Source organism: Bacillus nakamurai (assembly GCF_001584325.1).
In the GTDB taxonomy this organism is placed as follows: Bacteria; Bacillota; Bacilli; order Bacillales; family Bacillaceae; genus Bacillus; species Bacillus nakamurai.
In genome coordinates, this window is record NZ_LSAZ01000041.1 from 287402 (window position 1) to 402744 (window position 115343).

General features: G+C 47.6%; 49 protein-coding genes and 1 pseudogene (2 of these 50 running past the window's edge). 47 read left to right on the top strand and 3 right to left on the bottom strand.

Features of this window, described 5'->3' with window-relative positions; genetic code table 11:
* From asd to AXI59_RS16825, 44 genes and pseudogenes are all read left to right on the top strand, one after another.
* Positions 1-387, top strand: partial view of an aspartate-semialdehyde dehydrogenase gene (asd, locus tag AXI59_RS16605; RefSeq protein ID WP_061520568.1) — the 3' end only. It extends 654 nt beyond the left edge of the window; the window shows 387 of its 1041 coding nt (coding positions 655-1041); its start codon lies beyond the left edge, outside the window; its stop codon occupies positions 385-387.
* Positions 388-476: 89 nt separating this feature from the next.
* Positions 477-1691, top strand: coding sequence for an aspartate kinase (dapG, locus tag AXI59_RS16610; RefSeq protein WP_061520569.1), 1215 nt, complete (start codon positions 477-479; stop codon positions 1689-1691).
* Between the two features lie 30 nt (positions 1692-1721).
* Positions 1722-2591, top strand: coding sequence for a 4-hydroxy-tetrahydrodipicolinate synthase (gene dapA / locus AXI59_RS16615; protein WP_061520570.1), 870 nt, complete (start codon positions 1722-1724; stop codon positions 2589-2591).
* 179 nt (positions 2592-2770) lie between these two features.
* Positions 2771-4438 (top strand): ribonuclease J2, encoded by a 1668-nt coding sequence (gene rnjB, locus AXI59_RS16620; protein WP_061528758.1) that lies wholly within the window; start codon positions 2771-2773, stop codon positions 4436-4438.
* 116 nt (positions 4439-4554) lie between these two features.
* A complete protein-coding gene (locus AXI59_RS16625) occupies positions 4555-5292 on the top strand; it encodes a ClpP family protease (RefSeq protein WP_061520572.1) in 738 nt (245 codons plus the stop codon).
* Positions 5289-5537 carry a YlzJ-like family protein gene (locus tag AXI59_RS16630; RefSeq protein WP_061528759.1) on the top strand — a complete coding sequence of 83 codons (249 nt, stop codon included), beginning with the start codon at positions 5289-5291 and terminating at the stop codon, positions 5535-5537. The genes AXI59_RS16625 and AXI59_RS16630 overlap by 4 nt, the downstream gene beginning before the upstream one ends.
* 93 nt (positions 5538-5630) lie before the next feature.
* Positions 5631-7988: an FtsK/SpoIIIE family DNA translocase gene (locus AXI59_RS16635; protein ID WP_061528760.1), complete on the top strand. Its 2358-nt coding sequence runs from the start codon at positions 5631-5633 to the stop codon at positions 7986-7988.
* Positions 7989-8132: 144 nt separating this feature from the next.
* Positions 8133-8858: a GntR family transcriptional regulator gene (locus AXI59_RS16640; RefSeq protein ID WP_061528761.1), complete on the top strand. Its 726-nt coding sequence runs from the start codon at positions 8133-8135 to the stop codon at positions 8856-8858.
* Positions 8859-8904: 46 nt separating this feature from the next.
* The gene (locus tag AXI59_RS16645) at positions 8905-10197 is read left to right on the top strand and encodes a bacillibactin exporter BcbE (RefSeq protein WP_156476320.1); all 1293 of its coding nucleotides are present in this window, start codon (positions 8905-8907) and stop codon (positions 10195-10197) included.
* A 109-nt stretch (positions 10198-10306) separates the two neighbouring features.
* Positions 10307-10762 carry a MarR family winged helix-turn-helix transcriptional regulator gene (locus AXI59_RS16650; RefSeq protein ID WP_061520577.1) on the top strand — a complete coding sequence of 152 codons (456 nt, stop codon included), beginning with the start codon at positions 10307-10309 and terminating at the stop codon, positions 10760-10762.
* The gene (locus AXI59_RS16655) at positions 10762-13881 is read left to right on the top strand and encodes an MMPL family transporter (protein ID WP_061528763.1); all 3120 of its coding nucleotides are present in this window, start codon (positions 10762-10764) and stop codon (positions 13879-13881) included. The genes AXI59_RS16650 and AXI59_RS16655 overlap by 1 nt, the downstream gene beginning before the upstream one ends.
* Before the next feature lie 156 nt (positions 13882-14037).
* Positions 14038-15318 (top strand): EF-P 5-aminopentanol modification-associated protein YfmF, encoded by a 1281-nt coding sequence (gene yfmF / locus AXI59_RS16660; RefSeq protein ID WP_061528764.1) that lies wholly within the window; start codon positions 14038-14040, stop codon positions 15316-15318.
* Positions 15315-16601 (top strand): EF-P 5-aminopentanol modification-associated protein YfmH, encoded by a 1287-nt coding sequence (gene yfmH / locus AXI59_RS16665; protein ID WP_061528765.1) that lies wholly within the window; start codon positions 15315-15317, stop codon positions 16599-16601. Before yfmF ends, yfmH begins: the two co-directional genes overlap by 4 nt.
* A 59-nt stretch (positions 16602-16660) precedes the next feature.
* Entirely contained in the window at positions 16661-17389 is a 729-nt protein-coding gene (ymfI, locus tag AXI59_RS16670) for an elongation factor P 5-aminopentanone reductase (RefSeq protein WP_061528766.1), read from the top strand.
* A 77-nt stretch (positions 17390-17466) separates the two neighbouring features.
* Positions 17467-17724: a DUF3243 domain-containing protein gene (locus AXI59_RS16675; protein ID WP_061520582.1), complete on the top strand. Its 258-nt coding sequence runs from the start codon at positions 17467-17469 to the stop codon at positions 17722-17724.
* A 127-nt stretch (positions 17725-17851) separates the two neighbouring features.
* The gene (locus AXI59_RS16680; RefSeq protein ID WP_061520583.1) at positions 17852-18643 is read left to right on the top strand and encodes a DUF3388 domain-containing protein; all 792 of its coding nucleotides are present in this window, start codon (positions 17852-17854) and stop codon (positions 18641-18643) included.
* Between the two features lie 18 nt (positions 18644-18661).
* Positions 18662-19574 (top strand): annotated as a pseudogene (locus AXI59_RS16685) (helix-turn-helix domain-containing protein).
* Between the two features lie 45 nt (positions 19575-19619).
* Positions 19620-20201, top strand: coding sequence for a CDP-diacylglycerol--glycerol-3-phosphate 3-phosphatidyltransferase (pgsA, locus tag AXI59_RS16690; protein WP_061520585.1), 582 nt, complete (start codon positions 19620-19622; stop codon positions 20199-20201).
* An 18-nt stretch (positions 20202-20219) separates the two neighbouring features.
* Positions 20220-21470: a competence/damage-inducible protein A gene (locus AXI59_RS16695; RefSeq protein WP_061520586.1), complete on the top strand. Its 1251-nt coding sequence runs from the start codon at positions 20220-20222 to the stop codon at positions 21468-21470.
* A gap of 171 nt (positions 21471-21641) precedes the next feature.
* Positions 21642-22685, top strand: a complete 1044-nt coding sequence (gene recA / locus AXI59_RS16700; RefSeq protein ID WP_061520587.1) for a recombinase RecA — start codon at positions 21642-21644, stop codon at positions 22683-22685.
* A gap of 174 nt (positions 22686-22859) precedes the next feature.
* Entirely contained in the window at positions 22860-24041 is a 1182-nt protein-coding gene (locus tag AXI59_RS16710; RefSeq protein ID WP_061520589.1) for a serine hydrolase domain-containing protein, read from the top strand.
* Between the two features lie 291 nt (positions 24042-24332).
* Positions 24333-25892 (top strand): ribonuclease Y, encoded by a 1560-nt coding sequence (rny, locus tag AXI59_RS16715; RefSeq protein ID WP_061520590.1) that lies wholly within the window; start codon positions 24333-24335, stop codon positions 25890-25892.
* 67 nt (positions 25893-25959) lie between these two features.
* Positions 25960-26754, top strand: a complete 795-nt coding sequence (ymdB, locus tag AXI59_RS16720) for a 2',3'-cyclic-nucleotide 2'-phosphodiesterase (RefSeq protein ID WP_061520591.1) — start codon at positions 25960-25962, stop codon at positions 26752-26754.
* Between the two features lie 199 nt (positions 26755-26953).
* Positions 26954-27214, top strand: coding sequence for a stage V sporulation protein SpoVS (spoVS, locus tag AXI59_RS16725; protein WP_003154135.1), 261 nt, complete (start codon positions 26954-26956; stop codon positions 27212-27214).
* 253 nt (positions 27215-27467) lie between these two features.
* Positions 27468-28511 carry an L-threonine 3-dehydrogenase gene (gene tdh, locus AXI59_RS16730; RefSeq protein ID WP_061528768.1) on the top strand — a complete coding sequence of 348 codons (1044 nt, stop codon included), beginning with the start codon at positions 27468-27470 and terminating at the stop codon, positions 28509-28511.
* Between the two features lie 12 nt (positions 28512-28523).
* Positions 28524-29702, top strand: a complete 1179-nt coding sequence (locus AXI59_RS16735; protein ID WP_156476310.1) for a glycine C-acetyltransferase — start codon at positions 28524-28526, stop codon at positions 29700-29702.
* A gap of 141 nt (positions 29703-29843) precedes the next feature.
* On the top strand, positions 29844-31373 hold the full coding sequence (gene miaB, locus AXI59_RS16740) for a tRNA (N6-isopentenyl adenosine(37)-C2)-methylthiotransferase MiaB (RefSeq protein WP_061520594.1): 1530 nt from the start codon (positions 29844-29846) through the stop codon (positions 31371-31373).
* 2 nt (positions 31374-31375) lie between these two features.
* Positions 31376-31807: a regulatory iron-sulfur-containing complex subunit RicA gene (gene ricA, locus AXI59_RS16745; protein WP_061528769.1), complete on the top strand. Its 432-nt coding sequence runs from the start codon at positions 31376-31378 to the stop codon at positions 31805-31807.
* Positions 31808-32058: 251 nt separating this feature from the next.
* Entirely contained in the window at positions 32059-32604 is a 546-nt protein-coding gene (gene cotE, locus AXI59_RS16750) for an outer spore coat protein CotE (protein WP_061520596.1), read from the top strand.
* A gap of 122 nt (positions 32605-32726) precedes the next feature.
* Positions 32727-35312: a DNA mismatch repair protein MutS gene (gene mutS, locus AXI59_RS16755; protein WP_061528864.1), complete on the top strand. Its 2586-nt coding sequence runs from the start codon at positions 32727-32729 to the stop codon at positions 35310-35312.
* 15 nt (positions 35313-35327) lie between these two features.
* A complete protein-coding gene (gene mutL / locus AXI59_RS16760; RefSeq protein WP_061528770.1) occupies positions 35328-37205 on the top strand; it encodes a DNA mismatch repair endonuclease MutL in 1878 nt (625 codons plus the stop codon).
* 937 nt (positions 37206-38142) lie between these two features.
* Positions 38143-38820, top strand: coding sequence for an MBL fold metallo-hydrolase (locus AXI59_RS16765; RefSeq protein ID WP_061528771.1), 678 nt, complete (start codon positions 38143-38145; stop codon positions 38818-38820).
* A gap of 326 nt (positions 38821-39146) precedes the next feature.
* Entirely contained in the window at positions 39147-40016 is an 870-nt protein-coding gene (gene fabD, locus AXI59_RS16770; RefSeq protein ID WP_061520599.1) for an ACP S-malonyltransferase, read from the top strand.
* A gap of 136 nt (positions 40017-40152) precedes the next feature.
* Entirely contained in the window at positions 40153-41127 is a 975-nt protein-coding gene (locus tag AXI59_RS16775) for an acyltransferase domain-containing protein (protein WP_061528772.1), read from the top strand.
* A gap of 1 nt (position 41128) precedes the next feature.
* Positions 41129-43369: an ACP S-malonyltransferase gene (fabD, locus tag AXI59_RS16780; protein ID WP_061528773.1), complete on the top strand. Its 2241-nt coding sequence runs from the start codon at positions 41129-41131 to the stop codon at positions 43367-43369.
* Between the two features lie 68 nt (positions 43370-43437).
* Positions 43438-43686: an acyl carrier protein gene (locus tag AXI59_RS16785; RefSeq protein WP_061520602.1), complete on the top strand. Its 249-nt coding sequence runs from the start codon at positions 43438-43440 to the stop codon at positions 43684-43686.
* 53 nt (positions 43687-43739) lie between these two features.
* Positions 43740-45002 carry a hydroxymethylglutaryl-CoA synthase family protein gene (locus AXI59_RS16790; RefSeq protein ID WP_061520603.1) on the top strand — a complete coding sequence of 421 codons (1263 nt, stop codon included), beginning with the start codon at positions 43740-43742 and terminating at the stop codon, positions 45000-45002.
* Entirely contained in the window at positions 44999-45772 is a 774-nt protein-coding gene (locus tag AXI59_RS16795) for an enoyl-CoA hydratase/isomerase (RefSeq protein WP_061520604.1), read from the top strand. The genes AXI59_RS16790 and AXI59_RS16795 overlap by 4 nt, the downstream gene beginning before the upstream one ends.
* A 9-nt stretch (positions 45773-45781) precedes the next feature.
* Positions 45782-46531 carry a polyketide synthase gene (locus tag AXI59_RS16800; protein ID WP_061520605.1) on the top strand — a complete coding sequence of 250 codons (750 nt, stop codon included), beginning with the start codon at positions 45782-45784 and terminating at the stop codon, positions 46529-46531.
* 38 nt (positions 46532-46569) lie between these two features.
* Positions 46570-61527, top strand: a complete 14958-nt coding sequence (locus AXI59_RS16805; protein ID WP_061528774.1) for a non-ribosomal peptide synthetase — start codon at positions 46570-46572, stop codon at positions 61525-61527.
* Position 61528: 1 nt separating this feature from the next.
* Positions 61529-74950 (top strand): type I polyketide synthase, encoded by a 13422-nt coding sequence (locus tag AXI59_RS16810; RefSeq protein ID WP_061528775.1) that lies wholly within the window; start codon positions 61529-61531, stop codon positions 74948-74950.
* Between the two features lie 17 nt (positions 74951-74967).
* On the top strand, positions 74968-85500 hold the full coding sequence (locus tag AXI59_RS16815) for an SDR family NAD(P)-dependent oxidoreductase (RefSeq protein ID WP_061528776.1): 10533 nt from the start codon (positions 74968-74970) through the stop codon (positions 85498-85500).
* A complete protein-coding gene (locus AXI59_RS16820; RefSeq protein ID WP_061528777.1) occupies positions 85490-101803 on the top strand; it encodes a non-ribosomal peptide synthetase in 16314 nt (5437 codons plus the stop codon). The genes AXI59_RS16815 and AXI59_RS16820 overlap by 11 nt, the downstream gene beginning before the upstream one ends.
* A 13-nt stretch (positions 101804-101816) precedes the next feature.
* Positions 101817-109289 carry a beta-ketoacyl synthase N-terminal-like domain-containing protein gene (locus tag AXI59_RS16825; protein ID WP_061528778.1) on the top strand — a complete coding sequence of 2491 codons (7473 nt, stop codon included), beginning with the start codon at positions 101817-101819 and terminating at the stop codon, positions 109287-109289.
* Between the two features lie 140 nt (positions 109290-109429).
* On the opposite strand, the gene AXI59_RS16830 is transcribed toward AXI59_RS16825, so the two are convergent.
* A complete protein-coding gene (locus AXI59_RS16830; protein ID WP_061528779.1) occupies positions 109430-110641 on the bottom strand; it encodes a cytochrome P450 family protein in 1212 nt (403 codons plus the stop codon).
* A gap of 311 nt (positions 110642-110952) precedes the next feature.
* On the opposite strand from AXI59_RS16830, the gene AXI59_RS16835 reads away from it, so the two are divergent.
* Positions 110953-111387 (top strand): NucA/NucB deoxyribonuclease domain-containing protein, encoded by a 435-nt coding sequence (locus AXI59_RS16835; RefSeq protein WP_061528780.1) that lies wholly within the window; start codon positions 110953-110955, stop codon positions 111385-111387.
* A 105-nt stretch (positions 111388-111492) separates the two neighbouring features.
* Positions 111493-112185 carry a YoaK family protein gene (locus tag AXI59_RS16840; RefSeq protein WP_061528781.1) on the top strand — a complete coding sequence of 231 codons (693 nt, stop codon included), beginning with the start codon at positions 111493-111495 and terminating at the stop codon, positions 112183-112185.
* 38 nt (positions 112186-112223) lie between these two features.
* On the opposite strand, the gene ymzB is transcribed toward AXI59_RS16840, so the two are convergent.
* Entirely contained in the window at positions 112224-112586 is a 363-nt protein-coding gene (gene ymzB, locus AXI59_RS16845) for a protein YmzB (RefSeq protein WP_061528782.1), read from the bottom strand.
* 203 nt (positions 112587-112789) lie between these two features.
* Positions 112790-114118, bottom strand: a complete 1329-nt coding sequence (locus AXI59_RS16850) for a S8 family peptidase (RefSeq protein ID WP_061528783.1) — start codon at positions 114116-114118, stop codon at positions 112790-112792.
* A 544-nt stretch (positions 114119-114662) separates the two neighbouring features.
* Here AXI59_RS16850 and AXI59_RS16855 point away from each other — a divergent pair.
* Positions 114663-115343, top strand: partial view of a poly-gamma-glutamate hydrolase family protein gene (locus tag AXI59_RS16855; RefSeq protein WP_061520616.1) — the 5' portion only. 63 nt of this gene lie beyond the right edge of the window; 681 of the gene's 744 nt are visible here — the first part of the coding sequence; its start codon is at positions 114663-114665; the stop codon falls past the right edge of the window.

A 115343-nucleotide genomic window follows, 5' to 3' on the forward strand; every position in this document is an offset into this window, starting at 1 on the left:
GAAATGAAAATGATTAATGAAACGAAAAAAATTATGCATATGCCGGAGCTGGAAGTAGCGGCGACATGTGTCAGACTGCCGATTGAAACAGGCCACTCCGAATCTGTCTATATTGAACTTGACCGTGATGACGCAACGGTTGAAGACATCAAACATCTTTTAAAAGAAGCACCGGGCGTTACGCTTCAGGATGACCCTGCACAGCAGCTTTACCCAATGCCTGCCGATGCCGTCGGCAAACGCGATGTATTTGTGGGACGAATCCGTAAAGATTTGGACAGAGCAAACGGTTTTCATTTATGGGTTGTTTCTGATAACCTGTTAAAAGGAGCCGCTTGGAACTCAGTTCAAATTGCGGAAAGCCTGCAAAAACTAAACCTCGTATAAAACAAACGTATTTTTCTATAGGCGAACAGAAGAGAGTAAGGCTCTGCCTGCTCTCTTCTGTTACGTCAGACTAATTTGGAGTGAAAATAGTGAAGATCATTGTTCAAAAATTCGGCGGAACATCCGTAAAAGATGACAAGGGACGCAAGCTCGCGTTATCACATATTAAAGAAGCCATCAGTGAAGGATATAAAGTCGTCGTTGTCGTATCGGCGATGGGCAGAAAAGGAGATCCGTATGCGACAGATTCTCTCATCGGGCTTCTTTACGGCAGCCAGTCAGATATTTCTCCGAGAGAGCAGGATATGCTTCTGTCTTGCGGGGAAACGATCTCTTCTGTTGTTTTTGCCAGCATGCTTAAGGAAAACGGGATAAAAGCCGCGGCTTTGACAGGAGCTCAGGCCGGCTTTTTAACAAATGCCCAGCATACCGATGCCAAGATTCTTGAAATGAAAACAGAGCGGCTGTTCGCGACGCTCGCCAATCATGAAGCCGTAGTTGTTGCAGGGTTTCAGGGAGCCACTGAAAAAGGCGACACGACGACGATCGGAAGAGGAGGCAGCGATACGTCGGCAGCAGCGCTCGGCGCGGCGGTCGATGCCGATTTTATTGACATTTTTACGGACGTGGAAGGCGTCATGACAGCTGATCCGAGAATCGTCAAAAACGCAAAGCCGCTTCCGAATGTCACATATACGGAAATCTGCAACCTGGCCTATCAAGGCGCGAAAGTCATTCATCCGCGCGCGGTGGAAATCGCTATGCAGGCAAAGGTGCCGATTCGCGTGCGTTCCACTTATTCAAAAGACAAAGGCACATTGGTGACGTCACATCATTCTTCAAACATCGGCAGCGATGTTTTTGAAAGGCTGATTACCGGTATCGCCCATGTGAAAGATGTGACGCAATTTAAGGTCCCTGCTAAATTGGGTCAATATAACGTTCAGACAGAAGTATTTAAAGCAATGGCCAATGCCGGGATCAGCGTTGATTTCTTTAATATCACGCCGAGCGAAATCGTTTATACCGTGGCCGGCAATAAAACGGACGCCGCACGCAGCATTTTAGCCGATTTAGGCTATGAGCCTACGGTTACGGAAAGCTGTGCAAAAGTGTCAGCGGTCGGAGCCGGTATTATGGGAGTGCCGGGAGTCACGTCGAAAATCGTCTCCGCGCTTTCTGAAAAAGGCATTCCTATTCTGCAATCTGCCGACAGCCATACTACGATCTGGGTTCTTGTCCATGAAAAGGATATGGTGACGGCCGTAAACGCTTTGCATGAAGTGTTTGAACTTTCAAAGTAAATGTGATTGAATCATGATGAGGTGAAAAAAATGAATGTCGGAAATATATCTACAGCGATGATTACACCCTTTGACAATAAAGGGAATGTAGACTTTCAAAAGCTGTCTACATTAATTGACTATTTGTTGAAAAACGGCACGGATTCTTTAGTCGTTGCGGGCACAACCGGAGAATCCCCGACCCTTTCAACGGAAGAAAAAATTGCACTCTTTGAATTTACGGTCAAAGAAGTGAACGGACGTGTTCCTGTCATTGCGGGAACGGGAAGCAACAATACGAAAGACTCCATTAAACTGACAAAAAAAGCGGAAGAAGCCGGCGTTGATTGCGTCATGCTTGTCACGCCTTATTATAATAAACCTTCACAGGAAGGAATGTACCGCCATTTTAAAGCTATAGCTGAAGAAACGTCTTTGCCGGTTATGCTTTACAATGTGCCGGGCAGAACGGTTGCTTCACTTGCGCCGGAAACAGCGATCCGGCTGGCTGAGATTCCGAATATCTCCGCTATTAAAGAAGCGAGCGGTGATTTGGATGCCATTACGAAAATTATTGCGGAAACGCCGGAGGATTTCTACGTCTATTCCGGTGACGACGGTTTAACGCTCCCTGTTCTTGCGGTCGGCGGAAGAGGGGTCGTGTCAGTGGCGAGCCATATCGTCGGCCCTGACATGCAGCAGATGATTAAAAACTATACAAACGGGCAAACGGCAAATGCGGCGCTGATCCATCAGAAGCTTTTGCCGATTATGAAGGAGCTGTTTAAAGCGCCTAATCCGGCTCCGGTCAAAACAGCGCTTCAGCTGAAGGGCCTTGATGTCGGATCTGTGCGTCTTCCTCTTATCCCGCTGAATGAAGATGAGCGTTTGAGCCTGAGCAGCGCCATCAGCGAACTGTAAGAAAAAAATTCATACAGTGAACATAAGCGGTCATTCTCATCTTTATCGTGAGTTTGACCGTTTTGTATACATATTGGTTTTCCCTAAACCTTCTGCTTCATCTTGTTTTCTAAAATTGATATCAGTTATAATAGGAACAAGTGATGATGGACGGGTATGAGACTAGGAGGATATAGATTTTGAAAAAGAAAAATACAGAAAACGTCAGAATTATCGCCCTTGGCGGTGTCGGAGAAATTGGGAAGAACCTATATGTCATCGAAATCGACTCAGACATATTTGTAGTTGATGTAGGGCTGATGCATCCGGAAAATGAGATGCTCGGAATTGATGTCGTCATTCCGGACATTTCTTATTTAGTTGAACGGGCTGACCGCGTGAAGGCCATCTTTCTGACACACGGACACGATGAAAACATCGGAGGCGTCTTTTATTTATTGAACAAGCTGTCAGTTCCCGTATACGGAACAAAACTTACGCTTGCTTTGTTAAGAGAAAAACTGAAGCAATACGGACACAATCGAAAAGCTGATTTACGAGAAGTTCACTCGAAATCTGTCATTACATTCGAATCAACAAAAGTATCGTTCTTTAAAACGATCCACAGCATTCCGGATTCAGTGGGAGTCAGCTTCAAAACATCACTTGGCTCTATTGTATGCACGGGAGACTTTAAATTTGACCAAACGCCTGCTTATCACCAATCATGTGATATCGGCGAGATCGCAAAAATCGGAAACAGCGGCGTGCTTGCCCTGCTTTCAGACAGCGCCAACGCTGAGCGGCCTGGTTACACTCCGTCTGAAGCATACGTAAGCGGAGAAATTTCTGACGCGATGTACAATTCAGAAAACCGTGTTATCGTTGCCGTATTTGCGTCAAATATCAATCGCATTCAGCAAGTCATTCAGGCAGCTGCTCAAAATGGCCGAAAACTCGCCATAGCCGGGAAGAACCTGCAAAATGTGCTTCAGCTTGCGCGCAAGCTCGGCTATATTGAAGCCGATGATGAATTATTCATTCCGGTACAAGATGTGAAAAAATATCCGAAACGCGAAGTGGCGATTGTCACGGCAGGAAGCCATGGCGAGCCGTTAGCCGCTCTTACGAGAATGGCGAAACAAGCGCACAAGCAGCTCAACATCGAAGAAGGGGATACTGTTGTCATCGCGTCAACGCCGATCCCGGGACATGAACTGGTTTATTCTAAAACTGTTAATCTTCTCGTGCGCGCCGGCGCTCAAGTCATTTTCGCCCAAAAGCGCGTGCACGTTTCCGGCCACGGTTCACAAGAAGAATTGAAGCTGATGCTTAATTTGTTAAAACCGAAATATTTGATTCCGGTCAACGGCGAATTCAGAATGCAAAAAGCACATTCAAAAATTGCTGAAGAAATCGGCATGAAACGCAGCGACATTTTCTTAATCGAAAAAGGCGACGTCGTCGAATTCCGCGGCCAGAATGTGAAAATCGGGGATAAAGTATCTTACGGAAACGTCCTGATTGACGGCCTCGGTGTCGGTGATATCGGCAATATCGTGTTAAGAGACCGCCGATTATTGTCACAAGACGGCATTCTGATTGTTGTGATTACGCTCGATAAGCAAAAAAAGCACCTTGTATCAGGTCCTGAAATTATTACGCGCGGGTTCGTTTATGTCAGAGAGTCAGAAGGGCTGATTGTACAAGCTACTGAGCTCGTCCGCTCTATCGTGACGGAAGCGACGGAAACATCCTCCGTAGAATGGTCAACACTGAAACAGGCGATGCGTGACGCGTTAAACCAATTCCTTTATGAAAAAACAAAACGCAAGCCGATGATCATCCCGATTATTATGGAAGTATAATGTGAACAAAGCCGGAGCGGCCGAAAAAGCTCCGGCTTTGTTTTTCGTTCACCCCGGATGGAAACCCGCTTCTTTGTTCATAATACAAAGAGACAATCGGAAAGGGTGAAAGAAAAATGGATCATCGTATGGAAAACAACGAAGAACAGCAGCCCGAAAAAACTGATACGAAAGACAGCATCATGAGCAAAATTCAGCAGCTGGGAGAAACATCTCTTCCGCAAATGCCTCAAGATACCAATATTCATTGCCTGACAATCATCGGACAAATTGAGGGGCATGTACAGCTCCCGCCGCAAAACAAAACAACCAAATACGAACACGTTATCCCGCAAATCGTGGCGATCGAGCAAAATCCGAAAATTGAAGGCCTTCTGATTATATTAAACACTGTCGGCGGTGATGTGGAAGCGGGGCTCGCGATTGCCGAAATGCTGGCGTCATTATCAAAACCGACTGTTTCGATCGTGCTTGGAGGCGGTCACTCCATAGGTGTTCCGATCGCCGTGTCATGTGATCACAGCTTTATAGCCGAAACGGCGACAATGACGATTCACCCGGTTCGGCTTACGGGCCTTGTAATCGGCGTCCCGCAAACGTTTGAATACTTGGATAAAATGCAGGAGCGTGTCGTGAACTTTGTTACGAACCACTCAAATATTTCTGAAGAAAAATTTAAAGAGCTGATGTTTTCAAAAGGAAATTTAACTCGGGACATCGGAACGAATGTCGTCGGAAAAGACGCCGCTGATTACGGGTTAATTGATGCGGTCGGCGGAGTCGGCCAGGCGATCAAAAAGCTGAACCAGCTTATTGAGGAACGAAAGGGCGAAGAAGGAAGGATGATTCAATGATACTTTACACCGTCATGCCCCAAGAAGTCGTCTATCAAAGTGAGCAGGAGCAAAGTGTGCATGAACAGGTTGATTACGCCGGCGTGCCGCTGCTTGTTGAAATGAAGGGAAATGAAGCGGAAGTCGTGCAAATTTTAAGTACGAACCCGATGGATTTCCTGAATCCCCACATTGCCCCCGGGCAAAAACTTAAGTTGAATCTAACCGGCATTCAGTCCGCTTCTCAGGGGCAAAATATGCTATAATAGGGGAATCCTACAGAAAAATGCAGCCGAAAGAAGGCTGCTTTTCTTCATGATGTATGATTTTACATTTTTTAACGCAGTAAGGTGATGAGTGTGGCGAAGAAAAAACGGAAATCAAAAAAGAAACAAGAGAGCAAGCTCAACATAAAATACGAACTATGCGGATTACTCTGTGTTGCGATCTCGATTATAGCCGTTTTGCAGCTCGGCGTTGTCGGACAAACCTTTGTGTATTTGTTCCGTTTTTTTGCCGGAGAGTGGTTTATTTTATGTTTGCTGGCATTATTCCTTTTAGGAATTTCATTATTTTGGAAAAAGAAGAGTCCAAGTCTTTTAACGAGAAGAAAAGCCGGATTGTATTGTATTATCGCAAGCCTTTTACTTTTATCTCATGTTCAGCTTTTTAAAAATCTGTCTCATCACGGGTCCATTCAGTCAGCGAGCGTCATCAGCAACACGTGGGAGCTGTTTATGATTGATATGAATCAGCAGGCGGCTTCCCCTGATTTGGGCGGAGGCATGATCGGTGCAGTTCTGTTTGCCGCTTCCCATTTTTTATTTGCGTCAACCGGGTCTCAAATTATGGCGTTTGTGCTGATTCTGATGGGATTGATATTGGTTACGGGACGATCTCTTCAAGAAACGCTCATAAAGTGGACAAGCCCTATCGGCAGATTCATAAAAGGCCAATGGCTGGCTTTTATTGAAGATATGAAAACGTTCAAAACAAATATGTCTTCTCCGAAAGCAAAAACAAAATCCGGCAAAAAACAAAAACGGGTGCAAAAGAAGAAAGAAGAGCCTGAACCGGAGGAAGAGGACGAAGAAATCATTTCGCCCATTATCCATTCAGAGCCGATTATCTCAAGCTTTTCAGACCGCGATGAGCAGGCAGAACAGCCGATGATTTTGGAAAAAGCACAGGTGCCGGCCCAAGGGGCAAAAGAAGAACAGACAGCCGTTCAAGACTCTGACGAAACGCCCGCGGCTCCGCCGATGACCTTTACAGAGCTTGAAAATAAAGACTATCAAATGCCTTCACTCGACATATTGGCAGACCCTAAGCATTCAGGACAGCAAACTGACAAGAAAAACATTTACGAGAATGCAAGGAAACTGGAACGCACTTTTCAAAGCTTCGGCGTGAAGGCGAAAGTAACACAGGTCCATCTCGGCCCCGCCGTGACAAAATACGAAGTATATCCTGACGTAGGCGTCAAGGTCAGTAAAATCGTTAATTTGAGCGATGACCTTGCTCTTGCGCTTGCAGCAAAAGATATCCGGATAGAGGCGCCGATCCCGGGCAAATCGGCTATCGGCATCGAGGTGCCGAATGCTGAAGTGGCAATGGTTTCATTAAAAGAAGTGCTGGAATCCAAGCTGAACGACAGGCCGGATGCGAAGCTGTTAATCGGCTTGGGCCGGAACATTTCCGGCGAAGCGGTGCTTGCGGAATTAAACAAAATGCCCCACTTACTCGTAGCTGGAGCAACGGGGAGCGGAAAGAGCGTTTGTGTCAACGGTATTATTACGAGCATCCTTATGAGGGCAAAGCCTCATGAAGTAAAAATGATGATGATTGACCCGAAAATGGTCGAACTGAATGTCTATAACGGCATCCCTCATTTGCTCGCTCCGGTCGTAACAGACCCGAAAAAAGCGTCACAAGCTTTGAAAAAGGTCGTCAATGAGATGGAGCGGCGCTATGAGCTCTTTTCCCACACGGGAACGAGAAATATAGAAGGCTACAACGATTATATAAAGCGGTCAAATGCCGAAGAAGAAGTCAAGCAGCCTGAATTGCCTTACATCGTCGTCATTGTTGACGAGCTTGCCGATCTGATGATGGTCGCTTCTTCCGATGTGGAAGATTCTATTACGAGGCTCTCACAGATGGCAAGAGCCGCCGGAATCCACTTGATTATCGCGACACAGCGGCCTTCAGTGGACGTCATTACAGGGGTCATTAAAGCGAATATCCCGTCAAGAATCGCTTTCAGCGTCTCTTCCCAAACAGATTCCCGGACGATTTTGGACATGGGCGGCGCGGAAAAGCTTTTAGGCCGCGGAGATATGCTGTTTCTGCCTGTGGGAGCCAATAAACCGGTGCGGGTGCAGGGTGCGTTCTTATCGGATGAAGAGGTTGAACATGTCGTTGACCATGTCATCACTCAGCAAAAGGCACAGTATCAAGAAGAAATGATTCCGGAAGAAACGCCTGAAACACACAGTGAAGTAACGGACGACTTGTATGATGAGGCTGTCGATTTAATTATCGGCTTGCAGACGGCATCTGTTTCCATGCTTCAAAGACGGTTCAGAATCGGGTATACGAGGGCGGCCCGATTGATTGACGCGATGGAAGAACGCGGAGTCGTCGGACCGTATGAAGGAAGCAAACCGAGGGAAGTATTATTATCAAAGGAACAATATGATGAGCTCTCTTCTTAAATGAAGAGAGCTTTCACATGCATGCGTGTTACTCATAACAAACTTATGTCAACTAGCGCATCCCTATTTATTTTTTCGTCAAAACATGATATAGTTGTCCCAATTGTTCAATAATTTAGCGAAAGTGGTTTACGGAGGGGAAACATGTCTACAAAAGCTGACAATCGTCACTTGTATTTAAAAGTGATTGAGCGAATCAAAGAGGATATTCAAAACGGAATTTACACCGAAAAAGAAAAGCTTCCTTCTGAATTTGAGCTTTCAAAATCAATGGGTGTCAGCCGGGCAACTCTGCGTGAAGCTTTACGTATCCTTGAAGAGGAGCATGTGATTATCAGAAGGCACGGTGTGGGCACTTTTGTCCATACAAAACCGCTGTTTCTTTCAGGTATTGAACAGCTCAACAGCGTGACCAAAATGATCAAACAAGCGAACATGGTGCCGGGAACGATTTTTTTGTCGTCCCAAGTCATTGCGCCGTCTGATGAAGATATGTCAAGGTTTCAGCTTGAGCCTGACCAGGAGCTTTTTTATTTGGAACGCGTCAGAACGGCCAGCGGAACGCCTGTCGTGTATTGTTTAGATACGATTCCGATGGACATTTTGCCAAGCTCTTTCTGCCATGAGCAAGAGTCCATTTTCGGTCTGATTGAAAAAAATTCCGGGTCTGTGATCAGCTATGCTGTCGCTGATATCGAACCGATCGGATATCATGATAAGATTTCTCCTGTTTTGGAATGCGAACCGGAGACGGCTCTTTTATTGTTAAAACAGACGCACTTCAACCAGCATGATCAGCCCGTGCTGTATTCATTAAATTATTTTCGTGCTGACAAATTCAGCTTTCATGTATTAAGAAAACGTTTTTAAGACAGACGCTTACACGTGTCTGTTTTTTTATTTACCCCGTTTGTACATACTTTGGTTTAAAACAAGACACAATGATAAGGAAACAACCAAGTACAGTGAATGGGTGAATATGTTGAGTAACAAAAATGGAACGAAAAATATTATTGCTTTATCTTCTGTACCGCTCGTCATGACACTTGGGAATTCAATGCTGATTCCCGTGCTTCCAATGATTGAAAAAAAGCTGTCCATCTCGTCCTTTCAGGTGTCGTTAATTATAACGGTCTACTCGATAGTGGCGATTATTTGTATTCCGATTGCGGGATATTTGTCGGACAAATTCGGAAGAAAAAAAGTCCTTTTGCCATGTCTGCTGATAGCAGGGGCGGGCGGTGCGCTAGCTGCATTTGCCTCGACCGCCTTTAAGCATCCCTATCCGATTATTTTGGCCGGGCGGGTGCTGCAAGGCATCGGATCGGCAGGGGCTGCACCCGTTGTCATGCCGTTTATCGGAGATTTGTTTAAGGGGGATGATGAGCAAGTTACAGCAGGGCTCGGCGATATTGAAACCTCCAACACTGCCGGGAAAGTATTAAGTCCGATTCTCGGTTCGTTATTGGCATCTTGGTATTGGTTTATGCCGTTTTGGTTTATCCCGTTTTTTTCACTCATCAGCTTTTTTCTCGTGTTATTTTTAGTGGAAAAGCCCGAAAAGCAAAACGAAGCGCCCTCTATTTCTGATTTTGTAAAAAAAGTGGGCGGCATTTTTAAACGGGACGGACGCTGGCTCATCACAGTATTTATCATCGGCTGTGTGATCATGTTTTTACTTTTCGGCGTTCTTTTTTATTTATCTGAAACGCTTGAGAAGAAATATGGAATTGACGGCGTGGCTAAAGGTGGGCTTTTGGCAATCCCGCTTTTATTTCTTTCCGTCAGTTCATATATAGCAGGAAGAAAAATCGGCAAAAAGCAAGGCAGGATGAAGTTTTGCGTTGTTACGGGAATGAGCGCTGTGACACTGTCGTTTATCGGCTTATGGTGGAATCACAGTTTTTATTTTTTATTTATTTTTCTGTGTGTCAGCGGAATCGGCATTGGAATGGCTTTGCCGGCTTTAGACGCCGTCATTACAGAAGGCGTGGAAAACGAAGAATCCGGCACCATTACTTCGTTTTATAACAGCATGCGGTTTATCGGAGTAGCGGCAGGTCCGCCGATATTCGCCGCATTGATGTCAAATGCAAGCTGGCTGATCTTTATTTTGTCCGCTTTTTGCGGCATCCTCTCGGTATTTTTAGCAGTGTTTAATGTCTCCTCACAACAAAAAGAGAAAAAGGAATCCTTAAAGACGGTGTAATCTGCACTGTCTTTTTTTATTTTATTTTGAAGATTGACACGGTTCTGTTTGGTCGCTATTCTTTTTAATAGTTAAACATATAAACTAAATGAAAAAGGAGGGGCCAAAGGTGCATGAGGAGAAAGTAAAACAGCTGATTCAGCGTTATGCCGATGTTTACCTGCATGTCATGAAAAAAATCGACAGCATTATTGCGGAGAAAGTAAACAAAGAGCTGACATTGGATCAATATTACATACTCAGATATATCATGCTTCATCCAGGCTGCAAATCGATTGAGCTTGCTGCCGTATGCCATGTGAATAAAAGCGCGATTACATCTATGACAAACCGCCTGTTTGAAAAAGGATATATCAACAGAGAACGAAGCCAAAGCGATCGGCGGAGCATTCTTTTAAATGTCACAGAAAAGGGAACGGAAGTGTTTCATCGGGTGGAGCGGCAGATCGAGGAGCTTGTCCGCTCATATATTATGTATTTTGCTGAAGATGAGGCGGAGATGTTTGTCAATACCTATGAGAAATTATACCGATTGATGCTCACAGAGGAGGAACGGCTGACATAATGAAAAAAATCATTCAAGCCCGCTGGTTAATCGCTGCGGCATGGATCATAGCAACTGTCATTTTTATGCTGACGGCGCCTGACATGGCGGAGCTGACAAGGGAAAAAGGGCAGATTTCCGTCCCTGACGGCTATTCATCATCTTATGCGCATAAGCTCATTGACCAAATGTCAGATTCACATTCAGCATCATCGTCTGTCGTTATTGTTTTCCATGAAAAAGGCTTAATGCCGGATAAGAAAGCCCAATTAAAAAAAGCGGTCGATACTCTTACGGATCATAAAAAAACACTCCATATCAAAACGGTGACATCATACTTCGGTGAAAAAAATGCCGACATTAAAAATCAGCTGCTGTCAAAAGACAGGCAAACGATGCTCGTCCAGCTTCAGCTCGATACAACAAAGCATGACAGCATTGAAATTAAAGACCAAATCGATAAAGAGCTGAAGCCGTACGGCATTTCATACGGCATTACAGGCCAGTCCTTAATAGACGAAGATGTGTTAAAGAGCTCGCAGGACGGCCTGAAAAAGACAGAGTATATTACGGTTGCTTTTATTCTGATCGTGCTTGTGCTTGTCTTTCGGTCAGTGGTGGCTCCGTTTGTGCCGCTTTTGTCAGTATTAATCTCTTACTTAGTCAGCCAGTCGATTGTCGCGTTTTTGGTCGATCAATTGAATTTTCCGTTGTCGACATTTACACAAATCTTTATGGTGGCCATCATGTTCGGGATCGGTACAGACTACTGCATCCTGCTGCTCAGCCGTTTTAAAGAAGAGCTGGCACACGGAGCGGATGTGAAGGACGCTGTCGTTGTAACATACAAAACAGCGGGAAAAACAGTACTTTACAGCGGTCTTGCCGTTCTGATCGGCTTTGCGTGCATCGGTTTTGCGACATTTAAGCTGTATCAGTCTGCAGCCGCGGTAGCAGTCGGCGTTGCAGTGCTGCTGCTTGCTTTGATGACCATTGTTCCGTTTTTTATGGCTGTTTTAGGAAAAACGCTGTTTTGGCCTGTAAGGGGCGAGATTTCTCATTCGCAAAGCAAAGCGTGGGAAACAGCCGGGCGTTTCTCTTTCAAACGGCCGCTCATCAGCCTGGCGGTCGTTGCGTTGTTCACGGTGCCGCCCATTCTCCTTTACAAGGGGGCGCTTTCATATAACAGCCTTGATGAAATAGGAGATAAATATGAATCCGTTCGCGCGTTCAACACGATTTCAGATGCTTTCGGGCCGGGGGAGCTTCTGCCGGCAACGGTTGTAATCAAAAATGATGAGAAATTAAATACAGAACAGCATCTGATTGATATTGAAAAAATCAGCAGAGAACTCGAAAAAACAAAAGGCGTTAAAACGGTCAGAAGCGCTACACGGCCGACTGGGAACGGACTGAATCAATTATTTGTCACAAACCAGGCAAAACAGCTGCAAGAAGGGCTTGGTCAAGGAAATACGGGGCTGAAAAAAATCACGGACGGATTGGATGATGCCGCACAGTCATTATCTGATTCACAGCCGCAGATCGAGGAATCGGGAAAAAGCGTAAATCAGCTCATCAACGGAACATTGTCCCTTAAGTCAGGACTTTCTGATATAGGAGAAAACCTGGATAAACTGCAAACCGGCGTGAACCAAAACAAAGCCGGAGTGGCAAAAATGAGACAGCAAATCGAGGAGCAGAAACAAATGCTTTCTGAAGAGCTCGGTGAAAACAGCGATCTCGCCTCGCAAACTCAAAACGCCTTGAAAATGGTGAAAACCATTTTGCCATTTAAAAACGAAGCGAGCCGTCAGCTGTCCGATTTAAAAAAACAGCTTGATCACCTTCCATTTGCACAATTGGAGGCATCTGTACCGGCGGTGAAAGACAATCCATATTATCAAGAAATCAAATCGGCCTTTGCCGGAGTTCAATCAGCCGTCTCAGATGTAAACTCAGAGATAACCGCATTTTCTAAACAAGTGGACAGTCAAAAGGACAGTCTGCAAAAAGCGGAGAAACAGCTTATCTTGCTGTCGGCCGCTCAGAAAAAAGTGAACGGCCAAATCAACGATATGATCAGCGGATTGACCGCAATTGAAAACGGTCTTCAGAAAGTATCAGACGGCCAGGGTACTCTCGCCGGACAAATGCCGCGTCTTGAATCGGCGGCAGGGGAGCTGGCAGAAGGCCAGAAAAAAATGCAGACCGGCCTCGGCGATTTTTCTTCCCGGCTGAATGATCTTTCTTCAGGTCTTGATGAAAGCGTAAAAGGGCTTAAGAAAGTGTCAAGCGGCATGATGGGCGCGAATGAGTACTTAGGAGAGCTTCATAAAGCGTCCGATAAAGAAATGGCCGGCTGGTTTGTGCCGAAACATGCACTGGAAAGCAGCGATTTCCAAAGTGTGTTTCAAACGTACATGTCAGATGACAGAAAAACGACAGAATTGACGGTCGTTCTTGATAACAATCCGTATTCAAATACGGCGATTCAAGATATTCAAGCCATAAAGGCGAGTGTCCAAAGAGCGATTCCGAATACGGATCTGAAGCATGCCGTTTTCGGCGTCTCCGGTGTTTCCAGTATGAATGCCGATTTAAAGGAAGTATCGGATTCAGACTTTAAACGGACGGCATTGTTTATGCTGGCGGGAATCTTTATGATTCTCATTTTTATGCTTCGTTCACTCACTATGCCGATTTACTTAGTGGCCTCGCTCATTCTCACGTATTTTGCCTCCATCGGAGTGACAGAATACATCTTTACACACTTTTTCGGTTACCCGGGTGTAAACTGGGCCGTACCGTTCTTCGGTTTTGTCATTTTGATGGCCCTTGGCGTTGATTATTCCATTTTCTTAATGGACCGCTTCAACGAGCTGAGGAAAGAGGGAGTAGAAGGCGCTATGATCAGCAGTATGAAAAACATGGGCTCTGTTATTATTTCCGCTGCGATCATTTTAGCGGGAACATTTGCGGCGATGCTGCCGTCCGGCGTTCTGTCCCTCTTGCAAATCGCAACCGTGGTTTTAACCGGACTGCTTATGTATGCAATTGTTGTGCTCCCGTTTTTTGTGCCGGTGATGGTCAAAATATTCGGAAGCGCCAACTGGTGGCCTTTCGGAGCAAAAAAATAATGTTTACAGCCTCTGCCTGTTTCCCGGCACGGCAGAGGTTTTTTATTTCCTTATAAATCCTCCAGTTGATATAATTACATTCACGCACTCTTTTTTGCGAATGCTGAATTTTGGTCATAATACATACTATTAAAGAATGAACGAAGGAGGTTTCACATGACTTACGTAAATGAAATGAAGTCAAAGCACGGCGGAATCACCGCCCATATTGTAAAGACAGAAAAGTTTAAAACCGTTTCGCTGACGTTTAAAATGCTGGCTCCTTTAACGAAAGAGCTCGTAACGAAAAGGGCGCTGTTTCCGCATGTGCTTCTCCGCGGTACAGAGAGCCGGCCGAAAACCGCTGATTTGCGCGCTTATTTTGATGAGCTTTACGGCACATCCGTTTCCGCTGACCTGGCAAAAAAAGGGGAGCGGCATATTATCACGTTCAGGCTGGAAATCCCGAACGAAAAATTTTTAAAGGACCGGACGCCATTGCTAGAAAAAGGGCTGCAGCTTTTATCTGAGCTCGTGTTTTCACCTGCTCTGGAAGACGGTGCATTTCAGCCGCTTTATGTCACGCAGGAAAAACGGACGCTGAAACAGCGCATTCAAGCCGTATATGACGATAAAATGAGATATTCCAACTTGCGTCTCGTTCAGGAAATGTGCAAAGACGAACCTTACGCCCTTCACGTAAACGGTGAACTTGAGGACGTGGAACACATTACGCCGAAAAATTTGTATGAAGCATACCAAAAAGCCGTCAAAGAAGACCAGCTTGATCTGTATGTCATTGGCGACGTCGATACCGAGCAGGTAAAAACGGCTGTCGATACGTATTTTAAAACAGAAGAACGGGCGCAGCAGCCATTTGAAAGAAACCAAACAAATGAACAGCCTGAGCCTAAGGAAGTCATTGATGAAGAGGATGTGAAACAGGGCAAGCTGAACATCGGATTCCGGACCAATACGACCTACACAGACCGGGACTACCCGGCATTGCAAGTGTTTAACGGGTTGTTCGGCGGCTTTTCCCATTCGAAGCTGTTTATGAATGTCCGTGAAAAAGCGAGCCTGGCATATTATGCCGCTTCACGTGTAGAAAGCTTCAAAGGGCTTTTGATGGTTATGTCGGGCATTGAAGTGAAAAATTACAAGCAGGCTGTCACAATTATAGAAGAACAATTTGAGGCGATGCAAAACGGGGAATTCTCTGAAGACGATATCGCCCAAACTAAGGCCGTTATTAAAAACCAAGTGCTGGAAACGATTGATACCGCATACGGGTTAGCAGAATTTCTGTATCAGCAGGCCGCAGCCCAAGTGGAAATACCGGTCGAGACATTCCTTGGCAATATCGAGCGGGTGACGAAAGAGGACATTATCAATGCCGGAAAGAACATTAAATTGGATACGACTTATTTCTTAAAAGGGACGGGGGGAGCATCTTGACTAAACCGATAGAATTCGAACAGCTTCAAGAAACGCTGTATCATGAAAAAATGGCAAACGGCCTAAACGTCTATGTGCTGCCGAAACAAGGCTTTAACAAAACATACGCCGTTTTTACGACAAAATACGGTTCCGTTGACAATCAGTTCGTCCCTTTGAAAAAGGAAGACATGGTTCATGTCCCGGACGGCATCGCTCATTTTCTGGAGCATAAGCTGTTTGAAAAAGCGGACGGAGATGTATTTCAGGATTTCAGTAAGCAAGGAGCTTCGGCAAATGCCTTTACGTCATTTACAAGAACCGCTTACCTTTTTTCAAGCACTTCAAATGTAGAGCAGAATTTAGAAACACTCGTTGATTTTGTTCAGGACCCTTATTTCACGGAAAAATCGGTGGAAAAAGAAAAAGGCATTATCGGCCAAGAGATTAATATGTATGACGATAATCCCGATTGGCGGCTGTTTTTCGGCCTTATCGAAAATATGTATAAAGATCACCCGGTCAAAATTGACATCGCCGGCACGGTGGAAAGTATATCTCATATCACGAAAGATCTTCTGTATGAGTGCTATGAAACCTTTTACCACCCGAGCAATATGCTGCTCTTTATCGTTGGGCCTGTCGACCCCGAAGCCATCATAAAACAGGTCCGGGAAAACCAGGAGAAAAAACCGTTTACAGACCAGCCTGAAATCATGCGGAAGGAAGTTCAGGAGCAAGAAGCCGTTTTCCGGCAGGAGCAGGAATTGAAAATGAACGTCCAAGGCTCAAAATGTCTCGTCGGCTTAAAAGCAAAAGACCCGTATAAAACAGGTCAGGAGCTTCTGAAACACGAGCTTGCCATGAACCTGATGCTTGAGAGCCTTTTCGGAAAAAGCTCTTCGCATTACGGGGACTTATACGACAAGGGGTACATTGATGAAACGTTCAGTTTTGATTATACGGCTGAATACGGATTCGGCTTTGCTTCAGTCGGAGGAGACACACCGGAACCGGATAAGCTTGCAGATGAATTGAAACAGATGCTTCTTCAAGCAGGATCTGCGGTTACCGCGGAAAAACTTGAGTTGGCGAGAAAAAAGAAAATCGGGTCGTTTTTAAAAGCGCTTAATTCACCTGAATATATCGCGAATCAATTCACCCGCTACGCGTTTTTAGACATGAGTTTATTTGACGTAGTGACCGTGCTTGAACAGATTACGCTGGAGAACGTGCAGCGTGTGATAAAAGAAGAAATCGGCGAAGACAGGCTGACAGTCTGCAAAGTGGTGCCAAAATCATAAGAAAAACATCCCTCAACGTTTTGAGGGATGTTTTTCTGGGGAAAGAAGGGATTTGAGTGATGAATCCGACAGCACTCGTGACCGGCGCAAGCGGCGGGATCGGGCAAAGTATAAGTGAAACGCTCGCCAAAAGCGGGTATGACGTGCTTTTGCATTATTATTCTAATAAAGAGGCTGCAGCCGCGCTTGCAGAAAGACTGACCGCGGCGTTTGGCGTGCGTGCCGATATTATACAGGGTGACCTGTCTTCGCCGGACGGAGCGGAGACACTCACCCGTTTGATTCAAAAGCCTGTTGACGCCCTTGTTCTGAACAGCGGAATAAGCCATTTCGGTCTGATTACAGACGTGACGGATGAAACGGCGCGGCAGATGGTGCAGCTGCATGTGACAAGCCCGTTTATGCTGGCGAGAAACCTTGTGCCCGGCATGATTCGGAAAAAAAGCGGCGGCATCGTCGCGATCGGCTCCGTATGGGGAGAAACAGGCGCATCATGCGAGGTCTTATACAGCATGGTAAAAGGGGCGCAGCATTCGTTTGTCAAGGCGCTTGCCAAAGAACTCGCTCCGAGCGGCATCAGAGTGAATGCAGTCGCACCCGGCGCGGTGGATACGAAAATGCTTGATCAATTTACCGCAGCCGAAAAAGAAGCATTGACAGAGGAGATTCCGGCAGGCAGGCTGGCGGAGCCGAAAGAAATTGCCGAAGCTGCGGCATTTTTATTATCGGACAAGGCTTCCTATATTACGGGGCATATTTTATCCGTTAATGGAGGCTGGCACTGCTGAATAAAAAATATGTGTATAGTTTACATCTGCCCGGACAAAATAATTTTGTAACGACAGATGAAATGGAGGAAGCCAAAATGTCAGTATTAGAAAACTGGGATAATTGGAAGAATTTCCTTGGAGACAGATTGAACTATGCGCAGGAAAAAGGGATGAGTGATGAAACCATCACAGATCTCGCTACAGAAATCGGCGATTACCTTGCGAACGAAGTCGATTCTAAAAACCATCAGGAAAAAGTGCTTGCGGATCTTTGGAGTGTAGCTTCTAAAGATGAACAGCGCGCCATTGCAAATATGATGGTTAAGCTTGTTGAAAATAACAGCACTCATTAAGAGGGGAGATTTCTCCTCTCTTTTTTTATGTTTTCCTCGGGAGAGCAACATTCTTCTTTCTAATTAGAGAAAAATGCTTTATGATAAAGGAAGGTAAAAATTTGCCACAATGGAGGGGGTATATCATTTGGCAAAGCTCGAATGGTATTTTGAATATGAAATTCAAGTGAACCGCCCCGGCCTGCTCGGGGATATTTCATCTCTTCTCGGGATGCTATCGATTAATATTGTCACCATTAACGGCGTCGACCTTTCCAGAAGGGGAATGCTGCTTAGATGCCGCCATATAGATCAAATTAAACGATTAGAATCAATTTTAAAAACAATGGAAACCATTAAAGTAACGAAGCTGAGAGAACCGAGGCTTCGCGACCGCCTCGCAGTCCGTCACGGAAGATATATTCAGCGGGATGCCGACGATAAAAAAACCTTCCGTTTTGAGAGGGACGAGCTGGGCCTTTTGGTCGACTTTATGGCTGAGCTGTTTAAAAAAGAAGGACACAAACTGATCGGAATCCGGGGAATGCCGCGCGTCGGGAAAACGGAATCCATCGTCGCATCAAGCGTATGCGCCAGCAAAAGATGGCTTTTTGTATCATCAACGCTTTTAAAACAAACCATCCGAAGTCAGCTCATTGCCGATGAATACAGCACGGAAAACGTATTTATTCTGGATGGCATCGTCTCAACAAGACGGGGGTCGGAGCGCCATCTTCAGCTCGTCAGCGAAATTATGAGGCTGCCCGCGACAAAGGTTGTGGAGCATCCCGATATTTTCATCCAAAATACGGAGTACACGCTGGATGACTTCGATTATATTATCGAACTCAGAAATGATCCTGACGAAGTGATTACATATGAACATGCAGAAGAACCGCAAATGTTTGACCAGACCGGTTTTTCAAGCTTTGATTTTTAATATTGGAAGGTGTTTGTTGTGACAGAATTAGCAATCCGGCTCAAAGAAGCCAGAGAGGAAAAAGGGATGTCATTGGATGACCTCCAGGCGGCGACGAAAATTCAGAAAAGATACTTAACCGCTTTGGAAGAAGGCGCTTATGACGTCATTCCCGGCAACTTTTATGTGCGGGCGTTTATCAAGCAATACGCTGAGGCTGTAGGGCTTGACTCAGATCAATTATTTGAAGAATATAAAAAAGACATCCCTAATACGTATCATGACGATGTGTCAGAAAAAATTTCCGGCCTTGGCATGCAAAGGGAGCTGCCGAAGCCCGCTTCAAAAGCGGTAGAATGGCTTCCGACCATTCTTGTCGTCATCGGTGTCATCATCGTCATCGCGATCGTATATGCGATTATTCAGTTCGGAATGAGCAAGTCCGGACAAAGCGAAGCCGGTAAGGCTGCCACGCAGAGTGAGAGCAAATATGAGATCCCTAAAGACTCTGCACTGAAAAACGATGACAACAAAAGCAGCGGGACTCAAGCAGACAGCAAAAAGGACACAAAAGCATCTGATAAAAAAGATAAAGAAAAAAGCAACGGCAAGACTGTCATTAAAGCGGCCGGCACTGAAGGATCAGCTACTTCGTATAACGTCTCCGGCGCGGAGAAGTTTGAGCTTGAACTGACTGCGTCAGACAGCGCATGGATCCGTGTCCGTGATGAAAACGGCGGCTCTTTAAAAGAAGGAACGCTGCAAAAAGGCGAAACCTATAAAAAAGACATAACCGATCAAAAACAAGTTGAAATACGCACGGGCTATGCCCCTAACCTGAAAATTAAAATCAACGGAGAGGTTCTTTCCTATGAACTCAATCCGAATGACGTGATGGCGCAAACAATCAAGATTACAAAATAAAAAGGAGGAAAAGTCATCTGAACAATAAGATGACTTTTTCTTCACGTCCGAGTACATACATTGGAGGGGCTTTATGTTTAACTTACCGAATAAAATCACACTGGCAAGAATCGCTTTAATTCCTGTATTCATGATTATCATGCTTGTTCCTTTTCAATGGGGCAGCCTTCATATCGGGGAAGAGTCGATTCCGGTCGCACATCTTACAGGAGCTATTTTGTTCATTATCGCATCAACGACTGATTGGGTGGATGGATACTACGCCAGAAAACTGAACCTCGTGACAAATTTCGGGAAATTTTTAGATCCGCTGGCTGATAAGCTGCTTGTGTCTGCGGCATTAATTACGCTTGTGCAGTTTGACCTTGCGCCTGCGTGGATGGTCATCGTCATTATCAGCCGCGAATTTGCCGTGACGGGCTTAAGACTTGTGCTGGCAGGGACGGGGGAAGTCGTTGCCGCCAATATGCTGGGGAAAATTAAAACATGGGCTCAAATCATTGCTGTTGCCGCCCTTTTACTTCATAATCTTCCGTTTGAGCTCGTTTCCTTCCCATTCGGTGATATCGCTTTATGGGTGGCCGTGCTCTTCACAGTCGTCTCAGGCTGGGATTATTTTGCGAAGAACTGGGAAGCGTTAAAAACATCTAACTAATGAAAGAAGGATATGAAGATGGAAATAGCCAAAAAAGCGGAAATTATTGCGGTCGGTTCAGAGCTGCTGCTCGGCCAGATCGCCAATACGAACGCGCAGTTTATCAGCAAAGAATTGGCCGAAATCGGGGTGAACGTATTTTATCACACTGCCGTCGGCGACAATCCGGAGCGGCTTAAAAAGGTGATCCGCATTGCCGAGGAGCGCTCGGATCTGATTATTTTTTCAGGCGGGCTCGGGCCGACAAAAGATGATTTAACAAAGGAAACCATCGCAAACACATTGGGCCGGCCGCTCGTACTGAATGATGAGGCGTTCCGCTCCATTGAGGAATACTTTGTGAAAACAAAGCGGACAATGTCGCCCAATAACCGTAAACAGGCGCTTGTCATTGAAGGCTCAGAGGTTTTGGCGAATCATTTCGGTATGGCGCCGGGAATGCTCACAGAGCATGACTCGCGGCTTTATATGCTGCTGCCGGGACCGCCGAGCGAACTGCGCCCGATGTTTGAAAACGAAGCCAAGCCGCTGCTTCTTAAAAAGCTCGGTTCAAATGAAAAAATCGTATCAACGGTTCTGCGGTTTTTCGGAATCGGCGAATCTCAGCTTGAGGCTGATTTAGAAGATATCATTGATGCGCAGACAAACCCGACGATTGCGCCTTTGGCCGCTGACGGAGAGGTCACGCTGCGTTTAACTGCGAAACATGCCGATGAAAAAGAAACAGAGCGGCTTTTGAAAGAAACGGAAGCCGTTATTTTAGAACGTGTCGGTGAATTTTTCTACGGATATGATGATACATCTCTGGTGAAGGAGCTTTCAAAAGCATGCAGGGAAAACGGAATCAAACTTTCCGCTGCTGAAAGCTTTACCGGCGGCCTGTTCTCAGAGTGGCTGACTGATATAAGCGGCGCTTCTCACATATTTGCAGGCGGTGTCGTTTGCTATTCTGACAGCGTGAAACAAAACGTGCTTGGCGTAAAAGCCGAGACGCTAAGCGGCAGCGGTGCGATCAGCAAGGAATGTGCAAAAGAGCTCGCTGCCGGCGTGAGAAAGCTGACCGGAAGTGACATCGGCATCAGCTTTACGGGAGCGGCCGGACCGGAGCCGCAAGAGGGGCATTCTCCGGGACACGTCTTTATCGGCATTTCGGCAGCCGGTAAAGAAGAGGTGCACGAATTTAACTTCGCCGGCTCCAGAACGGGGATCAGAAAGCGCGCCGCCAAATACGGCTGCCATTTGCTTTTAAAGCTGCTGGAGCAAAAATAATGTTTTCAGTGCATTTTCTCTTTCATATTGAAGTTTTATAAGTGAAATTATGCTGTTTTATCAAAAAGCGAACGCGGAAAAAATCCGAATATGCGTTCGCTTTTTTCTTGGCAAATGTCAGCAAACAAGGTATAGTATATGTAGTGGCAAGATAAAGGAGGAAAAAAATAAATGAGTGATCGTCAGGCAGCCTTAGATATGGCTCTTAAGCAAATAGAAAAACAATTCGGCAAAGGTTCCATCATGAAGCTCGGAGAAAAGACGGATACAAGAATTTCAACGGTTCCGAGCGGTTCACTTGCACTTGATACCGCTCTTGGAATAGGCGGATACCCGCGCGGGCGGATTATTGAAGTATACGGACCTGAGAGCTCAGGTAAAACGACTGTAGCGCTTCACGCAATTGCTGAAGTTCAGGAGAAAGGCGGACAAGCCGCATTTATTGATGCCGAGCATGCCCTTGACCCTGTTTACGCGCAAAAGCTCGGTGTAAATATCGAGGAGCTGCTGCTTTCTCAGCCTGATACGGGAGAGCAGGCGCTTGAGATTGCCGAAGCGCTGGTACGAAGCGGAGCCGTCGATATCGTGGTTGTCGACTCTGTTGCGGCGCTTGTGCCGAAAGCTGAAATCGAGGGGGACATGGGTGATTCGCACGTCGGTTTGCAGGCCCGTTTGATGTCTCAAGCGCTTCGTAAGCTTTCCGGCGCCATCAATAAATCTAAAACAATCGCAATCTTTATTAACCAAATTCGTGAAAAAGTCGGCGTTATGTTCGGAAATCCGGAAACGACTCCGGGGGGCCGTGCGCTGAAATTCTACTCTTCTGTGCGTCTGGAAGTGCGCCGGGCCGAGCAATTGAAGCAGGGCAACGACGTGATGGGGAATAAAACGAGAATTAAAGTTGTGAAAAACAAAGTCGCTCCCCCGTTTCGCACGGCTGAGGTCGATATTATGTACGGTGAAGGAATCTCCAAAGAAGGAGAAATCATCGATCTTGGAACTGAACTTGATATCGTGCAAAAAAGCGGTTCATGGTACTCTTATGAAGAAGAACGCCTCGGACAGGGCCGTGAAAATGCTAAGCAGTTCTTAAAAGAAAATAAAGATATCATGCTGATGATTCAAGAACAGATCCGTGAACATTACGGCTTGGACAATAACGGTGTTACGGACAAAGCGGAAGAAGTTCAGGAAGAGCTTGAGTTCGAAGAATAAAAAACGATATAAAAAAGAGCGGAATGAGCGATTTCCGCTCTTTTTTTGTGTGTTTCAAAAAACACTGGCTATTTCGGAAAATTTTATCTGGAATGTTACAACTTTTTTCACACTTCATTCGTCTAAAATCATGGCGAAAGCGAAAGTTGAAATTATACCTGAGGAGGAAAAAAGATGACAAGCCCCCGCCGTACAAGAATAAATAAAAAAAGAAAGAAAAAGCTGATAAAAACGGGAGGGCTGTTTCTTTTTCTGCTGCTTGTCACTGTTTTTATTACGATCTGGAGCATCACAGCCCACCACCGGGATGAAGAATCTGCTAAAAGCGCTCCTGCTGCTCAATCTGATTCTTCAAAAGACCAGACTCAACAAAAAAAAGAAAAGAAGCAAAAAGAGAAAAAACCCAAATCCATCGACAACGATAAAAGAATCAGCAATTATTTACATCAGATCGGATTCAGCGGTACAGCCATGATCGTAAAAGACGGAAACGTTGTGTTGAAAAAAGGTTTCGGTTATGCGGACCGTAAGCAAAAAATCGAGAACAATCCGGAAACAACGTATTATATCGGTTCATCGCAAAAAGCATTAATCGCGACGGCCATTTTGCAGCTTGAAGAAAAAGGGCTATTGCAAACGAGTGATCCCGTCAGTACATATTTGCCGAATTTTCCTAACGGGGCAAACATCAAACTAAAGAACCTGCTTAACCATACGTCCGGCATAAACGGGCATATTGAAGGGCAGGGGCCGATTACTCCACTTGACTTAATAAAGGATATAGAAAACAGAGGGATAAAACGGCAGCCGGGAATATGGGATTACAGGGATTCCAATTATTCGGTGCTTGCATATATTGTAGCCCAGGTCAGCGGGGAGCCATATGAACAATACATAAAAGATCATGTGTTCAAACCGGCCGGAATGAAGCATGCCGGATTTTATAAAACGTTTGCTAAAGAGAAGTATCCTGCCGTCGGATACAAAGTGGATGAAAGCGGCCAGCTGGTAACGCCCCATATTCTTGACTTATCACAGCTTTACGGGGCGGGCGACATGTATATGAGTGCGGAAGACCTTTATAAATTCGATAAGGCGCTTATAAACGGTAAGCTGTACTCGAAACAGAGCTTCACAAAAATGTTTACATCAGGGAGCAGTTCAACTTACGGGATGGGTTTTTACATTGATCCCGGCAGCTATTCCAATCACGGCGTCATGCCCGGTTATAACATTTTAAACAGCTTCAGCCATTCGGCGAGCAAATATGTCATATTACTGTCAAATATCCAAAATAACGCCAAACTAGGACAGGTAAACAACAAAATATACCAATTGCTTAACCAAGAATCCTAAACGAAGCCGTCATTTACAAAAAGAAGATGAAGGTATGGTATGATGTAAGCAGGCGCAGATTCAGAGCTGAAGGCTAAACGTTAAGCTGGCAAGCTTGACAAGTATTTCCGACACAATTACAATGAAGTTGTAACATTTGTTTTTTTAACATGATTGTTAAACCTTAAACTTGACAAGGGCATGAGTGATTCATTCCCTGTGAAGGTCCTGTATGTTGAGAAAATCAGACAATGTACACGCCGACACTTATTTTTAGCAACAACCAAGTTCATAGCAAGAGGAGGTGAAAGTATGACCCCAATGATGGTTCTCATCTCCATTTTGCTGACTCTGCTCGGTTTAGTTGTTGGCTACTATGTTCGTAAAACCATTGCCGAAGCAAAGATTGCGGGCGCACGCGGTGCTGCCGAGCAAATCCTTGAAGATGCAAAGCGTGATGCTGAAGCACTGAAAAAAGAAGCTCTGCTTGAAGCAAAGGACGAAATCCATACACTTCGAATAGATGCTGAACAGGAAGTTCGTGAAAGACGAAATGAGCTTCAAAAACAAGAAAACCGTTTACTTCAAAAAGAAGAAAATCTTGACCGTAAACATGAAGGAATTGATAAACGGGAAGCGATGTTGGAGAAGAAAGATCATTCTCTGAATGAACGACAACAACATATTGAAGAGATGGAAAGCAAAGTGGATGAGATGATTCGTATGCAGCAGTCAGAACTCGAACGTATTTCGAGCCTGACAAGGGATGAAGCGAAACAAATCATTCTTGACCGGGTTGAAAATGAGCTTTCACATGACATCGCCATCATGACAAAAGAAACCGAAAACCGTGCAAAAGAAGAGGCAGATAAAAAGGCGAAAAACATTCTGTCGCTTGCCTTGCAACGCTGTGCAGCAGATCATGTTGCCGAAACGACGGTATCGGTCGTCAATCTTCCGAATGATGAGATGAAGGGACGTATCATCGGCCGTGAAGGGCGTAACATCCGTACGCTTGAAACGCTTACAGGTATTGACCTGATTATTGATGACACGCCTGAAGCCGTCATTCTTTCCGGATTTGATCCGATCAGACGGGAGACAGCAAGAATTGCTCTTGATAAACTCGTTCAGGATGGCCGTATTCATCCGGCGCGCATTGAAGAAATGGTTGAAAAATCCCGCCGTGAGGTTGATGACTACATCCGGGAAATGGGTGAACAAACGACGTTTGAAGTCGGCGTTCACGGACTCCATCCGGATCTGATTAAGATTCTCGGCCGGTTGAAATTCCGTACAAGCTACGGGCAAAATGTACTGAAGCATTCAATGGAAGTTGCGTTTTTAGCCGGTTTAATGGCTTCCGAGCTGGGAGAAGATGCGAAACTCGCCAAACGGGCCGGTCTTCTGCATGACATCGGAAAGGCAATTGACCATGAAGTGGAAGGAAGCCACGTGGAAATCGGAGTGGAGCTTGCGACCAAATATAAAGAGCATCCAGTCGTCATTAACAGTATTGCGTCACACCACGGAGACGAAGAGCCGACTTCCATTATCGCCGTTCTGGTCGCTGCAGCTGATGCACTGTCTGCCGCAAGACCGGGAGCGAGAAGTGAAACGCTCGAAAACTATATCCGCAGGCTTGAAAAGCTTGAAGAAATCTCCGAGTCTTACGAAGGTGTCGAAAAATCATTTGCGATTCAGGCAGGCCGTGAAGTTCGTATTATGGTGAAGCCGGATTCCATTAATGATTTAGAAGCCCATCGTTTGGCGCGTGACATCCGTAAACGAATTGAGGACGAGCTTGATTATCCGGGCCACATTAAAGTGACTGTGATAAGAGAAACTCGGGCCGTAGAGTATGCAAAATAAAGTGATGCTTAGCGCATCACTTTATTTTTTTGATTAGCAAAAGCTGAAAAAGAGAGGAATACAAAGCATGAGAATTTTATTTATTGGCGATGTTGTCGGCTCCCCTGGCCGCGACATGGTAAAAGAATATGTCCCGAAACTAAAAGCAAAACATAAGCCGCATTTTACAATCATTAACGGAGAAAATGCTGCACACGGCAAAGGCCTGACGGAAAAAATTTACCATAGCCTGATGGAGGCGGGAGCGGACGCTATTACGATGGGAAACCATACGTGGGATAAAAAAGAAATCTTTGATTTTATTGATGACGTGCCGCACCTTGTCCGCCCTGCAAACTTTCCGGAAGGAACACCGGGAAAAGGCATGACGTATGTGAAAGCACAAGGAAAAGAGCTTGCCGTCATCAATTTACAGGGCCGCACTTTTCTTCCGCCGCTTGATGATCCATTTCTAAAGGCGGATGAATTAATTGCAGAAGCAAAAAAACGCACGCCGTACGTTTTTATTGATTTTCACGCCGAAGCGACAAGCGAAAAACTTGCGATCGGATGGTACACAGATGGCAGAGCATCTGCGGTTGTAGGGACGCATACACATGTGCAAACAGCAGATAACCGCATTTTGCCGAAGGGAACTGCATATATTACTGATGTGGGAATGACAGGGCCGTATGACGGCATTCTTGGAATGGACAGAGAAACGATTATTAAGCGGTTCAAAACCAATCTTCCGGTCCGGTTTACGGTCGCGGAAGGAAAAACAACGCTGAGCGGAGTGCTCATTGACATTGATGAGCAAACGAAAAAAGCCGTTAAAATCGAACGGATTTTAATAAATGATGACCATATGTTCTTTGAATAGGTGTACACATGTTTATTTTATAAAAATATTAAAAGGAAAAGCAGGAATATAGCAACTTCTTAGTGAATATAGTAGAAATGGAAGGTAGCCCGCTATTTTTGAAAAGCATTGTGGGGATGGCTTTTTGGATAGCAACATCTAATAATGATTGTTCTAATGAACACTCACTTATCCATTGTAAAACTAAGGGGGAGCAGAAATGGAAATCTTAAAAGTTTCAGCAAAATCAAGTCCAAATTCAGTAGCAGGCGCGCTGGCTGGCGTGTTGAGAGAACGCGGAGCGGCCGAAATTCAAGCGATTGGGGCGGGCGCCTTAAACCAGGCTGTTAAAGCGGTTGCCATTGCGAGAGGCTTTGTCGCGCCAAGCGGCGTAGATTTGATTTGTATTCCAGCTTTTACAGATATACAGATTGACGGAGAGGAAAGAACGGCAATTAAATTAATTGTCGAACCCCGTTAACAAAAAATGTACATTCTCAACCTGCTTGCATCATGCGAGCAGGTTGTTTTTATTGCTGTTATATTTTCTCACAATATTATACTGGTAGCGTGAACAAATGATGAACGACTTTATTCATATAATATTTTAAAAAAACCCCGCCCATTTTTCCAGGTGGAAGCAGTTGTCTTTTTCTAGTGGACAGTGCTGTTTACCTCTATCTAATCCCATGGTACAATCCAGTTATAACAACGTTTTTTGAGGAGGAGTGTACATGTTGGGAGGAAAGATGAAAGCTATCGTTAAAAATGAAAACGCTTTCGGTGCTATATTGAAGGAAATTCCTATACCTTCCATAAATGAGAATGAAGTTCTTATTAAAGTACAAGCCGCATCTATATGCGGTACAGATGTGCATATTTATAACTGGGACCAATGGGCACAAAAACGAATCAAAACACCTCAAGTATTTGGACATGAATTCAGCGGTATCGTAGAAGCAGCAGGAAAACACGTCACAAATGTCAAAAAAGGGGACTATGTGTCGGCGGAAACACATATTGTCTGCGGCACTTGTATCCCTTGTTTATCGGGTAAGCAGCATGTGTGCACTCATACAAAAATCCTCGGCGTTGATACAGCCGGTTCCTTCGCTGAATACGTTAAAGTGCCGGCCCAAAACATTTGGAAAAACCCTGCTGATATGGACCCGGCAGTCGCCTCCGTTCAGGAGCCGTTAGGAAATGCGGTGCACACGGTACTGGAGAGTCAGCCGGCGGGCGGTTCCGCAGCGATTATCGGCTGCGGACCGATCGGACTGATGGCAGTGGCCGTAGCAAAAGCAGCAGGCGCAGCCCGAATTGCCGCCATTGATAAAAATGACTACAGGCTGTCGCTTGCGAAAAAAATGGGGGCTACAGTCACCATCTCGGCTGATAAAGAAGACCCGCTTGAAGTGATTGACGCATTAACCGGGGGAGAAGGCATCGATCTTGTCTGCGAAATGTCAGGCCATCCCCAAGCCATAGACCAAGGGTTAAAAATGGCAGCCAACGGGGGAAGATTCCATATGTTAAGCCTGCCGGAAAATCCGGTAACGATAGATCTGACAAATGACGTCGTATTTAAAGGCCTTACCGTCCAAGGCATTACAGGCAGAAAAATGTTTGAAACCTGGCGGCAGGTATCTCACTTGCTTGAATCTCAGCTCGTTGATCTGACACCGGTCATCACTCATCAATTCCCGCTCGAGGAATTTGAAAAAGGATTTGACCTGATGAGAAAGGGCCAGTGCGGGAAAGTCATTTTAATACCATAAGGGGAGGGTTTTATCATGAAAGAATTTGAATATTTGAAAAGTGAACTTGATAAAATGAAAGAAAATAAGACATGGCAGCAGATAAAACAAATTGAAACGAAGCAGGGGCCTTCTGTAAAGGTCAAAGGAGAAGAGGTCATTCAGCTTTCATCCAACAACTATCTCGGGTTGACTTCACATCCGAGGTTAGTAGAAGCGGCCAAACGCGCCGCAGATGAGTTCGGAGCGGGGACGGGCTCGGTGCGGACGATCGCCGGAACCTTTACGATGCACAATGAATTGGAGAAAAAACTCGCAGCCTTTAAGAAAACAGAAGCGGCCCTTGTTTTTCAATCGGGGTTCACAACGAATCAAGGCGTATTATCAAGCATTCTCACAAAAGAGGATATTGTTATTTCTGACGAATTGAATCATGCTTCTATCATTGACGGAATCAGGCTGACAAAAGCAGACAAAAAGGTGTACCGCCATGTTGATATGGATGATTTGGAAAAAGTGCTGAAAAAATCAATGAATTACCGCATGCGGCTGATCGTAACCGACGGTGTTTTCTCCATGGACGGCAATATCGCACCTTTGCCCGATATCGTAAATCTGGCCGAGAAATACGATGCGTTTGTAATGGTAGATGATGCGCATGCTTCCGGTGTGCTCGGAAAAAACGGGCGGGGAACCGTTAATCATTTCGGGCTTGACGGCAGAGTGCACATTCAGGTGGGCACATTAAGCAAGGCAATCGGAGTGCTGGGCGGTTACGCCGCCGGGTCTCAGGTTCTCATTGATTACCTGCGTCATAAAGGGCGTCCGTTTTTATTCAGCACTTCACATCCGCCGGCGGTGACGGCTGCCTGCATAGAAGCCATTGATGTGCTGCTGGAAGAGCCGGAGCATATGGAAAGGCTTTGGAAAAACACGGCGTATTTTAAAGACAAACTGATTCAAATGGGGCTGACGCTAACAAAAAGCGAAACACCGATCATCCCGATTTTAATCGGCGAGGAAGAAAAAGCCCAGGCGTTTTCTGACCGTCTTTTGTCGGACGGCGTCTTTGCTCAAAGTATTGTATATCCTACTGTCGCGGAAGGAAAAGCAAGAATTCGCACGATCATTACGGCGGAGCATACGGAAGAAGAGCTCGATCGGGCGCTTGAGGTCATCCGGTCAGCTGTAAAAGGGCTTCAGCTCGTATAAGAGGGGGATATCCCCTCTTTTTTATTTCTTATTGATTCTTATTCTCAGTAAGGTGTACTATGATAGGCTGGCGGTTGTGCCGATCGGCTATAACCAGTATACTTGAGGGTAGAAGTTTCGGTTGAAAGGAGACATTCGAATATGAATGAAAAGCAAAAACAAGAAAGCGGACAAGTGAATCCAGCGGACAAAAAATCCGAAAAGGATTACAGCAAGTATTTTGAAGCCGTATATATCCCGCCTTCTTTAAAAGACGCGAAAAAACGCGGCAAGGAAGCCGTTCAATATCATAACGATTTTAAAATCTCAGAAGACTTTAAAGGCCTCGGTGACGGCAGGAAGTTTTATATCCGCACGTATGGCTGCCAAATGAACGAACACGATACAGAAGTGATGGCCGGTATTTTTATGGCTCTCGGCTATAAAGCGACAAATTCAGTTGATGATGCCAACGTAATTTTATTAAACACCTGTGCGATCCGGGAAAATGCTGAAAACAAAGTGTTCGGGGAGCTCGGCCATTTAAAGGCGCTCAAAAAAAATAACCCCGATCTTATTTTAGGTGTATGCGGCTGCATGTCACAGGAAGAATCAGTCGTAAACCGCATCTTAAAGAAGCATCCGTTTGTCGATATGATTTTCGGCACGCACAACATTCACCGTCTGCCTGAGCTGTTATCAGAAGCTTATTTATCAAAAGAGATGGTCATCGAAGTGTGGTCGAAGGAAGGAGACGTCATTGAAAACCTTCCGAAAGTCCGCAACGGAAAAATTAAAGGCTGGGTTAACATTATGTACGGCTGTGACAAGTTCTGCACATACTGCATCGTGCCGTATACCCGCGGAAAAGAAAGAAGCCGCCGGCCTGAAGAGATTATTCAGGAAGTGAGAAGGCTTGCGAGTGAAGGCTATAAAGAAATCACCCTTCTCGGCCAAAACGTAAATGCGTACGGAAAAGATTTTGAGGATATGACGTACGGACTCGGTGATTTAATGGACGAATTGCGTAAAATTGATATCCCGAGAATCCGGTTTACAACGAGCCACCCGCGTGACTTTGACGATCACCTTATTGAAGTGCTTGCCAAAGGCGGCAACCTGCTCGATCATATTCATCTCCCTGTTCAATCGGGAAGCTCTGAAGTGTTAAAAATGATGGCGCGCAAATATGACAGAGAGCGCTACATGGAGCTTGTCGGTAAAATCAAAGCGGCCATGCCGAACGCTTCATTAACAACAGACATTATCGTCGGTTTCCCGAATGAAACGGACGAACAGTTTGAAGAAACGCTTTCTTTATACCGTGAAGTGGAATTTGACAGCGCCTATACGTTTATTTATTCTCCTCGTGAAGGCACACCGGCTGCGAAAATGAAAGACAATGTGCCGATGAGGGTCAAAAAAGAACGTCTCCAGCGCCTCAATGATTTGGTTAAAGAAATTTCAGCCAAAAAAATGAAGGAATATGAAGGCAAGACCGTCGAAGTATTAGTCGAGGGAGAAAGCAAAAACAACCCTGACATTCTTGCCGGCTATACGGAAAAAAGCAAGCTCGTCAATTTCAAAGGGCCGAAAGAGGCCATCGGCAAGATTGTACGCGTCAAAATCCAGCAGGCGAAAACATGGTCGCTTGACGGAGTGATGGCAGGAGAAGCAATCGAGGTGAATTAATAATGACGCTTTACTCTAAGAAAGACATTGTACAGCAAGCCCGGAATCTTGCGAAAATGATCTCGGAAACGGAAGAAGTTGATTTTTTTAAACGCGCGGAGGCGCAGATCAACGAAAATGAAAAAGTATCGTCGATTATTAGTCAGATTAAGGCCCTGCAAAAGCAAGCCGTCAATTTAAAGCATTATGAAAAGCCTGAAGCATTGAAGCAAGTTGAAAATAAAATTGACGCTTTGCAGGAAGAGCTGGAGGGCATTCCGGTCATTCAGGAATTCAGAGATTCCCAGCTTGAGGTCAACGATCTTCTGCAGCTTGTGGCACATACGATTTCCAACCAGGTCACAAATGAAATCATCACATCGACCGGCGGCAACCTGCTCACGGGAGAAACCGGTTCAAAGGTGAAACATTCGAATAACAGCTGTTCCTTTTAACACGAGGCCTTTAAAAGGCCCCGTGTTTTTTTTGCTTTTAAATGAACTAATTAAACTATGAACTAAATATTCTATAATGGTTTTTGTCCTTTTCCCGCGCGAAACTTATCAGACTTAAAAGTAAAGTTTCTGGGCAGGGCTGCATACAATGAAACAGAAACTTTGTATTTTTATATTTTCTTTATAAAAATGCACATTAGACGAATGCCCAGCATAAGATATCACGAAGAAGAACAAGGAGGCATAACGGAATGTCTGAATACAGAGAAATTATTACGAAAGCGGTAGTTGCGAAAGGCAGAAAGTTCACTCAATGCACCAATACGATCTCTCCCGATGAAAAACCGTCAAGTATATTGGGCGGCTGGATTATCAACCACAAGTACGATGCCGAAAAAATCGGAAAAACGGTAGAAGTTGAAGGGTATTATGATATAAACGTCTGGTACTCTTACTCCGACAATACAAAAACAGAGGTTGTTACTGAAAGAGTTAAATATGTAGATGTTATCAAGCTCAGGTACAGAGACACAAATTACTTAGATGATGAGCACGAGGTAATTGCAAAAGTGCTGCAGCAGCCAAACTGTCTTGAAGTGACCATTTCTCCTAACGGAAATAAAATCGTCGTTCAGGCTGAAAGAGAATTTTTAGCTGAAGTGGTCGGTGAAACGAAAGTGGTCGTTGAGGTGAACCCGGACTGGGAAGAGGATGATGACGACGATTGGGAAGATGATCTTGACGAGGAATTAGAGGACATTAACCCTGAGTTTTTAGTTGGAGATCCTGAAGAATAAAAAAGAGGCTAGGGGAGTTAAGCACCCCAAGCCTCTTTTTTATATGAAGATATCACTCTTTCGTTTATGTTATAATGGGATGCGGAATAGAGAAACGTTGATACATAGTGAGGGATTAAATGATGGCTAGTTATACGCCTATGATACAGCAATATTTAAAGATAAAGGCAGAGCACCAAGATGCCTTTTTATTTTTTCGGCTTGGTGATTTTTATGAAATGTTTTTTGATGATGCGAAAAAGGCTTCACAAGAGCTTGAGATTACACTGACAAGCCGTGACGGCGGTTCGGCCGATAAAATTCCGATGTGCGGCGTGCCGTATCATTCTGCGGCCGCTTATATCGAACAGCTGATTAAAAAAGGATATAAAGTGGCGATTTGTGAGCAGACAGAAGATCCGAAGGCGGCAAAAGGCGTAGTCAAGCGTGAAGTCGTCCAGCTGATCACACCGGGAACCGTGATGGACGGAAAAGGCATTCACGAGTCGGAAAACAACTTTATCGCTTCCGTATCTGAATTTCCAAACGGCTACGGACTGGCATTATCAGACTTAACGACCGGAGAAAATTTAGCCGTTTTTATTGAACGGATTGAAGATGTCATGTCGGAAATTTATTCAGTCGGCGCAAGGGAAATCGTTGTTTCAAGCAAGTTTGACGAAAAGACGGCGGCTCAGCTGAAAGAGCGGTGCGGCGCAACGATCTCAATCGAAGACGGAAAAATCGAAGAGCGGATTGACATTGCGAAGCATCTGCCCGGTGAAGAGCTGACAGAAACCTTTATGCGTTTATATACGTATTTGCAGAAAACGCAAAAAAGGAGTCTGGATCATCTTCAGCCTGTCCAAGTATATGAATTAGAAGAAGCGATGAAAATCGATCTGTATTCAAAGCGGAATCTTGAGCTGACTGAGACAATCCGTTCTAAAAATAAAAAAGGGTCATTGCTCTGGCTGTTAGACGAGACGAAAACAGCCATGGGAGGCAGGCTTCTTAAGCAGTGGATCGACCGTCCGTTAATCAGGGCGGCGCAAATCGAAGAGCGGCAGGAAATGGTCGAAACGCTGATTAACCATCTGTTTGAGCGTGAGGATCTGCGCGAGCGGCTGAAAGAAGTTTACGATTTGGAGCGTCTCGCGGGCCGTGTTGCATTCGGCAACGTGAATGCACGGGACTTAATCCAGCTGAAAGAATCTTTAAAGCAAGTGCCGAGCATTAAACAGCTTGTGGCATCTCTCCAGCATGAAAAAGCGAAAGAGCGTGCCCGCCTGATTGATCCGTGCACCGACCTGCTTGAGCTGTTGGAAGAGGCGTTATACGAAAACCCGCCGTTATCTTTAAAAGAAGGAAACTTAATTAAAGACGGCTATCACCAAAAGCTTGATGAATACAGGGATGCCAGCAAAAACGGAAAAGACTGGATCGCCCGCCTTGAACAGCAGGAACGCGCATATACGGGCATTCGCTCGTTGAAGGTCGGTTTTAATAAAGTATTCGGCTACTATATCGAGGTTACAAAAGCAAATCTTCATTTGCTTGAGGACGGACGATATGAGCGGAAGCAGACGCTGACGAATGCCGAACGGTATATTACACCGGAATTAAAGGAAAAAGAAGCGCTTATCTTAGAAGCGGAAAACAACATCTGCGAGCTGGAATACGAGCTTTTTGCCGAATTGCGTGAAAAGGTGAAGCAATTTATTCCGCGCCTGCAGCGCTTGGCGAAACATATGAGCGAACTCGATGCCCTGCAATGCTTTGCGACGATCAGTGAAAGCAGGCATTATACGAAGCCCGTCTTTTCTGAAAATGAGGTCAAAGTGATTGAAGGAAGACATCCCGTCGTTGAAAAAGTGATGGACAGCCAGGAATATGTGCCTAACAATTGTATGATGGGCGAATCAAGAGAAATGCTCCTGATCACAGGGCCGAATATGTCAGGAAAAAGCACGTATATGAGACAAATCGCCCTCCTTTCCATCATGGCCCAGATCGGCTGCTTTGTGCCCGCAAAAGAAGCGGTCCTGCCGATTTTTGACCAGATCTTTACGAGAATCGGAGCTGCGGATGATTTAATTTCCGGACAAAGCACCTTTATGGTGGAAATGCTGGAGGCGAAAAACGCGATAGTGAACGCCACAGAAAACAGCTTGATTTTGTTCGATGAAATCGGCCGCGGCACCTCAACATACGACGGAATGGCGCTTGCGCAGGCAATTATTGAATATGTTCATGATCATATCGGCGCGAAAACACTGTTCAGTACGCATTACCATGAACTGACAGTGCTTGAGGATAAGCTTCCTCAGCTGAAAAACGTCCATGTGCGCGCCGAGGAATACAATGGGACGGTCGTCTTTCTCCATCAAATAAAGGAAGGGGCCGCTGATAAGAGCTACGGCATTCATGTCGCCCAGCTTGCCGAGCTTCCGGATGATCTGATCAGCCGGGCGCAAGAAATCCTGAAAGAGCTAGAACAGTCAGAGAATAAACCGGGACTCCAATTGCCAGAGGAGAAAAAAACTGCTGTGAAAGAACAACCGGCCCAGCTGTCCTTCTTTGAAGAAGGGGAGAAGGAAAGCGCGGTTCCTGCCATGTCTAAAAAAGAAAAACAAGTGCTGGAAGCCTTTAAAACGATCAATATTCTCGATATGACACCGCTTGAAGCAATGAACGAGATGTACAAGCTCCAAAAGAAATTAAAATAGAAAGAGGTGATGGACTTGGCAAAAGTCATCCAGCTGTCTGATGAACTTTCAAACAAAATAGCGGCCGGCGAGGTGGTGGAACGGCCGGCCTCTGTCGTCAAGGAATTAGTGGAAAATGCGATTGACGCAAACAGTACAGTCATTGAAATCGACATTGAGGAAGCGGGGCTTTCGTCCATTCGGGTGCTCGATAATGGCGAAGGGATGGAAACCGATGACTGCAAACGGGCTTTCCGCCGCCATGCGACAAGTAAAATCAAAGATGAAAACGACCTGTTTCGGGTAAGAACACTCGGTTTCCGCGGAGAAGCTTTGCCAAGTATCGCGTCAGTCTCACATTTGGAAATAAAAACGAGCGTCGGTGAGGGAGCGGGAACGCATCTCATTCTCCAAGGCGGGAATATCATTTCTGAAAAGAGATCCTCAAGCAGAAAAGGAACGGAAATCGTCGTCACCAATCTGTTCTTTAATACACCGGCCCGTTTAAAATATATGAAAACCGTGCATACGGAGCTTGGCAATATTACGGATGTCGTTAACCGGATTGCCCTCGCGCATCCTGAAGTATCCATCCGCCTCCGCCATCAAGGGAAAAATCTGCTGCAAACAAACGGCAACGGAGATGTACGCCACGTGCTGGCGGCGATTTACGGGACGGCGGTCGCTAAAAAAATGATACCGCTCCATGCCAGCTCACTCGATTTTGAGGTGAAAGGGTTTATTGCGCTGCCGGAAATCACGCGCGCATCCAGAAACTATATGTCGTCAGTCATTAACGGAAGATACATTAAAAATTTCCCGCTTGTCAAAGCGGTGCATGAGGGCTATCATACGCTTCTTCCGATCGGCCGCCATCCGATTACGTTTATTGAAATCACGATGGACCCGATATTGGTCGATGTCAATGTTCATCCGTCAAAGCTTGAGGTCCGCCTCAGCAAAGAGACAGAGCTGCACGAGCTGATCCGTGACGGCATTAAGGATGTATTTAAGCGGCAGCGGCTTATTCCGAGCGCCCAGCTGCCGAAGAAATCAACGCCGCCGCCAATAAAAAACGAACAGCAATTTATGACGTTTGACGAAAGCGCCCATGATCGAAAGCTCCCTGAAAAAACATATGAGCCGTCCTACTCCCCGCTGAAGCTGAGTTCGGTTGTAAAAGAGCCTGAGCCGGTAAAAGAAGAAGAGGTTCTCGCAGAAGAAGCAGAACATGAGATACTGCCCGAAATCGAACGGCCGGAAACACCGGAGCCGCTTCCTGAAGTGCAGGCTGCCCCAGAGGAACCGGTCTATGAGGGAGAGCCGTCAGAAAGAGTCCCGGTCATGTATCCGATCGGCCAAATGCACGGGACATATATATTAGCCCAAAATGAAAACGGCCTGTACATCATTGACCAGCACGCCGCCCAGGAACGGATTAAATATGAATATTTTCGGGAAAAGGTCGGGCAGGTTGAGGCTGAGGTGCAGGATATGATCGTGCCGCTCACCTTTCATTATGCTGCAAATGAAGCGCTTATCATCGAACAGCATCAGCAGGAGCTTGAAAGCGTCGGCGTATTTTTAGAAGCGTTCGGCTCCAACAGTTACATCGTCCGCTGCCATCCGGCCTGGTTTCCGAAAGGAGAAGAGGCCGAGCTGATTGAAGAAATCATTCAGCAGGTGCTGGATGCCAAACAAATCGACATTAAAAAGCTGAGGGAAGAAGCGGCCATTATGATGAGCTGCAAAGGCTCGATCAAAGCGAACCGCCATCTGCGCAACGATGAGATCAAAGCGCTGCTGGACGACCTGCGCGGCACAACAGACCCATTCACATGCCCGCACGGCCGCCCGATTATCATTCACCACAGCACATACGAGATGGAAAAGATGTTTAAGCGCGTGATGTAGAAGCGCCGATATGATCACCCAAAAACGTACGGACACTGTGTAAATCAGTGTCCGTTTTTTGTTGGTTCAGTATATATGGTGCGGCAGGAAAACAACTTGTGGGACAGGCAGGTGCATAAAGGTGGGACTAAGCAAATGATAACATTAAGCCGCAAGAAGAGTTTCTTCTTGCGGCTCGGAACATGCTAATGGTTATTGAACAGTGACATATACTTTCCCGAGAACGGGCCTATCTTGCTTTAGTAAAGTAATAGTAGCCGAGCCCTTCTTACACCTTTAACTACTCCGCCCTGTGTTACAGTTGCTGCACCGCTCGAATCAGAGGAATAGTAATAGGCTGCCGGGTTAGAAATGTCTCGTGTTTCTCCTGCTTTTAATGTGATGGAATAGTCTTGAACCTTAATCGGGCCTGAGACAACAATAGAATTAGATATTTTCTATATTTTTCCTTGTTAATAATTGTTAAATTACTGTGAACAATTTACGCAGAACAATACGGGGGAATTTATAGACTGTTTCCTTGGGCATTAAGTAAGTTATGTCATCATACTTCAATCGGTTTAAAATACTATTCTAATATTAATGTTATAACATTTTGATAAATTGAGGTTACGATGGTAATGATTCGTAATTACCAGTTCGTTAGTCGTGCTTTTTCATTTTGTTTTTCTCACTAACTAAAGCTCAAATACATCCTTCATTTTCTGAATAAAATTCCCTAAAGTATTCAGGTGAATGAACATTCTTATTTCCTTATATATTAAGATAACATATTGCCGAAAAGCCTCCGATTGGGTCTTTTTGTTGATGTAAACAGTTTTTTTATCTTTACCGGAAAATCCATGGAAAATCAATCTGCCATCTGATAAAGTGGAAACAGTAGGCCGGGCGGAAGAATCATTTGTATGTCCGGATATTACAAATAGGAATGGTGACAATGGATCATACATATGAAGTTCATCAAATCAAAACATTTCACCAGATGTGGTCCAACTATTGTTATATCATCGCGGATCGTGCCAGAAAATCTGCGATAGTTGTTGATCCGTCGTGGGAAATCGATAAAATTACAAATACGTTATATGAATTGGATGTTGATTTATCCGCTATATTATTGACTCATTCGCATTATGACCATGTGAATCTCGTAGAGCCTTTGCAGCAGATCTATCATTCTGATGTGTACATGTCGGCAGAAGAGATCAGCTTTTATCAATTTCGGTGCAAAAATTTAATAGCTCTCGAAGACGGACAGATTTTTGCGGCGGGAGGCTTTGTGATCAGAAGTATACTGACCCCGGGACACACGGCGGGAGGGATGTGTTATTTGCTTTCTGACCATCTTTTTACAGGGGATACAGTGTTTATTGAAGGCTGCGGCATATGTGAGGACAGAGGCAGCTCTGCTGAGGATATGTTTGACAGTATACAGCGGATCAAAGCCCTCATTCCCCCTGACGTGCGGGTGTACCCGGGGCATTCATTCGGAGAGGAGCCGGGCCAAAAGATGGACCGCCTTCTGAAGTATAATATTTATTTTCAAATTGATAAAAAAGAACATTTTGTGAATTTCCGAAACAGAAAAAATCAAAAAGGACTGTTCGATTTTAAATAACGTGTTTGTATTGGTTATTTTTGAAATTTAGTGCTATTTGACTATTCTGGCTTATATCTGAAAGGAAAGCTATAAATGATTGTTACCTGTTTTCGGGCGGGATTTTGCTGAGTAACAGGGGTTTGCGAGATTGTGCGCAAAATGTGTCGAATGGGTCGTTCTGCTTATTTTCATTTCGAAAGCCCTGAATCGTCTGCCGGCTAGGAGAAATTAGGCATTCTGAAGGGGCTGCCGTAGGAGAAATTAACTTGACATGGTATTTTTGTGAAGTTACTATCAACATGAACATGCTTTCTATCTAAATCCGAGAAAGGATGGCTGAGAAAATGATCACATACTTATTCCCGGGACAAGGTTCTCAGAAACAGGGAATGGGCAGTTCACTTTTTGACGAATTTAAAGAATTGACTGAGCAGGCTGATGAAACGCTCGGATACTCTATGAAACGGCTTTGTTTGGAAAATCCGTATTCTAACCTTCACAAAACACAATTCACTCAGCCTGCTTTATATGTTGTCAATGCGTTAAGCTACTTGAAAAAAATCCAAGAAACAAACATTCAGCCCGATTATGCAGCCGGTCACAGTCTGGGAGAATATAATGCACTGTTTGCAGCGGGTGCATTTGATTTTATCACGGGCTTACAGCTTGTCCGCAAAAGAGGCGAATTAATGAGTATGGCCACCGATGGAAAAATGGCCGCCGTGATGGGTTTAACTGAAAGCCAGGTTGCGGACGTACTCCATACCCGTGAATTACATACGGTTGATATTGCCAATATCAATTCCCCTCATCAAGTTGTCATTTCTGGACGTAAAGAAGATATTGAAAGGGCAAAAGCAGTGTTTGAAGGAATAAAAGATGTTACGATGTTTCACCCTTTAAACGTGAGCGGCGCTTTTCACTCCAGATATATGAGCGAAGCAAAAGAAGAGTTCAAAAAATTTTTACAGTCTTTTCATTTTTCTGCTATATCAATTCCTGTCATTTCGAACGTACATGCCAGACCTTATGAACAAGACGGAATCCGCTCGGTTCTGGCCGATCAGATCGACCATTCAGTCCGATGGAACGAAAGCATCCATTACCTGATGAACAAAGGCCGGATGGAATTCGAAGAAGTAGGCCCGGGCCATGTGCTGACAGGTCTCATTCACCGCATTAAAAAAGAAACTGAACCTTCGGGCGCCGTTTAGCGGCACTAAGGAAAAAGTCATTACCTTTCACATTATGTGCAAGTCAAAAATCATCATGACCACCCTCATTCGCACACGACATCATGAATCTCATAAATCAATATTTTAAAAAAATAAGCAGCTAAAAGGAGAACAAATGAATCAGCCAATTGTTTTCATGTTTTCTGGACAGGGCTCCCAATATTATCAGATGGGAAAAGAACTGTTTAACCATAACCCCGCTTTTCGGCAGAAGATGCTGGACATGGACGATTTTGCTGCGAGGCGTACCGGTTTATCTGTGATAAAAGAGGTTTATCATTCGGCCAAGCGGCTGTCTGATCCGCTTGACCGCATTCTTCTTACTCACCCCGCGATTTTTATGGCTGAGTATGCACTTGCTTACGCGATGGAGAAAAAGGGCATCCGTCCAGATTTCGTCATCGGGGCGAGTCTCGGAGAATACGCCTCGGCTGCCGTATCTGGTGTACTGAGCGCCGAAGATGCCTTGGATTGCGTGCTGGAACAGGCCAAAATCATTGAAGAAACATGCCGCAAAGGAAGTATGCTTGCGATACTTGGCGATCCGCAATTATATCAAGAATATCCAATGTTATATGAGCAGAGTGAATTGGCTTCTGTTAATTATCATTCTCACTTTGTCATCTCCGGAGAACAGGAAAAGGTAAGAGAGATGATGGAATTTCTGAGAGAAAAGCAGATTCCTCATCAGCTTTTACCGGTTTCGTATGGATTTCACTCAGCGCTGATTGACCCGGCGGAGCAGCAGTTTAAACGCTTTTTAGACACAAAGTCAATGCAGCCTCCTTCGATGCCTTATATTTCCAGTATGTCCGGCGGCATCGTGACAGACGTCCAAAAAGATTTTTTCTGGGATGCAGTAAGAAAGCCGATCCGATTTCGTGAAGCGCTTCAATATGCAGAAAGCCGTCAGCAAGGCGTGTATATTGATGCGGGACCGTCCGGAACGTTGGCGGCGTTTGCCAAACAGCTGCTTCCGGCAGATTCGGCAGAACGCATCCGCACAATCATGACGCCGTTTCATAAAGAATTAAGCCATTTACAGCAAATAGAAGACATCATTTTATCATCGCCCGGAAGGAGACAATGAGATGATTACCTTTGTTTTTCCCGGCCAAGGTTCTCAGCAAAAAGGCATGGGGGCCGATTTATTTGATCAGTATCCCGAGCTGACTGCAAAGGCCGATCATATTCTCGGATACTCGGTGAAAGAGCTGTGTCAGGATGGGGAACGTTTACATCAAACACAATTTACCCAGCCGGCGCTGTATATCGTCAACGCTCTCTGGTATTTGAAAAAGACTGAGGAAACCGGACTGAAACCGGATTTTGCGGCGGGACACAGTTTAGGAGAATACAACGCTTTATACGCAGCGGGTGCATTTGATTTTGCCGAAGGCTTACAGCTTGTCAAAAAAAGAGGGGAGCTGATGAGCCGCGCATCAGGAGGCGGCATGGCAGCCGTGATCGGCCTGAATCATCAGCAAGTGACAGACGTTTTAAGAGAATATCAATTACATATGATAGATATCGCCAATATCAACACACCTCAGCAAATCGTGATTTCCGGATATAAAGAAGATATTGAAAAAGCCGCAGCCGTATTTGAAGCGGTCAAAGGCGTAAAAATGGTCCATCGCTTAAATGTCAGCGGAGCCTTCCATTCAAGATATATGAGTGAGGCGAAGAAGGAGTTTACACATTTTATTGAGTCCCTTCACTTTAATCCGCTGTCGATTCCCGTTATTTCAAATGTGACGGCAAGGCCGTATGAACAAGCAAGGATAAAGGAAACGCTGGCGGAACAAATCAGCGGCACGGTGAACTGGACAGACAGTATCCGGTTTTTAATGGGCAGACAAGACATGAGCTTTGAGGAGATAGGACCGGGAAAAGTGCTGACCGGGCTTATTCAGAGAATTACGGCTGAAGCAGAGCCGATTACAGAAGAAGCAAAAGCTCAGGCCGTCACGGCCCGGCCTGCTATTAGAGCGGCGTCATTAGGAAATGAAGAGTTTAAACACGATTATCAGCTGACATACGCTTATCTGGCCGGCGGTATGTACCGCGGAATCGCATCAAAAGAAATGGTCGTTAAACTGGCTAAAAAAGGCATGATGGGTTTTTTCGGAACAGGCGGTTTAAGCATCCCGCAAGCTGAGGACGCCATTTTGTCGATTCAAAACGAACTTCAGCACGGCGGCTCCTTCGGCATTAATGTCGTACACAATATGAAGCATACAGATTCAGAAGAAAAAATGATTGACCTTTTACTGAAACACGGTGTCATAAATCTGGAGGCATCGGCATTTTTAACGGTAACTCCCGCTTTAGTAAGGTTTCGCGCTAAGGGATTAAAGCGCGGTAATGATGGTAAGGTTATTCCCCGGCACCGTATTATTGCCAAGCTGTCACGCCCTGAGGTAGCGGAAGCGTTTTTAAGTCCGGCCCCTGAACATCTCCTTCAAAAACTGGAGGCGGAAAATAAAATTACGTCTGAAGAAGCAGACCTAATGCGGGAAATCCCGGTTGCGCATGACATCTGCGTGGAAGCGGACTCGGGCGGCCATACAGACGGGGGATCCGCCTACAGTCTTATGCCGGCGATGCTCCTGCTGCGGGACGAAATAATGAAGAAATATCAATATGATAAAACGATCCGGGTCGGAGCGGCAGGCGGAATCGGGACGCCGGAGGCCGCAATGGCGGCATTTATGCTGGGGGCTGACTTTATTCTGACCGGCTCGATTAATCAATGCACCGTTGAAGCCGCAACGAGTGATAAGGTAAAGGATCTTCTGCAGCAGATGAATGTACAGGACACGGCTTACGCGCCCGCAGGGGATATGTTTGAATCAGGCAGCAAAGTGCAGGTATTAAAGAAAGGGCTGTTCTTCCCGACACGCGCCGGTAAGCTGCATGAATTGTACCAGCGTTACAGTTCACTTGAGGAAATCGACGAAAGAACATTAACTCAAATTGAACAAAAATATTTCAAGCGCAGCATAAGAGACGTTTACGAAGAAGTGAAGGCACGTCTTACAGATGAAGAGATGTTAAAGGCTGAACGGAACCCGAAACATAAAATGGCGCTTGTATTCAAATGGTACTTCAGACAGAGCTCTTCTTTGGCGATTACAGGAGACCCGGCAGCGAAGGTGGATTACCAAATTCATTGCGGACCGGCATTAGGCGCATTTAACCAATGGGTTAAAGGGACGGAACTGGAATCATGGAAAAACCGGCGCGTTGATGACATCGGCTGCCGTCTTATGGAAGAGACAGCTTCGCTTTTAAATAAAAAAATAAATGCATTTCTGGAAACGTGTTGACAAGACGAAATGATAGGTTGAAAACATGGAATATTCATAAAACGAAAGAGATTAAGGGGGAAATGTCAATGAATAAAGAGAGGATTTTTGAAATGCTGCAACGCAATATATATGAGGTTTTGCCTGAATTAGAAGGCCGGGAGCTTTCATTTGAAGACCGCTTAGCTGATTTAGGGGCGGATTCGGTTGACAGGGCTGAGATTATAACGATGATGCTGGAGGATTTATCGCTGCAAATTCCACGCGTTGAGCTGACAGGAGTTACGAATATCGGCGAATTAGCAGAAAAACTGTATGAAAAAGTGCAGGCTGTCTGATTTAAAAAAACGAACGAAAACGGGAATTTAATACATACGTGGAGGCGAAGATCATGGCTGCGGCCGGAATAGAAGCAATCAATGTGTTTGGCGGTACGGCTTATCTCGATGTCATGCAGCTGGCGGCATACAGAAATTTAGACCCTGCCAGATTTGAGAATTTACTGATGAAAGAAAAAGCGGTGGCGCTTCCGTACGAAGATCCCGTTACATTCGGTGTTAATGCGGCAAAGCCGATTATTGACCGTTTGACAGAGGCGGAAAAAGACCGGATTGAACTGCTGATTACTTGTTCGGAATCGGGCATTGACTTCGGAAAATCACTCAGTACATATATTCATGATCACTTAGGCCTGAATCGGAACTGCCGTTTATTTGAGCTGAAACAAGCCTGTTATTCGGGAACGGCGGGTTTTCAGATGGCGCTCAACTTTATTTTGTCTCAAACGTCCCCGGGGGCGAAAGCGCTTGTTGTTGCGACTGATATTTCCCGGTTCTTAATTGCAGAAGGCGGTGACGCGTTAAGTGAGGATTGGTCTTACGCAGAACCGAGTGCCGGAGCGGGTGCGGTTGCCTTATTGGTAGGCGAAAATCCGATCGTTTTTCAGGCTGATGCGGGTGCAAACGGCTACTACGGATATGAAGTGATGGATACGTGCCGCCCCATTCCCGACAGTGAAGCGGGAGATGCAGACCTGTCACTGATGTCTTATCTCGATTGCTGTGAACAGACGTTTCGGGAGTACAAAAACCGCGTGCCGCTTGCCGATTACAAGGATACGTTTCACTATTTGGCCTATCATACGCCGTTTGGCGGCATGGTAAAAGGCGCGCACCGCACGATGATGCGCAAGCTCGCGAAAGCGAAAAGCGCTGAGATTGAACAGGATTTCCAAAGCAGAGTAGAGCCGGGATTGCGCTATTGTCAAAGGGTCGGAAATATTATGGGAGCTGCCGTTCTTTTGGCGCTGGCAAGCACCATCGACCAAGGGACATTTGAAACGTCAAAGCGGATCGGCTGTTTCTCCTACGGGTCAGGCTGCTGCTCGGAATTTTACAGCGGCATCGTTACGCCTGAGGGACAAACACGGCAGCGTTCATTTGGAATAGAAGAGCATCTGAACAATAGGTACCGGCTGTCAATGGAAGAGTATGAAGAATTATTTAAAGGGAGCGGCATGGTGAAGTTCGGCACCCGTAATGTAAAGCTGGATATGAACATGATACCGGGCATCTTAGGCCATCACGAAGGAAGCCCGCGTTTATATTTAGAAGAAATCAGCGAATTCCATCGGAAATACAGGTGGCTGCCGTGACCTTTGACACAATACAGGTCCGCTTTCAGCAAAATGTCTGCTTCATTACCTTATACCGCCCTGAAGCCAATAATACGATTAATGACCGTTTAGTGGAGGAATGCCTGCATGTCCTTTCTGAATGTGAGGCATCGGTTACCGTTGTAGTGCTTGAAGGGCTGCCGGAGGTGTTTTGTTTTGGCGCTGATTTCGGCGAGATGTATCAGAAGATGAGGCAGGGGATTCAGCATGCGGAAACGCAGGAGCCGCTGTACCGTTTATGGCTGGCATTAAAGTCCGGGCCGTACATTACAGTCGCCCATGTCCGCGGAAAAGTAAATGCCGGAGGGGTCGGCTTTGCAGCTGCCAGCGATATTGTCATTGCGGACGAGACCGCTTCATTCAGCTTATCTGAACTGTTGTTCGGACTTTTTCCGGCTTGCGTTCTGCCATTTTTGATTCAGCGGATCGGGTCCCAAAAGGCGCATTATATGACGATCATGACAAAACCCGTTTCTGTCCGGCAGGCGCTTGAATGGGGACTTGCGGATGTTTGCAGCCCGGAAAGCGGCGCGGAGCTGAGAAAGCATTTGCTTCGCCTCCGCCTGCTGTCGAAAAAGGCCGTCATCCGCTATAAACAATACATGGACTCGCTGAACGACCTTGTTTATCGCTCTAAATCAAACGCTTTAGCGGAAAACCAAGCTATGTTTTCAGACCGGGATAATCAAGCGGCCATTGTCCGTTACGCAGAAACGGGCCGGTTTCCTTGGGAAAATGAAAACAGTTAGGAGGATATGATGCCGCACGCTGCAGTAGAACTGCTTGAGATCCAACCGGATATTATCCAAGTGACAATGCAAGACAGAGCTCACAAAAATGCCTTTTCACAAGAGCTGACAGATGGATTAATGGAGGCGTTTGAACGGATACAGGCATCTTCAGCCTATAAAGCCGTTATTTTAACCGGTTATGATAATTACTTTGCTTCCGGAGGCACGCAGGAAGGGCTGCTCAGAATTCAGCAGGGCATTACGAAGTTTACAGAAGACCGCATGTACTCGTTGGCGCTGGAATGTGATATTCCCGTCATTGCCGCTATGCAGGGCCATGGAATCGGCGGCGGGTTTGTCATGGGGCTGTTTGCTGATTTTGTCATTTTAAGCAGAGAAAGCGTATATACCGCAAACTTTATGAAATACGGGTTTACCCCCGGAATGGGCGCTACATTTATCGTCCCTCAGAAGCTCGGCTTCAGCCTTGGGCATGAGATGCTGTTGAACGGCGGCCATTACCGAGGCGGTGAATTGGAGAAAAGGGGAGTTCCTTTTCCGGTGCTGCCGCGCCAGCAGGTATTAAGCCATGCGAAGGAATTGGCCCGTGAGCTTGCAGAAAAGCCGCGAAATTCTTTAATCACATTGAAAAAGCACTTAGTGGCGCCGTTTCGCGAGCAGCTGCCTGCCGTTATTGAAAAGGAATTAATCATGCATGACAAAACCTTTCATGATGAAGAAGTGAAAAAACGGATCACGACCATGTACGGAGTGTAAAAATACATCATACATACAGATGAAATGGAGGCAGCTCTATGAAAAGGGATATGAATGAAAGCGGGTTACTCAAACCATCTGTCAGCTATGGAAAACCATTGCGGCTCTCAGCGGATCAGCCGATGACGATTCCTGAAGTTCTGCATAAAACCGCCGCGGCAGTGGGAGACACGAAGGGAATCACCTATATCCAGCCTGACGGCACTGAAGTATATCAGACGTACAGCGGTCTGAGAAAAATCGCTCTTTCAATTGTAAAAGGGCTCCGTCAATCAGGAGTGAAAGCTGCAGATGAAGTGATTTTGCAGCTCAGCGACAATTCTCAGCTCATCCCCGCTTTTTGGGGCTGTGTTTTAGCGGGCGCCATTCCGGTGCCGCTTGCAGCCGCACCGGCTTATACGGAAATGAACAGCGGCACTCAAAAACTGAAAGACGCCTGGACGCTTTTAAATGAGCCATTTGTAATCACAAGCCGGGAGATGCTAGCAGAAATGACAGAATGGGCGAAGGAGCAGGAACTTGCCGGGTTCTGTGCTTTAGCCGCAGAAGACCTGTCAGCGGCAGATATGGAAACAGACTGGCACCATCCCCGTCCGGAAGATTTGGCGATGCTGCTGTTAACCTCAGGGAGCACGGGCACGCCGAAAGCCGTTATGCTCAGCCATGAAAACATCGTGTGCATGGTGAAAGGAAATATTCAAATGCAGGGCTATACAAGTGAAGATATCACGTTTAACTGGATGCCTTTTGATCATGTCGGCGGGATCGGAATGCTCCATCTTCGCGATGTTTACCTTGGGTGTAAAGAAATCAACATACCGAGTGAGTCTATTTTGATGGACCCTTTGAAATGGCTCGATTTGATTGATCATTACCGCGCTTCCGTTACGTGGGCGCCCAATTTTGCTTTCGGTCTGCTCGCCGACTTTGCAGAAGACATTCAAGCACGGAATTGGGACTTATCCTCAATGCGTTATATGCTGAACGGCGGCGAGGCCGCAGTTGCAAAAGTCGGGCGCAGAATCATGGAGCTGCTTGAGCCGCACGGTCTGCCCGCTAATGCGATCAGGCCCGCATGGGGAATGTCTGAAACATCTTCAGGCGTGATTTTCTCTGACGAGTTTACGCGGGCAAACACGAGCGACGAGGATCGTTTCGTCGAAATCGGGCTTCCGATTCCCGGATTTAACATGAGGATTGCAGATGAGCGGAATCAAGTGGTGGAAGAAGGGGAAATCGGCCGGTTTCAAGTGTCGGGTCTGACTGTTACGAGCGGCTACTATGAGCGTCCTGATTTAAATGAGAGTGTCTTCACAGAAGACGGCTGGTTTGAAACGGGAGATCTCGGCTTCTTGCGTGAAGGCCGGCTGACGATAACGGGCCGCACAAAAGATGCGATCATCATTAACGGTGTGAATTTCTACAGCCATGCGATTGAATCGGCCGTTGAGGAATTACCGGAAATTGAAACGTCATTTACAGCCGCATGCGCCGTCCGGCCGAATCAAAGCACGACAGACAAGCTGGCGATTTTCTTTGTCACGTCCGTTCAATTGGATGACAGCCGCACGGCCAAGCTGCTCCAAACCATTCATCAGCATGTGACACAGAAAGTCGGCGTCACACCGGACTATTTATTGCCGGTGGCAAAAGAAGACATTCCAAAAACGGCGATCGGAAAAATCCAGCGCACCCAGCTGAAAACGTCTTTCGAACAAGGACAGTTTGATTCTTTACATAAAAAAAGACTGGGTGCGGACATCTCTGAAACTCCTGCTGCGGAAAAAGTGATCAAAAATGAATTTATCCGCTTTTTGAAAGATGAACTTGAAATATCAGATGAACTTATCGACGCAGATACTCCGTTTCAAAGCCTTGGAGTAAACTCCATAAAAATGATGAGACTCGCCAGATCAATCGAAAAAACGTATCACATCAGGCTTACGGCGAGGGAGCTGCACAAGCATCCGACCATTGGCGCTTTAGCTGCCTATACAGCTGAAAAAACGCCTGATCAGCTCATCCCGGTTCAGTCTGCACCTTCTGCGGTAACAGAGAAAAAGCAAACGGCGCTTCCTCTATCTGAGGTTCAAAAAGGGCTGTGGACACTGCAAAAAATGTCGCCTGAATCATCTGGTTATCATGTTCCGCTCTGTTTCCGATTTACATCAGTAATAGACAAAGAGAAACTAAAGCAGGCTTTTCAGCTTGTATTAGAACAGCATCCGATGTTAAAGCGTGTTGTGAAAGAAGCGGACGGCGATTTTTATTTAGTGGAAGCAGCGTATTCTGTCGATTTAACGGAGGAAGACATTTCCGAAGTAAGAGAATCAGATATACCCGCTTTGATCAGAAAAAAAGTGAAAGAGCCGTTCGTAAAGGAATCCGGCCCGTTGCTTCGCATACAGCTGTTTTCAAAGTCGGATACGGAGCATTTCTTACTGGCGGTGATCCATCATATCATCTTTGACGGCGTTTCTTCCATTACATTTATTCATAGTCTGCTTGATCACTATGAGGCGCTGCTGCAAGGGAAAGAAAATGATCAATCTGTTTCCGCTGTCACGCACTATGATTTTGCGGCATGGGAAAAGCGGTACTTAGCGGGCGAAGAAAGCAAAGCCTCCCGTTCCTACTGGAAAGAACAGCTCGGAGGAACTTTGCCGGATCTTCAGCTTCCGTCAATCCGTACAAGCCGAACGGCACCAGAGTTTGCGGAAGATACGTATACACGCCGCCTTCCGGATCGGCTGCTGCAAGGATTGACATCATTTGCTAATGCTTATTCAACGAATCTGTCAACCGTTTTTCTGAGCTGCTATATGGTGCTGTTAAGCAAATATACGGATAAGGAAGACATTGTGGTAGGAATGCCTGCCATGGTCAGACCGGAAGAGCGTTTTGACTCGGTAATCGGCCATTTTCTCAACATGCTTCCGATCCGAAACAAAGTGAATCGAAAAGAGCCGTTCGCACAGTTTGTTAAGAAGGTGCAGGATTCCGTACTTGACGGGCTGGATCACTCGTTTTATCCGTTTCCGAAAATGGTGCGGGATATCAATGTGAAGCCGCAGCAAATCGGATCGCCTATTTTCACCACGGCCTTTTTCTATCAAAACTTCCTGCAACATTCAAGCTATCAATCTATGCTCGATCAATATGAGGAATTTTCTTGCGAATTTGTCAAAGACATTCACCAAGAAGGGGAGTACGACCTTGTATTTGAATTGTGGGAAGAAGAATCGGGTATGGATCTCACGTTGAAATACAGCACCGAGCTATTTGATGAAGCCGGTGTCTCCAGGCTTTTTGACCAATTTGTCCATACAGCTGAATCATTGACGGGGCAGGCGGATCTGCCGCTGGAGGATATTTCCCCGCTGCCGAAAGAAGTAGAGGATCTGATCCTTCATACGTGGAATGAGACAAGCCGCGAGTATCCCGATGTATGCTTCCATGAACTGTTTGAACGGCAGGCGGCAAAAACGCCGGACGCCTGTGCGGTCGTGTATGAAACGGACACACTGACGTACCGCGAGCTTGATGAGAAGAGTACGAAGCTGGCGCTCTTTTTACAGGCACACGGCGCAGGGCCTGACGGTCTAATCGGCATTTATACAGATCGTTCATTGGAAATGGCTGTCGGTCTTCTCGGCATATTAAAAGCCGGAGGGGCATACGTGCCGCTTGACCCTTCATATCCAGCAGACCGATTGGAATATATGATCGCCGACAGCGGGATTACGATGGCGATGACGACAGCTGATTTACAGGATTCATTGAACTGGAGCAGCGTTCAGGCCGTAGCGGTCGATCGCGATTGGCATGAAATAGAGCGGACGGCAGCAGAAAGAACGGCGCTGAAACGCTTAGTGACGCCTGATGATTTGGCATATGTGATTTACACGTCAGGCAGCACGGGTAAGCCAAAAGGCGTGATGATCCCGCACAGGGCGCTGACAAACTTTTTGACATCCATGGTACAAGAGCCGGGTCTTTCGTCAGAAGATAAGCTGCTTGCCGTGACGACGTATTGCTTTGATATCTCAGCTTTAGAGCTGTATCTTCCTTTAATCAAAGGAGCAGAGTGCAATATTTGCAAAACAGAATATACAAAAGACGCCAAGAAGCTGAAAGAGCTGATAAAGGAGTATAAACCGACGATCATGCAGGCGACTCCGTTCACGTGGAAAATGCTCTTTCATTCCGGCTGGACAAATGAAGAACAAATCAAAATTCTTTGCGGCGGCGAAGCGCTTTCCGAACAATTGAAGCAGCAATTTCTGAATACCGGCAGTGAGGCTTGGAATATGTTCGGTCCGACGGAGACGACGATCTGGTCCGCGGTTCAGCTCATCACTGAAAAACAAAGCGCACTTACGATCGGCCGCCCGATCGCCAACACCCGGATTTATATATTGGATTCTCATCTTAAGCCTGTTCCTCCAGGGGTGGCCGGAGAGCTCTGCATTGCAGGAGACGGACTGGCAAGAGGCTATTTCAATAAGCCGGACCTATCGGATAAAGCCTTCGTTAAACATGAATTGGTGCGTGATTCAAAGCTTTACAAAACTGGAGATATGGCGCGCTGGCTTCCCGACGGCCGTATCGAATATATGGGACGGATGGACAGCCAAGTGAAAATCCGCGGCTATCGGATTGAACTCGGAGATATCGAGAGTAAGCTGAATGCCCATCCGGACGTGCAGGAGAGCGTGGTTGTGGTCAACAGTCATACCGGAAATGAAAGGCTGGCGGCTTATTATATCGCGCAAAACGGGGAATCGCTTCTTTCAGCGAAGGAATTGCGGAATTATTTGAAAAAAGCGCTGCCTGCTTATATGGTGCCTGCTTATTTTATCCGCCTTGAAGAGCTTCCGCTCACGCCAAACGGGAAAGTAGACCGCAAGCGGCTTGCGCAGCGTGACGTGACTGAAAAATCGGCAGAAACGAAAGCTTTCTCTTCATCAGAAATTCAGCATACAGTGCTTGCGATTTGGCAGGATGTACTGAACAACGGTGAAATTGAGCCTGATGACCGCTTTTTTGACGCTGGCGGAGATTCGCTTCTTGCCGTCACCGCGGCTGATCGGATTACACAGGAACTGCATTGTGAATTCAGCGTGACAGAGCTGTTTGAATACGCGACGGTTAAAGAAATCAGCCGACATTTAGCGGATCAAAAACCAAAAGAAGCGGTTCTCTCAGCTGTACCGCACAAGAAAACGCGGTCGGATTCCCGGAAAAACCCATCTCGTGATCTTCCTGATTATTATGAGGACAGTGTCGCGGTTATCGGCATTTCCTGTGAGTTTCCGGGAGCAGAAAATCATTTTGAGTTTTGGAATAACCTCAAAGAAGGCAAGGAAAGCATCGCATTTTTTACGAAAGAGGAGCTTCGCCGTTTCGGCGTTTCAGAAGAACATGCTGATCATCCCGGATTCGTCGCTGCGAAATCAGCTTTAGACGGAAAAGAGATGTTTGATCCCGGTTTCTTCGGCTTTTCACCAAAAGATGCCGAATTTATGGACCCGCAGCTGAGAATGCTTTTGCTTCATTCTTGGAAAGCGATTGAGGATGCGGGCTATATCTCAAAAGAAATTTCTGAAACAAGCGTCTATATGTCGGCAAGCAATAATTCTTACCGCAGTCTATTGCCGGAGGAAACGACGGGACAGTTAGAAACGCCTGATGGTTATGTGTCATGGGTGCTTGCCCAAAGCGGTACGATTCCGACGATGATTTCTCATAAACTTGGGCTGAAAGGGCCAAGTTATTTCGTTCATGCCAACTGCTCGTCTTCCTTAATCGGCCTGCATTCGGCATACAAAAGCTTACAATCCGGCGAATCAAAGTATGCGCTTGTCGGCGGTGCGACCCTTCATACCGAATCAAATGCCGGGTACGTGCATCAGCCGGGACTGAATTTCTCAAGTGACGGCCATATTAAGGCGTTTGATGCGTCTGCTGACGGAATGATGGGCGGTGAAGGAGCGGCTGTCGTGCTGTTGAAAAATGCTGCGGACGCCGTAACGGATGGAGACCATATTTATGCGCTATTGCGCGGAATCGGCGTCAATAATGACGGTGCCGACAAGGTTGGTTTTTACGCTCCGAGCGTCAAAGGACAGGCTGACGTCATTCAGAAGGTCATCGATCAAACAGGCATCAATCCTGAAACCGTCAGTTATGTTGAAGCCCACGGCACAGGCACGAAACTCGGCGATCCGATTGAGCTGTCCGCGCTGCGGTCGGTATACGGACAATATACGGATAAAAAACAATACTGCGGAATCGGTTCGGTAAAAACAAACGTCGGCCATTTGGACACGGCGGCAGGAATGGCCGGATGTATCAAGGTTGTGATGAGCTTATATCACCAAGAGCTTGCACCAAGCATCAATTACAAAGAGCCGAACCCGAACCTTGATATAGAAAACTCTCCATTTTACGTCGTGGAGGAAAAGAAAGCATTAAGCCGGGAGATCAAAACACACCGCATGGCGTTAAGCTCGTTCGGTCTCGGCGGAACAAACACGCATGCAATTTTTGAACAATATCAGGCCTCATCCCGGCAGGAAGACTGGTCGGGTCCGTTCATTATTCCGATGTCAGCCAGAAAGAAAGAGCGCCTCAAAGATTATGCAAGGCAGCTGTTAGCTTTCTTACAAACGAAGGAAATGACGGACGCTGTTCTCGCTGATGCCGCCTACACATTCCAAATCGGAAGGGAAGCGATGGAGCAGCGGGCGGCCTTTATCACAAGCGGGATTGCGGAGCTGAAGCAGCAGCTTGGCGACTTTATTAACGATAAGCCGTCTGTTAAAGGCTGCTTCAAGGGAGAAAAACAGCAGGCGAAAGACATGGCATGGCTTTCTGATGATGATGACAGCGCGGAACTCATTGAGAAATGGCTGGCGAAAGGAAAAGGAAACAAGCTGGCTGAGATGTGGAGTAAAGGCGTCGATATCAATTGGCATAAGCTCTATAAAGATAAACGTCCGAATCGGATAAGCATGCCGGTATATCCTTTTGCGAAGGAACCGTACTGGCCGAAAAAAACAGCGCGGAAAACATCTGCCGAACAAAACGGAATCTCAGCGTTACACCCGCTCGTGCATCAAAATACATCTGATTTGTCCCAGCAGCGATTCAGTTCACTGTTTACAGGCTCAGAATTTTTCTTGACAGATCATGTGGTCAGAGAAAAAGCGGTGCTTCCGGGAGCGGCGTATTTGGAAATGGCACATGAAGCCGTAAAACGGGCGCTGGGCGGTTTATTGGAAGATGATGACAGAATTACGCTCCACCATACAGTGTGGATGAAACCGATTGTTGTCCATGAACAACAGCGACAAGTGCATATTGCACTGTTTCCTGAAGAAGACGGAATCATCTCATACGACATATACAGTGTAAATGAAACCGAAGAAGTGCTGCACAGCCAAGGCCGTGTGGAAATCATCAAAGCTGATAAACAGCCGGAGGCAGATCTTTCTGCCTTACAGAGCAGATGTTCAGCAGACAGGCTTGACCCGGCTGCATTTTATGAAGAAGGCAGAAGCAGGGGAATGTTCCACGGCAAGGCCTTTCAAGGCATTGAAACAGCCTATATCGGAGAAAAAGAAGTGCTGGCCAGGTTACATCTTCCGGCCTCCGTTTCTGACACGGGCGGGCAATATACGCTGCACCCGAGCATGATGGATTCAGCCGTCCAGACGGCGACAATCTGCATTATGCAGGAGTTTGCCGGGCAGAAGCTGATTTTGCCGTTTGTGCTTGAACATCTTGAAGTTGTGAAACGGTGCACGCCGAAAATGTGGGCGCATGCCCGTTTTAGTGAAGGATACCAAAGCGGAGACCCTGTTCAGAAAGCAGATATTGACCTGTTTGACGAAACAGGGGCGATTTGCGTCAAGGTGAGAGGTTTTTCAACCAGAGTGCTTGAGGGTGATGCGGAAACCGTTCAAACATCCTCTGCCTCTGAAAAAATCATGTTTGAGCCTGTTTGGAAAGAAGCCGAGCCGTCTCAGGCATCAGACTCACACGCTGATGAGCATTTGGTCATTCTTTGTGAAGAAGCCCGTCATGCAAATGGCGATATTGCTTCCGGCCTGAAAGAAGCCGGCTTACTGATGCTGGATGGTGCGGGCGGAACAGCCGCTGAGCGCTTCCAAACGTACGCGCAAACAATCGCTGAGCGGATTCAGCAGATGATGGGCGAAAAACGAAAAGGGCGCATTCTGATTCAAACCGTTATGTCCGCTGACGGCAGCCAGCAATTGTTTGCCGGCTTGTCAGGCCTCTTAAAAACAGCCGAATTGGAATACGGAAAACTGACGTGCCAGCTTATTGAAATATCAGCGATAGAAGAAATGCCCGCTATAGCCCAAAAGCTGAAAAACGACAGCCAAAGACCTCAAGATAAACATATTCGTTACAAAGGAGAAAAACGATATGTGAAGGCTTGGAAAGAAATGCCGACGGCGCTTGAAACCGACGCCGTATGGAAAGACGAAGGAGTGTATTTGATTACCGGAGGCGCCGGAAGCTTAGGTCTTATGTTCGCAAAAGAAATCACAGATCGTGTGAAACAGCCGAGCCTCATTCTGACCGGACGCTCAGATGTAACCGAAGCAAAGCAGCATGAGATCAGCATGCTTCAAACTGCGGGCGCGAATGTCGTGTATAAAAAGCTGGATGCTGCTGACCAGAAGGCAAACGAAGCGCTCATTCAAGAGATAATGGCTGATTTCGGGAAGCTGAACGGAATCATTCACGGTGCGGGAGTCATAAAAGACCGTTTCCTGATCCAAAAAACGAGTCAGGAATTTCAAGAGGTGCTGGCTCCTAAAGTATTGGGCGCTGCTTATTTAGATGAAGCAAGCAAAGACTGCAAGCTCGACTTTTTTGTTCTCTTCTCCTCTGTTTCCGGAAGCCTCGGCAATATCGGCCAGGCGGATTACGCCGCCGGCAATGCGTTTATGGATGCATATGCCGCTTACAGAGATTCATTGGCAGCCGTCAACTTGCGGCACGGGAAAACGATTTCCTTCAACTGGCCGCTGTGGAAAGAAGGCGGAATGCAGGCCGGGGCTGAGACTGAACAGATGATGCTCAAAACCTTCGGAATGGTTCCGCTTCAAAAGGAGACCGGCTTAGCCGCATTTTATGAAGGAATGGCTCACACAAAGCCGCATCTTGTTGCAGCAGAAGGGATTGCGGCAAAATTGAAACAGACATTCCTAGCCGTTTCTGAACCTGAAACGGCAGAAGAGAAACATACGGCTGCATCGGCCGTTTCAGAAAGCAAATGGCATGACTCGCTGACCCAAATGGTAAGTTCGATTTTAAAAGTCAGCCGTGAGGACATTGATATTGATACCGAGCTGAGTGAATACGGTTTTGATTCAGTCTCGTTTACCGTCTTTACAAATCAATTAAATGAAGCGCATCAGCTGGAGCTTGCGCCGACGATTTTCTTTGAATACGGGACCATCCGCAGCTTAGCAGAATATTTGACGGATGAAGTGAAAGCAGAGCTTTCTCCTGCGTCAATAGAGCCGGAACACGCCAAACCTCATCAAGCGCTTCATACCTCTTTGACAGGCATGGTAAGCGAGATTTTAAAAGTTGACCGCGAGGACATTGATGCTGATACCGAGCTGAGTGAATACGGTTTTGATTCAGTCTCCTTCACCGTCTTTACAAACCGGATTAATGAAACGCATCAGCTGGAGCTTGCGCCGACGATCTTCTTTGAATACGGAACGATCAACAGCCTGGCCGGACATTTGGCGAAAGAGTATCACGGCCGATTTGCCGAGACGAAGCCGAAAGAGGTTTCAGTAGAAGAGCACTCAAAATCCCGAAAGCCGAAAGAGGCAAGAAGAAAACGTTTCGCATCGGTTAGTACCGCCAAGGCAGAAACACCGAAGCAAACGAAACCTCGTTTTGAACCGGTTGCCATTGTCGGCATCAGCGGCAGATTCCCTGGTGCGAAGGATGTTGATGAATTTTGGAGCAATCTGAAAGAAGGAAAAGACTGCATCACAACGATTCCGAAAGACCGCTGGGATTGGGAGGCGTTTGATGGCGACCCGAATCTTGAAGAAAATAAAACGGATATCAAGTGGGGCGGATTTATTGACGGCATCGCCGAGTTTGACCCGCTGTTCTTTGGCATTTCACCGCGGGAAGCTCAGTATTTGGACCCGCAGCAGCGGTTATTACTGACCTTTGCCTGGCGGGCGATAGAAGATGCGGGATGTAAGCCGGAGAGCCTTTCCGGCACAAATACGGGTGTCTTTATCGGGACGGGAAATACCGGATATAAAGATTTATTCACAAGAGCCGGACTGCCTCTGGAAGGCCATGCGGCGACAGGCAGCATGATTCCTTCAGTAGGGCCGAACCGATTAAGCTATTTATTAAATCTTCACGGTCCGAGCGAGCCAGTTGAAACGGCATGCTCAAGCTCGCTTGTGGCAATCCACCGCGCGGTTTCCGCTATGCAAAACGGAGAGTGTGACATGGCGATTGCCGGCGGGATCAACACCATTTTGACCGAGGAAGCGCACATCAGCTACAGCAAAGCAGGCATGCTCAGTAAAGACGGCAAATGCAAAACGTTCTCTAAAGACGCCAACGGATATGTCAGAGGAGAAGGCGCCGGGATTATTATGCTGAAAAAACTGGCTGATGCTGAACGGGACGGCAATCCGATTTACGGTATTATCCGCGGTACGGCGGAAAATCACGGAGGCCGGGCCAACACATTAACCTCGCCGAATCCGAAACAGCAGGCTGATTTATTGGTGAATGCCTACCGGAAAGCGGAAGTTGATCCGAGCACCGTCACTTATATTGAAGCGCACGGAACGGGAACCGAATTGGGCGATCCGATTGAAATAAACGGTTTAAAGGCGGCGTTTCAAAAGCTGTCAGAAACAAATGAAAAGCCTGAAGCAGCCAATCATCGATGCGGCATCGGCTCAGTCAAAAGCAATATCGGCCACTTAGAGCTTGCTGCGGGAATTTCAGGTGTTGTGAAAGTGCTTTTGCAAATGAAGCATAAAACATTGGTCAAGAGCCTGCATTCCGAAACGATCAATCCTTATATCCAGCTGAAAGACAGTCCTTTCTATATCGTGCAGGAAAATCAGGAGTGGAAGGCTTTAGCAGACAAAAACGGAAAAATCATTCCGCGCCGTGCCGGGGTCAGCTCGTTCGGTATCGGCGGCGTCAACGCCCATATTGTCATTGAAGAGTATATACCGGAAGAAGCGGCTGATTCTGAACAAAAAGCAAGCCCGGACAATCCGGCGATTATCCTCCTGTCTGCCAAATCAAAAGCAAAACTTCACGAACAGGCGGTACAGCTGCTGGAGGAGATTCACAAAAAACCATACACCGATATGGATTTGGCCGCTATCGCTTATACGCTGCAAACCGGAAGGGACGAAATGGAAGAACGCTTGGCATTTCTCGCAGCAACGATGTCGGAGCTGGAAACGAAGCTGCATGCTTTCACGGAGAATCAAAAAGATGCTCAAGGGCTTTACACCGGACAGTCTCGCAATAAAGAGACGTTTGCCCTGTTTACGGCTGATGAAGATATGGACATCGTCATCGATGCCTGGATCAGAAAAAGAAAATACGCCAAGCTGGCAGAGGTATGGGTAAAAGGCGGCGTGATCAATTGGAACCGTCTGTATGAAGACAACAGGCCGCGTTTGATCAGTCTTCCGTCCTATCCGTTCGCAAAAGACACGTACTGGCTGCCTGAACATAACAGAAAGCAAAAGTCTCATAAAGAGAAACGGTCAAAGAATATGCTGACGAAACAATGGGAGCTGAGTCCCGCGGAATATCGGGAACCAAGCACACATCCAGTCGCGATTTTGGCAGGCCGGGAAACAATGAATCTGGCAGAAGAAGTTTCAGCGCATTTTCCGAATCACCGGATTATCGGCACGGCAGAACTGTCTGCTGAATATGATTGGAAAAGCTTTGACGGAGTCATCGATCTTCTCGGCGCAGTGAAAGAAGACCATGGAGACATCATGGGAGTGGAGTGGCTCCAAAAGCTGATTGAGCATGGCCGTAAAGACGGCATTACGCTGCTTTGCGTAACGAAAGAGTTGGAGTCGTTAGGAAAAGGAACTACTCAAATAACAGGGGCAGGACGGGCCGGCCTGTACCGGATGCTTGCATGCGAGTACAGCCACCTCGTATCGAGACATCTCGATCTTGAAGCGTCTCTGGAGAGTTCACGGCTTGCGAAACAAATCGCGGATGAATTTAATGCCAGCTCTGATGAAGCCGAGATTTGCCGGAGGGACGGCATGAGGTACCGCGCCGTATTAAAAGCCTCTGAAAATCAGGATTTACATGAAGAGCGGACGGATTTTCCTGAAGATCATGTGCTTTTCATTACCGGCGGCACACGGGGAATCGGACTGTTATGCGCCCGTCATTTTACCGAGCATTACGGAGTGAAAAAGCTCGTGCTCACAGGCCGTGAAACGCTCCCGCCGCGAAAAGAGTGGACGGGTGGCTTGAAAGGGGCCCCGGCTTCTGTAAGAGAGAAAATTCAAGCCGTGCTCGAATTAGAAGCAAAAGGCGTAAAAGTACACGTATTGTCCGTCCCGTTAGCGGATGAAGCAGTCTTGAAACAAGAGCTGAATCATATTAAACAGACGCTCGGACCGATCGGAGGCGTCATCCATTGTGCGGGTGTAACCGATAAAGAAACGCTGGCGTTTATCAGAAAAACCGATGAAGATATACACCGCGTGCTTGAACCGAAAATAGACGGGCTTCGGGCGTTATACAACGTGTTTAGCGGCGAGCCGCTGAAGTTTTTCGTTTTGTTTTCATCCGTTTCAGCGGCAATTCCGGCGCTTTCGGCAGGACAAGCTGATTATGCCATGGCGAATGCGTATATGGATTACTTTGCGAATGCATTCCAAGAGCATTCTCCGATTGTCAGTATCCAATGGCCGAACTGGAAAGAAACCGGGATGGGCGAAGTGACGAACAAAGCATACAAAGACAGCGGCTTGTACAGCATTACGAATGCAGAAGGATTACAGCTTTTAGATGGCATTTTAGCCCGGTCAATCCGGGGAGCGGTACTGCCGGCCGTTTCAAATCCAGAGCATTGGAAACCGGAACAATTCATGCGGCGCAGCAAACAGGTTATGCACGAAAAGAGTCCGGCGGATCAAAAACCGGCTGGGAAAATCGCCGATCCGGCCGAAAATCACGACCTATTAGCGAAGAAAACAGAAGCTTGGCTGACGGAGTTATTTTCTGAAGAGCTTCGGATTGATCAAGATCAGCTTGAGACAGACGTATTATTCCAAGATTACGGTGTGGATTCCATCATTCTCGCCCAGCTCTTGCAGCGGATTAACCGGAGCCTTGAAGCGTCGCTGGACCCGTCGATTCTTTATGAATACCCGACGATTCAAAGCTTTGCCGTCTGGCTTATTGAAGGCTATGCTGAGCCATTGTCAGGCATGTTTGAGATGGAGGCGCCGGAGCCTGCTTCTAAAGCACAGGCTGAGCCGGCAGGTGAAAAACCAGCTGCTGTATGGCAAGAGGAGCCGTTTGACGGAGGACCGCACGGTGAGGATATTGCGGTAGTCGGCATGTCGTGCCGCTTTCCGGGGGCAGACACCTTAGAGGCGTATTGGTCGCTTCTTGCGGAAGGCCGTTCGTCAATCCGTCCTGTTCCGCAGGAGCGCTGGGACTCAGAGACGCCTTATTACGCAGGAGTGCTTGACGGCATTCATGAGTTTGATCCTGAATTCTTTTTACTTCCTGAAGAGGATGTAAAGGCGATGGACCCGCAAGCTTTGGCTGCGTTAGAAGAGTGCCTGAACCTGTGGTATCACGCAGGATATACACCGGAGGAAGTAAAAGGTGAGCCGATCGGCGTTTACCTCGGCGGACGAAGCCGTCATAAACCGGGTGAAGAGAATCTCTTAGATGCGAAAAATCCGATTGTAGCAGTGGGCCAAAATTATTTGGCGGCTAACCTGTCTCAATATTTTGATATGCGCGGTCCGAGTCTTGTGCTGGATACGGCTTGTTCCTCTGCTTTAGTCGGCATGAATATGGCCGTTCAAGCCCTTTTAACCGGAGAAATTAAAGCAGCCGTCGTGGGCGGCGTGAGCCTGTTTGAGTCTGAAGAAACCCATAAACTGTTTGACCAGCGCGGCATATTAAGCGAAGCTTCTTCCTTCCATGTTTTTGATGAACGTGCCGATGGAGTCGTGCTTGGCGAGGGCGTCGGAATGGTTCTGTTAAAAACGGTGAAGCAGGCGCTTAAGGACGGGGATTCCATTTATGCCGTAGTGAAGGCGGCTTCCGTCAATAACGACGGAAGAACGGCAGGACCGGCTACGCCAAGCCTGGAGGCGCAAAAAGCCGTCATGAAGGCGGCTCTCGCTAAAAGCGGCAAACAGCCGGAAGATATCAGTTATATCGAAGCAAACGGTTCCGGTACGGTCGTTACCGATCTTTTAGAACTGAAAGCCATTCAATCAGTCTATCGGCCTCAAGACGCCGGTCCGCTCGGAATCGGCTCTGTGAAGCCGAATATCGGGCACCCGCTTTGCGCGGAAGGCATTGCAAGCTTCATTAAAGTCGTTCTCATGCTGAAAGAGCGCAGCTTCGTGCCGTTTTTATCCGGCGAACAAGAAAATGCACATTTTGATAGAGAAAAGGCCAATATCATGTTCAGCCGTGCTCTGACGGAGTGGCCGTCATCCCTTCCGGCAGCAGGGGTAAACTGCTTTGCCGACGGCGGAACGAATGCCCACGTCATTATTGAAGCGTGGCAGGAAGACGGAGAACGCAAAGTCAAGCGCCGCCCTTTGACGCCGCCTGTATTAAAAAAGCGGCTGATTTCGCCGGACAGCCGTGAGAAAACAAATGAGAAAACTGCGGCAAACATCTGGGATACCTATGAAGTGGAGGTTTAATGTGAAGAACTTCAATAAGCAAATCACTTTATCGCTAAAAAATCCGTTTATTTTTCACCATGCCGTTTACGGACAAAAAGTACTTCCGGGATTGGCTTATATAGATATGATTTATCAGATTTTCAAAGAGCGGGGTTATTCTTACGCTGAGCTTCAATTGCGCCATTTGTCAATCTATCAGCCGCTTATTGCGAAAGAGGACACTGCCATTAAGCTTACGATCGACTGTACAGAGGTGAAAGAGGGGCGCTGGAAAATCGCCGCAAAAGGAAAGGAGCTCAGCGGGGGCCGATTGTCATCGGAAGAAAACATATACGTAAAAGCTGAAATGCATTTGGTATCACCGGCGGTATTTCATGACACGCTGGATCTCAGCCAAATCAAACATGGTGCCGAACGCACTGTCAATTTGGATGAACTGTACGAGCAGTGCAGAAGCCAGGAATTGGTTCACAGCGGATATATGAAAGCAGAGGGAAATGTGTTTGAGGGGGCAGACGGGGTAACCCTTGATTTGTCACTCGGAAAAGACGCGATAGATCAAGCACAGGGTTTTCTGTTCCATCCGACCCTCATTGACGGAAGCGGTGTAGGCGCCAATAAACTGATTTCGTCTCTGTTAAATGGGGAAAAGAGGCTGTTTCTGCCTCTTTTCTACGAATCTTTTACAGCTTCCGACCCTTTGCAGGCCGGGTGCATCACGAGAATCAAACGCTCGTCGCTTCGGCAGGAAAAAGAGCTTATTTACATCACGCTGGAGTTTTTCAACGTGTCCGGTCAAAAAGTAGCTGAGCTGAAAGATTTCACAAGCAAGCTCGTGCGGGGTGCCGAGCTGATTAATACAAACCGTAAGCCTGAGGCGAAACCTTCGCCTCCCGCTGACGGCTTACCGGAAGTCTCCGCATCTCTTGAAGGAGAGAATCCGTATGAGGAAGCAGAACAATATGTCAGCAAACTTATGGCGGAAAAAATGGAAAAGACGATTGAACAGATTGATACGCAGGCCGGCTACTATGAGATGGGTTTGACCTCTTCGGGATTGCTTGACGTCGTTGAAACCATAAGTGAAAAAATCGGAGAAACCCTCTCTCCGACCTTGCTGTTTGAATACACGACGGTAGCAGAATTAGCTGCCTTTCTTACGAAGGAATACGGGAAACATTTCACCGCGTCACCTGTATTGCCGGAGAAAAAAAGCGAGCCGGCGGTGATGAAACCTGAAATCGGGCAAAGCAGCGTTCTGAAAGATGAGGACATTGCGATTATCGGCATGGCGGGCCGCTATCCGAAGGCCGAGAATATTCATGAATTTTGGGAAAACCTCAAAGAAGGAAAGAACTGTGTCAGTGAAATCCCGAAATCCCGCTGGGACTGGCGCCGTTTTGAAAATGTAGAGTCGCCTTCCGGGAAGAAAATATCAAAATGGGGCGGATTTATTGATGATCCGGATTGCTTTGATCCTCAGTTTTTCCGAATTACGCCCCGGGAAGCCGAAACTATGGACCCGCAGGAGCGGCTGTTCCTTCAAACGTGCTGGGAAACGATTGAGGATGCCGGCTATACGCCGAAAACGCTAGCTGAGCCGCGCGGGCGGAATAAGCGGCAGCGCGTCGGTGTTTTTGCCGGGGTGATGCACAAAGATTATACATTGGTCGGAGCTGAGGCTTCATCTGAAGACCATGTGTTTCCGCTTTCTCTTAATTATGCGCAAATTGCAAACAGAGTTTCATATTTTTGTAATTTCCACGGGCCGAGCATGGCGGTTGATACGGTCTGCTCTTCCTCGCTGACGGCAGTACATCTGGCGCTTGAAAGCATTCGCCGCGGAGAATGTGAAACGGCAATAGCCGGCGGGGTCAATCTGTCGCTGCATCCGAATAAATATTTGACTTACGGCTTGTGGGACATGTTTTCAACCGACGGCCTTTGCCATACGTTCGGGAAAGACGGCGACGGCTACGTTCCGGCAGAAGGACTCGGGGCTGTTTTATTAAAGCCGTTAAAGCAGGCGGTAAAAGACGGCGACCGGATTTATGCTGTTGTAAAAGGCAGTGCCGTTAACCACGTAGGTGCGGTGAGCGGAATTTCTGTTCCGAGTCCTGTCGCCCAGGCCGATTTAATTGAGACGTGTCTGGACAAAGCGGGAATCGACCCGCGCACGGTCAGCTATATCGAAGCGCACGGAACGGGCACTTCTTTAGGTGATCCGATTGAAATTCAAGGACTTGTGAAGGCGTTCCGCCAATATACACAGGACAAGCAGTTCTGTTCCATCGGGTCAGTGAAATCCAATATGGGGCATGCGGAATCAGCGGCGGGAATCAGCGGTTTAAGCAAGGTTGTCCTGCAGCTTCACCATAAAACACTGGTGCCGTCTTTACATTCAGAGGAGCTGAATCCGTACCTAGACTTCAAACAATCGCCATTTTACGTCCAGCATCAAACAGAGGCGTGGCAGCAGCCCGTCGTGACAGAAAACGGGAAAGAGACTGTGTACCCGCGGCGTGCGGGGATCAGCTCGTTCGGGGCGACGGGATCAAATGTGCATATCATTTTGGAGGAATTCGTTCCGAATGAATCAGAGCAGAAAAAAACAGAACCGTCAGAAAATGAGACATTTATCATTCCGCTTTCTGCCCGAAATGAGGAACGGCTTCAGGCGTACGCGGCAAAGCTGTCTGAATTTCTCCAGCCCGGCCTGCCGCTGAGAGATGCGGCATATACACTTCAGATCGGCCGTGAGCAAATGGAGGAGCGGGTTGTTTTCATCGCTGAGGATATGACGCAGCTGATAGAGCAGCTGAAAGCTTTTCTTCTAGGCGAAGAGACCAGCCGCTGCTGGAGGGGCAGGGCGGATAAAGACAAACGGAAAGAGCTCGCTCCCGGCTCGATACATCATTTGCTTTCTGACGGCGGGCTGGAGCTGATCGCTGAAAGATGGGCCGGCGGCGGCACACTGGATTGGAATCTCTTATACGGAGAAAACAAGCCAAACCGTATAAGCCTGCCGACTTATCCGTTTGAAAAAACACGTTATTGGGTGCCTCAGGCGGAGAAGAAAGAAAAAACGCAGGAACTAACTGCGGCCATTCTGCATCCTTTGCTGCATCAAAATGTATCAAACATGTCAGGTGTACGCTTCCGGTCATCCTTTAGCGGCGCTGAATTTTTCCTGAAGGATCATATCGTAAAAAACGAGCGCACACTACCGGGCGCGGCCTATCTGGAAATGGTGCGCACAGCCGTTGAACAAGCGGCAGAAACACGGGAAGAAGGCATCATCCGCCTGAAACATATCGTGTGGATTCGCCCGTTTACGGCAGCGGAAGAAAGCGCCGAATTGTATCTTCGCTTATATCATGAAGAAAATGGCGAAATGTCATATGAGATATACAAAGAGCCGGATCACTCAGAACAGGAGCCTGTCCTCTATGCACAAGGGAGCGCCGCTTTTGTTCAAGAGGAGGAACCGGGCGGAATCGAGATTGAGAAACTCAAAGAATCACGCCGTTTGATCACGCCGGCAGAATGTTACGAGGCTTACAAGCAGATGGGAATTGAATACGGTGACGCTCATAAAGCGGTCACTGAAATGTATGCGGGAGAAAACGAAGTGCTGGCAAAGCTGTCACTCCCATTCGCAGCTGCGCACACAAAAGATCAATTTATCCTGCATCCGAGCCTGCTTGATGCGGCATTCCACGCCACAATCGGTTTGAAGCTTGAAAAAGGCGGGATTGACAGAAATCCAATGCTGCCGTTTGCCCTCGAACAGATTGATATCTTCAGAGGCTGTGAAAGCGATATGTGGGTTTCAATTACATACAGCGGCGAAAGTAAGCCGGGAGATGCCGTGCAAAAGCTCGATATTGATTTGTGCGACGATCACGGAAATGTATGTGTGAAAATGACCGGCTATTCTGCAAGAACGATAGAAACGGAAAAGACAGAGACGCTGTTATTTGAGCATGTATGGGAAGAAAAAACCGCTTCACAAGTGAAGGCGCCGATCCATTACAAAGCGCACCATGTCATGATTTCTGATAGATTTACAGAACAAATTAACAATATAAAAGCAGACTTCAGCTGTACGGTGCTCCATGATGATCAAAAGAGCGCAGACGAACGGTTTGAAGCCTGTGCGCTTCAGGCTTTTGAAGCAGTGCAGCAAATTCTCTCTTCAAAATCCGGGGGGCGGGAGCTGATTCAAATTGTCGTGCCGGCTGAAGCTGATACGCAGCTCCTGAGCGGTTTGACGGGGCTTTTGAAAACGGCGGCGCTCGAAAACCCGAACCTGACCTGCCAGCTCATCGAACAGGAGCCCGGCATCAAGGCCGGCGTGCTGGCTGAACACTTGACAGAAAGCAGCTTCTGTCCGGATGACAAGCATATCCGCTATCAAAACGGCAAGCGTTTTACAGCTGAGTGGAAGGAGACCGGTCTGGAACGGTTCGGCACCGAAAAGCCTTGGAAGGACAAAGGCGTTTATCTGATTACAGGCGGCGCGGGAGGTCTCGGCTTTTTATTCGCGCGTGAAATCGCGCAGAACACGAAAGAGGCCGTTCTTATTCTGACAGGGCGCTCTTCGCTTGATGATCAAAAGAAAGCGCAGCTTCAAGAGCTGTCCGCGCTTGGTGCTCACGCAGTCTACAAACAAACGGATATTACCGAAAAACAAGAGATTCAATCGCTGGCAGAGGATATCCAAAAGCAATACGGCGGCTTACACGGTATCATTCATAGCGCCGGAATGATAAAAGACAATTACATTTTGAAAAAACAACAAGGCGAAATCCGGGATGTGCTGGCTCCGAAAGTCGCCGGCCTGGTTCATCTCGATGAAGCGACGAAGCATATTCCGCTGGACTTCTTGATTCTTTTCTCTTCAGGTGCGGGAAGTGCGGGGAGTGCAGGCCAAGCGGATTACGCGATGGCGAATGCGTTTATGAATGCGTTCAGTGAAAAACGAAACCGGCAGCTGGCGGCGAACGAGCGGTACGGCCGCACCCTTTCTGTCTGCTGGCCGCTTTGGAAAGACGGCGGCATGAAGGTAGATGCGGAAACAGAAGCGATGCTGACGAAAGAAAGCGGCATGGTTCCTATGAAAACCGAAAACGGTTTTCAAGCCTTATACCGCGCATGGGCGGCAAAGAAAGCCCAAGTCATGGTAACGGAAGGATTCTCAGCGAAAATCCGCGCATTTCTGCGAAAAACAGCAAGTGATCAAAAAGCTGTGAAATCAACGAATCTTTCAGCGGGCAAAGAAGAAATGATTAAAGAAAAAGCGGAGCATTATTTGAAAAACGTGCTTTCCGAGGTGATAAAGCTTCCGGTGAGCAGAATTGACGCCAAAGCGCCTATGGAAGATTACGGAATCGATTCTATTATGATTATGCATTTGACGGGCCGTCTGGAAAAGAGCTTCGGTTCATTATCGAAAACATTGTTTTTTGAATACCAAAATATTGAATCGTTAACACAATATTTTATCGAAGCACACCGTGACACCTTACTGGATATTTTAGGGGTGGAAACAGAAGAACCCGTTTCAGCGGAGCCGGCTGCACCTGCGAAAACGGAGGTCAGACCAGCTTCCTTCCAGGCCAAAGGCAAAAAGGGTTTCGCCCGCCCGCGCACAGAGGCGTCCGAAAAGCAGCCGCAGCCGGAGCGCGAAGATATCGCGATCATCGGTGTGTCAGGACGTTATCCGCAAGCCGAAAACCTTCAGGAGTTTTGGAAGAACTTGAAGGAAGGCAGAGACTGCATTACAGAAATCCCACGCGAGCGCTGGGACCACAGCCTTTATTATGATGCTGATAAAGACAAAGAAGGCAAGACCTACGGAAAATGGGGAGGATTTCTGAAAGACGTGGACAAATTTGATCCGCAATTCTTTCATATTTCACCCCGAGAGGCAAAAATGATGGACCCGCAGGAGCGGTTATTTTTGCAATGCGTTTATGAAACGATGGAGGATGCCGGCTATACGCGGGAAAATCTGAATAAAAAAGCCGGCGATCCGCTGGGAGCAAATGTCGGCGTTTATGTCGGCGTCATGTATGAGGAATACCAGCTGTACGGGGCCGAGGAGCAAGCGCGGGGAAAATCGCTTGCCCTGACCGGAAATCCGTCGTCAATCGCAAACCGGGCCTCCTATGTTTTCGGTTTTAACGGACCTAGCATGGCATTAGATACAATGTGTTCCTCTTCATTGACAGCCATTCATCTGGCATGCCAAAGCATAAGGAACGGGGAATGCGAGGCCGCGTTTGCCGGGGGCGTCAATGTATCCATTCACCCGAATAAATACTTGATGCTCGGCCAAAACAGATTTTTATCAAGTAAAGGAAGATGTGAAAGTTTCGGGGAAGGGGGAGACGGATATGTGCCTGGTGAAGGCGTGGGCGCTGTTCTCCTTAAACCGCTGTCTAAAGCAAAAGCAGACGGTGACCATATTTACGGCCTGATTAAAGGAACGGCCGTAAATCACGACGGAAAAACAAATGGATATTCCGTCCCTAATCCGAACGCCCAGGCTGCCGTGATAAAACGGGCGCTCCGAGATGCAGGAGCCGATCCGAGGGCAGTCAGCTATATCGAAGCGCACGGCACCGGAACATCACTCGGTGATCCGATTGAAATCACGGGACTTACGAAAGTCTTTTCAGAAAAGACACAAGATAAACAGTTTTGCGCAATCGGCTCGGCTAAATCAAATATCGGACACTGTGAGAGCGCCGCGGGCATCGCCGGCTTGACAAAGGTGCTGCTGCAGATGAAATATAAACAGCTCGCGCCTTCGCTGCATTCCAAAACGCTTAATCCGAATATTGATTTTCTCAATACACCGTTTAAAGTGCAGCAAACGCTTGAAGAATGGAAGAGACCGGTCATAAAAGAAAACGGAGAAAGCGCGGAATATCCGAGAATAGCGGGATTCTCTTCTTTCGGAGCGGGCGGCGTCAACGCCCATATTGTCATTGAAGAGTATGAAGAAGAAAAAGATACTGCGTTCGGAGCGCAGCATCCGGTCATGATTGTCCTTTCTGCAAAAAATGAAGAAAGACTTCAGCAGCGGGCAAACCGGCTTCTTGATGCGATTCGAAGCGGACGTTATCAAGAATCAGATTTGAGCCGGATCGCTTATACGCTGCAAATCGGGCGTGAAGCGATGGAAGATCGTCTCGGGCTGATTGTCCGCAATTTACGGGAGCTTGAAGAAAAGCTTAGTGAATTTACGAGCGGCAAGGATTCAATTGACCAGCTGTACCGCGGGCAGGTCAAACAAAATAAAGACACGATGGCGCTGTTTGCGGCTGATGAAGATATGGAAAGAACCATTGAAGCCTGGCTTGCTAAAGGCAAAGCAGCGAAAGTATTAGAGCTTTGGGTCAAGGGTCTTCCGCTTAATTGGAACAGGCTATATCAAACCGGTAAACCGCGGAAAATCAGTCTCCCGGCTTATCCGTTTGCTAAAGACCGCTATTGGATTGACAAATCGGCGGACATGCCTTCCGAGAGACAAATCGAAAAACGGCCGGAGCCGATCCCGCCGGCAGCTGTTGTAAAACCGGCCATTGAAGCGCTGCCTGTGAATGAGACAGTCAGTCGGAAACCGACACATATCGCATTGCAGCCTTTAAGCAGAGCGGAACCGCAAAGAGCAGCACAGCCTGTTAACCATTCGCCGGTTTCAGCAGAAGCCTTAAGCGAAGAATTAACAGCAAGTTTGGCAGATGTCTTGTATATGGATCTTCATGACATTGACCAAGACGACACGTTTATTGACATCGGCATGGATTCAATTACCGGACTGGAATGGATAAAGGCGGTTAATAAAACATACGGCACATCCATTACTGTCACGAAAGTATATGATTATCCGACAATCCGGCAATTTGCAGCTTTCTTAAAAGATGAGCTCGGCGCGGAAACAGCGGTTGGTCATGCTGAGGCTGTACCGGAGGAAATCCCGGCGCAGGAAAAGCCGGCAAACATTTCGTTACAGCCTTTGACTGAGCCGCAAGCGGTACAGGTGCAACCAGAGGCTGACATCCGAGAGGCGATGTCTGAAACAGCGGCATCCGCTGAGACGGCTGAACCGATTGAAGTGCTGTATGACGAGTTATCGAAAGCGCTGGCTGATGTTCTGTACATGGAGCCTCATGAAGCAGACATTGATGAAGCATTCATTGATTTAGGCATGGACTCCATTACCGGGCTGGAATGGGTCAAGGCCGTCAATAAACGGTACGGCACAGACTGTAACGTAACCAAAGTGTATGATTATCCGACAATTCGCCAGTTTGCCGATTTTCTGCGTTCAGAGCTGGCAGGCAGCGGCAGAAAAAAGCAGGCACCTCCGGAACACCCGCCCGAACTGAAAAAGGAAGCGGCGCCTCCGGAGAAAAAGCCGGTGCAGCCGATCCAAATAATGGTTCAAAAGGAACGTGACACGGCACCTGTTAACATGGCGCCGAAAGAGGAGAGGCAGGATGCGATCGCTATTGTCGGCATGTCGGGCAAGTATCCTGACGCGCCGGATCTAAGCAAGTATTGGGACAATTTAGTTCAGGCGAAAAACTCAATTCGCGAGATTCCGCTTTCCCGGTGGGATGTGAACAAATATTACGATCCGGCGTTGAACAAGAAAGGTAAAGTGTACTGCAAATCGATCGGCGTGCTGGATGATATTGAGGAGTTTGATCCGCTGTTCTTTAATATTTCTCCATCAGAAGCCGAACTGATGGATCCTCAGCACCGGATATTTTTACAGGAGGGCTATAAAGCCTTTGAGGATGCGGGTTATAACGCAAGGACATTAAACGGGAAAAAATGCGGCGTATATGTGGGGATTATGAACAATGAATACGGCATGATGCTTAACAAACATCAGTCAGGGGGAAGCGCCACGGGCAACAGCTTCAGCATCGCCGCAGCCCGCCTGCCGTATTATCTCAATTTGAAAGGGCCCGCCATTCCGATAGATACGGCTTGCTCATCTTCACTTGTCGGCACTCATTTGGCGCGCCAGGCGCTGTTAAACCATGAAATCGATATGGCGCTCGTCGGCGGTGTCACCTTGTATTTAACGCCTGAATCATACATCAGCATGTGTGAAGCCGGCATGCTGTCTCCGGACGGCCAATGCAAAGCATTTGATAACAGCGCGAATGGGTTTGTGCCCGGTGAAGGTGCGGGTGCGCTCGTTCTGAAACGGCTGAAAGACGCAGAAGCCGACCAAGACCATATATACGGCGTCATTATCGGCTCAGGTATTAACCAAGACGGTAAAACGAACGGCATTACTGCGCCAAGTGCAAAAAGCCAAATGGATTTAGAGCGTGAAGTTTATGAAGCGCACAACATCCATCCTGAAAGCATCAGCTATGCTGAAATGCACGGCACCGGAACGAAGCAGGGTGATCCGATTGAATTAGAAGCTCTGTCTTCGATATTCAAAGAGAAAACGGATCGCAAACAATTCTGCGCCATCGGTTCTGTAAAATCTAATATCGGACACACATCAGCAGCGGCAGGCGTGGCAAGCGTACAAAAAGTGCTGATGTCCATGAAGCATCAGACGCTTGTGCCTACGCTTCACTTCAATACGCCGAATGAACATTTTGCATTTGATGAGTCGCCTTTATATGTCAATACAGAACTGAAACATTGGGAATCCGGTGATACACCGCGGCGGGCCTGTGTCAGCTCTTTCGGCTACAGCGGCACAAACGCCCATCTCGTTATTGAGGAGTATCAGCCGAAGCGGCGAGGCAACAGGCAGCCGGATGAAACAAACATATTTGTTCTCTCAGCGAAAAAGGAGCCGCAGTTAAAGGCTTACGCCGAGTCTATGAAAGACTTCGCAAAAGCGAGCGGAGAGCTGAATCTTTCTGATATGGCGTATACTCTTCAAACCGGAAGGGACGCGATGGATTACCGCCTTGCGGTTACAGCTGATTCGAAAGAAGAGCTGATCAGGCGTTTGACGGATTTCATCGACGGCAAAACGAGCGAGGGTGTTTATTCTGCCCACGTAAAATCCGCTAAAAGCGACATTAAACGATTTGAAACGGATGGTGATTTGAAGCAGCTGCTTGAATCATGGTTTCACAAGAAAAAATGGTCCAATATCGCCGAATTATGGGCAAAAGGGCTTCAGGTTGATTGGGACAGACTCTATAGCGGCGGAAAGCCCCGGCGAATCAGTTTGCCGGCTTACCCGTTTGCTAAGGAGCCGTATTGGCTGCCTCAGCCGAAAGCTGGATTACAAGAAGACGGAAACATGCGGGAGACACGGCTGTTACAAAAGCATTGGACACCGTGCCAGATCCAATCAATCAAAAGCAAAAACGGCCAAACCGTCATTTTATTAGCTGATCAAAAGACAATGGAGCTTGCTGAAGAAACCGCTAAGCATTTTGCTGAATCAGCCATTCTTGATATCGAATCAGCTGATGATGCACATGCCGAATGGGATCAGATAGAGGGCGCCGTGGATCTGACCGGATGCGGGGGCGAAGCAGAGCACTTACAAGGGATCAGTTGGCTTCAGAAACTGATTGAGAACAGCCGCCGTCAGGGACGTTCAGTAACGCTTTTAAGCGTTACGAAAGGCTTGGAGCGTTTTCAGCAGGAGAAGGTCCAGCTGTCGGGAGCAGCGAAAAGCGGGCTGTACCGAATGCTGCAAAGTGAATACAAAAACCTGACATCAAGGCACATGGATGCAGATCCTTTTACGGAGCAAGAGGTGCTGGCCAAGCAAATTGCGGATGAATTTTTTGCCGGCAGCACTGAGCCGGAAGTCTGCTATCGAAACGGGCAAAGATACCGGGCATGCTTTCGAGAAATACCGATGGATGAGAAAGCTGAGTTAAAGCCCGCTCCGTTTCCGAAAGACCGCGTGCTTCTGATTACAGGAGGGACGAGAGGACTGGGGCTCTTATGCGCCCGCCATTTTACAGAAAAGCACGGCGTGAAAAAAGTAGTGCTGACAGGACGGGAGCTGCTTCCTCCGCGTGAGGAGCGGGCATCCTTCAAAACGGCAAACACGCCGCTCGCAGAGAAGATACAGGCGATTGAAGAGCTTGAAGCGAAAGGCGTACAAGTAACGGTGCTGAATATGACACTGTCTGACCGCGATGCCGTACAAGCCGGTATCGAAACCATCCGGCGCACGATGGGGCCGATTGGCGGCGTCATTCACTGTGCGGGATTGGTAAATACAACAAATCCCGCGTTTATCAGGAAGACGGCCGAAGATATACAAGAGGTGCTGGAACCGAAAATCGCCGGTGTTCAAACATTAAGCAGCCTGCTCACAAACGAACCTTTGCAATTTTTTGTCTTATTTTCATCGGTATCGGCCGTCATTCCGGCACTTGCCTCCGGCCAATCGGATTATGCAATGGCAAATGCGTACATGGACTATTTCGCGGCGGCTCATCAAGATCAATACCCGATGGTCAGCATTCAGTGGCCGAATTGGAAAGAAACCGGATTGGGGGAAGTCCGTACAGAAAGCTTAAAGCAAACCGGACTGTTAGGTTTGACAAATGCGGAAGGGCTTAAGCTTTTAGACCGCATCTTATCGGAAAACATCACTCCCGCGGTTCTTCCGGCAGTCATTCATGCAGACGGATGGAACCCTGATAGGCTGTTAGATCAGGAGAACATACGAGAAGCAAAAGACAGCGTGTATAACGGAACGGTGAAACAAACTGCAGGCTCAAGTCTTCTCACAGATACAAAAGCTTGGCTTGTGAAACTGTTTTCCGATGAGCTGAAAATCGCTCCGGATGAACTGGAAACTGATGAACCGTTCCAGGATTACGGAGTGGATTCCATTATATTAGCCCAGCTTTTACAGCAAATGAATCAGGCGCTTAAAGAGGATTTAGATCCATCCGTTTTATATGAGCATCCGACGATTGACGCGTTTGCAGCATGGCTTGTCTCCAATCAGCAGCCAGTGTTTACAGAACGGCAAGAGACTGAAACAACAAAACAGCAGCCAGCCGTCCAAGCGGTGAACGATGCCCTTGAGCGTAAGACGCGAGCAGAAGACATCGCTGTCGTTGGTCTAAGCTGCCGTTTTCCGGGAGCGGAATCTCTTGAACAATATTGGAACCTGCTGTCTGGAGGCCGATCTGCGATAAGCGCAGTGCCTGCTGAACGTTTTGGGTATCCAAATGAGTTTGTTGCGGGAATGATTGACGGCATGGATCGCTTTGATTCCGAATTCTTTTTCATACCGGAGAACGATGCGAAGGCGATGGACCCCCAAGCATTGGCGGTATTAGAAGAGAGCTTAAGGCTTTGGTGCCACGCCGGCTATACCCGTGAAGAAATAAAGGGCATGCAGGCCGGTGTGTATATCGGCGGACGCAGCCAGCATCATCCTGATCAAGAAAGTCTTGCTAAGACCCGCAATCCGATCGTCGCGGGCGGACAAAACTATTTAGCCGCAAATGTGTCTCAATTTTTTGATCTGCGCGGACCGAGCATCGTGCTGGATACGGCTTGTTCATCGGCGCTGGTCGGTATGAACATGGCCGTTCAGGCACTAAGAAACGGTGATATCGAAGCAGCCGTAGTGGGCGGCGTCAGCCTGCTACATACAGATGCGGCGCACCGGATGTTCCAGGAGCGCGGGCTATTAAGCAAGAACCCGTCATTCCATGTGTTTGACAAACGGGCAGGCGGCGTGGTCTTGGGAGAAGGCGTCGGCATGGTGCTGTTAAAGACGGTAAGCCAAGCGCAAAAAGACGGTGATTCCATATACGCTGTCATTAAGGCCGCTGCTATTAATAATGACGGCCGGACGGCAGGGCCGTCTGCACCTAATTTGCAGGCGCAAAAAGACGTGATGCAAACCGCGCTTGAAAAAAGCGGTAAAAAACCGGAAGACATCACCTACATTGAAGCAAACGGATCAGGATCAGCGGTGACAGATTTACTTGAGCTGAAGGCGATCCAGTCCGTATACCGCTCTGACAATCACGTGCCGTTAGGAATAGGCTCCATTAAGCCGAACATCGGGCATCCGCTGTGCGCAGAAGGCATCGCCAGTTTTATAAAAGCCGTTTTAATGCTGAAGCATAAAGAAACGGTTCCGTTTTTGTCAGGAGACGAACCGATGCCGTATTTTAATATAAAAGAAACCGATTTTTATTTTCATAAAAAAGCCGGCACATGGGATGCAAAAAGACCGGCCGCAGCCATTAACTGTTTTGCCGACGGCGGGACAAACGCCCACGTCATAGTGGAAGCATGGCAGGAGGAAGATCACGCCATAGAGAAAAGACAGCCGCTGCCCGTACCGCCATTAAGACGGAAGGCAGTATCAGAAAACACGGCTCACCCATTAAAAGAGACAGAGCTTCCTGCGAAAAAAATGTTTTGGAAAACATTCAATTGAGAGAGGAGTGGGAAGAAATGATAACGGAGAAAATCAATATCTCATTAGATCACCCTATCATGAGAGGCCATAAGGTTTTTGGTGAAGCGTTATTACCCGGCCTTGCTTATATCGATTTGATGTATCAAGTATTTCAAGAGCACGGATGCACGTATAATGAACTCGAACTGAAACACGTGACGATTTATCAGCCTTTAACCGTCAGTGAAACGGATAAAATCATTCTGACCATTCAATGTTCAGAAAGCGGAGATGGAAAGTGGTCCATCTCCCTTTCAGGGCAGAAACAGGCAGGGGATGAGCTGTCAGAGCCAATCCTATATGCGACGGCCGAAATGCATAAAAGAGCTGCAATCACGTTTGATGAAACCATTGACTTCAACGTTTGGAAACAATCAGCGCGCTCCTCTGATCTGAATGATATGTACGATCGCTGTCTGGGCCATGACTTGGCGCATTCCGGCATGATGAAATCAAGCGGGCGGCTGTATGAAACGGACAACAGCGTGCTGATTGATCTGTCAGCTGAAGACGGAAAGGACGCTTTTTTGTTCCACCCGGCTCTGCTGGATGCAAGCGGCATAGGGGCAAGCGGTTTGCTCGCTGAAACTAACCGGCTCCACCTGCCCTTATACTATGAATCGTTTACGGCCGCGGACACTCTGCAAACAGAGTGCGCGGCGCTTATCCGGTCTTCGGCCGTCCGCCAAGAAAAAGAACTCACATATATGACAATTGAGTACTTTAACAAATCCGGACAAAAGGTGGCCGAGCTCAAAAATTTTGCAGGAAAAGCAGTGCGTGACAAAAAAGCCGTGCACACAGAACAAGCGGGACAGCCAAAGGAGAAAACAAGTGAGCCGGAAAGCGCGGACGAGAAAGAAATCATCCTTTTCCTGCGCAAGCTCTTGGCCGAAAAACTGGACCGGCCCGCAGAAAAGCTGGATATCCTTGCCGGCTACTACGAGCTTGGTCTGGATTCTTCCTCCTTGCTTGAAATTGTTCAGGACATCAGCATGAAGACGGGCGCAGCCCTTGCGCCTACGCTTCTCTTTGAATACACAAACATAAAAGAACTGGCAGCCTATCTGAAAGAAACGGTTTCATTTGAAGGGGCGGAGATTGCCCAGTGTAAGCCTTCTTTTGAAGCCGAACCGGCAGATTATGAAAAAGCCGGAGACATCGCGATTATCGGAATGGCCGGCCGTTATCCGAAAGCGAAAAATGTGGACGAGTTTTGGGAAAACCTAAAGGCAGGAATTGATTGCATCACTGAAGTTCCGAAGTCCCGCTGGGATTGGCGGACATATGCAGACGTAACGTCTCCGTCAGGAAAAACAGTGTCAAAATGGGGCGGTTTTATCGAGGATGCCGACTGCTTCGATCCGCAGTTTTTCAGAATATCGCCGCGTGAAGCAGAAACGATGGACCCGCAAGAACGCCTGTTTTTAGAAACGTGCTGGGAAACGATTGAAGACGCGGGTTATACGCCTAAGACGCTGGGCGGGAACGAAAGGAAAAAACACCCGGTCGGCGTATTTGCGGGTGTGATGCATAAGGATTACTCATTGATCGGCGCAGAGCAATTATCGGAAGCAAACCCGTTTCCCGTCTCGCTTAATTATGCACAAATCGCCAACAGGGTGTCCTATTACTGTGATTTCCACGGGCCGAGCATCGCGGTTGATACGGTATGCTCCTCGTCATTGACAGCCGTTCACTTGGCTGTTGAAAGCATCCGCAGCGGGGAATGTGAAGCAGCGTTAGCAGGTGGCGTAAACCTGTCTTTGCATCCGGCGAAATATATCAGCTACGGAAGCGTGGGCATGCACTCAAGTGACGGGCGGTGCCGCACGTTTGGCGAAGGAGGGGACGGCTACGTTTCCGGAGAGGGTGTCGGTGCGGTATTACTGAAGCCTTTACAGAAAGCCGAACAAGACGGCGACCGGATTTATGCCGTGATTAAAGGAAGCGCCGTTAACCATGTAGGAAAAGTAAGCGGAATTACCGTCCCGAGCCCTGCGGCACAGGCAGATGTCATTGAGGCAGGGCTGAAAAAAGCGGGTGTCAGCCCTCGGACCGTCAGCTATGTGGAAGCCCATGGAACGGGAACTTCGTTAGGCGATCCGATTGAAATTGAAGGACTGGCAAAAGCATTCAGCCGAGGGACGCAGGATAAGCAATTTTGCTCAATCGGTTCAGTGAAATCAAATATCGGCCATGCCGAGTCTGCGGCCGGCATCAGCGGATTAACGAAAGCGGTGCTGCAGCTTCATCATAAAACGCTTGTGAAGTCCTTGCACTCCGCGGAATTAAATCCGTATGTAAAGCTTGATCAATCACCTTTTTACGTGCAGCAAGAAACAGCTCCGTGGAAAAAGCCGAAAGCTGAAGAGAACGGAAAAGTGACTTATTACCCGCGCCGTGCCGGACTCAGTTCCTTCGGAGCATCTGGCTCAAATGCGCATATCATCTTAGAAGAATACATTCCGCCTGCACATCAAGGCGCCGTATTAGAAAACGAAGTATGCAAGATTATTCCGCTTTCAGCGAGAAATAAAGACAGGCTTTCAGCGTATGCGAAAAAGCTTGCCCGGTCACTGCCTGAAAAAGCGTCAATTTCTGAAATTGCCTATACGCTCCAAACAGGCCGTGAAGCAATGGAGGAACGAGTTGTCTTTTTCGTAAAAGACATTGATGATCTAAAGCAAAAGCTGAACGATTTCGCAAACGGAAAAGAAAACATTCCAGACTGCTGGCGCGGACAAGCCGAAATGCCGGAGCTTTCCGCAAGCGCCCCCGCTCCTGAAACGGATAATGTGAGACTGCTTGCCGAGTCATGGGCGGAAGGGAAACATGTGGATTGGAGCAAGCGGTACGGCAAACATAAGCCGCTGAAAATCAGCGTTCCAACTTACCCGTTTGCAAAAGAGCGCTATTGGATTCCGCAGCAAAAGCAGCAAGAAAAAAGTCCGTCAGGCATTGTGTTACACCCGCTTTTACAGCAGAATACATCAGATTTTTCACAGCAGCGTTTCACTTCTGTTTTTACGGGAGATGAGTTTTTCCTTTCTGACCATGTCGTAGACGGCAAAAAGATATTGCCGGGTGTCGCCTATTTGGAAATGGCCGGAGAGGCTGTGAAAAAAGCGGCGGGCGCGAAGGAAAAATATCAATGCATCTCACTCAAAAATGTTGTCTGGGTCCGTCCGATTATCATTGAAAACGAACCGAAGAAAATACATATTGCCCTTTATCCTGAGGATAACGGAGAGATTACCTATGAAATATACAGTGAAGCGGAAGGAAGAGGTGAAGACCCCGTCATTCACAGCCAAGGCGAAGCCGTCATTACAGTCGCCGAAGAAGTACAGTTAGATATCGCGTCTTTACAGGCGCAATGCGGTTTGGAGACGGTAACGGCAGATGAGTGCTATGATGCATTTCACAAGATTGGGCTTGATTACGGAGCAGCTTATCGGGGCGTTCAGAAATTGCTGATCGGAGAAGACCGATTGCTCGCCAACATCTCGCTTCCGTCTGCCGTACAAGCGAGCAAACAGCAATATACGCTTCATCCGAGCATAATGGATGCGGCTTTTCACGCCTCCATCGGCTTGCTTGTCCGCTCGATTCATGACAATGCTAAAAGCCATCAGCTCTCTTTGCCGTTCGCGTTGCAGGAGGTGGAAGTGCTCGGTGAGTGTCCGGAAGATGTATGGTCATATATCCGCTACAGTGAAGGCAGCAAAGCAGATGACAAAGTAAGAAAATTTGACATCGATATTTGTGATGATACCGGTACGGTTTATGTAAGGATGAAAGGCGCGTCTGTCCGGGCGCTTGACAACACCCAAACCGGTCAGCCGCCCGTCGGCCATACGATGATGATTTCCGCTTGGGAGCCGATTGCTGAACGATTCGGCGAAGCCAAAACGCTCAGAGGACAAGCTGCAGTATTTGGAGGAACCGAATCCCAGCGCACGCATATCAAACGGCATCTGCCAAACGCAGCGTTTTTGCCTATCAGAAGCACGGATGATATCACCTCCATGACGAAAATGCTCGAAGCATCAGAATGGGAACAGATCATCTGGGTCGCTCCGCAGGCCGATTCAGCGGACAGTCTCAAAGAGCAGGAACGCAACGTTTTTCATATATTTAAGCTGATGAAAGCCTTGCTTACATTGGGATACGGGGAGAAAAACCTAAACTGGTTCTTTGTCACGGAGGAATCCCAGCCGTTTTGCGAACATGACGGCGCAAATCCATCCCAAGCCGCCATTTGCGGCCTTGCGGGAACGATGGCGAAAGAATATCCGCATTGGAATATCCGCGTGATTGATACGGAGAAAGACGGCATCTGGCCGATCAGCGATGTCATTTCCCTGCCTGCTGAGAAAAACGGGCAAATTTGGGCGTACCGCCATCAGCAGCTGTTCGAGCGGCAATTGATTCCGCTCGCAAACGTTCCGAAAAACGGCTCGTTATATAAAACAGGCGGCGTATATGTCGTCATCGGAGGCGCCGGTTATCTCGGCGAGGCATGGAGTGAGTATATGATCCGCCGGTACCAGGCTCGCGTCATTTGGATCGGAAGAAGCCGGATCAATGAGTCGATACAGGCAAAGCTGGACAGGCTTGCCGCATACGGCCCGGCTCCTGAGTATGTTTCAGCCGATGCCGCCGACAGTGCCTCTTTACAGCAGGCTTATAACCGCATAAAAGAGCGCTGCCCACATATTAACGGTATCATTCATTCGGCAATGGACCTGTCTGAACAAAGCCTGAACAATATGGAGTTAGACGAATTCAGGTCGGTGCTGAAAGCAAAAGCCGACGTAAGCGTGTCTATGGCAAAAGTGTTTGAGCAAGAGCCGCTTGATTTTGTGCTCTTTTTCTCCTCGCTTGTGGCATTTATCCATAACGTGAAACAAAGCCACTACGCTTCAGGCTGCGCCTTTAGTGATGCATTTGCCAAGGAGCTTGGATTGAATTGCAATTGCCCGGTGAAAGTGATGAATTGGGGATATTGGGGGAACAGCGAAGCGGCAGAAGACGGCAATTTTGTTCAGCTCATGGATCAAATCGGATTGGGGCTGATTGAACCGGATGCCGCGATGGAGGCGTTAGAAGCGCTCCTGACCATGCCTCTGCATCAAGCGGCTTTCATTCATACGACAAAACCCGTCGCTGTAGAAGGCATGAGTGAAAAAGAACAAATGTCCGTTTATACGCCTCAGCCTCTCACCGCTGCAGCGCAGCTGGGTGTGCATCCGCCTGATGCGGAAACGTTAAGAGGCGCTGAACACGAGGAGCTGGATGATTTTCTTTACCAGCTGCTGATCGCCCAGCTTAAAGAAGCAGGCTTGTTAACGCCGAAGAGCATGAAAGCATATGAACCTGAGCATGTTTATTTTAAAAAATGGCTCAAACAAAGTGTTGCGTTTCTGCTGGATCACCGTTATCTGGACGGGGATATGGATTCATTTACACTGTCTGCCCGGGCAAAAAGCACAAGCGCCTCGTTATGGCAGGAATGGGAGCGGAGAAAAGCAGAGTGGCTGAATAACACCGATACGAAAGCGATGGCCGTTTTAGCTGAAACGATGCTCAAAGCACTTCCGGATATCTTGCGGGAAAACGTGCCGGCGACGGATATTATGTTCCCTCACTCCTCCATGGAACTCGTTGAAGGGATATATAAACATAATCAAGTCGCGGATTACTTTAACAACGTGCTTTCTGACACATTAACAGCCTATGTGAAAGAACGGATCAGCCAAGATTCTGAAGCCGCCATCCGCATACTGGAAATCGGGGCGGGCACAGGCGGCACAAGCGCGGGAATCTTTGAAAAGCTGAAGCCGTATCAAAACAATATAAAAGAATACTGCTATACCGATTTATCAAAAGCTTTTCTCGTCCATGCTGAAACCGAATATGGCGAAAAGAACCCTTATCTGACTTATAAAATCTTTAATGCAGAAGCGCCGCTTTCGCAGCAGGACGTAGATCCCGGCGCATACGACATTGTCGTCGCCGCAAATGTGCTTCATGCGACGAAAGACATCCGCCAAACGCTGAGAAATGCAAAAGCGGTTCTGAAGCATAACGGTTTGCTGCTTTTAAATGAAATGGCGGGAAACAGCCTCTTTCCGCATATTACCTTCGGGCTGCTTGAAGGCTGGTGGCTTCATGAAGATACAAAGCTGCGCATTCCGGGGTGTCCGGGACTGTATCCTGAAAGCTGGAAGCAAGTGTTAGAAAGCGAAGGCTATCGCGCGGTCTATTTCCCTGCTGAAGCGGCACATGATTTGAGTCATCAGATTGTCGCGGCAAACAGCAACGGTATCGTCCGTCAGGCTTTGCAGGCTGCAGCCGAAAAACGGGATGCAGCGCCGAAAGCCCAGCCCGCTCCGTATGCTGAACAGGAAACGGCCGTTCGAAAAAGTGACGCCTCCTTAAAGGAAAAAAGCACGGAGTATATGAAGACGTTAATAGGAGAAACGTTAAAAATTCCGCCAAGCCAAATCGATTCCAAAGCGCCGCTTGAGAAATACGGGATCGATTCCATCGTCGTCGTACAGCTGACAAATACGTTGCGAAATGTTTTAGACCAAGTCAGCAGCACCTTATTTTTTGAATATCAGACGATCGATGCTCTTGTCGAACACTTAATCAAAACAAAAAGAGACGCGATGATCAAACTGACGGGAGCAGCGCCTGTTCAAGAAGAACCGGAGACGGCTTCAAAACCGCAGGCGGCAAAACCTGTGATGCCTCTCCAGACGTCCCGCCGTTACCGGAGGGAAAAACGGGTCACGGCAGAACCGGCGCCGCATAGTCCGGTCCGTGACGTAGCCATCATCGGTGTTTCAGGCAGATACCCGCAAGCAAAAACGGCGGCTGCTCTTTGGGACAATATTAAAAAGGGAAAAAACTGCATCGAAGAAATTCCGAAGGACCGCTGGAACTGGCAGGATTATTACGATGAAGAAAAAGGGAAAGAAGGCTCTATTTACACGAAATGGGGCGGCTTTATAGAGGATATGGACAAATTTGATCCGCTCTTCTTTCAGATTTCTCCTTTAGAAGCAGAGCGGATGGACCCGCAAGAGCGTTTATTTTTAGAGACGGCTTACGCCAGTATCGAAGACGCGGGCTACACGCCTGAGAACCTGTGTCAAAGCAGAAAAATCGGCGTGTTTGCCGGAGCGATGAACAAAAACTATCCGACCGGCTATGGGTATTGGTCCATTGCCAACAGAGTATCATATCTTTTTGACTTCCAAGGCCCGAGCATTGCCGTGGACACAGCCTGTTCTTCTTCTCTGACGGCCATTCATCTGGCGCTTGAAAGCATATACAGCGGATCAAGCGAATGTGCCGTCGCGGGAGGCGTAAATATTGTCACAGATCCGATTCACTATATGAATCTATCAGTCATGAACATGCTTTCTGCAAGCGACACATGCAAATCATTCGGAGACCGCGCAGACGGGTTTGTAGACGGAGAGGGTGTAGGCGCCGTCGTTTTAAAACCGTTAGACAAAGCCATTTCCGACAACGACCATATTTACGGCGTCATTATAGGCAGCACGCTCAACAGCGGCGGCAAAACGAACGGCTACACGGTTCCGAATCCGAATGCGCAAGCAGCATTAATCAAAGAAGCCCTTCAAAGGGCGAATGTCCCGGCGCGGACCGTCAGCTATATTGAAGCTCACGGCACGGGAACGGCATTAGGCGATCCGATTGAAATTGCCGGATTAACAAAAGCATTTGAAGAGGAAACAACAGACAGACAGTTTTGCGCGATCGGCTCCGCCAAATCAAATATCGGCCATTGCGAAAGCGCGGCAGGGATTGCCGGACTGACAAAAATATTATTCCAGCTGAAAGACCGCAAGATTGCTCCGTCATTGCACGCGGAACAGCTGAACCCTAATATTGATTTCGCATATACGCCGTTTATCGTCCAGCAGGAGCTCGGTGAGTGGAAACGCCCTGTCATCGACGGCAAAGAATGTCCGAGACGGGCAGGATTAAGCAGCTTCGGCGCGGGGGGAGCCAATGCCCATCTAGTCATAGAAGAATATATTGCTGACAAGGAGCCCGTTCATCTGCCGGCTTATCCGCCCGCATTAATCGTGCTGTCTGCGAAAAACAGCGAACGGCTCAACGAGAAAGCAAAACAGCTCACAGCCGCTATCCGTAACAAAAGGTACAGCGACTCAGATCTCATCAATATGGCCTACACTCTTCAAACGGGCCGTATACCGATGGAGGAGCGTCTCGGTATTATTGTTTATTCGCTTAAAGAACTTGAGGAAAAACTGAATGCGTTTATCACTGGAGAAGAGACCGCCGCGGTGTACCGGGACGGGACGGAAGAAAACAAGCGGATGCTCAGCGTATTTGCGGCTGATGAAGATATGGGAGCCATCATTGATGCTTGGATACGGAAAGGCAAGTATTCAAAACTGCTTGAGCTTTGGGTAAAAGGGGTGGATGTTAACTGGGCGAAACTGTACGGTGACATTCCGCCGGCCCGCATCAGTCTCCCAGCTTATCCGTTTGCAAAAGAACGCTTTTGGCATCAGCAGCCTGCAGAAACAAAAGCTGTTCCGGTGAGCAAACGATCTGCTGAGAAAAACACAGCGGAGCACTTTGAGGTAATGGCCTTTCGGGAAGTGCTGAAAGAACAGGCCGTGCCGCAAGCGGGAGAAAAGAAAATCAACACGCTGATTTCTTTCCTTTCTGACCCGCAGAAGCAGCAGGCGGCCGTCTCGGCAGTCCGGTCATTTGACAGTGAAACAAAAATCATTTTTATAGCACAGGGCGACCGTTACGAAGCTTTTCCTTCCGGCAGCTATCAAGTGGTGCGGAAAGATCCGCATTCCTATGAAAAAGCCTTTACGCAAATTCAAAAAGAGCATGGCGAAGCCTCTGCCGTTTTATATTTATGGGCGCTGGAAGACAAAAGCTGCATAGAGGATTATTCATGTATCGTGAATATATTAAAGGCAATGGCGAGGGCCAAGCTCCAGCCTGAACGGCTGTTATTGGCGGGGGCCTTTGAAACGGGTCTTGAAAGGTGCTATCTGGAGTCGTGGATCGGCTTTGAGCGGTCACTCGGCATCGTCCTTCCGAAAACAAACATCACCGGCCTTTTCCAAAAAGCCGGCGGAACGATGGCAGACTGGATGGAAAAAATATGGGCTGAGCTGAAGGGTGAAACAGAACATACCGCTTTCTGCGAAAAGGGAAAACGCTATGTGTATCACACGGAACGGGCTCAGTTATCGCCGGGGAACAACAGGATCAGAACCGGCGGAACATATCTCATTACAGGAGGACTAGGAGGCCTCGGTTACTTATTTGCCCGTCATCTGGCCCGGAATTATCAGGCCAATGTCGTTCTCACCGGCAGATCGCCGATCGACGAGAAAAAGAAAGAAAAAATGAAAGAGCTCATGGAGCTTGGAGCGGGCGTCATTTATGCTGAAGCAGATGTCTGCGATCCGATCGGCATGGGCGACTGCGTTAAGCGCGCCAAAGAACGGTTCGGGGCAATCCACGGCGTCATTCATGCGGCCGGCATCGAAAGCAAAACGTCTATTTTTGAGAAAGAAATCGAGGATTTCCGGCATACGATCGAGCCGAAAGTGAAGGGAAGCCTGCTTCTTGACGAGTGGCTGAAAGATGAAACGCCAGACTTCATTTGCTACTTCTCTTCCACCTCGGCTGTCTTAGGAGACTTTGGCTGCTGTGATTATGCGGCGGCAAACAGATTCCAAATGGCCTACGCCCAATATAAAAACGAACAGTCAGACAATGGCAAAGCCTTTGTGATCAACTGGCCGGTATGGAAAAACGGCGGAATGGGTGTCGGCGATGAAGAGACGACGGGTATGTACTTGAAATCAAGCGGCCAGCGCCTGTTAGAAACAGAAGAAGGCATTGACTTATTCGAGCGTATTATTTCTCAGGAAAACGCGCAGTATCTTATCATTGCCGGAAAAAGAAGCCGCGCTGAGCGCTTTTTAGGAATCCGGCAGCAAGCTTCGGAAGAACTGCCTGCTCCGTCTGAAACAATAGCATCAATCCAGGCGGAAAGCGTGGAGGAACGCCTTGAGACGGATATGAAAGAGCTGATTCACAGCCTGATAAAAATATCGAAGGACAAGCTCGTCCTGCATAAAAATTGGGCGGAATTCGGATTTGATTCCATCTATTTAGCGAAATTCGCTGCTCTTTTATCGAAACATTACAGCATTGAAGTGACACCGGCGTTATTTTACAGCTATGCAACACTTGAGGAACTCATGAAATACTATCTGACAGAACATAAAGAGGCAATCGAGAGGTTTTACCGGACAAAAGAGGCGCCGGTTCAGCCCGATTCAGAAACCGCTTCGCCTGAAAACAAGGAGCCGTACACGGATCAGGAGATCATCGCCATGATGAAACAGGTCTCAGAAGGAACATTAGATTTTGAAAGAGTGCAAGACATCATAGAAGGGAGTAAAACGTATGAATCATAAAGAACTTCTCGATGCCTACAGATCAGGAATTCTCACCATCGCCGAGGTAGAACAGCAGCTTCATGCCTTCAAGCGGACATCTGCAAAACGTCCGCTTTCAGAAGGCCAAAAAGGTTTGTGGATGCTTCAAAAGATGTTTCCCGAAATGAGCGCTTATAACATCCCGTTATGCTTTCGTTTTCAAAAGCTGGATATAGAGACATTCAAAAACGCCCTTTTGTTTGTACAGCGTCAGCATCCCATTTTAACCAGTCTGATAAAAGAGGAGAACGGCCTTCCTTATCAGACCGAGCAGCCCGGCACACTCTTGACGGCAGAGGAAATGGATATTTCAGAACTCAGCGAGCGTGAGATCGTGCCGTTCATAAAAGAAAAAGCAAAAGAACCGTTTGCGCTTGACACCGGGCCGTTATTGCGCGTTCATGTGTTCCAGCGGGCGAAGCAGGAATCAATCGTTTTGATTACCATACACCATATCATTTTTGACGGCGTGTCACTTATGACGTTTATGTCGGCATTATTAGACGCGTATGTGAAATTGAGCGAAGGCAAAGAGCCGAACGTACTGCCGTCAGGGGCAGATTATCATGATTTTGTTCGATGGGAGCAGGAGCTGTTAAAGAGTGACGCCGGGAAGACGCATCTCTCTTATTGGAAACAGCAGCTTAACGGACCGCTGCCGGTTCTTGAGCTTCCGGCCGATTATCCGAGATCCGCGGTTCAAACTTGCAGGGGGCAGGCGTATCAGCGCTTGCTTCCTGATGAACTGATTCAGCAAATAAAAGCTGCCGCACGCACTCATAATGTAAATGAATCCGTTGTGTTTCTCGCTATTTTTAAAGGTTTGCTCTATCAATATACGAATCAGAATGACGTGATTGTGGGCATGCCGACGATGGGGCGGACTGAGGATCAATTTGAATCTGTGATCGGATACTTCATCAACATGATCGCGGTCAGAAGCAGGAAAACAGGCAATACATCCTTTGCGGCATTTATGAAGGGGCTGCAGCTGACGCTTGCAGAAGGCTTAGACCATGCCGCCTATCCGTTTCCGGCGCTCGTTAAAGAACTGAAGGCTGAGCGCTCACCGGCTGCATCGCCTGTTTTTCAAACCGCCTTTTTCTATCAAAATTTCTTCCAGACAGAAGGCGCCGAAAAGCTGATCGAACAATATGAATCACTCGGCATTGAAATGATAGAGGAGATTCATCAAGAAGGGGAATTTGAGCTCGCGCTTGAAGTCTATAAAAAAGAAAACGGAACTGTCCTGCAATTTCTGTACAACCCGGATATATACAGCGTCTCTTCTATTGAGCGGATGGCAGAACATTACGTGAAGCTGGCAGAAAAAGTCCTTTCCGATCCGGCTGTCACGTTTGAAGAATGCTCAGGCCTGCTGCACAAAGAACAAGGCGTGCAACAGAAATATGATACGTCAAACGAGCGCTGCATCCATGAGGTATTTACAGAAAAAGCGGAGCGTTATCCTGATAAAAGAGCTGTGATCTTTGGCGAACAAAGCCTTACATACCGCGAATTAGATGAACGCAGCACTGCACTTGCCGTGTATCTTCAGGATAAGGGCGTCAGTCCCGAATGCCCGATCGGCATTTGTACGGAACGTTCATTTGAGATGGTCATCGGGATACTCGGTATTTTAAAAGCAGGCGGGGCATATGTGCCGCTGGACCCGGCATTTCCGAATGAACGATTAGCGCACGTATTGGCCGACAGCGGTGTCTCAATCGTATTAACGCAAGCAAAAACACGGGGCAGGATCGATCAATTAAATGCCGGCGTCAGCACCGTGCAGATTGAAGACAGCCGCCGCTCTCTCGCAGGGAAGAAACTGAAGCGCCTTACAGAACCGCATCACCTTGCGTATATCCTTTACACGTCCGGCAGTACGGGGAAACCGAAAGGCGTCATGGTAGAGCACCGGGCCATCATGAATACACTGCAATTTCTGGAAACCGAGTACCCGGTCGGACAAGAGGACGCCTATTTGTTAAAAACGAATTATGTATTTGACGTGTCAATATCAGAATTATTCGGCTGGTTTATCGGAAACGGCCGCCTGGTCATTTTGCCGCCGGACGGAGAAAAAAATCCGCAGCTTTGCATGGATTATATTCAAACGCATCAGGTGACGCATCTGAATTTCGCCCCTGCCGTATTTAATGTGTTTCTGGAAACGGTAAAACGGTATAAGTCATTTACAGAGCACGGCCCTGTGAAATATGTGATGGTGGCGGGAGAGGCTTTTCCGAAAGAACTTGTCAAAAAAGCCGTCTCAATCTTTAAAAATACCAGAATCGAGAACATATACGGCCCGACGGAAACGTCCATCTACGCCGCTTACTACAGCTGTAATCATGAGGATATCACGAGCCGGAATACGCCGATCGGCAAACCGATTGACAATACCCGGATTTATATCGTCGACGAAAAGCTTACCCCCGTTCCCGACGGTGTTGCCGGCGAGCTTTGCGTTGCGGGCGCCGGTTTGGCAAGAGGGTATTATAAACAGCCCGAGCTGACGGCGAAATCGTTTTTTGACAACCCGTTCCAGGAAGGGGAAAAACTTTATAAAACAGGCGATTTAGCCAGATGGCTGCCGGACGGAAATATTGAATATGCCGGCCGTATTGACAGCCAAGTCAAAATCCGCGGCTTCCGCATTGAACTGGGCGCGATTGAAACAAAGCTCAGTGAACACCCGGACATTCTTGATCAGGCGGTCGTTGTCCAGCAGCAGAACGGACATAAAAAACTCACAGCGTATTATACAGCGAGGACCGATCATGCAGCGGATGCAAAAGCGCTGCGTCAGCATCTCTTATCGAGCCTGCCGGAATATATGGTTCCTGCGCATTTTATCCGCTTGGATGCAATGCCGTTATCGCCCAGCGGAAAAGTGAACCGGAAGGACCTTGAGCAGCGGAAGGCGATCGTCCATCACACAGAAACCGTGAGCCGGATGCCGTTATCAGAAGCGGAAGCGAAGGTCACCCGTATATGGGAAGAGCTGCTGAATACGGCAGGCATCCGAACGGAGGACGGATTTTTCGATGTGGGGGGCGACTCGCTCCTCGCAGTGGCTGCGGCTGAACGAATCAAACAGGAGCTTGAATGCGAATTTACCGTCACAGATTTGTTTGAACACTCTACCATTCAAGCAATCAGCCGATTTATCGTCGAAACGAAACAGGCGGATGAAACATCTTTGCCTGATGGGTATGAGAGAGAAAGAGAACAAGAGACACATAATGCGATGCCGCCGTATTTTGAAGACAGCGTAGCGATCGTAGGCATCTCCTGCCAATTCCCGGGCGCGAAAAATCATCATGAGTTTTGGAAGCAGCTAAAAGAAGGAAAAGAAAGCGTCCGATTCTTCTCGGCTGAAGAGCTTCGTGAAGCCGGCGTACCGGAAGATCTGATCGGAAACCCTGATTATGTTCCGGCGTTATCGACAATAGAAGGAAAAGATCTGTTTGATCCGGGTTTCTTTCACATCTCTCCTAAAGATGCTGAATTTATGGACCCTCAGCTCCGGCTTTTGCTGCTTCATTCTTGGAAAGCGGTAGAAGACGCGGGATATGTGGCCAAAGAAATTCCGAATACAAGCGTTTATATGTCAGCAAGCAATAACTCATACAGATCGCTTTTACCGGAGAAAACGACAGAAGGACATGACTCGCCTGACGGCTATGTCTCATGGGTGTTGGCCCAAAGCGGCACAATTCCGACGATGGTTTCCCATAAGCTCGGATTAAAAGGGCCAAGTTATTTCGTCCATTCAAATTGCTCGTCGTCTTTAGTGGGTCTTTATTCAGCGTATAAAAGCATAACGAGCGGAGAATCAGAATACGCGCTCGTCGGCGGCGCAACCCTGCATGCAGGCACGAGTATCGGCTATGTGCATCAGACCGGATTGAATTTTTCAAGCGACGGGCACGTCAAAGCGTTTGACGCCTCTGCCGACGGGATGGCCGGCGGAGAGGGAGCGGCCGTTATCCTGCTGAAAAAAGCGTCACAAGCCGTAAGCGACGGAGACCATATTTACGCGATGCTTCGGGGCATCGGGCTCAACAATGACGGGGCGGATAAAGTCGGTTTTTACGCACCGAGTGTAAAAGGCCAAACAGAGGTGATCCAAAATGTCTTAGACAGCACAAACATTCATCCGGAGACCGTTTCCTATATAGAAGCACACGGAACAGGCACGACATTAGGCGATCCGATTGAAATGTCCGCTTTACAGCAAGTTTATAAACAATATACGGACAAAGAGCAATTTTGCGGTATCGGCTCTGTAAAAACGAATATCGGACATTTGGATACAGCTGCCGGTTTGGCAGGATGCATCAAAGTCGCCATGAGTTTATACCATCAGGAGATTGCGCCTACCATTAACTACACGAAACCGAATCCGAATATCAAATTCGACGGCTCGCCGTTTTATGTGGCGGACGAAAGAAAACCGCTGCCGGAGAAAGAGACGCCGCATCGCGCTGCATTAAGTTCATTTGGGCTAGGAGGAACAAACGCACACGCGATTTTTGAACAATACCGGAAAGAAACGGCCGGTGAATCAGGTCATGATCAGGCGCCTTATCTCATCCCGCTATCGGCAAAAAGCAAGCCGCGTCTTACAGCATACGCGTCTGCTTTATTAGACTTCCTGCATGAAGGCGAAACCGATGCTTCCTTACGGGACTTAGCGTATACGTTTCAGGCCGGACGTGAGGCAATGGAAAGCAGAGCTGCCTTTATCACAAACGATATCCATGATTTGAAACGTCTGCTGCAGCAATTTGTCAATGGCAGTGACAACGTCTTACAAGGCGAAAAAGTAAGAAATAAAGAGGCATCGCCTCAGCAGATGGAAGAACTGTCTGCATTAGAAACACCATTAGAAAAGTCGAACGCATTCGCCGCGTTATGGATTGAGGGCGTGCGTGTGGATTGGCGCTTGCTGTATAACGAATCAATGCCGCGAAGAATCAGCGCGCCGACCTATCCGTTTGCGGAGGAAAGATACTGGCCGGAAGAAGGCGCAAAACAAGCTGAAAAAACGAAGCTTTTGCATCCATTGGTCCATCAAAACACATCCATTTTGCAGGAGCAGCGGTTCAGCTCAGTGTTCACGGGAAAAGAGTATTTTATCGCTGAGCATATCATCAAAGGAATGGCGATCGTGCCGGCTGCCGTAACGCTGGAGATGGCAAGAGCCGCAGCGGAACAGGGCATCGGCGGTATAGCAGAAGAATCTGTATCTATGCGCTTAAAGCATGTCGTGTGGGTCCGCCCGATTATAGCCGATCAGCAGACGGTTCATGTCCATATCGGACTTTATGAAGAAGAGGACGGGCAGATTCATTACAGAATGTATGGAGAACCGGGAGCATCCGGGGAAGAGCCTCCTCTTTATCATCAAGGCATCGCGGAATTCATTCAAAAAGGCCAAGCGGAAAGATTGGATCTCGCTCAGCTTCAGCGTCAATGCACCGAGGGAACAATGGAATCTGAAGCATTTTACAGAGGGATGATCGGAGCTGATTACGGTCCGGGGTACAAGGGCGTAAAGCTCGTATACCAAGGGGACGGGCGCTTGCTTGCCAAAATGATGCTCCCTGAATCCGTGTCACATACAAAAGACGATTATGTCCTTCACCCGAGTATGATGGACGGAGCCTTGCAGGCCGCCGAATATTTGCAGAATGTGACAAGAGCAAAGCAGACAGAAAACGGCGAACCGTTCAAAGCCGCATTGCCGTTCGCTTTAGAGGAGCTTGAAGTGCTGAAATCATGCGCTGCTGATATGTGGGTTCACGTCACATTCAGTGCGAACAATAAAGCCGGCGACCTTATTCAAAAAGCGGATATTGATTTATGCGACAGTGACGGAGAGGTATGTGTGCGCATGAGAGGGTTTTCCACGCGGATCATGGAAGAAGATACGAATCCAAGCCTTCCTGCCAGCCGTACCGCGACTTTGCTGGCCGAACCGTTCTGGACTGAACAAACTGCCGAAGATTTCGGCGAAGCATCTTCGTATGATCAGCATATCGTTTTCCTTTGCGAATACGATGAAGCCGTCAAAAAAGCGATAGAAACGAAGCTTGAACACGCAAGCGTCTATACATTGGATGCGCGTCCGGGCTCTGCTGAAACGCGTTTCCAATCGTATGCGGTAAAGCTGTTCGAACACATTAAAACCGTTCTCAAAAGCAAGCCGCAAGGGCGTATTCTGCTTCAGGCTGTCACGCGGTCCGCAGGCATGCAGCAGCTGTTCTCAGGCATAACCGGTCTTTTCAAAACAGCAAGCCTGGAGCATTCCAAACTGACCTGCCAAATGATAGAAGCAGAAGATAAAGAAAGCGCCGAAGGCATTGCGGAGAAAATAGCGGAAAATCAATTGCATCCCGAAAACGCCCATGTGAAATACGAAAACGGCAAGCGTTATATTGCCGATTGGAAAGAAATGGATGTTTCTCAAGAGGAGCCTGACATTCCGTGGAAAGACAGAGGCGTTTATCTCATCACAGGCGGCGCCGGAGGCTTAGGTCTGATTTTTGCAGAAGAGATAGCAAAACGTACGGAAGAGTCTGTCATCATCTTAACCGGACGCTCCGCTCTTGGAGAAAAGAAGGAAAACATATTGGAAAGCATGCGCAGCACAGGTGCTTCTGTATGCTACGAGCAAACGGATATCACTGAAGAAGCCGAGGTATACCAATTAATCCGCGGCATCCGTCAGAAACACGGAAGGCTTGACGGCATCATACACAGCGCCGGAATCATTAAGGATAACTACATGGTGAAAAAGCCGGCCGAGGAATTCCAGGAAGTGCTGGCTCCTAAAGTGAAAGGGCTTGTATATCTTGATGAAGCCTCCAAAAATGAGACATTAGATTTCTTTATTGTCTTTTCGTCTTTGTCAGGAGTACTGGGAAGTATCGGCCAAGCCGACTATGCGTCTGCAAATGTCTTTATGGATGCGTATGCCGGGTACCGGGAATCTCTTACACAGTCAGGCGAAAGATACGGCAAGACGCTTTCTGTCAGCTGGCCTTTATGGAAAGAAGGCGGAATGCGTACGGATCAGCATACAGAAGACATGCTGATGCAGCAAGCGGGGATCGCGCCGCTCAGCACACAAGCAGGCATCGACGCTTTATACCAAGGATTGATAAGCGGTGCGGCCCGGATGACGGTATTTGAAGGAGATGTGGAAAACATTAAAGCGAAGCTGTTTCACCAACAGGACGATAAGCCGAAAGCTGAGACTGAAAAGCGGCATGACATTGACGCTGACAGCCTGCTTGAAAAAGTGAAACATCTGTTAAAACAGCAGGCATCCGCTTTGTTAAAAGTAAAGATTGACAGTATTGACCCTCATGAAGAAATGACAAAATACGGACTCGATTCCATTTCGATGACGGAATTTACGAACCAATTAAACCGGAGTTACCAGCTTAAGCTGACACCGACGATTTTCTTCGATCATCCGACGATACATGAATTTGCGGTCCATTTAATCGAAGAATACGAAGCGGAATTTGCTAAACGGTTTACCGTAAGCACGAAAACAAATCGAGCTGCAGAACCGGCAACAAAGGCTCAAAACATGCGTTCAGCTGTAAAGCGGCGCCGAACACAGCCTGCTGCCAAACCGGAGATAACAAGCCGCGATACGCATCCTGAGCCGATTGCCATCGTAGGAATCAGCGGTATTTTTCCGATGGCCGAAGACATTGACGCCTACTGGCAAAACCTTAAAGAGGGCAAAGACTGCATGACCGAAATTCCGAAAGACCGCTGGGATTGGCGGGACTATTACGGAGATCCTGCAAAAGAAGCCAATAAAACCAACGTCAAGTGGGGCGGATTTATTGACGGAATTGCTGAATTTGATCCGTTATTTTTCGGTATCTCTCCTCGGGAAGCGGAACAAATGGACCCTCAGCAGCGCCTTTTGTTAACGTACGCGTGGAAGGCGATTGAGGATGCGGGGTATGCAGCAAAGAGTCTGTCAGGCACAAAAACTGGCGTATTTATCGGCACTGGGAATACAGGCTACGGCTCACTGCTGGCCAATGCGAATTCCGCGATAGAGGGTTCATCCGCGGCGAATACAAGTCCGTCAGTCGGACCGAATCGCGTCAGCTACACGCTCAATCTGCACGGCCCGAGCGAACCGATTGATACAGCTTGCTCAAGCTCGCTCGTTGCCATTCATCACGCCATCTCTTCCATTGAAGAAGGGACGTGCGACATGGCGTTGGCAGGGGGAATCAATACGATTATTCTGCCTGACGTATACATCAGCTTTGATAAAGCCGGCGCGCTGAGCAAAGAAGGACGATGCAAAACGTTCTCAGATCAAGCCGACGGTTTTGCGCATGGCGAAGGAGCCGGTCTCTTTTTCTTGAAAAAGTTAAAATCGGCTGAAGAAGATGGAGACCATATTTACGGTGTAATCAAAGGAAGCGCCGTGAACCACGGCGGCCGGGCGGCATCTTTAACAACGCCTAACCCGAAACAGCAGGCGGAAGTCATAAAGTCCGCATACCAAAAAGCGGGTATTGACCCGAAAACAGTAACGTATATTGAGGCGCACGGCACCGGCACAGAGCTTGGAGACCCTGTTGAAATTAACGGTTTGAAAGCGGCTTTCAGCTCAATTGATGACGGTAAAGACAAAATGACAGGATATTGCGGCTTAGGCTCGGTCAAAACAAATATCGGTCATTTATCTCTTGCGGCCGGAGCGGCGGGCATCATTAAAATTTTAATGCAGATGAAGCATAAAACATTGGTGAAAAGCCTTTATTGCGAGACGGTGAATCCGTACATTCAGCTCGAGGACAGCCCGTTTTATCTTGTGCGGGAAACGATGGAGTGGAAAGCGCCAAAAGATGAACGAGGACAAGAACAGCCGCGCCGCGCGGGGATCAGCTCATTCGGAATCGGCGGCGTCAACGCCCACGTCATCATAGAAGAATACATTTCGTCTGATCGGGCGGAAACAGATCAGTCTCACAGGCATCCGGGCCTTTTCGTACTGTCGGCAAAGAATGAAAAACGCTTGAAAGAACAAGCCGGGCAGCTGAAACATGCCATTGAGCAAAAGCGGTACGATCAGTCCAGTCTGATTTCTATGGCTTATACCCTCCAAACGGGAAGGGACGCCATGGAAGAACGCCTGGCGATCATTGCCGGCACCGCTGAAGAATTGAAAGAAAAACTGTCCCAATTTGTAAATGAAGACAAGAGCGCTGACGTGTACAGAGGCAGGATCGACAAAGGCACGCTGCAAATGCTGACCGCGGATGAAGAAATTCAAGAAGCCGTGGAGAAATGGATGGTGCGCGGGAAATATGCGAAACTGCTTGAATTATGGGTAAAAGGATTAGACGTCGATTGGGCGAAGCTGTACGGAGACCATCCGCCTCAACGCATCAGCCTGCCGACATATCCTTTTGCAAAAGACCGTTATTGGGTTTCCGGCACCGCGCAGAAAAATGAAGTCAAAGGCGCCGCTTTTACAGGAGCCGGAGCAGTGTTACATCCGCTTTTGCACCGGAATACATCGAATTTGACAGAACAGCGGTTCAGCTCAACTTATACGGGTGAAGAATTTTTCCTTGCGGATCATGTAGTGAAAGGCGTGCCGATCTTACCGGGAGTCGCACACCTTGAAATGGCGCGGGCAGCAATGGAAGAAGCGTCTGAATGTCAAGCCGGAGAAGGAAGCGTGAAGCTGAAAAATACGGTTTGGGTGCGTCCGATCACAGTTGATGATGAGCCGATAGACGTAAACATCCGGCTCGTTCCTGACGATACGGATGACGTTCAATACGACATTTACAGCTATACGGAGACAGATGAACCGGTCGTTTACAGCCAAGGATCTGCGTCTGTCCATCCCGAAGCGCAAGCCCCCGTGCTTGATTTGCAGCATCTGAAAGCCCAATGCGTTGAAAGCCCGTTCACTGTAGACGAAGTGTACGATACGTACCGCATGATCGGTTTTGATTACGGTCCGGCTTTCCGGGGTGTCGAAGCGATTTATACAGGTGAGAATTTTGTCTTGGGCAAACTGTCGCTGCACCCTGCTTGTATAGCTGCTTTAGAGGACTACACCATGCATCCGGGATTAATGGACTCGGCGCTGCAGGCATCAAGCATCTTGACCGGAACAAACGATCAAAAGCTGATGCTGCCATTTGCGGTTCAGGAGCTTGAAGTCTTCGGCAGGTGCTCTGCTGACATGTGGGTGTACGCCAGACTTTCTGAAGATAACAAAGCGGCAGACCGGATAGAAAAACGCGATATCGATATTTGTGATGAAAACGGAGCGGTTTGTGTCCGGTTGAAAGGACTGTCCTTCAGGTCAGCTGAAAAAGAACCGGAGAAAAAAGCGGAAACTTTAGAAACGCTGATGTTTGAACCTGTATGGACACGAAACAGCCAGGCAGCAGATCAGCCAGCGCCTGTTTTTGCCCGGCACCTCGTGATGCTTTGTGAAACAAACGCCGGAACAAAAGAAACTGTCGAAGCTGGCGCTGCAGGCGCCGAATGCATTGAGCTGACCTCCGCGCATAAGGGAGCGGCGGAACGCTACCGCGATTATGCCGAGCAGGTATTGGAGACGCTGCAGCAAGTACTAGCGGATAAACCGGAAGGAGACGTGCTCATTCAAGCCGTCCTTTCTAAAACGGATAAACACCAGCTGTTCTCAGGGCTTTCAAGCCTGTTAAAAACCGCCGGCTTGGAAAATAAAAAACTAAAATGCCAGCTCATCGAAGTGGAGGCGGCAGAAAGCGGCAAAATCGCTGACATCATAAAAGAGAATAAAAATCATGCCGATGACGGCCGCGTGAAATATGAAAACGGTATACGATACAGCGCTGACGTCAAGGAAGTGGCCATCCCTGACAAAAACATCCGCATCCCGTGGAAAGACGGAGGCATCTATCTCATCACAGGAGGAGCCGGCGGACTTGGCTTTATTTTCGCAAAGGAAATCGCCGCGAAAGTGAAACAGCCGACACTTATTCTGACAGGCCGTTCCGCATTAAGCGCGAATCAGCAAAAACAGCTGGACTCACTCAAAATGCTGGGGGCAAACGCGGAATACAGACAGACCGATGTGACAGAAGCGCAAGCTGCGGCTGACGTCATAAAAAGCATCGAAACCAAATACGGAGACCTTCACGGTATCATCCACAGCGCGGGTGTGATGAAGGACCAATATATCATAAAGAAAACGAAAAAAGAGCTGCACGGCGTATTGGCGCCTAAGGCAGACGGATTTGTCAATCTGGATGAAGCAAGCACTCATCTCGCATTAGACTTTTTCATCGTCTTTTCATCCATATCCGGTGTCACCGGCAATCCGGGACAGGCGGATTATGCGGCAGCAAACGCATTTATGGACAGCTATGCGGCATACCGAAACGGGCTTGTCACGGCGATGTACCGCCACGGGCACACGCTGTCGATCAATTGGCCGCTGTGGAAAGACGGCGGTATGCAAGCAGATGAAGAAACGGCGAAGCTCACGATGAAAAGAACCGGTGTGACGCCGATGCGGACAGAAACCGGGATAAATGCGCTTTACCAAGCGTGGAGCACGGGAAAAACCAGCATACTCGTCATGGAAGGCATTCGCGGCGTCATGCAGGAAAAGCTGCTCCAAAAAGCGCCTTCATCGGCTGCACCGGCCGCAAGTGCGGAGGAAACTGCCGCTCCGAAGGGCTTGACGGCAAAACTTCAGGATATGCTGGCAGACGAGGTCTCCGAGCTTCTTAAAATAAAACCTGAAGAGATAGATACAGATCTGGAATTCAACCAATACGGATTCGATTCCATCACATTGACGGAATTTGCAAACAAGCTGAACGAAACATACCTACTTGAACTCACGCCGACGATATTTTTTGAATATGCCACCATCCAAACATTAGCGGCATATTTATCAAATGAATATAAAACGCAATTTACCGACCGGACGCAGCCAAAAGAAGAAAAACAGATCCGCACAAAAAACGGCGCAGACATCAGGCTGACAGGCAAAAAAAGGTTTGTCAAACCGGTTACAAAGCCTGTTCAGACAGAAATGAAACAAACTCCTGAGCCGGTTGCCATCGTAGGCATGAGCGGGGTATTCCCGAAGGCGAAAGATATTGATGAATACTGGAAAAATCTTAAGGAAGCAACAGATTGCATTACAGAGGTCCCCGCTGATCGCTGGGACTGGCGTGAGTATTACGGCGACCCGCTGTATGAAGCGAATAAAACAAATGTAAAATGGGGCGGATTTATCGACGGAGTCGCGGATTTTGATCCGCTGTTCTTCGGAATTTCTCCATTGGAAGCCGAGCAGATGGATCCCCAGCAGCGCCTGTTAATGATGTACGCGTGGAAAGCGATAGAAGATGCGGGATACTCTGCAAAAAGCCTTTCCGGCACCAAAACGGGTCTTTACATCGGCACGGGAAATACAGGCTACGGCTCGTTATTTTCTGATCTGGACATCGGCGGGGCGTCTGCCGCTAATATGAGCCCGTCAGCGGGACCGAACCGTGTCAGCTATATGCTGAATCTGCACGGCCCGAGTGAACCGATTGACACGGCATGCTCAAGCTCGCTTGTTGCCATTCATCACGCCGTGTGCGCGATTGAAAACGGAAACTGCGATATGGCAATCGCGGGCGGTGTCAATACTGTCGTCACCCCGCAAGGCCATATCGCCTATGACAAAGCCGGAGCGCTGAGCAAAGAAGGAAAATGCAAGACGTTCTCAGATCGAGCTGACGGATTTGCCGTCAGTGAAGGCGCGGGTATTCTTTTCTTGAAAAAACTGTCCGAAGCAGAAAAGGCGGGCGATCATATTTACGGCGTCATCAAAGGCAGCGCGGTCAATCACGGCGGACGCGCGAACTCCTTGACTACGCCTAACCCGAAAGCGCAGGCCGAAGTCGTCAGAACGGCTTACGATAAAGCGGACATCGATCCGAGAACCGTCACCTATATTGAAGCCCACGGAACCGGGACTGAGCTTGGCGACCCTGTAGAAATTAACGGGCTGAAAGCCGCTTTCCAAAAGCTGTATGAAAAAACCGGCGATCCGGTTGTGCATACAAGCCATTGCGGTTTAGGATCGGCAAAAACGAATATCGGCCACCTGTCGCTTGCTGCCGGTGTCGCGGGTGTTATCAAAGTATTAATGCAGATGAAGCATAAAACACTTGCGAAAAGCCTTCACAGCGAGGTAATCAACCCGTACATCAAGCTGAAGGACAGCCCGTTTTATATCGTACAGGAAAAGAGAGAATGGAACGCGTTGAAAGACGAAAACGGCAATGAAGTGCCGCGCCGCGCGGGAATCAGTTCATTCGGCATCGGCGGAGTAAACGCGCACGTTGTCATTGAAGAATATATACCGAGACAGACTGAGAAAGCTGTTTCTCCAAAACAACAGCCTCATATTTTCGTGTTATCGGCAAAGGATGAAGAACGTTTGAAGGAACAGGCGCAGCAGCTGGCGGATGCCTCCTTTACAGACGGTGAACTTTCGGCGATAGCCTATACATTGCAAGCGGGCCGTGATGCCATGGAAGAGAGAGCGGCCATTATCGCCTCCTCGGCTGATGAGCTGCGGGACAAGCTGAGCAGCTGTGCCAAAGGACGCTATGACATTTCTGGTATCTATAAAGGAAAAATGGATAAAGCAGCATTGAAAGCAATGATGGCAAACGGGAATATTCAAATGAATATCGAAGAGTGGCAAAAACGCCGCGAGAATGACAAGCTTGCTGAACTGTGGGTGCAAGGAATCGATATGAATTGGGATGGCCTATACGATGAAACGCAGCCTAAGCGAGTCAGCCTGCCGACCTATCCGTTTGCAAAAGAGCGGTACTGGATCACAGACAGCCGGCCAAAAGCGCAGAAACCGGCATCGGGTTCTCCGGCGGCGCGGGTGCTGCATCCGCTGCTGCATGAAAATATCTCAGATTTGACAGAGCAGCGCTTCCGGTCCGTATTTACGGGACAAGAGACGATTTTTACCGACCACATGATTAAGGGCAAACCGGTCATGCCGGGTGTGGCTTATTTGGAAATGGCCCGTGCCGCCGTTATTCAGGCAGTCAAAGGCCAAAAGGAACATCCGTCTGTCATCCGGCTGAAAAATATTGTTTGGGTCCAGCCGATAGAAGCCGGCAGCCAGCCGGTAGAAGCTGAGATCAGCCTTGTTCCGAAGGAGAACGGCGAGATCGCTTATGACATTTATACCGCATCACAGACAGAATCAAACGGACGGCAGATTCACTGTCAGGGGGCGGCCGGAATTCTCGGCGATTTACAGGCTCCGCGCCGTGATTTGACCGCGCTGAAAGCTCAATGCGAAGAAAGTATGCTGAGTTCCGGAGAGTGTTACGGCTTATTCAGCAAAATCGGGATTGATTACGGTCCCGGACAACAGGGAATCAAAACGATTTACATCGGGCGCGATCGAGCATTAGCTGAGCTTGTGCTGCCTTCAATCCTTGAAGAAACGGCAGATCAATATGTACTTCATCCGTGTATGCTTGATTCAGCTTTGCAAGCCACTATCGGTCTGAAACTTCACGCGGATGACAACCAGCTGTCATTGCCGTTCGCCCTTGAGGAGATTGACATTTTCAGCCCGTGCACATCCCGTATGTGGGCATATGTCAACTCCCGGGGAGCGGAGGAAAAAATACAGCGCCTTGATATTGACTTATGTGACGAAAGCGGGCGTGTCTGTGTCAAAATTAAAGGAATTTCTTCAAGAATGATGGAAGAAACGGCGCCGGAAACATCATTAAACGGAGCAAACCTGCTGGCCCCTGTATGGGATCATGCGGACATTCGTGAAAAAAGCCCGTCACTTCGCGAAGAACAAGTTCTCTTGATCGCGGGAGACGAGGAGAGTGCGGCTTTTCAAAAGCAGCACCCGTTTACAAAAAGGCTCTGCATAGCCCACGATGACGAAATAGAGGCTGTTACGGCTGAAATGAAAGCGGCCGGACCGTTTGGGCATATCGTCTGGATTGCCCCTTCCCGCGGCTCTGAGGATATGGTGAAAGCTCAGAACGAGGGCGTCATTCAGATGTACAGAGTGATAAAGGCGATGCTTGCTCTAGGATATGGCAGTCAGCATGTGAGCCTGACCGCGGTAACGGTGATGACCCAATCCGTTCTGCCGGGTGATATCGTCAATCCGGCTCATGCAGGCATTCACGGTTTGATCGGCTCCTTGGCAAAAGAATATCCAAACTGGAAAACAAGGCTGATCGACGCCGGTAATCCGGATGATGTATCAGATGCTGAGCTGTTTTCGGTGCCGTTTGACCCGCAGGGACATACATGGGCATATCGGAACAAGCGCTGGTATAAACAGCAGCTCATTCCGGTGCAGCAGCCAGTATCAGATCAGCCCGCATACCAAAAAGGCGGCGTATATGTCGTCATAGGCGGCGCCGGCGGCATCGGCGAAGCATGGAGTGAATATGCCGTTACAACCTATCAAGCCCGCGTCATTTGGATCGGCAGACGAAAACATGACAGCGCCATCCAAGCTAAAATCGACAGGCTTGCGCAAATGGGTCCTTCGCCTGTTTATATCGAAGCCGACGCGGCAAATCAGGACGAGCTCCGATACGCGTATGAAATGATCAAACGCATGCACCCGCGGATTAACGGAATCATTCATTCCGCGATCGTCTTAGAGGATCAGAGTCTGGCTAATATGCCGGAAAGCCGCTTCAAAAATGTGCTTGCCGCAAAAGTCGATGTCAGCGTGAATATGGCCCGCGTTTTTCAAAAAGAGCCTTTGGACTTTGCATTGTTCTTCTCGTCCGTCCAATCGTTCGCAAGGGCCGCCGGACAAAGCAATTATGCCGCCGGATGCAGCTTTAAGGACGCTTTTGCCGCTCATTTATCTCAAATCTGGCCGTGTACGGCTGCCGTAATGAATTGGAGCTATTGGGGCAGTGTCGGAATCGTGTCATCGTCTGAATATCAAGAAAGAATGAAACAGGCAGGCGTAGGGTCAATTGAGGCGCCCGAAGCAATGGCGGCGCTGGAACGATTGCTCGGCGGGCCGCTGAACCAGCTTGTCATGATGAAACCTGCGAAAGAACCGGATAAAAAGCCTGATGAAATCATTGAAGTATATCCGGAACACCACGGCTCGGCGATGCAAAAACTGCGAAGCTATCAGCCTAAAGTAACAAGACATGTACAACAATTGAGTTAAGGAGGAGACGGCTTTGCAAAACACTGAAGATCTTCTTTACAAACTATTAGCAGGCCAGCTGAAGTCTATCGGATTTTTTACAGAAAACAATACTCAGCCGGTCTTACAGGATTTTTACGGAAGATGGCTTGAAGAAAGCATCTCAATCTTAGTGCGAAACGGTTTTCTCAAACAGTCCGAAAATACGTGCGTTTTAACGAAACCGATAGAACGTGCGGATGTGCTGTGGAAAGAATGGGATGAAAAGAAAACTCCTTTACTCAAGGACAGTAATAAACAGGCGATGATCATTTTAGTAGAGACAGCACTCAGAGCTTTGCCGGATATTTTATCCGGCAGAGTTTCTGCCACTGATATTCTGTTTCCCGATTCCTCTATGAATTTAGTGGAAGGAATTTATAAGAACAATACAACCGCAGATTATTTTAATGAAGTGCTCGCCGACACACTGACAGCCTTCATTGAAGAACGGGTGAAGCAAGACCCGTCAGCTGAGGTTCGGATATTAGAAATCGGAGCGGGCACGGGCGGAACAAGCGCCGCTGTCTTCCAAAGATTAAAAGAATACAAACATTGTGTAAAAGAATATTGCTATACCGATTTGTCGAAGGCTTTTTTAATGCATGCTGAAAAAGAATACGGCCCCTATAATCCGTATTTGACCTATAAGCGATTTAATGTGGAAGAGCCTCCCGTCCTGCAGGAAATAGAGGCGGGGGCCTATGACGCGGTGATTGCGGCAAATGTTCTTCACGCGACGAAAAATATCCGGAAAACGCTGCGCAACGCCAAAGCGGTGCTCAAAAAGAACGGTATTTTGCTCTTGAACGAAATCAGCAGCCATTCGGTCTATTCTCACCTGACATTCGGCCTTTTAGAAGGCTGGTGGCTCTATGAAGATGCTGAATTGCGCATCCCGGGCTGCCCGGGCTTATATCCCGAAGCCTGGCAAAAGGTGCTGGAGGCCGAGGGGTTCCGGTACGTTACATTTATGGCAGAATCGTCGCACAAGCTCGGCCAGCAAATCGTGGCCGCTGAAAGTGACGGGGTAATCAGGCAAAAACAGCCGGATGTGCAGGCGGCCCCGGAAATCGCAGCGTCTGCTGAGCAAGTCGGAGCTTCCGAACTCGGTTTGTCTATCACAGACCAAACGGTTCAATTTATAAAAGAAACGTTAGCGAAATCGATAAAGCTTTCTCCAGAACGTATTCATGTTGAAACCAGCTTTGAAAAATACGGAATCGACTCCATTTTGCAGGTGAATTTTATCCGTGAGCTGGAAGCATTGACGGGCGAGCTTCCGAAAACGATTCTTTTCGAACACACGAATACAAAAGAGCTTGCCGCATATTTACTTGAAAACTTTCCGGATAAGCTGCAAAAGGCGTTTGTTACAGAGCAAGCGCCTCCTGAAAAGAAGAAAACGGCACCGATTATCAAGAAAGAGGCTCCTCCTGTCATTGAGACGCGGCGATTTATAAAAGAAGAGCCAAAAGCGCCTAAGCCGGAACCGGCAGCGGTTTCTGCCCGATCAGATTGTGAGGACATTGCCATTATCGGCATAAGCGGGCGCTACCCATTATCTGATACGCTCGATGAGCTGTGGGAGCACTTACAAGCCGGAGACAGCTGTATTACCGAAGCGCCTGAAAAAAGGTGGCAGACATCGCTTCTGAAAACATTAGCGAAAGAAACATCCGGAGGCGGCGGTAAAAAGCGGTACGGAGGATTCCTGCAAAATATCGATGCCTTTGACCATCACCTGTTTGAAATAAATGAAGCCCATGTGATGGAAATGACGCCTGAGCTTCGTTTAAGCCTTGAGACGGTGTGGGAAACATTTGAAAACGGCGGCTACTCTTTAGAGAGATTGAATAAATGGCAGGAAACAGAAGCCGGCATCGGCGTCTTTATGGGCAGTATGTACAACCAATATTTTTGGAATATCCCGTCATTGGAGCAAGCGGCCCTCAGCTCTAACGGAGGGGATTGGCATATCGCCAACCGCATCTCTCATTACTTCAATTTAACGGGTCCGAGCATGGGAGTTACGACCGCATGCTCCAGCTCGCTGAGCGCCGTTCATCTTGCCTGTGAAAGCCTGAAGCTGAACAGCTGTTCAATGGCCATTGCCGGCGGAGTGAACTTGACGCTTGAGCCGTCCAAATATGATGCGCTCGAGCGGGCGAATTTGCTGGAAAAAGGGAGTGAAAGTAAAAGCTTCGGAACAGGCACGGGGCTCATGCCGGGAGAAGGCGTCGGCGCGGTGCTCTTGAAGCCGCTCTCTAAAGCGATTGCCGACAAAGACCATATTTACGGCGTGATAAAAAGCAGCGCTTTGTGCCACAGCGGCGGAAGGCAGATGTACACGGCCCCCGATCCGAAACAGCAGGCGAAGCTGATGGCTGCGTCTATTGACAAAGCCGGTATTGACCCGGAAACGATCAGTTATGTTGAATCTGCGGCAAACGGATCGGTATTAGGAGACCCGATTGAGGTCATAGCCCTAACAAATGCGTTTTCCCAATATACCGATAAAAAGCAGTTTTGCGCGCTTGGCTCCGTAAAGTCCAATCTTGGGCACTTGGAGGCGGCTTCGGGCATGTCCCAGCTTACTAAGGTACTGCTGCAGATGGACAGGGAAATATTGGTTCCGACCATTAATGCAAGCCCGCAAAACCCGAATATTACTCTCGATCAAACGGCTTTTTACCTGCAGGAACAAACCGAGCATTGGGAACGACTGAAGGACTCTGAAACAGGCGATACCCTTCCGCGGAGAAGCATGATTAACTCGTTTGGCGCCGGCGGGGCATATGCGAATCTCATCGTAGAAGAATATATCAGCCCGGACTGTGCGCATGGAGCAGACATCGGCCCTGAGGAATACCTAATTCCTGTCTCAGCGAAAACGAAATGGAGCCTTGAAGCATTTCTAGACAAATTGCTGGTCTTTTTAGAAAAGACACCTTCTCATCATCTGGCCGGCATCGCATCTGCTTTACAAAAGAGAACGCACCATACCGAATATCGCGCAGCGTTTACGGCCGCTTCGGTTCAGGAACTGGTGAAAAAACTGACAGCTTACCGGATGAATCCGAAGACTGACGTTACCTCCTCTTCTGAGATCGGAAAGCGGGCGCGACAATGGGCAGCAGGAGAGACGGTCATATTTGATCAGGAACAGAAAGAGCACTTCATCCATCTGCCAAACTATGCTTTTGACCACCGGACCGCTTTTCATTTCGGTGATACAGAAAGCGAGTCAGATGTTTATAGATACGATGAACCGTATGTGAAAGGTCATCAGTTTAACGGCGAACAAGTGCTTGTCGGGGCTACATACGGAAGCCTGGCCGCCGATGCGTTTTATGACATCTTTCCTGAAGCGGAAGGAGGTCAGATCAGCAAATTAAATTATGTCAGCCCTGTCACCGTCCAAAAGGGAGATCATATCGAGCTTAAAACAGAATCAAGGCCAAACGGCCCGTCTGTTGAACTAAACATAATGTATCGCAGCCGCACATCCCGCGATTGGAAACAGGCCGCTTACGCCGAGTGCCGTCCGTATCAATTCCAGAAAAAAAGCGTAGATGTAAAGGCCATTCAGCAGTCGTATCGTGAAATGGATCATATAGAAGACATATATGGAGACGGAACCGGTGCCGTCAGATGGGGAGAAGAATTTAAAGCTGTCACCCGTCTTTTCAAAGGAAACGGCGCGGTTTTGGCAAGACTGAGTCTGAACCGACACGAATCACTCCGGGCGCATGATTATGCCATCAGCCCATTTATCGCCAACAGCGCTTACTTGGCTATTCTTTCTTTATTGGATCAATCAGACGCAGGCAGCTTCTTGCCATTTGGCATTAATTCCATTCAATTCAGCAATCAGACAAAATTGACGGACTGCTGGCTGCACATCACCTTAGCGAAACATACGGGAGAAATGATCCTGTTTAACGCGGATGTCATCAACGATGCAGCTGAGACCGTGATCCGGTATGAGGGCTATTCTTTGAAACGGTTCCGCACGGCTGCGGGTCAAACAGAACAGCCGGTTCGACCTGACCCCAACTGTGCAGGCAGACTGAGTGCGGGAAGTCTCACAGATGATATCCGCCGTTATGTTACCGGTAAGCTTGCCGGGATGATGAGCGATCCGGCTGCATCCCCGCGTGTTGATGCCAATATTATGGACTTGGGAATTGATTCAGCCCGTTTGATCGGTCTGACAAAAGAGATTGAACATGATGCAAAAATAGATGTTAACCCGACATTGTTTTTCGAGTATCCGACGATTGAAGAGCTGACCGGATATTTTGCATCAGAATACGAGGCCGAATTTTCTCAATTGCTTGATCACGAGCAGCAGGCAGAAGAGCGTATGGATACGCAAACAAAAGCTTTGCCGGAGGAAAAACATGAAGGACAAAATGACGCGCATAAGAAGGACGGAATGGCGATCATCGGCATGTCAGGACAGTTTCCGCAGTCTTCTGATATCCAATCATTTTGGAAACATGTCGTAAACGGAGACAATTGTGTCACTGAAATTCCGGAGGAGCGCTGGGATTGGCGCCGGTACGGTGCGGATGAGGACAAATCAAGCCTTCGCTGGGGCGGTTTTATATACGGTATAGGCGAATTTGATCCGCTGTTTTTTGGGATATCGCCTAAAGAAGCGTCACAAATGAGCCCGGAGCAGTTTCTCTTGCTGACACATACATGGAAGGCCATGGAGGATGCGGGACTGACCAGTAAGGTGTTATCAAACCGGCCGACAGGCGTTTTCGTTGCCGCAGGCAACAGCGATCCGAACAATGGCGCGGCGATCCCGTCCATCATTCCGAACCGGATTTCGTATACCCTGAATTTGCATGGGCCGAGCGAATATTACGAAGCGGCATGTGCGTCAACGCTTGTTGCCTTGCACAGGGCGATTCAAGCCATCCGCAATAATGAATGTGAGCAAGCAGTCGTCGGCGCCGCCAATGTCCTGCTTTCGCCGAAGGGCTTTCTCGGCTTTGATTCCATGGGGTATTTAAGCAAGGAAGGGCAAGCTAAATCCTTCCAGAATGACGCCGACGGTTTTGTCAGAAGCGAAGGTGCTGGAGTCTTCATCATCAAGCCGCTGCAAAAAGCAATCGAAGACGGCGACCGCATTTATATGGTCATTAAAGGAACCGGCGTGTCTCATGGCGGCAAGGGAATGTCGCTCCACGCGCCAAACCCGGCCGGAATGAAGGCCGCAATGAAAAAAGCATATGAAGGATCTGACGTTGATCCGCGAACTGTCACATATGTCGAAGCCCACGGCATTGCATCCCAGCTTGCAGACGCGATTGAATTCAATGCATTAAAGGCGGGATACAGCGAGCTTGAAGGAGCGGAGCAAAGCAATCAAGAAGAACATCCTTGTTATATCAGCAGTCTGAAGCCTTGCATCGGCCATGGCGAACTTGCTTCCGGGATGGCCGCGCTCATGAAGGTGGCGATGGCGATGAAAGAAAACACCATACCGGGTATTCCCGGATTTACTGCCGTAAATGACCAAATGCCGATTCAAAAGAGCCGATTCCGTCTCACTGAAGAAAATCATGAATGGAGACAGCTGACAGATCACACGGGCAGACAAATCCCGCGCCGGGCCGCTATTAACAGCTATGGATTCGGCGGCATAAATGCGCATGTTATTTTGGAACAGTACAGCCCTTCTCCAAAAGAAGCGGAACGACAGCCTGAGCCTCAGCTTATCGTACTTTCTGCCAAGAGTGAGGAACGGCTCAAAGCAGCTGCGCATCAAATGGCTGATTTTGTGGAGAAAGAGGATGTCCCTTCATTCCGGGATCTCGCTTATACACTCCAAACCGGCCGCGACGCTATGAACTTCCGTCTGGCATTGGTCGTCCGTAATCAGGATGAACTGCTTCAAGGACTGAAAGATTACGCAGAAGTTTCTGAGGTAAACGGTGTGCTGCGAAGCTCCGTTCCCGGCTTTCTCGGCAGCCAGAAGACGGGATTAGGGGATCTCGGCGCATTATTAGAAGGAACGCTCGGAGATGTCGTCATGGAGACGCTATTAGCAGAAAACAATTTAGAAAAACTGGCATTTTGCTGGGTCGGAGGTGCGGATATCCCTTGGGACCGGCTTCATCAAGGCAGACACGTTCAGAAAATATCACTGCCGACGTACCCTTTTGAAAAAAACAAGTGTTGGCGCGGATTTGAAACGGAAGACATCGAAGTTTCTCCGGCTGCAAAAGAGACTGCTTCCAAAAACGAGGGTCTGCTTTACATCTTAGCCGACATATTAGGGATGGACACAGCGGACATCGATCCGCAAAAGCCCTTGACTGAATACGGTTTTGATTCAATCTCCTGTATTCAATTCCTGCAAAAGCTGGAGGCATCTGCTGACCGGCGCATCAGTCTCGAAGCGCTTCAAATGTGCAGCACGCTGGAGGAAATGACCATGCTGGCAGCAGCGGATCATCATGAGGTCTCATCAAGGGCTCTGTACAGGAAGTTTCCTGAGCTTGTTCAGTTAAATGAAAGGGAAAAAGGCCGGCCTGTTTATTGGTTTCACGGCGGAACAGGCGGAGTTGAAGCGTATCAGCCATTCGCCAAAAAAAGCCAGCGCCCTTTTTACGGCATTCAGGCAAAAGGTTTTATGACGGGGGAAACGCCGCTGGAAGGAATTGAAGAGATGGCCGCTTATTATATGGACATCATTCAAGCCGTACAGCCGAAAGGCCCTTACGATCTCGGCGGGTATTCCTTAGGCGGAATGCTTGCATATGAAACAGCGCGCTTGCTGCAGGAGGCAGGGCACGCAGTAAAAAGCATCGTCATGGTCGATACGCCGTACAGCACAAAGTGGAAAGAAACAAAACCTTCATTAAAATCCGTCATGCTGCAAACAGTAAATACGATGCTTACCGCATTTCTCAAGCCGGAAAAGCCTGAGGAAGCTTTGATCAGCCGGGAAGAAATCGACGTACAGGCGGAGGAAGAAGACTTTTTGAAAGAGCTGATCGGGCTGGCGAAAAAACGCGGATTGCCAAAATCAGAAGACACCATCCGTATGCAGGTTGAGCAAATGATAAACACGCAGCTCGCTTACGGAATGGAGGAGTACACCATTAAGCCTTTGCCTCATCCCGAAGCGCTGCAATGCTACTATTTCCGTAATAAAAGCGGCTTGTTTCTCGGCGGGCTTGAACGCTATTTAACGATTCAGGATGATCAAATCTCTCTAGACCATGAGGCCTATTGGGAAGAATGGGAACGGCACATGAAACAGTTTCATCTATTAGATGTCCATTCGTCCAGCCATGTGATGATGCTGTCAGAAACGAAGCCGCAAAACGCCATAAAGTCATTTTGCGAAAAGCTGTATGCGAACAAGGGAACAATAAGTGCCAATTTCCTCAAATCGTTCAGAAAAAAGTTAGAAGACACAAATGAATTGATAAAGCGATAATATGAAAAAAGGCTGCCGGTATCAACCCGGCGGCCTTTTTCATTCAAATAAAACTAAACGTATCATGTACTAAATATTCATATTAGACACTTGAATTGTCATTAAGAAATGAAAACCCCCAACAAAGGGGGGTTTCCATTTTATAGTGAAACAGGCAAGGTCTCAAGCCCTCTTAAAAACACATTTTTTCTCCATTTGATATCCTCACGGGCAATGTTCAGCTCTATATTCGGAAACCGTCTTAAAAGCGCGGCAAACGCAATTGCCGCTTCCATTCTGGCCAGCGGAGCCCCGAGACAAAAATGGATGCCGAAGCCGAAAGAGATATGTCGGTTCGGCGTTCTCGCTGCATTTAACGTTTCGGGATCATCAAAGTATTCCGGATCTCGATTGGCCGAACCGATTCCGATAAAAATCATGTCACCTTTTTTAATAGAGGCTCCTTTGTAAGTGAAATCCTCAACTGCCCAGCGATTCGCCATCATTACAACAGGGGAGGTATACCTCAAAAGCTCCTCGACCGCCGTATTGATCATCTCGGGCTGCCGCTTTACGTTTTCTAATTGGTCTTTGTGCAAAAGAAGCGCCAAAGTGCCTGAGCCGAGAAGATTAACCGTTGTTTCAAGTCCGGCGACTACTAATAAAAACAGCATGGAATACAATTCTGTCTCGCTTAGCTTTTGGCCGTCTTCTTCCGCATGAATGAGCTTCGTCGTCAAATCATCCGCCGGATTGGTTCTTTTTTCTTGGATAAATGTTTTAATATATTGCTTAAACTCTCTGAGCGCTTGATTGGTCGCTTCTTGTCCGCTTTCTGACGTATCGACCATCGCATTAGTCCACACTTGGAACTTGGCTCGGTCCTCTTTAGGAATACCGATCAGCTCGGAGATGACAATGAACGGAAGCCGGGCCGCGAAATCCCTTATGATATCGGGATCTGCTTTTTTTTCCATGTCATCCAATAGCTCTTCCGTAATCAGTTCAATACCTGCGCGCAGCTGTTCAATCATACGCGGTGTGAACGCCTGGTGCACCAAAGAGCGCAGCCGGCTATGATCCGGCGGGTCCTTAGCCAGCATATGATCTGAAACAAAGTCAATATCCTCGCTGACATTCAGCTTTGCGATCTGTTCCTTCGGCATCACGCGCTTCACGTCTCTGGTGATTCTGCTGTCTTTTAAAAATGCCATACAATCATCATAACGCGTAATTAACCATGTCGGAAATGCGCCGCCGAAACGGTGTAATTCGAATTTATGTATAGGGTCTTGCTCTCTGTACTTGCCTAAAACCGCAAAAGGGTTTTCGTTAAACTCAGATGACTGTGGATGAAACATTAACTTTTCCATCTACTTCCCGCCTTCCTGTTTTTAAAAGACATCACCAAACAATCTCGATCATGAATTCACTCGTGCCGCGCATACCGGGTGGACATTCCTCCTTTCGGATGCCGGAAACCTGAAAATCTGGTTACATCGGCTCACGAGTATGTCTAAAACTATATATGGAAATATAGATGGATTCAATAGACAAATCATAAAGCCTCCATTTTCGTTGATTATCAACAAAATATGAAATTTTTTCTGGTATGTAATCATTTATAACATGGCCGCCCAATATACATATTTACACTTCATATCATCATTTGAGGAGGCTGTAAATGACTGCTTTAAAAAAATGGACGGTATGTCTGCTTTTAGCGATTTTGCTTCAATTCGGTTTTATGGGGGTTGGTATCCATTCGCAGGATGCCGCCAAAGCCGCGCCTCAATACGATCAAGTGCTGTATTTCCCTTTATCAAGATATCCAGAAACGGGAAATCATATAAAAGATGCCATTTCGGCGGGGCATTCAAATATTTGTACAATTGATCGGGACGGAGCTGACGAGAGAAGAAAAGAATCATTAAAAGGCGTTCCCGCAAAAACGGGTTATGACCGGGACGAGTGGCCGATGGCCGTCTGCTCAGAAGGCGGGGCAGGGGCTGACATCAGATATGTGACACCTGCCGACAACCGCGGGGCGGGGTCGTGGGTAGGAAACCAAATGAGCGGATATTCCGATGGTACAAAGGTATTGTTTATCGTTCAGTAATCAGGTCTCCGGCATTGCCGGAGGTTTTTTTATGCCAGCTGGACATTAGAAACGGCAAAGAGTAAACTTATAAGTTGGAATCGGCTGAGAAAGGATTGGATCACATTGACAGTATCTGCATATCGAAACATTACGCTTTTACTTCTATGTATGACGGCGGGAATTGTGGATGTGATTGGCTACTTAAGCTTGGGACATGTATTTACTGCCAATATGACAGGGAACATCGTGCTGCTCGGCTTAGCGATCGGCAATTCATTGCAACTGACGGTACTCAAATCTCTCACATCCCTGATCGGATTTATTGCCGGGGTTGTTGCGGCAGCTGCGCTTGTCGGAAATAAAAAGAAATCATTCTGGCCGCGTGCCGTGACGGCTGCTTTGGCGATTGAAGGGGCTGTTTTGCTTTTATTCGCTCTGTTCTCTTATCTTTTTGCGGACGTTGTATCTGTGTACGTGTTGATTATGCTTCTCAGTTTTGCGATGGGAATGCAAACGACGGCTGCGAGAACGCTTGGCGTAGCGGGTATTTCCACGACGGTCTTAACGGGAACGCTTGCCAATTTTTTTGAAGATCTCACCGGGAGGTTTTATAAAGCGGGAGACCGGGGGCATTTTACGAGAGATGCTGTTTTACGCGCGCTTGCCCTTGTGCTGTATTGCTTCGGGGCGGTAATCGCAGCTTTCGCCGAACCGAATTATAAATTTGCGATCATCTGGCTTCCGATCGCCATCATTTTAGGAATTCTCATTTGCGCCATCACAAAGTTCCGCGCTTATACGGAAGAAAAAGCCTAATACGAAAAAAACGCCCTGAATAAGCGGCGTTTTTTTCGTTATTGCTTCCGGTGAGTGCCGATTGTATAAACGGCGCGGTCCGTATGTACCTTCAATCCGTCATGCTCCTGCTGTATTTTAATGTCGCCGAGTAAAGGAATTTCATATGCGTCTTGGGGGAGGGGGACATTACCTTCTTCCGTATAGGTCGTTCCCTGACCTTTCAGCACGAGTTCCTCCTCTGCTACATAATCATCAGGATGATTTGTTTTGCGGACGAGTACGTCATCAAGGTGAAGCATGATTTGATCCAAGTCGGAAATTTCATTCTGGCTGTCTGTCAGCTCGCCTTTTCTGATATCAAGCGTCTGCCCGATTTGTTGTTTCAGCCATTCAGAGAATTCGCTGTTTGTAAGTGCCATTGCTATTCCTCCTTTTGCTCTACACCATACTTATTCCCTATTCTTTTTAGAATTACACCGGCTAATATTTATCTTTTTTAGTCCGCGGCTCTAAAGATTTTCCGAGTTTTCTCATTATAATAGTTTTTCGATGTTTATCTGAATGGGAAAAAACGGAACCATCTGCTGATGCAGACGATTCCGTTTTTAAAATGCTAAAGAGCTTACTCTTTCGGAACGGCATTTTCTGCGTTCACTGCACCCGCCCCGTAAATGTTCGGGTCTTCGTTTGTCCATTTATCCGGACTTTGTTTCATAAGTGTTTTTACTTCATCAGGTGTAAGCTCCGTATTCTGCTGGAGGATTAACGCAGCGACGCCGGCACAGATCGGCGTGGCCATGGATGTGCCGGACAAACTAAAATAAAACGACCCCACTCGGCTTGATTTTTGTAATTTATCAAGGTATGACCGAGGGGAACGGAGGGAAATAATATCCACGCCGGGTGCGAGAATATCAGGCTTCTCTTTCCCGTATACAGTCGGGCCGCGGCTCGAAAATGCAGCAATTGTATCGTCTTCATTGCTTGCCGTATCGTTGTCATCATAGGCACCGACGGTAATGACCTTTTCACTGACACCGGGGCTTGAAATCGTTTGTGCCTCAGGGCCGGAGTTTCCTGCGGCGACACAGACGACAATCCCTGCGTTCCATGCCTCTTCGACAGCCCTGACGAGCGGGTCATCTGTTTCTTTGTCATAACGAAGCGCTTCACCGCCGAGAGACATGCTGATGATGCGGATCGGTTTTTCAGTATACTTTTCATTGTAATGAATGCACCATTCGACACCCTCAATGATGTCAGCTAATGTTCCGGACCCTGATTTGTTTAACACCTTCACGCCGAGAAGGTTTGCTTCAGGTGCCGGACCCCGGTATTTTCCCGAAGACGAAGCGCCGCTGCTTGCGATATCACCAGCGCAATGTGTCCCGTGTCCGTTGTCATCATACGGCTCCGTCCTTTGATTAACAAAATCCGCAAATCCTGTAATTCTGCCTTCTAAATCAGGATGCTGATAGATTCCGGTATCGATGACTGCGACGTTTACTCCTTTACCTGTTAGAGAGGTCCCGTTTCTTTTGACTTCCTTTGCATGGACTGACTCTGTTGCTGTATCCAAGAGCGCTTTTACTTCCCGGTTTAAATAGACTTTACGGATGTCCTCACACTGTGAAAGGAGCATTTGAAGAGCGGTTGGAGTGATATCCGCGCTGCAGCAATTGATTTTATGAAACCGCTTTTTGATTTTGGAGCGTTTCTCATTCGATAAGACCTGGCCGGCAGTGTGATAACCGGTTTCATGGCGGCCTTCTTCAAATTCAATAATGACCGACATCTTCTTTCTGTTTTTTAACTTCGCTTCGAAAAAGCTGTGTAAAAAGCAAGGTGTCCATTTGAAGGGTTTGTATAACTGTAATACATTTTCCCTGAGCGGCCAGTCCAGCTTGTGAGCATTTGACCGCACCATTTGTACCATCGAGTAACCAAACATATATATGTTTCCTCCCATTCTCGCGATTCTCTCTATACCTTATGAACAGGCAGTATGTTTGGTCAGTTTGTTTGTCCTTCATAGCTGTGGTTAAAACGCGGTTTTTAAGAGAGATATTGAGAAACAAAAGTTTGGTGAAGGGAATAGGAGGAGATATCAAAGAAGACATTCCCGCTTCCGATTGATATGATATATATGAAAAAAGGCGGCAAAGGGAATGAAGTCGTTATGCCGTACGAAAAATCTTGTAGTGCAATCTGTTTTTTCCTGCCCGATGTTGATTTCTGAGGGCGAAATCTCAGCAAAACTGCACGGCTTGAACCTGCTGTCCTTATAAATTTCGGGCATTTCTCCCTTTTATTTTATCCTGTCTCAACCTTTTTTCACGGATGCCCGGTGTTAAACAGCTTGAACTGTGACAATCAATTGATTTTTTGAAACCGGGAAGTTTTTCACTGATGAAAATGTGAATAGAATGTTAAGATAAAACCTATTGACAAAAATCATATAATGAACATTCCCATTTTTATAGAAAGGAGAACTGATGAAAAGAATTTTACTTAATGTCATTATTATTGTAGCAATGGTCTTACTAATCAGATGTGTTCATTATGCGTCAGAACCTGAGCCCTCTGCTTCTGATACATATTTAGATTTTAAAAGTCTCGCGGAGCATGAAGATCCCGATGATTATCATATATCGTACAACAGGCACGAGGGAAGCCAGGTATTAATCATGTCGCCGCACGGAGGCAGAATTGAGGGCGGAGTAAGCGAGATCGTCCGTTCGTTCAGTGATGATTTTTCAACCTATCTGTTTGAAGGGTTAAAAGCGCACGATAATCAGACCCTCCACATTACGAGCACCAATTTTGACGAACCGGTCGCACTCAAAAGCATTAAGCAGCATCGCTATGTCATAGCCGTCCACGGTTATAAAGGTGACGGGAAAAACACCCTTGTAGGAGGAAGCGACCGAAAACGCGCGGCAAAACTGGTAAAAGCTCTTGAAAGAAGCGGCTTTTCCGCTGAACTTGCATCCTCTAAAACCGGGCTGGCCGGAGTTCATGCCGAAAATATTAACAATCAGGGGAAAACAGGTCTGAGCATACAGCTTGAAATCAGCAGAGAACAGAGAGAAGCATTTTTTGATAATTTTGATTACCGTGAAAGAGAATACACAAAAACAGATGAGTTCTACCGTTTCGTCCATACGATAAAAAGA

Coding starts and splice junctions, on each gene's coding strand:
- miaB (WP_061520594.1), top strand. CDS start 29,844: ATGAATGAAAAGCAAAAACAAGAAAGCGGACAAGTGAATCCAGCGGAC.
- AXI59_RS16830 (WP_061528779.1), bottom strand. CDS start 110,641: ATGGAAAAGTTAATGTTTCATCCACAGTCATCTGAGTTTAACGAAAAC.
- ymfI (WP_061528766.1), top strand. CDS start 16,661: ATGAATCCGACAGCACTCGTGACCGGCGCAAGCGGCGGGATCGGGCAA.
- AXI59_RS16790 (WP_061520603.1), top strand. CDS start 43,740: ATGGCTGCGGCCGGAATAGAAGCAATCAATGTGTTTGGCGGTACGGCT.
- AXI59_RS16820 (WP_061528777.1), top strand. CDS start 85,490: ATGAATCATAAAGAACTTCTCGATGCCTACAGATCAGGAATTCTCACC.
- ymzB (WP_061528782.1), bottom strand. CDS start 112,586: ATGGCACTTACAAACAGCGAATTCTCTGAATGGCTGAAACAACAAATC.
- AXI59_RS16815 (WP_061528776.1), top strand. CDS start 74,968: ATGATAACGGAGAAAATCAATATCTCATTAGATCACCCTATCATGAGA.
- fabD (WP_061528773.1), top strand. CDS start 41,129: ATGATTACCTTTGTTTTTCCCGGCCAAGGTTCTCAGCAAAAAGGCATG.
- AXI59_RS16695 (WP_061520586.1), top strand. CDS start 20,220: ATGGAAATAGCCAAAAAAGCGGAAATTATTGCGGTCGGTTCAGAGCTG.
- AXI59_RS16675 (WP_061520582.1), top strand. CDS start 17,467: ATGTCAGTATTAGAAAACTGGGATAATTGGAAGAATTTCCTTGGAGAC.
- AXI59_RS16630 (WP_061528759.1), top strand. CDS start 5,289: ATGATACTTTACACCGTCATGCCCCAAGAAGTCGTCTATCAAAGTGAG.
- AXI59_RS16640 (WP_061528761.1), top strand. CDS start 8,133: ATGTCTACAAAAGCTGACAATCGTCACTTGTATTTAAAAGTGATTGAG.
- AXI59_RS16850 (WP_061528783.1), bottom strand. CDS start 114,118: ATGTTTGGTTACTCGATGGTACAAATGGTGCGGTCAAATGCTCACAAG.
- mutS (WP_061528864.1), top strand. CDS start 32,727: ATGGCTAGTTATACGCCTATGATACAGCAATATTTAAAGATAAAGGCA.
- AXI59_RS16785 (WP_061520602.1), top strand. CDS start 43,438: ATGAATAAAGAGAGGATTTTTGAAATGCTGCAACGCAATATATATGAG.
- AXI59_RS16835 (WP_061528780.1), top strand. CDS start 110,953: ATGACTGCTTTAAAAAAATGGACGGTATGTCTGCTTTTAGCGATTTTG.
- pgsA (WP_061520585.1), top strand. CDS start 19,620: ATGTTTAACTTACCGAATAAAATCACACTGGCAAGAATCGCTTTAATT.
- AXI59_RS16625 (WP_061520572.1), top strand. CDS start 4,555: ATGGATCATCGTATGGAAAACAACGAAGAACAGCAGCCCGAAAAAACT.
- ymdB (WP_061520591.1), top strand. CDS start 25,960: ATGAGAATTTTATTTATTGGCGATGTTGTCGGCTCCCCTGGCCGCGAC.
- dapA (WP_061520570.1), top strand. CDS start 1,722: ATGAATGTCGGAAATATATCTACAGCGATGATTACACCCTTTGACAAT.
- rny (WP_061520590.1), top strand. CDS start 24,333: ATGACCCCAATGATGGTTCTCATCTCCATTTTGCTGACTCTGCTCGGT.
- AXI59_RS16775 (WP_061528772.1), top strand. CDS start 40,153: ATGAATCAGCCAATTGTTTTCATGTTTTCTGGACAGGGCTCCCAATAT.
- AXI59_RS16710 (WP_061520589.1), top strand. CDS start 22,860: ATGACAAGCCCCCGCCGTACAAGAATAAATAAAAAAAGAAAGAAAAAG.
- ricA (WP_061528769.1), top strand. CDS start 31,376: ATGACGCTTTACTCTAAGAAAGACATTGTACAGCAAGCCCGGAATCTT.
- recA (WP_061520587.1), top strand. CDS start 21,642: ATGAGTGATCGTCAGGCAGCCTTAGATATGGCTCTTAAGCAAATAGAA.
- tdh (WP_061528768.1), top strand. CDS start 27,468: ATGTTGGGAGGAAAGATGAAAGCTATCGTTAAAAATGAAAACGCTTTC.
- cotE (WP_061520596.1), top strand. CDS start 32,059: ATGTCTGAATACAGAGAAATTATTACGAAAGCGGTAGTTGCGAAAGGC.
- yfmF (WP_061528764.1), top strand. CDS start 14,038: ATGACTTACGTAAATGAAATGAAGTCAAAGCACGGCGGAATCACCGCC.
- AXI59_RS16655 (WP_061528763.1), top strand. CDS start 10,762: ATGAAAAAAATCATTCAAGCCCGCTGGTTAATCGCTGCGGCATGGATC.
- AXI59_RS16800 (WP_061520605.1), top strand. CDS start 45,782: ATGCCGCACGCTGCAGTAGAACTGCTTGAGATCCAACCGGATATTATC.
- AXI59_RS16765 (WP_061528771.1), top strand. CDS start 38,143: ATGGATCATACATATGAAGTTCATCAAATCAAAACATTTCACCAGATG.
- fabD (WP_061520599.1), top strand. CDS start 39,147: ATGATCACATACTTATTCCCGGGACAAGGTTCTCAGAAACAGGGAATG.
- spoVS (WP_003154135.1), top strand. CDS start 26,954: ATGGAAATCTTAAAAGTTTCAGCAAAATCAAGTCCAAATTCAGTAGCA.
- AXI59_RS16805 (WP_061528774.1), top strand. CDS start 46,570: ATGAAAAGGGATATGAATGAAAGCGGGTTACTCAAACCATCTGTCAGC.